The organism is Bacillus sp. WP8 (assembly GCF_000800825.1).
GTDB classification, from domain to species: domain Bacteria; phylum Bacillota; class Bacilli; order Bacillales; family Bacillaceae; genus Bacillus; species Bacillus safensis.
Genome location: NZ_CP010075.1, coordinates 2588785 through 2704127 on the forward strand (window position 1 = coordinate 2588785; position 115343 = coordinate 2704127).

116 protein-coding genes, 1 pseudogene, 1 riboswitch and 2 other annotated features (2 of these 120 only partly in view) are annotated in these 115343 nt (G+C 41.4%); of the genes and pseudogenes, 41 read left to right on the forward strand and 76 right to left on the reverse strand.

What is annotated here, in order from left to right; genetic code table 11:
* From QR42_RS12995 to sppA, 9 genes are all read right to left on the reverse strand, one after another.
* On the reverse strand, positions 1-107 hold the beginning of the coding sequence (locus QR42_RS12995) for an argininosuccinate synthase (protein WP_024424806.1). It extends 1105 nt beyond the left edge of the window; only the first 107 of its 1212 coding nucleotides appear in the window; its start codon is at positions 105-107; the stop codon falls past the left edge of the window.
* Positions 108-281: 174 nt separating this feature from the next.
* Positions 282-797 (reverse strand): MogA/MoaB family molybdenum cofactor biosynthesis protein, encoded by a 516-nt coding sequence (locus QR42_RS13000; RefSeq protein WP_039180591.1) that lies wholly within the window; start codon positions 795-797, stop codon positions 282-284.
* 103 nt (positions 798-900) lie between these two features.
* Positions 901-2085, reverse strand: coding sequence for an acetate kinase (locus QR42_RS13005; RefSeq protein ID WP_039180594.1), 1185 nt, complete (start codon positions 2083-2085; stop codon positions 901-903).
* Between the two features lie 229 nt (positions 2086-2314).
* Entirely contained in the window at positions 2315-3289 is a 975-nt protein-coding gene (locus QR42_RS13010) for a class I SAM-dependent methyltransferase (RefSeq protein ID WP_039180596.1), read from the reverse strand.
* 88 nt (positions 3290-3377) lie between these two features.
* Entirely contained in the window at positions 3378-3878 is a 501-nt protein-coding gene (gene tpx, locus QR42_RS13015; RefSeq protein WP_024424810.1) for a thiol peroxidase, read from the reverse strand.
* Between the two features lie 112 nt (positions 3879-3990).
* Positions 3991-4443: a GerW family sporulation protein gene (gene ytfJ, locus QR42_RS13020; protein WP_024424811.1), complete on the reverse strand. Its 453-nt coding sequence runs from the start codon at positions 4441-4443 to the stop codon at positions 3991-3993.
* Between the two features lie 14 nt (positions 4444-4457).
* Entirely contained in the window at positions 4458-5165 is a 708-nt protein-coding gene (locus tag QR42_RS13025) for a DUF2953 domain-containing protein (RefSeq protein WP_039180600.1), read from the reverse strand.
* Positions 5166-5264: 99 nt separating this feature from the next.
* A complete protein-coding gene (locus QR42_RS13030; RefSeq protein ID WP_039180602.1) occupies positions 5265-5789 on the reverse strand; it encodes an RDD family protein in 525 nt (174 codons plus the stop codon).
* Between the two features lie 14 nt (positions 5790-5803).
* Positions 5804-6805, reverse strand: a complete 1002-nt coding sequence (gene sppA, locus QR42_RS13035) for a signal peptide peptidase SppA (protein WP_024424813.1) — start codon at positions 6803-6805, stop codon at positions 5804-5806.
* 445 nt (positions 6806-7250) lie between these two features.
* Here sppA and QR42_RS13040 point away from each other — a divergent pair, with 445 nt between their 5' ends.
* The 10 genes from QR42_RS13040 (at position 7251) to QR42_RS13085 (ending at position 18420) form a co-directional block, all read left to right on the forward strand.
* Positions 7251-8054: an NAD kinase gene (locus QR42_RS13040; RefSeq protein ID WP_024424814.1), complete on the forward strand. Its 804-nt coding sequence runs from the start codon at positions 7251-7253 to the stop codon at positions 8052-8054.
* 117 nt (positions 8055-8171) lie between these two features.
* Entirely contained in the window at positions 8172-9614 is a 1443-nt protein-coding gene (locus tag QR42_RS13045; RefSeq protein WP_039180605.1) for a DEAD/DEAH box helicase, read from the forward strand.
* 189 nt (positions 9615-9803) lie between these two features.
* A complete protein-coding gene (locus QR42_RS13050; protein WP_039180608.1) occupies positions 9804-10859 on the forward strand; it encodes a Delta(5) desaturase DesA in 1056 nt (351 codons plus the stop codon).
* A 110-nt stretch (positions 10860-10969) separates the two neighbouring features.
* Positions 10970-12106 carry a sensor histidine kinase gene (locus tag QR42_RS13055; RefSeq protein ID WP_039183258.1) on the forward strand — a complete coding sequence of 379 codons (1137 nt, stop codon included), beginning with the start codon at positions 10970-10972 and terminating at the stop codon, positions 12104-12106.
* Positions 12103-12702, forward strand: coding sequence for a response regulator transcription factor (locus QR42_RS13060; protein WP_039180611.1), 600 nt, complete (start codon positions 12103-12105; stop codon positions 12700-12702). The genes QR42_RS13055 and QR42_RS13060 overlap by 4 nt, the downstream gene beginning before the upstream one ends.
* Before the next feature lie 200 nt (positions 12703-12902).
* A complete protein-coding gene (locus QR42_RS13065; RefSeq protein WP_039180614.1) occupies positions 12903-13823 on the forward strand; it encodes an iron-hydroxamate ABC transporter substrate-binding protein in 921 nt (306 codons plus the stop codon).
* Positions 13824-13932: 109 nt separating this feature from the next.
* Positions 13933-14622, forward strand: coding sequence for a response regulator transcription factor (locus QR42_RS13070; RefSeq protein WP_039180617.1), 690 nt, complete (start codon positions 13933-13935; stop codon positions 14620-14622).
* The gene (locus QR42_RS13075) at positions 14622-15626 is read left to right on the forward strand and encodes a sensor histidine kinase (protein ID WP_039180619.1); all 1005 of its coding nucleotides are present in this window, start codon (positions 14622-14624) and stop codon (positions 15624-15626) included. The genes QR42_RS13070 and QR42_RS13075 overlap by 1 nt, the downstream gene beginning before the upstream one ends.
* 105 nt (positions 15627-15731) lie before the next feature.
* Positions 15732-16493 carry an ABC transporter ATP-binding protein gene (locus QR42_RS13080; RefSeq protein WP_024426158.1) on the forward strand — a complete coding sequence of 254 codons (762 nt, stop codon included), beginning with the start codon at positions 15732-15734 and terminating at the stop codon, positions 16491-16493.
* Positions 16483-18420, forward strand: a complete 1938-nt coding sequence (locus tag QR42_RS13085; RefSeq protein WP_039180624.1) for an ABC transporter permease — start codon at positions 16483-16485, stop codon at positions 18418-18420. Before QR42_RS13080 ends, QR42_RS13085 begins: the two co-directional genes overlap by 11 nt.
* 38 nt (positions 18421-18458) lie before the next feature.
* Here QR42_RS13085 and QR42_RS13090 read toward each other — a convergent pair whose 3' ends face one another.
* Positions 18459-19811 (reverse strand): amidohydrolase family protein, encoded by a 1353-nt coding sequence (locus tag QR42_RS13090; protein ID WP_039180626.1) that lies wholly within the window; start codon positions 19809-19811, stop codon positions 18459-18461.
* Positions 19812-19915: 104 nt separating this feature from the next.
* Positions 19916-20503, reverse strand: a complete 588-nt coding sequence (locus QR42_RS13095) for an NAD(P)H-dependent oxidoreductase (protein WP_039180628.1) — start codon at positions 20501-20503, stop codon at positions 19916-19918.
* A gap of 116 nt (positions 20504-20619) precedes the next feature.
* On the opposite strand from QR42_RS13095, the gene QR42_RS13100 reads away from it, so the two are divergent.
* A complete protein-coding gene (locus QR42_RS13100) occupies positions 20620-21051 on the forward strand; it encodes a MarR family winged helix-turn-helix transcriptional regulator (RefSeq protein WP_039180631.1) in 432 nt (143 codons plus the stop codon).
* A 52-nt stretch (positions 21052-21103) separates the two neighbouring features.
* Here the strand turns inward: QR42_RS13100 and QR42_RS19480 are convergent, their stop codons facing one another.
* From QR42_RS19480 to QR42_RS13130, 7 genes are all read right to left on the reverse strand, one after another.
* Positions 21104-21280 carry a hypothetical protein gene (locus tag QR42_RS19480; protein ID WP_180272423.1) on the reverse strand — a complete coding sequence of 59 codons (177 nt, stop codon included), beginning with the start codon at positions 21278-21280 and terminating at the stop codon, positions 21104-21106.
* A 17-nt stretch (positions 21281-21297) separates the two neighbouring features.
* Complete coding sequence (locus QR42_RS13105) at positions 21298-22050, reverse strand: hypothetical protein (protein WP_039180634.1); 753 nt, start codon at positions 22048-22050, stop codon at positions 21298-21300.
* Positions 22051-22291: 241 nt separating this feature from the next.
* Entirely contained in the window at positions 22292-22906 is a 615-nt protein-coding gene (locus QR42_RS13110) for a LysE/ArgO family amino acid transporter (protein ID WP_039180635.1), read from the reverse strand.
* 132 nt (positions 22907-23038) lie between these two features.
* The gene (mbcS, locus tag QR42_RS13115; RefSeq protein WP_039180637.1) at positions 23039-24619 is read right to left on the reverse strand and encodes an acyl-CoA synthetase MbcS; all 1581 of its coding nucleotides are present in this window, start codon (positions 24617-24619) and stop codon (positions 23039-23041) included.
* A 226-nt stretch (positions 24620-24845) separates the two neighbouring features.
* Positions 24846-25058 carry an alpha/beta-type small acid-soluble spore protein gene (locus tag QR42_RS13120; protein ID WP_024424829.1) on the reverse strand — a complete coding sequence of 71 codons (213 nt, stop codon included), beginning with the start codon at positions 25056-25058 and terminating at the stop codon, positions 24846-24848.
* Positions 25059-25147: 89 nt separating this feature from the next.
* Complete coding sequence (gene thiI, locus QR42_RS13125; RefSeq protein WP_039180639.1) at positions 25148-26353, reverse strand: tRNA uracil 4-sulfurtransferase ThiI; 1206 nt, start codon at positions 26351-26353, stop codon at positions 25148-25150.
* A gap of 4 nt (positions 26354-26357) precedes the next feature.
* Positions 26358-27500 carry a cysteine desulfurase family protein gene (locus QR42_RS13130; RefSeq protein ID WP_039180642.1) on the reverse strand — a complete coding sequence of 381 codons (1143 nt, stop codon included), beginning with the start codon at positions 27498-27500 and terminating at the stop codon, positions 26358-26360.
* A gap of 186 nt (positions 27501-27686) precedes the next feature.
* Here QR42_RS13130 and brnQ (QR42_RS13135) point away from each other — a divergent pair, with 186 nt between their 5' ends.
* Positions 27687-29027, forward strand: coding sequence for a branched-chain amino acid transport system II carrier protein (brnQ, locus tag QR42_RS13135; RefSeq protein WP_039180644.1), 1341 nt, complete (start codon positions 27687-27689; stop codon positions 29025-29027).
* Positions 29028-29242: 215 nt separating this feature from the next.
* Complete coding sequence (gene brnQ, locus QR42_RS13140) at positions 29243-30586, forward strand: branched-chain amino acid transport system II carrier protein (protein WP_039180646.1); 1344 nt, start codon at positions 29243-29245, stop codon at positions 30584-30586.
* 41 nt (positions 30587-30627) lie between these two features.
* Here the strand turns inward: brnQ (QR42_RS13140) and ezrA are convergent, their stop codons facing one another.
* Positions 30628-32331 (reverse strand): septation ring formation regulator EzrA, encoded by a 1704-nt coding sequence (ezrA, locus tag QR42_RS13145; protein ID WP_039180648.1) that lies wholly within the window; start codon positions 32329-32331, stop codon positions 30628-30630.
* Between the two features lie 340 nt (positions 32332-32671).
* Between ezrA and hisJ the strand changes: the two genes are divergently transcribed.
* The gene (hisJ, locus tag QR42_RS13150) at positions 32672-33487 is read left to right on the forward strand and encodes a histidinol-phosphatase HisJ (protein ID WP_039180650.1); all 816 of its coding nucleotides are present in this window, start codon (positions 32672-32674) and stop codon (positions 33485-33487) included.
* On the opposite strand, the gene refZ is transcribed toward hisJ, so the two are convergent.
* Positions 33457-34122, reverse strand: coding sequence for a forespore capture DNA-binding protein RefZ (gene refZ, locus QR42_RS13155; RefSeq protein ID WP_039180652.1), 666 nt, complete (start codon positions 34120-34122; stop codon positions 33457-33459). The two genes, hisJ and refZ, sit on opposite strands and share 31 nt — an antisense overlap.
* A 126-nt stretch (positions 34123-34248) precedes the next feature.
* Here refZ and QR42_RS13160 point away from each other — a divergent pair, with 126 nt between their 5' ends.
* The 3 genes from QR42_RS13160 to QR42_RS13170 all read left to right on the forward strand — a co-directional run bounded on the left by QR42_RS13160 (position 34249) and on the right by QR42_RS13170 (position 36500).
* A complete protein-coding gene (locus QR42_RS13160) occupies positions 34249-34746 on the forward strand; it encodes a GAF domain-containing protein (RefSeq protein WP_025092283.1) in 498 nt (165 codons plus the stop codon).
* Positions 34747-35046: 300 nt separating this feature from the next.
* Positions 35047-35649 (forward strand): 30S ribosomal protein S4, encoded by a 603-nt coding sequence (gene rpsD / locus QR42_RS13165; protein WP_039180654.1) that lies wholly within the window; start codon positions 35047-35049, stop codon positions 35647-35649.
* 296 nt (positions 35650-35945) lie between these two features.
* On the forward strand, positions 35946-36500 hold the full coding sequence (locus tag QR42_RS13170; RefSeq protein ID WP_039180656.1) for a hypothetical protein: 555 nt from the start codon (positions 35946-35948) through the stop codon (positions 36498-36500).
* 44 nt (positions 36501-36544) lie between these two features.
* On the opposite strand, the gene QR42_RS13175 is transcribed toward QR42_RS13170, so the two are convergent.
* Positions 36545-37111 (reverse strand): cysteine hydrolase family protein, encoded by a 567-nt coding sequence (locus QR42_RS13175; protein WP_039180658.1) that lies wholly within the window; start codon positions 37109-37111, stop codon positions 36545-36547.
* Between the two features lie 209 nt (positions 37112-37320).
* Positions 37321-37899 (reverse strand): esterase/lipase family protein, encoded by a 579-nt coding sequence (locus QR42_RS13180; RefSeq protein ID WP_371412188.1) that lies wholly within the window; start codon positions 37897-37899, stop codon positions 37321-37323.
* Positions 37900-38169: 270 nt separating this feature from the next.
* Here QR42_RS13180 and QR42_RS13185 point away from each other — a divergent pair, with 270 nt between their 5' ends.
* Positions 38170-38526 (forward strand): antibiotic biosynthesis monooxygenase family protein, encoded by a 357-nt coding sequence (locus QR42_RS13185; protein WP_039180667.1) that lies wholly within the window; start codon positions 38170-38172, stop codon positions 38524-38526.
* Between the two features lie 82 nt (positions 38527-38608).
* On the opposite strand, the gene tyrS is transcribed toward QR42_RS13185, so the two are convergent.
* On the reverse strand, positions 38609-39877 hold the full coding sequence (tyrS, locus tag QR42_RS13190; protein WP_039180668.1) for a tyrosine--tRNA ligase: 1269 nt from the start codon (positions 39875-39877) through the stop codon (positions 38609-38611).
* Between the two features lie 53 nt (positions 39878-39930).
* Positions 39931-40162, reverse strand: a binding site (T-box leader).
* Positions 40163-40221: 59 nt separating this feature from the next.
* On the reverse strand, positions 40222-41946 hold the full coding sequence (acsA, locus tag QR42_RS13195; RefSeq protein WP_039180671.1) for an acetate--CoA ligase: 1725 nt from the start codon (positions 41944-41946) through the stop codon (positions 40222-40224).
* A 155-nt stretch (positions 41947-42101) separates the two neighbouring features.
* On the opposite strand from acsA, the gene QR42_RS13200 reads away from it, so the two are divergent.
* From QR42_RS13200 to QR42_RS13210, 3 genes are read left to right on the forward strand one after another with little or no spacing between them, the layout of a single operon-like run.
* Entirely contained in the window at positions 42102-42734 is a 633-nt protein-coding gene (locus QR42_RS13200) for a GNAT family N-acetyltransferase (RefSeq protein ID WP_039180674.1), read from the forward strand.
* A gap of 39 nt (positions 42735-42773) precedes the next feature.
* Positions 42774-43415 (forward strand): CBS and ACT domain-containing protein, encoded by a 642-nt coding sequence (locus tag QR42_RS13205; protein ID WP_039180676.1) that lies wholly within the window; start codon positions 42774-42776, stop codon positions 43413-43415.
* On the forward strand, positions 43412-44572 hold the full coding sequence (locus QR42_RS13210) for an acetoin utilization protein AcuC (RefSeq protein WP_039180680.1): 1161 nt from the start codon (positions 43412-43414) through the stop codon (positions 44570-44572). The genes QR42_RS13205 and QR42_RS13210 overlap by 4 nt, the downstream gene beginning before the upstream one ends.
* A gap of 44 nt (positions 44573-44616) precedes the next feature.
* Here QR42_RS13210 and ccpA read toward each other — a convergent pair whose 3' ends face one another.
* The 11 genes from ccpA to QR42_RS13265 form a co-directional block, all read right to left on the reverse strand.
* Positions 44617-45618, reverse strand: a complete 1002-nt coding sequence (gene ccpA, locus QR42_RS13215) for a catabolite control protein A (RefSeq protein ID WP_024424851.1) — start codon at positions 45616-45618, stop codon at positions 44617-44619.
* Between the two features lie 451 nt (positions 45619-46069).
* Positions 46070-47146, reverse strand: coding sequence for a bifunctional 3-deoxy-7-phosphoheptulonate synthase/chorismate mutase (locus QR42_RS13220; protein ID WP_034279528.1), 1077 nt, complete (start codon positions 47144-47146; stop codon positions 46070-46072).
* A gap of 222 nt (positions 47147-47368) precedes the next feature.
* On the reverse strand, positions 47369-47692 hold the full coding sequence (gene ytxJ / locus QR42_RS13225) for a bacillithiol system redox-active protein YtxJ (RefSeq protein WP_039180682.1): 324 nt from the start codon (positions 47690-47692) through the stop codon (positions 47369-47371).
* Between the two features lie 33 nt (positions 47693-47725).
* The gene (locus tag QR42_RS13230) at positions 47726-48196 is read right to left on the reverse strand and encodes a YtxH domain-containing protein (RefSeq protein WP_039180684.1); all 471 of its coding nucleotides are present in this window, start codon (positions 48194-48196) and stop codon (positions 47726-47728) included.
* A 26-nt stretch (positions 48197-48222) separates the two neighbouring features.
* Positions 48223-48642, reverse strand: a complete 420-nt coding sequence (locus tag QR42_RS13235) for a DUF948 domain-containing protein (RefSeq protein WP_039180688.1) — start codon at positions 48640-48642, stop codon at positions 48223-48225.
* Positions 48643-48864: 222 nt separating this feature from the next.
* Positions 48865-50163: a UDP-N-acetylmuramate--L-alanine ligase gene (gene murC / locus QR42_RS13240; protein ID WP_039180691.1), complete on the reverse strand. Its 1299-nt coding sequence runs from the start codon at positions 50161-50163 to the stop codon at positions 48865-48867.
* A gap of 303 nt (positions 50164-50466) precedes the next feature.
* Complete coding sequence (locus tag QR42_RS13245; RefSeq protein ID WP_084096426.1) at positions 50467-53202, reverse strand: DNA translocase FtsK; 2736 nt, start codon at positions 53200-53202, stop codon at positions 50467-50469.
* Between the two features lie 196 nt (positions 53203-53398).
* A complete protein-coding gene (ytpR, locus tag QR42_RS13250; protein WP_039180694.1) occupies positions 53399-54004 on the reverse strand; it encodes a YtpR family tRNA-binding protein in 606 nt (201 codons plus the stop codon).
* A 16-nt stretch (positions 54005-54020) separates the two neighbouring features.
* Positions 54021-54833 (reverse strand): DUF1444 domain-containing protein, encoded by an 813-nt coding sequence (locus QR42_RS13255; protein ID WP_084096428.1) that lies wholly within the window; start codon positions 54831-54833, stop codon positions 54021-54023.
* 20 nt (positions 54834-54853) lie between these two features.
* A complete protein-coding gene (locus QR42_RS13260) occupies positions 54854-55174 on the reverse strand; it encodes a thioredoxin family protein (protein WP_024424860.1) in 321 nt (106 codons plus the stop codon).
* On the reverse strand, positions 55161-56189 hold the full coding sequence (locus QR42_RS13265; protein ID WP_039180697.1) for a PTS sugar transporter subunit IIC: 1029 nt from the start codon (positions 56187-56189) through the stop codon (positions 55161-55163). The genes QR42_RS13260 and QR42_RS13265 overlap by 14 nt, the downstream gene beginning before the upstream one ends.
* A gap of 200 nt (positions 56190-56389) precedes the next feature.
* On the opposite strand from QR42_RS13265, the gene QR42_RS13270 reads away from it, so the two are divergent.
* Positions 56390-56836 carry a YtoQ family protein gene (locus tag QR42_RS13270; protein ID WP_024426182.1) on the forward strand — a complete coding sequence of 149 codons (447 nt, stop codon included), beginning with the start codon at positions 56390-56392 and terminating at the stop codon, positions 56834-56836.
* 249 nt (positions 56837-57085) lie between these two features.
* Here the strand turns inward: QR42_RS13270 and QR42_RS13275 are convergent, their stop codons facing one another.
* Positions 57086-58159: a M42 family metallopeptidase gene (locus QR42_RS13275; RefSeq protein ID WP_039180701.1), complete on the reverse strand. Its 1074-nt coding sequence runs from the start codon at positions 58157-58159 to the stop codon at positions 57086-57088.
* Positions 58160-58358: 199 nt separating this feature from the next.
* Here QR42_RS13275 and QR42_RS13280 point away from each other — a divergent pair, with 199 nt between their 5' ends.
* Positions 58359-58673, forward strand: a complete 315-nt coding sequence (locus QR42_RS13280) for a PepSY domain-containing protein (protein ID WP_003217759.1) — start codon at positions 58359-58361, stop codon at positions 58671-58673.
* 41 nt (positions 58674-58714) lie between these two features.
* On the opposite strand, the gene QR42_RS13285 is transcribed toward QR42_RS13280, so the two are convergent.
* The 3 genes from QR42_RS13285 to trmB all read right to left on the reverse strand — a co-directional run bounded on the left by QR42_RS13285 (position 58715) and on the right by trmB (position 62091).
* Positions 58715-60412: an NAD-dependent malic enzyme gene (locus QR42_RS13285; RefSeq protein ID WP_039180705.1), complete on the reverse strand. Its 1698-nt coding sequence runs from the start codon at positions 60410-60412 to the stop codon at positions 58715-58717.
* Positions 60413-60486: 74 nt separating this feature from the next.
* On the reverse strand, positions 60487-61335 hold the full coding sequence (locus tag QR42_RS13290; RefSeq protein WP_039180709.1) for a YtnP family quorum-quenching lactonase: 849 nt from the start codon (positions 61333-61335) through the stop codon (positions 60487-60489).
* 114 nt (positions 61336-61449) lie between these two features.
* Positions 61450-62091, reverse strand: a complete 642-nt coding sequence (gene trmB, locus QR42_RS13295; protein WP_039180713.1) for a tRNA (guanosine(46)-N7)-methyltransferase TrmB — start codon at positions 62089-62091, stop codon at positions 61450-61452.
* Between the two features lie 188 nt (positions 62092-62279).
* On the opposite strand from trmB, the gene QR42_RS13300 reads away from it, so the two are divergent.
* Complete coding sequence (locus QR42_RS13300; protein WP_025092409.1) at positions 62280-62555, forward strand: YtzH-like family protein; 276 nt, start codon at positions 62280-62282, stop codon at positions 62553-62555.
* On the opposite strand, the gene QR42_RS13305 is transcribed toward QR42_RS13300, so the two are convergent.
* The 4 genes from QR42_RS13305 to thpR all read right to left on the reverse strand — a co-directional run bounded on the left by QR42_RS13305 (position 62552) and on the right by thpR (position 66127).
* On the reverse strand, positions 62552-63352 hold the full coding sequence (locus QR42_RS13305; protein ID WP_039183266.1) for a phosphotransferase family protein: 801 nt from the start codon (positions 63350-63352) through the stop codon (positions 62552-62554). The two genes, QR42_RS13300 and QR42_RS13305, sit on opposite strands and share 4 nt — an antisense overlap.
* 284 nt (positions 63353-63636) lie before the next feature.
* Positions 63637-64566: a YegS/Rv2252/BmrU family lipid kinase gene (locus QR42_RS13315; RefSeq protein WP_039180720.1), complete on the reverse strand. Its 930-nt coding sequence runs from the start codon at positions 64564-64566 to the stop codon at positions 63637-63639.
* 48 nt (positions 64567-64614) lie between these two features.
* Entirely contained in the window at positions 64615-65550 is a 936-nt protein-coding gene (locus tag QR42_RS13320; RefSeq protein ID WP_039180723.1) for a hypothetical protein, read from the reverse strand.
* A 25-nt stretch (positions 65551-65575) separates the two neighbouring features.
* Positions 65576-66127, reverse strand: a complete 552-nt coding sequence (gene thpR / locus QR42_RS13325; RefSeq protein ID WP_039180726.1) for an RNA 2',3'-cyclic phosphodiesterase — start codon at positions 66125-66127, stop codon at positions 65576-65578.
* A 94-nt stretch (positions 66128-66221) separates the two neighbouring features.
* Here thpR and cysK point away from each other — a divergent pair, with 94 nt between their 5' ends.
* Positions 66222-67151 carry a cysteine synthase A gene (cysK, locus tag QR42_RS13330; RefSeq protein ID WP_039180729.1) on the forward strand — a complete coding sequence of 310 codons (930 nt, stop codon included), beginning with the start codon at positions 66222-66224 and terminating at the stop codon, positions 67149-67151.
* Positions 67152-67206: 55 nt separating this feature from the next.
* On the opposite strand, the gene QR42_RS13335 is transcribed toward cysK, so the two are convergent.
* Positions 67207-67824, reverse strand: a complete 618-nt coding sequence (locus QR42_RS13335; RefSeq protein ID WP_039180732.1) for a Type 1 glutamine amidotransferase-like domain-containing protein — start codon at positions 67822-67824, stop codon at positions 67207-67209.
* 29 nt (positions 67825-67853) lie between these two features.
* On the reverse strand, positions 67854-69254 hold the full coding sequence (pepV, locus tag QR42_RS13340; RefSeq protein ID WP_039180735.1) for a dipeptidase PepV: 1401 nt from the start codon (positions 69252-69254) through the stop codon (positions 67854-67856).
* A 95-nt stretch (positions 69255-69349) separates the two neighbouring features.
* Here pepV and QR42_RS13345 point away from each other — a divergent pair, with 95 nt between their 5' ends.
* Positions 69350-70648 carry an NCS2 family permease gene (locus QR42_RS13345; protein WP_039180738.1) on the forward strand — a complete coding sequence of 433 codons (1299 nt, stop codon included), beginning with the start codon at positions 69350-69352 and terminating at the stop codon, positions 70646-70648.
* Between the two features lie 373 nt (positions 70649-71021).
* Positions 71022-71243 carry a DeoR family transcriptional regulator gene (locus QR42_RS13350; RefSeq protein WP_008356419.1) on the forward strand — a complete coding sequence of 74 codons (222 nt, stop codon included), beginning with the start codon at positions 71022-71024 and terminating at the stop codon, positions 71241-71243.
* Positions 71244-71312: 69 nt separating this feature from the next.
* Here QR42_RS13350 and QR42_RS13355 read toward each other — a convergent pair whose 3' ends face one another.
* Both QR42_RS13355 and QR42_RS13360 read right to left on the reverse strand, forming a co-directional pair.
* Positions 71313-72029 carry a pseudouridine synthase gene (locus QR42_RS13355; RefSeq protein WP_039180741.1) on the reverse strand — a complete coding sequence of 239 codons (717 nt, stop codon included), beginning with the start codon at positions 72027-72029 and terminating at the stop codon, positions 71313-71315.
* A gap of 16 nt (positions 72030-72045) precedes the next feature.
* Entirely contained in the window at positions 72046-73668 is a 1623-nt protein-coding gene (locus QR42_RS13360) for a putative polysaccharide biosynthesis protein (protein WP_039180744.1), read from the reverse strand.
* A 175-nt stretch (positions 73669-73843) separates the two neighbouring features.
* On the opposite strand from QR42_RS13360, the gene QR42_RS13365 reads away from it, so the two are divergent.
* From QR42_RS13365 to QR42_RS13380, 4 genes are all read left to right on the forward strand, one after another.
* Complete coding sequence (locus QR42_RS13365; RefSeq protein ID WP_039180746.1) at positions 73844-75115, forward strand: BaiN/RdsA family NAD(P)/FAD-dependent oxidoreductase; 1272 nt, start codon at positions 73844-73846, stop codon at positions 75113-75115.
* On the forward strand, positions 75112-75309 hold the full coding sequence (locus tag QR42_RS13370; protein ID WP_024424878.1) for a hypothetical protein: 198 nt from the start codon (positions 75112-75114) through the stop codon (positions 75307-75309). The genes QR42_RS13365 and QR42_RS13370 overlap by 4 nt, the downstream gene beginning before the upstream one ends.
* Positions 75310-75449: 140 nt before the next feature.
* A complete protein-coding gene (gene opuD / locus QR42_RS13375) occupies positions 75450-76982 on the forward strand; it encodes a glycine betaine transporter OpuD (protein ID WP_039180749.1) in 1533 nt (510 codons plus the stop codon).
* A 130-nt stretch (positions 76983-77112) separates the two neighbouring features.
* Entirely contained in the window at positions 77113-77637 is a 525-nt protein-coding gene (locus QR42_RS13380; RefSeq protein ID WP_039180751.1) for a CbrC family protein, read from the forward strand.
* A gap of 45 nt (positions 77638-77682) precedes the next feature.
* On the opposite strand, the gene QR42_RS13385 is transcribed toward QR42_RS13380, so the two are convergent.
* The 7 genes from QR42_RS13385 to QR42_RS13415 all read right to left on the reverse strand — a co-directional run bounded on the left by QR42_RS13385 (position 77683) and on the right by QR42_RS13415 (position 82958).
* Positions 77683-77865 (reverse strand): sporulation protein Cse60, encoded by a 183-nt coding sequence (locus tag QR42_RS13385; RefSeq protein WP_024424881.1) that lies wholly within the window; start codon positions 77863-77865, stop codon positions 77683-77685.
* A gap of 100 nt (positions 77866-77965) precedes the next feature.
* A complete protein-coding gene (locus tag QR42_RS13390) occupies positions 77966-78277 on the reverse strand; it encodes a rhodanese-like domain-containing protein (RefSeq protein ID WP_039180754.1) in 312 nt (103 codons plus the stop codon).
* Positions 78278-78331: 54 nt separating this feature from the next.
* Positions 78332-79015, reverse strand: coding sequence for a YesL family protein (locus QR42_RS13395; protein WP_039180757.1), 684 nt, complete (start codon positions 79013-79015; stop codon positions 78332-78334).
* An 18-nt stretch (positions 79016-79033) separates the two neighbouring features.
* Positions 79034-80323: a Gfo/Idh/MocA family protein gene (locus QR42_RS13400; protein WP_039180762.1), complete on the reverse strand. Its 1290-nt coding sequence runs from the start codon at positions 80321-80323 to the stop codon at positions 79034-79036.
* 17 nt (positions 80324-80340) lie between these two features.
* Complete coding sequence (locus tag QR42_RS13405; protein ID WP_039180765.1) at positions 80341-80865, reverse strand: hypothetical protein; 525 nt, start codon at positions 80863-80865, stop codon at positions 80341-80343.
* Positions 80862-81974: a glycoside hydrolase family 88/105 protein gene (locus QR42_RS13410; RefSeq protein WP_039180768.1), complete on the reverse strand. Its 1113-nt coding sequence runs from the start codon at positions 81972-81974 to the stop codon at positions 80862-80864. The genes QR42_RS13405 and QR42_RS13410 overlap by 4 nt, the downstream gene beginning before the upstream one ends.
* Positions 81975-81992: 18 nt before the next feature.
* Positions 81993-82958, reverse strand: coding sequence for an ABC transporter permease (locus QR42_RS13415; RefSeq protein WP_039180771.1), 966 nt, complete (start codon positions 82956-82958; stop codon positions 81993-81995).
* Between the two features lie 231 nt (positions 82959-83189).
* Here QR42_RS13415 and QR42_RS13420 point away from each other — a divergent pair, with 231 nt between their 5' ends.
* Positions 83190-85490 (forward strand): helix-turn-helix domain-containing protein, encoded by a 2301-nt coding sequence (locus tag QR42_RS13420; protein WP_039180774.1) that lies wholly within the window; start codon positions 83190-83192, stop codon positions 85488-85490.
* Between the two features lie 38 nt (positions 85491-85528).
* Here QR42_RS13420 and QR42_RS13425 read toward each other — a convergent pair whose 3' ends face one another.
* Entirely contained in the window at positions 85529-85900 is a 372-nt protein-coding gene (locus tag QR42_RS13425; RefSeq protein WP_034322520.1) for a winged helix-turn-helix transcriptional regulator, read from the reverse strand.
* A 155-nt stretch (positions 85901-86055) separates the two neighbouring features.
* On the opposite strand from QR42_RS13425, the gene QR42_RS13430 reads away from it, so the two are divergent.
* Both QR42_RS13430 and QR42_RS13435 read left to right on the forward strand, forming a co-directional pair.
* Entirely contained in the window at positions 86056-87243 is a 1188-nt protein-coding gene (locus QR42_RS13430; RefSeq protein WP_039180778.1) for an MFS transporter, read from the forward strand.
* 10 nt (positions 87244-87253) lie between these two features.
* Complete coding sequence (locus QR42_RS13435) at positions 87254-88096, forward strand: aldo/keto reductase (RefSeq protein ID WP_180272432.1); 843 nt, start codon at positions 87254-87256, stop codon at positions 88094-88096.
* Positions 88097-88141: 45 nt separating this feature from the next.
* On the opposite strand, the gene QR42_RS13440 is transcribed toward QR42_RS13435, so the two are convergent.
* The 6 genes from QR42_RS13440 to QR42_RS13465 form a co-directional block, all read right to left on the reverse strand.
* Entirely contained in the window at positions 88142-89641 is a 1500-nt protein-coding gene (locus tag QR42_RS13440; RefSeq protein ID WP_039180784.1) for an extracellular solute-binding protein, read from the reverse strand.
* Positions 89642-89666: 25 nt separating this feature from the next.
* A complete protein-coding gene (locus tag QR42_RS13445) occupies positions 89667-90527 on the reverse strand; it encodes a carbohydrate ABC transporter permease (protein ID WP_144246083.1) in 861 nt (286 codons plus the stop codon).
* A 219-nt stretch (positions 90528-90746) separates the two neighbouring features.
* Entirely contained in the window at positions 90747-91499 is a 753-nt protein-coding gene (locus QR42_RS13450) for an NAD-dependent epimerase/dehydratase family protein (RefSeq protein ID WP_039180791.1), read from the reverse strand.
* Positions 91500-91546: 47 nt separating this feature from the next.
* Positions 91547-92449, reverse strand: coding sequence for a dienelactone hydrolase family protein (locus tag QR42_RS13455; protein ID WP_039180794.1), 903 nt, complete (start codon positions 92447-92449; stop codon positions 91547-91549).
* 130 nt (positions 92450-92579) lie between these two features.
* The gene (gene leuS / locus QR42_RS13460; protein WP_039180797.1) at positions 92580-94994 is read right to left on the reverse strand and encodes a leucine--tRNA ligase; all 2415 of its coding nucleotides are present in this window, start codon (positions 94992-94994) and stop codon (positions 92580-92582) included.
* 97 nt (positions 94995-95091) lie between these two features.
* Positions 95092-95313 (reverse strand) — a binding site (T-box leader).
* 103 nt (positions 95314-95416) lie between these two features.
* Positions 95417-95746, reverse strand: coding sequence for a DUF4257 domain-containing protein (locus QR42_RS13465; RefSeq protein ID WP_228280384.1), 330 nt, complete (start codon positions 95744-95746; stop codon positions 95417-95419).
* 422 nt (positions 95747-96168) lie between these two features.
* Between QR42_RS13465 and QR42_RS13470 the strand changes: the two genes are divergently transcribed.
* Positions 96169-96972, forward strand: coding sequence for a YtvA family blue-light photoreceptor (locus tag QR42_RS13470; protein WP_039180805.1), 804 nt, complete (start codon positions 96169-96171; stop codon positions 96970-96972).
* Positions 96973-97058: 86 nt separating this feature from the next.
* On the forward strand, positions 97059-97757 hold the full coding sequence (locus QR42_RS13475; RefSeq protein WP_039180808.1) for a sunset domain-containing protein: 699 nt from the start codon (positions 97059-97061) through the stop codon (positions 97755-97757).
* 65 nt (positions 97758-97822) lie between these two features.
* Here the strand turns inward: QR42_RS13475 and QR42_RS13480 are convergent, their stop codons facing one another.
* The 6 genes from QR42_RS13480 to QR42_RS13505 are packed head-to-tail and all read right to left on the reverse strand — an operon-like array spanning position 97823 to position 102283.
* Positions 97823-99133 (reverse strand): ABC transporter permease, encoded by a 1311-nt coding sequence (locus tag QR42_RS13480; protein ID WP_039180812.1) that lies wholly within the window; start codon positions 99131-99133, stop codon positions 97823-97825.
* Positions 99123-99821: an ABC transporter ATP-binding protein gene (locus tag QR42_RS13485; RefSeq protein WP_039180816.1), complete on the reverse strand. Its 699-nt coding sequence runs from the start codon at positions 99819-99821 to the stop codon at positions 99123-99125. Before QR42_RS13485 ends, QR42_RS13480 begins: the two co-directional genes overlap by 11 nt.
* A gap of 21 nt (positions 99822-99842) precedes the next feature.
* A complete protein-coding gene (locus QR42_RS13490; protein ID WP_039180819.1) occupies positions 99843-100829 on the reverse strand; it encodes an ABC-2 transporter permease in 987 nt (328 codons plus the stop codon).
* The gene (locus tag QR42_RS13495) at positions 100823-101701 is read right to left on the reverse strand and encodes an ATP-binding cassette domain-containing protein (protein WP_039180822.1); all 879 of its coding nucleotides are present in this window, start codon (positions 101699-101701) and stop codon (positions 100823-100825) included. The genes QR42_RS13490 and QR42_RS13495 overlap by 7 nt, the downstream gene beginning before the upstream one ends.
* On the reverse strand, positions 101694-102086 hold the full coding sequence (locus QR42_RS13500; protein WP_019743690.1) for a GntR family transcriptional regulator: 393 nt from the start codon (positions 102084-102086) through the stop codon (positions 101694-101696). Before QR42_RS13500 ends, QR42_RS13495 begins: the two co-directional genes overlap by 8 nt.
* Before the next feature lie 17 nt (positions 102087-102103).
* Complete coding sequence (locus QR42_RS13505; RefSeq protein WP_039180825.1) at positions 102104-102283, reverse strand: hypothetical protein; 180 nt, start codon at positions 102281-102283, stop codon at positions 102104-102106.
* A 193-nt stretch (positions 102284-102476) separates the two neighbouring features.
* Between QR42_RS13505 and QR42_RS19125 the strand changes: the two are divergent.
* Positions 102477-103343: pseudogene (locus QR42_RS19125) on the forward strand (IS1595 family transposase).
* Here QR42_RS19125 and QR42_RS13525 read toward each other — a convergent pair.
* Together QR42_RS13525 and QR42_RS13530 are read right to left on the reverse strand one after the other, a co-directional pair.
* On the reverse strand, positions 103340-103672 hold the full coding sequence (locus QR42_RS13525) for a hypothetical protein (protein ID WP_039183270.1): 333 nt from the start codon (positions 103670-103672) through the stop codon (positions 103340-103342). The pseudogene QR42_RS19125 and the gene QR42_RS13525 overlap by 4 nt on opposite strands.
* A gap of 152 nt (positions 103673-103824) precedes the next feature.
* On the reverse strand, positions 103825-104100 hold the full coding sequence (locus QR42_RS13530; RefSeq protein WP_039180834.1) for a YtzC family protein: 276 nt from the start codon (positions 104098-104100) through the stop codon (positions 103825-103827).
* 152 nt (positions 104101-104252) lie between these two features.
* Here QR42_RS13530 and QR42_RS13535 point away from each other — a divergent pair, with 152 nt between their 5' ends.
* On the forward strand, positions 104253-105218 hold the full coding sequence (locus QR42_RS13535; RefSeq protein ID WP_017358356.1) for a tRNA modification radical SAM protein MnmL/YtqA: 966 nt from the start codon (positions 104253-104255) through the stop codon (positions 105216-105218).
* A complete protein-coding gene (locus QR42_RS13540; RefSeq protein ID WP_039180837.1) occupies positions 105215-105781 on the forward strand; it encodes a tRNA 5-(aminomethyl)-2-thiouridylate-methyltransferase MnmM in 567 nt (188 codons plus the stop codon). Before QR42_RS13535 ends, QR42_RS13540 begins: the two co-directional genes overlap by 4 nt.
* 118 nt (positions 105782-105899) lie before the next feature.
* Here the strand turns inward: QR42_RS13540 and QR42_RS13545 are convergent, their stop codons facing one another.
* Complete coding sequence (locus QR42_RS13545; RefSeq protein WP_039180839.1) at positions 105900-106979, reverse strand: tetraprenyl-beta-curcumene synthase family protein; 1080 nt, start codon at positions 106977-106979, stop codon at positions 105900-105902.
* A gap of 30 nt (positions 106980-107009) precedes the next feature.
* Positions 107010-107789, reverse strand: coding sequence for an alpha/beta hydrolase (locus QR42_RS13550; RefSeq protein WP_024424906.1), 780 nt, complete (start codon positions 107787-107789; stop codon positions 107010-107012).
* A gap of 45 nt (positions 107790-107834) precedes the next feature.
* Between QR42_RS13550 and QR42_RS13555 the strand changes: the two genes are divergently transcribed.
* Complete coding sequence (locus QR42_RS13555) at positions 107835-108350, forward strand: gamma carbonic anhydrase (protein WP_039180843.1); 516 nt, start codon at positions 107835-107837, stop codon at positions 108348-108350.
* 142 nt (positions 108351-108492) lie between these two features.
* Here QR42_RS13555 and asnB read toward each other — a convergent pair whose 3' ends face one another.
* Both asnB and metK read right to left on the reverse strand, forming a co-directional pair.
* Positions 108493-110391, reverse strand: coding sequence for an asparagine synthase (glutamine-hydrolyzing) (gene asnB, locus QR42_RS13560; RefSeq protein WP_039180844.1), 1899 nt, complete (start codon positions 110389-110391; stop codon positions 108493-108495).
* A gap of 148 nt (positions 110392-110539) precedes the next feature.
* Positions 110540-111742, reverse strand: coding sequence for a methionine adenosyltransferase (metK, locus tag QR42_RS13565; protein WP_039180847.1), 1203 nt, complete (start codon positions 111740-111742; stop codon positions 110540-110542).
* Between the two features lie 195 nt (positions 111743-111937).
* A riboswitch (SAM riboswitch) is annotated at positions 111938-112072 on the reverse strand.
* A gap of 225 nt (positions 112073-112297) precedes the next feature.
* On the opposite strand from metK, the gene pckA reads away from it, so the two are divergent.
* Positions 112298-113884, forward strand: coding sequence for a phosphoenolpyruvate carboxykinase (ATP) (gene pckA, locus QR42_RS13570; RefSeq protein ID WP_039180849.1), 1587 nt, complete (start codon positions 112298-112300; stop codon positions 113882-113884).
* A gap of 41 nt (positions 113885-113925) precedes the next feature.
* Here pckA and QR42_RS13575 read toward each other — a convergent pair whose 3' ends face one another.
* The 3 genes in view from QR42_RS13575 to QR42_RS13585 are tightly spaced (at most 39 nt apart) and all read right to left on the reverse strand, a layout consistent with a single transcriptional unit that may run on beyond the window.
* Positions 113926-114168, reverse strand: coding sequence for a DUF2584 domain-containing protein (locus tag QR42_RS13575; protein WP_025092385.1), 243 nt, complete (start codon positions 114166-114168; stop codon positions 113926-113928).
* Between the two features lie 39 nt (positions 114169-114207).
* Positions 114208-115002, reverse strand: coding sequence for an alpha/beta hydrolase family protein (locus QR42_RS13580; protein ID WP_039180852.1), 795 nt, complete (start codon positions 115000-115002; stop codon positions 114208-114210).
* Between the two features lie 26 nt (positions 115003-115028).
* On the reverse strand, positions 115029-115343 hold the end of the coding sequence (locus tag QR42_RS13585; protein WP_039180854.1) for a phytoene desaturase family protein. 1167 nt of this gene lie beyond the right edge of the window; only the last 315 of its 1482 coding nucleotides appear in the window; its start codon lies beyond the right edge, outside the window; the stop codon is at positions 115029-115031.

Below are 115343 nucleotides of genomic sequence, written 5' to 3' on the forward strand. Positions count from 1 at the left end.
AGGCAGCAAGCAACAACTTCGTATCCTTGCTCTTGTAGCCATTTAACTGCAACAGAGGTATCAAGACCTCCGGAATATGCTAATACAACTTTTTTATTTTGTGACATGATTGAAAAGCTCCTCTCGCTTGTTTTGATTCTGTGAATGTTTTTTTGCATAAAAATAAGTTTTAATTTATAAACATGCATTTAGTATGTATACACTGTAACAAGGAAAAATTGTTTTTTCAACCCCTTTATGAAAAAAACTCTGCCAAATTTTCTTGGCAGAGTCATTTTGGGCTATTTTTGATCTTTTTCAAGCTCTCGTAAGACGTGAGGAAGCTCTGGAATCACGAGTTTTGTCATGGCTAAACGAACGGCTCCGGTAGATCCCGGCGTGGCAAAGACAGCCTTTTGATTGACGACCCCTGCCGCTGCCCGGGACAAGATAGCAGCTGAACCTATGTCTTCTGTATAGCTGAGCATGCGGAAGATTTCACCAAAGCCAGGCAGCTCCTTGGAAAAAAGAGGGGTAATCGCTTCAATGGTCACATCCCTTGCAGCAATTCCTGTTCCGCCATTTAACAAGACGGCATCTATTTTCGGTTCGCTTGTTCCTTCCAGCACAGCGTCTTGAATCGATCCAATATCATCTTTTACAATATCGTATGCAAGAACAAGATGTCCCTGTTCTTTGAGCAAATCAATCATCAGGCGCCCGCTTTTATCTGTTTCCTTCGTTCTTGTATCACTGACCGTAATGACCTTCACATAAAGCCTTTCTTTCGCCTCTCGTTTATGTTCTGTCACACTCATTTTCCGCAACGCTCCCTTTTGCTTCATATTGGACAACATTATAGCATGCTGCTTTTAACAGAAAAAAGCTCTTTTCCTTATTGGAAAAGAGCTTTTCAAACTTTTACGCTAAACGCATAACGTCTCTTGCAATCATTACTTCTTCGTTTGTTGGGATGACGATCACTTTTACAGGAGAGTGCGGGTAGCTGATGAATGCTTCTTCGCCTCTCATGTTGTTTAGGGAAGGATCCCAGTAAACGCCCATGAATTCTAGACCACGAAGTACACGTGCTCTTACTTCTGAACTGTTTTCACCGATTCCAGCTGTGAAGATGATCGCATCTACGCCATTCATTCTTGCTGCATAAGAACCGATGTATTTATGAATACGGCTCGCAAAAATATCAAGAGCAACTTCTGCACGGTCGTTTCCTTCTTCTGTTGCTTCTTCGATATCACGAAGGTCACTTGACAGACCAGACACACCTAAAAGACCACTCTTCTTATTCAAAGTAGAAAGCACTTCTTCAGCAGTATGTCCTGTTTTTTCCATAATGAATGGAATAAGAGCAGGGTCAATGTTACCTGAACGTGTACCCATTGCAACACCAGCAAGTGGTGTAAAGCCCATAGATGTATCGATTGATTTTCCACCTTCAACTGCTGCGATACTCGCACCATTTCCAAGGTGGCAAGAAATCAAACGAAGCTCTTCTAGTGGACGGCCTAATAGCTCTGCTGCACGCTCTGTAACGAACTTGTGGCTTGTCCCGTGGAATCCGTATTTACGAATACCAAAGTTTTTGTAGTAGTCGTACGGAAGGCTGTATAGGTAAGACTGCTCTGGCATAGTTTGGTGGAACGCTGTATCGAACACAGCAATCGCTGGTACGTCAGGCAGAATTTGTTTGAATGCTTTGATTCCTACAACGTTTGCAGGGTTGTGAAGTGGTGCAAGCTCTGAAAGCTGATCAATGTCGTTAATCACTTCATCAGTTAAAAGTACAGAATCGCTGAATTTCTCTCCGCCGTGAACAACACGGTGTCCTACGCCATCAATTTCATTAAAGTCTTTGATGATGTGAAATTCAGTTAGTTTTTCAAGCAGCATTTTGACCGCTACTGCGTGATCTGGAATATCTGTCACTTCTGTTTTCTTTTCTCCATCTACAGAAATCGTGAAGATACTGTTGTCCATTCCGATTCTTTCAACAAGACCTTTTGTTAAAACGGTTTCTTCTGGCATGTCGAACAATTGGAATTTAAGAGATGAGCTTCCTGCGTTGATTGCAATAATTTTGGACATTACTGTCGCTCCTTTTACTCAGTTGTTATATAAGGTTTCACGTTTTTTCCGGTGCTATATTCAACCTGTTTGACGGGTCTTTTATAGTTTAACGATAAGTCCGAAAAATATCTGACTTTTTCATTTAAACATTGAAAACTTTGCATTTCAAGTGCACCTTCAAACTGTTATCGCTTACATCAATAAGTCATTATTTTCTGAATAGTAAAATAGCCAGAAATATCTCTGGCTATTCTTTCGTTTCTTTTTCTTCTATAAACCACTGGTCTAATTTTCTCATCACACCGACCATTGCTTCCTTTTGTGAGAAAGATGGAAGATTGGCAAACAGCATTCGTTTTGGTGCTTCCAGCCCTTCTCTTTTCTTTTGCATCACAAATAAGCTTTTGGCGTGTTTCTTATCCTTAAACATGGACACTGGCAGCTGAATTAACGCATTCATATACGCATGATCTTTGATGAAATCCTTTAATTGTACGCTTTCTTTACCTTCAAACAAATCGTTTGGAATGATGAAGAATAAGAAGCCGCCTTCTTTTGTGTAGCGGAGGCTTTGTTCAATGAATAAATAATGGGCAAAGGCATGTCCTTCTTTTGCCTGCAATTCAAAGTCTGCTGCACGCTCATCATTTGGATAATAGCCGACTGGCAGGCTGCATACAGTGACATCTGCCGGTGAGATCAGAAGCGGTTCAAGACTGTCCTGGTGGAAAAGCTCGACTTCTTTCTCCTCTAAATTCGCCTGGGCCCAAGCAATTTTAATGAGCACATCATCAATTTCAGACGCAAAGCCGCGCTTTGTTTCTGCAGTGAGATTGTTTAAAACCGCAAGAAGTAAGTTTCCTGTTCCCGCTGCTGGATCAAAGACAACAAGTTCTTTTTGACCTTCTAAAAATTTATTCACCAAATAGCTGACAAACAGTCCAATCGTATCTGGCGTCATCTGGCGATTTGGATGAGAAATATCCTTTTGACCTTTCAATACGGCGAGCTGAAACGCTTTACGAATCTGCTCATGATCATAAGAAGCAAAATCTGCTTTCTCTATTAAATCCTTTAATAAACCGTTTCGATCATTTGCTTGGAAAAAGGCTTCTCCTGCTTCTGCCAATGCCTCAATATAGGAAATGCTCTGTTCCTTTTTCAATCGAATAGAAGCTGTATCGAGCAGTTCAAAAATAGTACTTACTTGATCTTTCTGCAATGCTTTTCTCTCCTCGCTTTGTTAAAAGCTATATGTTCTCATTGAAAAGAGCCCCAGGTTGAAGCCGGAGCTCTTGTCGATGCTGCTTTTATAACAGTGATTTTGCAGCTTCAATGGCTTTTTCATAATTTGGGTGATTCGTTGCTTCACTTACGTATTCAGTGTAAACCACTTTTCCGTTAGGGTCTAATACAAAGACTGCGCGCGCCAATAAACGCAATTCTTTCATATACACTCCGAATGCTTCACCAAATGACATATCTCTGTGATCAGATAATGTTTCGACATTTTCAATTCCGTTTGCTCCGCACCAGCGTGCTTGTGCAAATGGAAGGTCTGCACTAATCGTATAAATATTGACCGGACCTAAACCCGCTGCCTCTTCATTGAAACGTCTTGTTTGTGCGTCACACACACCTGTATCAATAGAAGGAATCACTGAGATGATCGTCACTTTTCCTGCTAAATCAGAAAGTGAAACTTCTCCAAGTGAGTTCGTTAAAACCGTAAAATCAGGAGCCTGCTCGCCTACTTTTACTTCATTTCCTACAAGCGTGACAGGACTTCCTTTAAATGTGATCGATGCCAAAACAATTCCTCCCTTTTCAAATGTATGGTTCTATCATAGTAGAGAAAGCAAAAAACTGCAAAGCCTAATCGTCCATTTTGAAAAAAAAGTTAACTGCAGCGCAGCTAACTTTTTAAAGGTCTATGTCATCTAGTTTTCGTTCTTTATGACGGTGCTCCCGCTCATCCTTCTTAAACATGTGCTGAAGACGTTCAATTGCTTGAGGAGCAGAATCCAATATTTTATCGAGCAGATGTGTGTGTTCATCCAAATGAAGCATTCGAACTCCGTTTGTTCCTACAATTAAGAAGGCAATTGGTGTAATTGATACCCCGCCGCCGCTTCCGCCGCCAAATGGGAGTCTCGGTTCTTTTCGTTCTTGATCATCAGAACGCTTTTCCTTCTTTTGGTTCCCGTTAAATTCACTGCCGCCGGCTGCAAATCCAAAACCAACCTTTGACACAGTGAGAATGACACTGCCGTCAGGGGTTTCGACTGGATCGCCGATGATTGTATTCACATCTATCATTTCTTTTAAGTTTTCCATCGCTGTCTTCATGAGACCTTGGATTGGATGATCTGCCATTTTCGGGTTCCTCCTTAAACAGATGATTCATTCTTCGTTGCTTGAAGAGAGGCACTTTTTCTCGCCTTTCTCCCTTTTAACCAATGGACAAGTAAACGAATGGCTGCAAGCATAGCATGTCCAATACGAAAATAAGCTATACATGTAAACTGAGTCTGCGATACGTTGTGCTGAAAGGCCGGAATGACTTCATATACTGGTTTATGCTTAAAGTTGAGATGCTCCTGCATAAAGGCAAGCAGCGCTCCTTTAACTGACCACACACCGCCAGCTGCTACACCTGTTAAAGCGGCGTCATGAAAGCCGATCCATGTCGACCAGTGAAATGAGACAACCCTTATGTGAATGAAGAACTTGCGCATGATCCGATTTAAATCGACAATCTCTTTTGTGATGCGCTCCATTTGATGAAGGATTTGCTTCATATCACGTTTTCCTACTTTTTTATGCATCGATTCTTTTTCGTGATCAGGGGTTTTGGCGCTTTCCATTTTCTTTTCACGAATATCAATCGTTTGGTCTTCTGGATTGACCCTCACCATCGGAATCTCTTTTTTGAGTCTGACCAATCCATATAAGGTGATGACCTTCAGTGCAATATGGTCATTGTCGTTTGTATGCGAATAGTCCAGCGAAATGGTTACTTTCATGAAAATCAACAAGATCACAAGAAACAACAACGCTGCGATCCAAACGTAAAGCACTGTGCTCACTTCCTCCATAACAAATGATGCTTCCCCTACGATTATGGCTCTCATTCTGGATTTTATACCCAATCAACAAAAAAAGAGTTTGACCGGTACGCGGCCAAACTCCTCTGATTATACGTTTGATTCTGTTTTTTCATATAAATGTTCATGGACGACCACCGTATCAGCAAAGTAATCATGAACCCCTTGCTTTTTCGGCGAGAACCCAACGACTGCATAGAGAACAAAGATCGTATTAATGTAACGTCCCACAATCTCTCTAAAGAAAATAACATCCCATGCCAGCTTCTTCTCAGGCTGAAGTGAGACCACTTTAATCCCAAACACCATCTTGCCGAGTGTTTGCTGAAAGATTTTCGTCATGATGGCGAAATAAAGGAGGAATACAATCGTCGTTGTGACGGAAAATGGAGAAAACCATCCCCCTCCTTTGGACCAACCAAACAGACTAAAGATTGGAGAAACCGTCAAATGGTTGACACCCCAGACGACGAGCCAATCAAGAATAAACGCCCAAAATCTAATCCAAAAACCTGCAAACGCCTGTGCTTCAATTGAAGCGCGCTTCACAAAGGCCGGCTTCGATTCTTCCTCTTGGCTGCGGCTTTCGCTTACTTCATCGAATGTAGAATCCATCTATGATCCCTCCTTTATTTTGAATAGAGATACATCGGTTTAGACCCATTTGAGCCAGCCAGTGTTTCTTTTAAATTCAGAAAATCAATTTCGCTTTTAAAGAGCTTGCTTGCACTCATGTTGAAGAGAGAGTTCCAGCCAAAGCTTTGAGAATAGCTGACCACTGTTGCTCCTTTTAAGCCTTTTTCATTTTTCTTCATCGCTTTTAATGCATCTTCATAATACCCAAGCTCATCGACTAATCCGTTCGATTTTGCCTGTGTCCCGTCATATACTCGGCCGTCAGCAATTTTCTTGACTTCCTGTTTTGACATGCCCCGTCCTTCAGAGATCACTTTGACAAATCCTTCGTAAGAGTTATCGACCATGCTTTGCATGATATTACGCTCATCTTTTGTCATATCACGGTTAGGAGACATGATGTCTTTGAACTTTCCGCTCTTAATCGTTTCATATTTAATGCCCAAATTATCTGCCAGCTTTGAATAATTCAAGCTTTGCATAATAACACCTAGTGATCCTGTTAATGTTTCAGGTGAAGCAAAGATTTTCTTCGCTGGAGTTGACACGTAGTAGCCGCCAGAAGCTGCCATTGAGCCCATAGATACGTAAATCGGCTTCTTCGCTTTTTTCACTTCTTCTAATTTTTTATGTATTTCAGCACTTTCATAGACACCGCCGCCAGGAGAGTTAACGCGCAGCAGTACGCCTTTTACCGAAGCATCCTCTTTCGCTTTATCTAGTTCCTTGAGGAATGCACGATGATCATACCCTTCTCCGCCTAGTAGGCTCGAGGCGCCGCCATTATCTTGAATGGTTCCATTAATCTCAAGAACAGCAATCTTGCCTGCACCGCTGCCATTCTCTAGTACCTTCTCTTCTATTTCATCCCCAAATTGATAGCTCATTTTATTGTCATTGAAGCTATCGAACAAGGCCATCGTGACACTAATCACAATTGAAAATCCGAAAACACCAAGTGCAATAATTAGCGCTACCCATCTTTTCGCATTCATCTTTTTCTCCTCCTTTTTGTCTCACTTCATTCATACGAATGCCCACATGAAATGTTTCACAGGAATTGTGGTTTTTTTACATTTCATGTAGGCATATGATAGCACCTCTCTTAAATAACGATCAACTTTACATCGTCTACGTAGACAAGCGCATGACGAAAAATTGGCTTTTTTATCCTCTCTCTGCACCTAATAGGCTAGATCTTCACCGCAACGAAACACCTAAACCATTCTTTCATGAGAAAACGGCTATTCAATTATGCTCAGGATTCAGCCATTTTGAATCACTCACATCGACTCATTTCTCATCATGCAAATCTGATCATTAGATGTTCTCTCTAATGTTTTTACTTTCATATGAAAAAAGTGTAAAATGTGAGCAAGGGTTTTCATGTAAGCCCTTTATCATTGGAAATTATTTTTGACAGCAAAGGGGAGAACGTCAATGACAGACAATCGACGCAATGTATTTTTCTTTTACAAAAAAGATCATGAATTGGATGGACACATTTCTTCTCTCGAGAAGCTCGCTACCGATCAAGGCTTTCACGTCGTCAAGCGTGCAGAGGATGCCCATATTATTGCTTCAATTGGTGGGGATGGCACATTTCTTCAAGCAGTCCGCAAAACGAACTTCCGGGATGACTGCTTGTATGTAGGGGTATCAAAATCAGAGAATACGCACCTATACTGTGATTTCTCGTTAGAGCATTTTGATAAAATGATTGATGCCATGAACACTGAACAGCTTGAAGTGAGAAAATATCCGATCATCGATGTAAGCGTTGACAGTACAAATCAGTTCCATTGCTTAAATGAACTGTCGATCCGCTCCAGCATTATTAAAACATTTGTGATCGATGTGTATATAGATGATTTCCACTTTGAAACTTTTAGAGGCGACGGCATGATTATTTCCACTCCGACTGGCTCAACGGCTTACAATAAATCCGTGAGCGGCGCAGTGGTTGATCCGATGCTTCCATGTATGCAAGTCACAGAGCTTGCATCGCTGAATAACAACTCGTACCGTACATTAGGTGCTCCTTTCATCTTAAGCAGTGACCGCAAGCTGACGCTGAAGGTGGTGCAGGATGGAAACGATCATCCAATTATCGGGCTTGATAACGAAGCGCTCGGCACAAAACACGTCAAACAAATTGACATTGGCCTTTCAGGAAAAGTGATTAAAACGGTGAAATTAAAAGACAACTCTTACTGGGAAAAAGTAAAACGCAGATTCCTTTAATCTTTCAGATTATTGAGGGTTTAAAGCTCCTTTATGGGGCTTTTTTTATGTCTTTTCATTCACGGTCATGGTTATGGTATGATGTCACAAGTATGAATGTACGAAAAGGAGAACACGATGACATTACAACATTTTGATCAATATCCATTAAGTGATGAATTGAAACAAGCGCTAGAAGCGCTTCACTTCCATACACCTACACCCGTTCAGCACGAGACATTATCTGTTGCTTTTTCAAAGCAGGATTTAATCGTCAAATCTCAGACTGGCAGCGGCAAGACTGCAGCATATGGTCTGCCGATTTGTGAAATGGTTGATTGGGCTGAAAATAAGCCTCAAGCCCTTATCCTCGTTCCGACACGAGAACTCGCCATGCAGGTCAAACAAGACCTCACAAGCCTTGGACGATTCAAACGAATCAAAGCCGCAGCCATTTTTGGAAAAGCCTCTTTTCAAGCGCAGAAAGTAGAGCTTTCACAGAAAAATCATATTGTGTGCGGGACACCAGGCCGCATTTTGGATCACCTTGAGAAAGGCACCCTTTCTTTAGAAAATCTCAAATTTTTCGTGTTAGATGAAGCGGATGAAATGCTGAACATGGGATTTATCGATCAGGTTTCTTCTATTATTCAGTATCTGCCGCCAAAGCGCATGTCGATGCTATTTTCAGCGACAATGTCTGAAGATATGAAGAAATTGAGCGAACAATTTTTACAATCACCGAAAATCATTGAGATCGCACGTGAAGAAACGTCTGTACAGCAAATCACCCATACCGTAATTGAAACAGAAGAGGAATCGAAATTCTCCCTTCTTCAGCGGACGATCGTCATTGAAAATCCAGATAGCTGCATTATTTTCTGTAATACACAGGACCGGGTGAATGAACTCACGATGAAGCTGGATGAATGGGATGTGCCCTGTGACAAAATTCACGGCGGCATGAGACAGGAAGACCGCTTTGATGTGATGGATGAATTTAAAAAAGGTGAATTCCGTTATCTGATCGCAACAGATATAGCAGCCCGGGGAATTGATGTTAGTGATATGACACATGTCATTCATTATGATCTTCCTTATGAAAAAGAGCGCTATATTCACCGAACTGGTAGAACAGGCAGAGCGGGAAAAAGCGGAAAAACGATTGCGTTTATGACAAAGAATGCTAAGCCGCTTATTGATGAATTAAAGCAGGATGCCGGCATAGATTTTCAAACTCAGCCTTATCCAACGAAGGAAGAAGCAGAGAAGCATGTAGAAAGCTTTGAAGAAAAGATTGAAACGCCTGTTCAAAAGGAAAATAAACAGGCAGGCGTTGAGAAGGATATTATGAAGCTTTATTTTAACGGCGGAAAGAAAAAGAAGCTGCGAGCTGTTGATTTCGTTGGGACCATTGCCAAATTAGATGGCGTTGCATTCGATGACATTGGGATTATTACGATTCAAGACACGAAAACATATGTAGATATTTTAAACGGCAAAGGTCCTCTTGTGCTGAATGCCATGCGCCACACAACCATTAAAGGCAAGCAGTTAAAAGTACATGAAGCACGTTCATAAAAAGTAAAGGCCCAGCGCCTTTACTTTTTTATTGATGATGTAATAAGCGCACAAACGTTGATCCCATCAGCCTTTTTGATGACAAACATGACAAATGTCATATTGAATACATGATGGGTGCTACTATGAGCATGACACCTTTCCTTCTATACTTTGAAGTAGAAAGAAACGGAAAGGACTTGAACGTTCATGACGACTTCAACAAACACACAGCAGCAAGCTACTTTAAGAAAACAAGTGGGTCAATTCTCTGGTGCTGATTCGAAAAAAAGTATCATTCAACTCTTTAATACATTCATTCCATTTTTAGGGCTTTGGTTTCTTGCCTATTATAGTCTGAATATCTCCTACCTTTTAACCCTCTTCTTTGCGGTTATTGCAGCTGGGTTTTTAGTACGTGTCTTTATTATTTTTCACGACTGCTGCCATCAATCCTTTTTTAAACAGAAGCCGCTAAATCACCTGTTCGGCTTTTTAACGGGTGTACTCACCCTTTTCCCTTATCTTCAATGGCAACGAGATCATTCAATTCACCATGCCACAAGCAGTAATTTAGACAAACGAGGTACTGGCGACATTTGGCTCCTAACAGTCAAAGAATATCAAGAAGCATCAGCATGGACGAAATTTCGCTACAGATTTTATCGTAACCCTTTTGTGATGTTTATTTTAGGACCGATCTTTGTCTTTCTCTTAAAAAACCGTTTCAACGTCAAAAATGCTCGTAAAAAAGAGCGTTGGAACACGTATTTCACAAACGTGAGCATCATTGCGTTAGCAGCCGTAACATGTCTTCTTTTTGGCTGGCAGGAATTCCTGCTTGTTCAAGGTCCGATCTTCCTAATCTCAGGATCTATCGGTGTATGGTTGTTTTATGTACAGCATACGTTTGAGGATTCTTACTTTGAAGCAGATGAACATTGGAACTATGTGCAGGCAGCTGTTGAAGGAAGCTCTTTTTACAAATTACCAAAGCTTCTTCAATGGTTAACAGGTAATATCGGTTACCATCATGTTCATCATTTAAGCCCAAGAGTACCGAATTATCATTTAGAGCATGCTCATGAGCAAAGTGAACCGTTGCAAAATGTCCCAACCATTACATTAAAAACAAGTATTGAATCCATGAAATTTAGATTGTGGGATGAAGAAACGAAAGCATTCGTTACCTTCAAAGAGGCAAGGCAATCTAAGAAGATGAACGTCCCTGTTATCAAAGGAGACATTCTGAAGAAAAATGCATAATTGGTTCAAGCTCTTTCTTACACTAGAAGGAGCTTGTTATCATTTACAGGATGCAGCCGCATGTTGAATTTGATAAAGTAAGGAAAAAGAATGAAAAAGGTGGCACACGGATGAAAAAACAGTTTAAAATTCAAAAATTGCATGGGATTTCCCCTTATATATGGGCCATTTTTTTCATCCTGCCCTTCTATTTTATCTTTAAGACACCTTCGACTTTAGGCATTGTGATCGGCATTATTTTGAACGTCGTCTTTTTCGCTGTGTATCGTTTTGCGTTTGTCGCAAAAGGCTGGTCTTTATATGTCTTCGGTCTTTTATTGATCGGTATTTCAACTGGTTATGTGATGCTCTACAGCTATATTTATTTCGCTTTTTGCATCGCCTATTTTAACGGACATATCAAACGAAAAGTCCCCTTTTATATCTTGTACTATATCCATCTGGCGAGCGCCGCCGTGGCAGTGAACTTTAGTTTGATCTTAAAAAAGGGCTGGTTCCTCACACAAATTCCTTTTGTCGTCATCACACTGATTAGTGCCATCCTTCTTCCTCTCAGCATTCGAAGCAGGAAGGAACGTGAACGGCTTGAGGAGAAATTAGAATATGCCAATGAACGGATTGCTGATCTTGTGAAACTTGAAGAAAGGCAGCGCATTGCACGCGACCTGCATGACACCCTTGGACAAAAGCTTTCTTTGATCGGTTTAAAAAGTGATCTTGCCCGTAAACTCGTGTATAAAGACCCTGAACAGGCTCGGGCCGAACTCAAAAGCGTCCAGCAGACTGCCAGAACGTCTCTCAATGAGGTGCGAAAGATTGTTTCCTCTATGAAAGGCATCCGAATTAAAGATGAAATGTCGAACATCGAGCAAATTCTCGAAGCAGCTGGAATTGAATTGGTCTATGATGAAAAGGAAGCACCGAAACATATCTCACTTCTGAACGAAAACATTGTGAGTATGTGCATCAAAGAGGCGGTGACGAATGTCGTCAAACATAGTGGCGCGACGGTTTGTAAAATCACCATTCACCAAAAATCAAAGGAAGCGATCATCACCGTTGAGGATGACGGAACATTTAAAGGCGACTATCCATCCTCTCAAACGAAAGGACACGGCCTTTTAGGAATAAGAGAAAGATTGGAATTTGCAAATGGCCGCCTGCGTATTGAGACAAAGGACGGGACAAAGCTCATTATGATCATTCCAAATGATTCAGCAGCAAAAGAAAAGGAGGGGATGAAATGATCAACATCTTTATCGCAGAAGATCAGCAAATGCTGCTTGGTGCACTCGGTTCACTTCTTGATTTAGAAGACGATATGACGGTTGTTGGAAAGGGTACTAATGGTCAAGATGCCATCGATTTTGCCAAAACACACGCTGTTGATATTTGCTTAATGGATATTGAAATGCCGGGGAAATCTGGACTTGATGCAGCGGAAGAGCTTAAAGGATCAGATGTGAAAATCATCATTTTGACGACCTTTGCCCGCTCTGGTTATTTCCAAAGAGCGTTAAAAGCTGGCGTCAGCGGCTATATGCTGAAAGACAGCCCCAGCGAGGAACTCGCAAGTGCGATTCGCAGTGTGATGAAAGGGAAAAAGGTGTATGCCCCTGAATTAATGGAAGACTTATATAGTGATGAAAATCCTTTAACGGAGCGAGAGAAATCGGTCCTTGAACTCGTCGCAGACGGTAAAAACACAAAAGAAATTGCAAAAGAACTCAGCATTAAAAGTGGCACTGTCCGGAACTACATTTCCATTATTTTAGATAAGTTAGAAGTGAAGAACCGCATCGAAGCCATTACCCGCTCAAAAGAAAAAGGCTGGTTTAAATAAGAAAAAAGATCAGGACACACGCTGCCTTGATCTTTTTTTTTGATAAAAAATCTCTTCTTTATTTTTTATCACCAGCTATCAAAATGTCATTGACAACAGCCCACAGTCCTATGATATGATATCCAAGTGATAATAATTATCATTATCACTAATTCAACCAAATATACGGCTATGTGCCGATTTCAAAGGAGTCTACATTCATGAAGAAAATATTGTTCCCTCTGATGCTCATCTTTGTACTTGCATTGAGCGCATGTGGCAATAGCAGCAGCTCTTCCTCAAATAAAGGAAATCAATCAACATCATCAGACAAAATTACATATCAATCTGAAAATGGCCCTGTGAAGCTGCCAGCGCATCCAAAACGTGTTGTTGTTCTAGGTTCTTACGCAGGTAGTGTCATGTCACTTGGTGTGAACATCGTTGGCGTTGACTCTTGGTCAAAAAAGAATCCGCGCTTCCAAAAAGAATTAAAAAATGTGGAAGAAGTATCGGATGCTAATGTAGAGAAAATTATGAAGCTAAAGCCTGATGTCATCATTGGCTTAAGCAATACTAAAAATGTAGAAAAACTCAAAAAAATCGCACCAACCGTTTTGTTTACGTATAACAAAGTCGATTACCTTCAGCAGCACATTGAAATTGGAAAAGTATTAAACAAAGAAAAAGAAGCCAAAGCTTGGGTAAAAGATTTCAAAAAACGTGCAGATGAAGCTGGAAAAGAAATCAAAGCAAAAATCGGTAAAGATGCAACAGTTTCTGTCTTTGAAAGTGGCACAAAAGAGCTCTACGTCTTTGGAGATGCATGGGGCCGCGGAACAGAAATCCTCTACCAGGAAATGAAACTGAAAATGCCTGAGAAAGTGAAAGAAAAAGCATTAAAAGCCGGCTACTATGCAGTTTCACAGGAGGTCATTCCTGAATTTGCTGGAGATTATATGATCATTAGTAAAAACAGCGAAATGGACAATTCCTATCAAAACAGTAAAATTTACAAGTCCATCCCAGCTGTCAAAAAACATCGTGTGTATGAGGCCAATGCAGAAGAATTCTATTTTAATGACCCGATCACACTTGAATACCAACTCTCATTCTTTAAAAAGCACTTTTTAGGTAAATAAGCTGAAGCAAGGGATCTCTTCCCTTGCTTTTTTCTTGTCTGCTTCTAGCGGCATGGTCCTTTTTCCGCTACAATGACAACAAGCGAATACAAAAAGTGTGGTGCTGATTTTGTTTAAGATTTTACTAATTGAAGATGATACAACCCTCTTCCAAGAAATCAAAGAACGTCTAGTCAACTGGTCCTATGATGTTTATGGGATTCAAGATTTTCATCAGGTGCTGCAGGAATTCACATCTGTCCAGCCTGATCTCGTCATTATTGATATACAGCTGCCAAAATACGATGGCTTTCACTGGTGCCGGATGATTCGGCATCATTCAAATGTTCCAATCATCTTCCTCTCCTCAAGAGACCACCCTGCTGATATGGTCATGTCGATGCAGCTCGGAGCCGATGATTTTGTGCAAAAGCCCTTCCACTTTGACGTGCTCATTGCCAAAATTAATGCTGTTCTTCGCCGCGTGCATGATTATAATGCAGAGCCGGCCAGCCTAAAGATGTGGTGCGGCGCTGCCATTGACCTAGAAAAAAACACCGTAACAAATAATCACGGTGAGGTTGAATTAACAAAAAATGAGTTATTTATTCTCAAGGAATTGATTCAGCATAAAAATCATATCGTCAGCCGGGAATCACTCATTCAAGCATTGTGGGAGGATGAACGGTTTGTCAGTGACAATACACTGACTGTAAACGTCAACCGGCTCAGAAAAAAACTAGACGAGATCTCCCTTGGCGCCTTCATTGAGACAAAAGTGGGTCAAGGCTATCTTGCAAAAGAAAAGGATGATCAATGATGCTGCAAGCATTTTTAAAAGAACGAAGAAGCTGGATTCTTTTCTTTCTTAGTTTGCAGCTCCTCATTCTATTTGTTGCTTATTTGGATACGACCATTCCCATCGCTTCTCTTTTCTATATTGTGCTATTGTCTACGTTTCTCATGATTGTATTTCTCTTTTTTCGATACCGAAAAGAAACGGCTTATTATGAGAGGTTGAAAGAATGGGATGATGACATTGAACATCAAATGCGGCTAACCCCCTCTTCCCCATTTGAGCAGCTCATACATGATGCGACGTCAGAGCAAATTGCACGCTACCGGCGAATGGCAGCAGAGCAGAAAATCGCTCTCGAAGAAGAAAAAGATGAATTGCTCTCTTGGATACATGAGGTCAAAACCCCCCTTACAGCGATGCGCTTAATGATTGACCGCTTAACAGATCAGCAGCTGAAATTCAATATGACATACGAGTGGCTCAGAATACATTTATTACTTGATGCCCAGCTGCACCAAAGCAGAGTACGTCATATCGAAAATGATTTATTCATTGAAAAGCTGGACCTGCAAAGCATCATCGCAAAGGAAATCAAAGCGCTCCAATCATGGTGCATGCAAAAAGGAATCGGCTTTGAGCTGGCGCTGGAGGAACGGACCGTATTAAGTGATATAAAATGGTTATCCTTTATGATCAGACAGGTACTCACAAATGCAGTCAAATACAGCCATTCATCTGATATTGTCATTGAAAGCAAGCAAATAAATGACCAAGTCATGCTGACGATCACAGATCAAGGCAGAGGAATTGATTCAAGAGACATCTCTCGTATTTTTGAAAAAGGCTTTACCTCGACAAGACATCACAATGACACCGCCTCAACAGGAATGGGGCTCTATTTAACGAAAAAAGGAGCAGACGCTCTTCATATCACAATCGAGGTCAACTCCACGATAGATCAAGGTACAACCTTCACCTTCACCTTTCCGAAAAAGAATGATTTTGTTCATATTGCGAGCATGTGACAACAATGTCACATGCTCGTCTGTTTTGTTCGCCAAATCGAAGGACGTCTGGCAGGCTTCTTTTTATACTAGAGTTATCAATTAAAAGAAAAAGGGGTTCAGCAAATGAACATTTTAGAAGCTCGCAAAATTTATAAAAGCTATGGAAATAAATTCAACAAACAAGAGGTGCTGAGTGGTATTGATTTAACCATTGAAGCCGGGGAATTTGTCAGTATCATGGGGCCATCAGGCTCGGGGAAAACAACCCTTCTGAACGTATTGTCGTCTATCGATCATGTGTCCAGCGGATCCATTCGTATTGCAGATGCTGAGATGACGCAAATGAAGGATCAGCAGCTTGCGGAATTTAGAAAAAAGCAGCTTGGCTTTGTTTTTCAAGATTATAATTTACTTGATACACTCACAGTCAAAGAAAACATCCTTTTGCCTTTATCCATCTCCAAAACGCCAAAAAAAGAAGCTTTTGAACGTTTTCAACAGCTTGCAGAAGACATGGGGATTTATGAACTAAGAGACAAATACCCGAACGAACTCTCTGGCGGACAAAAGCAGCGGACATCGGCGGTTCGTGCCTTCATTCATGAACCAAGTCTTATTTTCGCTGATGAACCTACAGGGGCACTTGATTCCAAATCGGCATCTGACCTGCTCAACAAACTGCAAGATTTCAATCGCAAACGAAAAGCGACCATTGTGATGGTGACACATGATCCTGTCGCAGCCAGCTATTCAAGCCGCGTCATTTTTATCAAGGATGGACAGATTTATACACAGTTGAATAAAGGCGCTTTAGAAAGAAAAATGTTTTTCGAGGATATTATGAAAACGCAAGGTGTCTTAGGCGGTGTGAAGCATGAACATTAATCAGCTCATCTTTCGTAACCTGAAGAAAAATTTGAAGAATTACTATTTATATGTGTTTGCTCTCGTGTTTAGTGTGGCGCTCTATTTTTCCTTTGTCACCTTGCAATACTCACCAGCACTTGATGATGTAAAAGGCTCCATTAAAGGCGGTGCTTCGATTAAAGCCGCTTCGGTTCTGCTTATAGCCATCGTCGGTATTTTCCTGCTATATGCGAATAGCATTTTTATTAAGCGCAGAGGAAAAGAAATAGGTCTCCTGCAGCTCATTGGTATGACGAAACAAAAAATTTCCAGACTGCTCAATGCAGAGAACTTTATTCTATACATGACAGCCATGACTATCGGCATCATTGCAGGCTTTATCGGTTCAAAGCTGATGCTGATGGTGTTATTTAAAGTGACTGGTGTTAATGCCATCGCCAATCTGCATTTTTCGGGCATGGCCCTTCTGCAAACACTCATTGTCTTTTTTATTATCTATGGATTGATTATGCTGAGAAATAGACGTTTTATTAATAAACAAACGATTTTATCTTTGTTTAGAACAACGTCTTCGACAGAACAGCGTGTGAAAAAGATCTCTGTGTTTGAAATCATCATTGGAGTGTTCGGTATTGTCTTGATCAGCTCAGGCTATTATATTTCTTCTAAGCTTTTTACCGGCTCATATACGTCCATGTTTGAGTTACTTTTAGCCATGATTTATATTCTAGCCTCTGTTATCATCGGTACCTTTCTTTTTTACAAAGGCTCTGTTTCTTTCATTGCCAATATTGTACGTAAAAGAAAAAATGGCTATCTCGCCATTCATGAAGTATTATCTCTGTCATCCATTATGTTCCGGCTAAAATCAAATGCACTGCTTTTAACGATTATTACAACCGTATCTGCACTTGCCATCGGTTTGCTGGCTCTTAGCTACATTTCCTATTACTCAGCAGAAAAAACCGCTGAGCAGATGATTCCAGCTCATTTCGCCATGGGCTCAGAAAAAGAAGCAGCAACCTTCACTCGTGCACTTTCTGACAAACATATTGCTTATGATCAAAAGCAGTTCAAAGTGATTCAAGCGAAATTTGATGCGAAAAAAATAGTGGATTCAGAGGTGAAAAATATGAAGAATGATCCAGGCGTATTGACACTGCCTGTGATCAGTGAGAAAAATGCACCAAATTTTCATGTGGAGAACAACGAAGTTATTTTAAGCGGCTACAGTGATCTATTAAAGAAAATCATGCCGATTCAAAGCTCAGGCGATGTGAAGCTTCTCATTAAGAAACCGCTTGATTTGAAAGTCATAGATATGAAGAAAGATTATCTCATTTCTTACAACTTCACTTTTGGCGGTCTACCTGTTGCCGTCGTGAGTCAAGATGTTTTTGAGCAGCTCGATCAACAAAAAGATCCAAAGCTACAGCTTGAAAATAGCCAATATATCTCAGTCAATATAAAAGATGATAAAAATCTTGAACAAGCAAATAGCGTGTTTACATCTTTAAAACTAAGTGACAACAGCATGTCTCAATTAGCTTCAGCTCAGCAGCAAAAACAAACAATAGGACTGATGATGTTTGTGGTCGGGTTTTTAGGCCTTAGCTTCCTTGTCACATCTGGCTGTATTTTATACTTTAAACAAATGAATGAAAGTGAAGAGGAACAAAGCTCCTATACGATCTTGCGTAAGCTTGGTTTTACTGAGAAGGACCTATTAAAAGGCATCCGGCTTAAACAGCTGTTTAACTTTGGGATTCCGCTCATCGTCGGATTGCTGCACAGCTACTTTGCTGTACAATCAGGCTGGTTTTTATTCGGCGGAGAATTGTGGACTCCAATGCTCATCGTTATGTCGATTTACACTGTCCTCTATTCTATCTTCGGATTCCTATCTGTCCAATATTATAAAAAGGTCATTAAGGATTCCTTGTAATCAATTCCCCATAGGCAACGCCTATGGGGTTATTTTAATTATGAAGGTGTTGATTCAAACTTGTGTGATAAAATATGGTCTCTTGCCGCATAAGCTTTTCGTTTGACCTCTTCTAGGTTCACACCGACTAGCTTTCCGTTTTGTTTCACTGCTTTTCCAGCCACATAAACAGAATCAACATTTGAAGGATGTGCCGTTTGGACAACTGCTCCAGCCGGATCTGTCATCGGAAGAAGATTCATGCTTGTCCGATCGATCAAAATAAAATCCGCTTCTTTCCCAGGTGTAAGCGACCCAATTTTATGATCAAGCTGTAATGCACGAGCGCCATTGATCGTCGCAGCCTCAAGCATTTGATGAGCAGACAGCCCAAGGTCAGGTCCCGGCATGATCCCATCCATCAACAACGATTGATTTTGGATCGCGCGCTCTGCCTGAAGCCCGAATTTCATTTGAGCAAACAAATCTCCTCCTGTCGCTGTCACTACGTCTACACCGAGCGTTGGAAGAACACCTTGTTCAATCGCAAGTCCTGTGACAGGATAACCGTGACCCATCATCATTTCAATTTCAGGGGTAATCGATATGGAGCTTCCGCTGTCTGCCAGCATCTTCATTTGATCCGCATCGATTGCGTTAATATGCACCATGTTCAAATCCGGTCCGAGCAATCCTGCTTTGTGAAGCCGCTCAATCGATCGATCCTCCGCTCCCCAATTTCCAAAGCCGATGTGCATACTACATAGAGCATCTAGAGACCGAGCTGTTTCAATTTCAAATACCGACGTCTCCCATGAAGAAAACTCTGGACCACGAATCGCAAGTCCCATTGTTAAAAGCTGATCTGATGATTGAAAATGCGCTTTTTTCACACGGGCTGCGTCCTCCATATTAGTGAGCGTACTCTCTCTATCCCAATATTCAGCATCTCCAGAGGAACCAAAAGCAAAAACAGCTCGTATGCCCGCATCTTTTAATCCTCCAATGAGCTCTTCTGTATGATCCAATGAATTGATCATCGTCCAATCTAAAAACGTGGTCACACCTGCATCTAAAGCCTCTAATGCCCCTAAATAATTGGCGATTCGATCGTCGGATGGGCGTCTCATTGCTCCATAGTTGCCATAATAGATTTTGCTTAAATATGTCTGCAAAGACCAATCTGTACCTATGCCCCGGATGACAGACTGCCACACATGCCGATGTGTATCTACAAGACCTGGCATGATGACCATATCAGATGCATCAACAATGTCAGCATCACTTACTTCAATTGAAGGTCCAACTTCTAAAATGTGTTTCCCTTCAATTAATAAATCTCCCTTTTCAAGAAAACCTAAAGATGGATCAAGTGTTAAGAGTGCTGCATCTTTAAACAATATTTTCTTCATCCATATCCCCCTTTTCAAATGACGAGGATTAAGTGACCCCGCCTCAATGTCATTTTAAAACAGAACAGGATCAAATTAGAAGAAAAGTGACTTATCCCAATATGTTAAGAGCTGATGTTTCTGAAATAGTTGTATGTGCGTTTTAATTTGATGTCATGCTTCCCTTTTGGACTTTCCATCATCCCAAACTCAAAGAACTTCACAGGTTTGATTCCGACATATTGTAAGAGAGCTCGTTTCATTAACATCTTGTGCGCATTTTGTAAAAAGAACAAAGGGTAGTTGGTTGGTCCTTGCATTGTCGTTACACAAACGGCACTTTTCCCTTTTAATAATCCTTCTGGCAGCAGACCGCCTGTTTGACGATAAGCGAAATTCGCAGCAAACAGGCGGTCAATAAAGCCAAGCAGCATAGCTGGCGGCCGCCCCCACCAAATGGGATAAACGAACACGATTTTATCCGCCCACATGATCTTATCCTGATACTCGCGAATGTCAGGATCTTTATGCATATCACGTCTCTTTTTCTCTTCATTAAAAACAAGTACAGGATCAAATTTTTCTTGATATAAATCGATGATTTTCACTTCTTGAACGATTGGATTTTCTTCGCTGCCTCTAACAATTTCTTTAAAAAAAGCACCATTTAAACTATTGTGATGAGGGTGAGTATAAATAATGAGTACATTCATCTTTTTCTCCTTTAGTTATCATTTGATAACAAAATGATACACCCCTCTCGATTAGTTGTCAAATGATAATTGTTTTTTGATAATAAATTTGATATGTTACGTAGGAGGTGATCATCATGCAACATCCACATTTCTTCAAGGAATTCGTCGCATTTGCTTCTACTTTTTCAGAGCTAAAACATGATCTGATGAGCAAAGTCAAACCACCAGAATTAACAGCCTTACAATATTTAATTTTAGAGCAGCTAGCGGTCAGCGAACCGCTTACCCCTAGTGAAATCGCAGACTGTCAGCATATGTCTCTTCCAAATGTCAGCAGAGAACTGAAAAAACTGCACGAAAAACAATTCATTGATAGAGAAGAAGACCGTGTTGACAAACGAAAGCATATCATTATGCTTTCTGACAAAGGCCGTACTTGTATGAACGAAGCCTTCCAGCATATCGAAAGAATGCTAATAGACAGCCTATCTCCCTCAGATATAGAACAAATGGATGATATCGTACAAGCTCTCCGTCTATTAAATCAAACGATTTTTAAAAAATGACCCAATGAAAAAAGCATGAGCGCTACGCTCATGCTAAGTATTTTGTATCTTATTAATGAAGGGATGCTAAAAGATACGTTATGAAACCAACAATCGGAATGATCGGGATCATTAATTTCAATGTTGTATTCGTATTCTTATATAAATTCCATAGCAATACTGGTATACCAAATGTTAACGTATCTAAAACAGCAAGAACTACTCCTTTACGCTGTTCTTTATGAGCCATTTTAAAAACCCCCCTATTCACCAAACTTTTTTCACACAATAACCGGCCAATCCCGCTGATATACCTCCATTAATCACTGCGCATGCAATACAGCTAGCAGGTCCAGTAAAACAAATATAATAACACGCTCCTAGAACCATTGAACGTAACGGAAGAGATTCATTAGGGCCGCTTTTCTTTTTTAAGCAGTCCCAAAACTTGTTCCAATTAAAACTCGTTTGAATTTCCGAATCATCTATTTGAACAATTTTTCTATTTAATTCCATCATATCTTGCTTTACACCATTTTCACCATAGGTAAAAGATCCTTTTAAAAACTCCCCTTTTTGGTTGATATGAAACTTATTTTTCAATTTTCCATTTTGAAAAAAATATGAGTGCAAATTCCCTTTCCCATCGTATTCTGCAAGTTGAATATAGTGAGCTTTTATTTGACTCAGTGAAACTGAAATGAAGGAAACATTGTTAAGCAGCTGATTATCTGACTTCTTCTTTTTCAGATAAAAATAAACAACATCTGTTTTAGCAGCGTGTATATGAACCGCCGCACTTTCTCCATTTAATAGATAACCTTTCTTTTGGGCTAATTCTTTTGCCTGTAAAAATTGAGAGCTTTTTTTTGCTTTTTTTATGAGTTTTTCTGCTGTTTTATCATTTTGTATCTTTTCAAAAGGCTCGTCCTCTTTTATGGTAACAGCGTTACCTACAGGATATTGTCCGAATAAAAGTGATATGAACAAAAACATACAAAACATTTTTCTTATCTTCATCATACAGACTCCTTTAGTAAAGTTAGTAAAAATCATAACCTTTTAAGGAAAAAATTTTACCAATAAAATCCACTAGTGATAATGTAGCATATAACCTATTCTTTATCATTTCCTCTAGGCAATTGAATCTGATCTTCCTCCCTGAATCATGATGACACTGGCTGAAAAGTCTTACCGATACACAAAAAAAGCGCTGGATCATTACGTCCAAACGCTTCTTTGTTTTATTCTCTATGTACCCTTATACAATCAATTGATATGCAATATATAACGCAACCAGCCAGATCATGACCGCGGAAGCTTTATTGATACGGTTCATCCATTTGCCGTTTGTATCTAACTTCCCTAACATCTTCCCTAAAAGGGCGAGACCAATAAACCATAACCAGGACACGATGATACAGGCAAGTGTGAATGCCAGCTTTTCTGCGCCGCTATATTGCAGCGAATTTGTCCCAATGACACCAATCGTATCGAGAATCGCGTGGGGATTTAAAAGAGAAACGGAACAAGCAAATACAATTTGTTTTCTAGCAGGCATTAATTTCTGCTTCTCTTGATCACCTGATGATGAGCTTGTGTTCCATACGGACCATCCCATATAAACTAAAAAACAAAAACCAATAATATAAAGACCAATTTGCAGCACTGGAATGGTAAACACCACAACAGAAACACCTATGACAGCTAAAGCAATTAAAAGTGTGTCACAAAGAGCAGCCGTGATGACGACAGGCATTGCTCGATATAATCGAGGCTGCAGCGCTCCTTGTTGAAATACAAATACATTTTGTGCGCCCAAAGGTAAAATGAGACCAAAGGCAAGTACAATTCCATGAATGATTGCAATGGACATCTACTAACATTCTCCTTTTTCAGAAATTCCTACATATTTTAACATAAAGCACCCTGCCTGCTTTCAACGAATTTCATTTTCCGTACAAAAAAAGCGCTGGATGCTTCCATCCAAACGCTTCTCATTTTTTCATTATTTACTTTTTCGTGCAAGCTCTCTTTCTCTCAGCTCTACACGGCGAATTTTCGCTGACGGTGTTTTTGGCAATTCGTCAATGAATTCGATTTCTCTTGGGTATTTGTACGGTGCTGTTGTGTTTTTCACATGTGTTTGCAGCTCTTTGATCAGTTCATCACTTTGCACAGTTCCATCACGAAGGACGACGTATGCTTTCACGATTGATCCTCTGATTTCATCTGGGCTCGCCACAACTGCACATTCCTTCACTGCTGGATGCTTGATCAGCGCATCTTCTACTTCAAACGGTCCGATCGTATAGCCTGAGCTGACAATGATATCATCTCTGCGGCTTTCAAACCAGAAGTACCCATCTTCGTCTTTTTTCGCGCGGTCACCCGTAATGAAGTAATTTCCTCGGCGCTGCGCCTTTGTACGCTCTTCATCTTTGTAATATTCCTTAAATAGAGCCGGTGTTTCGAGATGGACAGCAATGTCACCAATTTCTCCAGGTGCACAGACGTTTCCATCCTCATCAATGATATCTACTTCGTTTCCAGGGGTTGGTTTCCCCATACTGCCTGGCTTGATATCCATTCCTTTTAGCACCCCTACAAGCAGTGTGCTTTCAGTTTGGCCATAGCCGTCTCGTACTTCTATATCGAAATGCTTTTTGAATGTATCAATGACTTCACGGTTCAATGGCTCTCCCGCAGAAACAGCACTATGCAGCTTCGGCAGCGCGTACTGACTCAAATCATCTACTTTTGCCATAAAGCGATATTCTGTCGGTGTACAGCATAGGACATTGATTTCATTTTTTTGAAGCAGCTCTAAGTATGTATTTGGATTGAATTTCCCTCCATACACAAAGCCTTCTGCTCCACTTCCTAACACAGATAAGAGGGGACTCCACACCCATTTTTGCCAGCCTGGTCCTGCTGTCGCCCATACTTTATCTCCTTCATTAATGGAGAGCCATGCTTTGGCAGCTGTACGTAAATGTGCATACGCCCATCCGTGTGTATGAACAACCCCTTTTGGGTTCCCTGTTGTACCTGATGTATAGGATAAAAACGCCATGTCTGTGCGTTTTGTATCTGCCAATTCAAGTTCGTTTGATTGCTCTTCCTTTTGCGCTAGAATGTTTGTCCATCCATGATCGTTTTCACCGATTGAGAATGTTTTAAAATCGTTCGGCTGTTTGGTTCCGTCGAACGATTGAATGAATGAAGAATAAACGATCGCTCCCTTTGCTTCTGCGTGTTCAATTCGGTAATCTAAATCTTTCGCACGCAGCATTTCAGAACAAGGAATCACGACCATTCCTGTTTTTAAAATCGCTAAATAAATGCTGTATGCCTCGAGCATGCGCGGCACCATCACAATGATTTTATCGCCTTTTTTGAAGCCTGCATTTAATAAAACATGTCCAATTTTATTTGCCTCTTCCACTAATGCTGCATATGTTACATGCGCTTCGTGCCCATTGCCGTCCTGCCAGTGCAGGGCCATTTTCTCCTTGTCATGACTGAACGCTTCAATCTCACTGACTAAGTTATATTGTTCTGGTGCAATTAAGTCTTCTCTTTTCATGGTACAGCTCCTTTTAGCCTCTTTCTTATGAAACGAAACATGTTTCAATTTACCTATTCTAACACTCATAACTGAAAAATGCTTGAATTAGGACCTACTCCTAGTATTATGCCATAATTTTTTAAATCCGTCTCCTTTTTTAAAAATATTCTAACTATTTATATGTACAAAAAGAAAAGAGCGGGAATGATCCCGCTCATAAGCCATAGCTTTTAAATTGTGTGTCTTAGAAAGATCCGCCACCCATATGTTGTTGAGCGTAAGATACAAGACGCTTAGTGATTTCTCCACCAACTGATCCGTTAGCGCGAGATGTTGTTTCTGCACCAAGGTTTACACCAAATTCAGAAGCGATTTCGTACTTCATTTGGTCGATAGCTTGTGCAGCGCCTGGTACTAGTAATTGGTTAGAACTGCTTTGTCTGTTTTGTTGAGCCATGTGTTCTCACCTCCTTGTGAATATAGAATGTGTAGAAACACATGACTTCATGCGATTGATTTTATGGTAATTATTATGAAATTTTCGTTTTAGAATAAATCAGCGAATTCATCTGCCGTTTTCTTTTCATTTGTCACAATAATCGTTTCAATTTGCTCTACTGCCTCGTCCAGCATCGGCTCGAAATCAGCAAAGCTTTCGTAGCGTTCTACCTTCTCAAGCTTTGGTTTTGTTTTAGGGGACGGCGGCGTAAAGATCGTACAGCAATCCTCGAAAGGCTGAATGCTTGTATCGTATGTGCCAATTCTTCTTGCTTCATCAATAATGTCATTTTTATCGACAGCTATGAGCGGGCGGATGATTGGTGTATTAGTCACATGATTAATGGCATACATGCTTTCAAGTGTCTGACTTGCCACTTGCCCAAGGCTTTCACCAGTAATAATCGCAAGGGCATCACGCTTTTCTCTTATTTTGTCAGCTATTTTCAGCATCATTCTTCTTGTTGATGTCATCGTATAGTTTTCAGGTACTTGTTTGTGGATCAGCTCTTGAATTTTTGTAAAAGGTACGATATGAAGCTTCACTTCGCCTCCATATGCTGCTAGGCATTCTGCAAGATCAATCACCTTTTGTTTCGCACGTTCACTTGTATACGGAGGGCTAAAGAAATGCACAGCTTCAATTTGAATTCCGCGTTTCATTGCTTGATAGCCGGCAACTGGGCTGTCAAAGCCGCCTGAAAGCATGAGCATCGCTCTTCCGCTAGAACCAACCGGCAGGCCGCCTGCACCTTTGACATCTTTAAATGTAATGTACGTGGCTTGCTCTCTGATTTCGATGCGTAAATGCACATCTGGCTGTTTCACATTGACTGTTAAGTTTTCCGTATTTCTTAGAACATGTCCGCCAATTTCGCGATTCATTTCATTTGAATCAAGTTCAAATTGTTTATAAGAACGTTTCGTTGACACTTTAAATGTATTCCCTTGTTCATACACTTCCTGTACCGCTGTTAGTGCCGCATCTTTAATCGCATCTAGATTTGTCTCACATTTAACCGCAAGACTAAAGCTCTGAATGCCAAATACACTTTTGAGCTGTTCTGAAATCGGTTCAGGGTCTTCTCCGTTCAGCATAATCGTGATACGGTCTCTATCAGAAGCATACTTCAATGCTTCAAAATCCTTTAAGACGAACCGAATGTGCTGTCTTAGTTTTTCAATGAATTTCTTTCTATTCTTCCCTTTTGTTGAGATCTCACCAAAACGGACTAAAATATGATCATATTTCATGCTGTTATCTCATTCCTTTTAATTTTTTCACACTTTGTGTGATCGATGTGATGATTTGCGATGCAAGCTCTGGTCCTTGTCCATACGTCAAGCTGATTCTCATACTGCTTTTGGCCACTTCCTCTGATTTTCCCATCGCCAGCAGTACACGGCTTGGCTCTTTTTTCTTGGCTGAGCAGGCAGAGGTTGTAGAAACATATATGCCTTCTTTTTCAAGCATATGGAGGAGGACTTCAATTTGAATACCCGGCACTGAAAAATTCACAATGTGCGGCGCACTTTGCGCCCTCGGTGTGTTCATCACAATACCTTCTATGTCTCCAAGCTGTTTTTGCAGCTGCGTTTTTAAGTTCAGCATCTCATCGTGATGCTTGTCAAGCTGTTCATATGATTGTTTCATGGCTTTTGCCAAGCTGACAGCTCCAGCAGGGTTTTCAGTACCTGAACGAAGCCCTAATTCCTGCTCTCCGCCTGTAATGAAAGGGGCGAGAATGACATCTTTCTTTAAAAAGAGTGCGCCTGTGCCTTTTAAGCCATGAATTTTATGACCTGACATCGTCAAAAGATCTACATCCAGCTGTTTATTAAGTGCTACTTTGCACATTCCCTGCACCCCGTCGACATGAAAAAGCGCGTTTTCGGTATGCTCACGAATGATGCCAGCAGCTTCTTCAATCGGCTGGATGGCACCCGTTTCGTTATTGACGTGCATCATGCTGACAAGCACTGTATCAGGGCGAAGCACTTCTTTTAAATGCGTCATATCTGCATGGCCTTGCTCATTTACTTGAATATAGGAGATGTCAAAGCCAAATAACGCCTTTAGCTGTTCAAACGATTCAATGACAGAAGGATGCTCAATTGCTGTCGTCACAATGTGCTTGCCCCGATTCATTTTGGCAAGTGCTGCTCCTTTAATGGCAATGTTATTCGCTTCTGTAGCACCAGAAGTAAAAATAATCTCATATTGTTTTAAGCCCGTGTAGTGAAGCATTTGTTTTCTCGTTTCATTTAACAGCCGGCTTGCATCTATTCCGAGCTGATGAAGCGAAGATGGATTTCCAAAATAACGCTCACTCACTTGCTGATATACTTGTAAAACCTCAGGGTACGGTTTTGTGGTTGCACTATTATCAAGATACATCATTGCGAAACTCCTTATCCTCTTGCGTTTAACTAATATGATCTGAATTCCTTTTATTTCAATATAAAGCGGTATATTGACAACCTCATCAATTCACTATATCATGCATAGTGCCATTGTCATATTTTTTCCTAAATTAACAGAATATTTAAACATGGCGGAAAAATAAAATAATAGGGGGATAACCTTATGAAAAATAAGTTAAGTCAAACAGACACATTAGCCATCGGCTTAATGTTGTTTGCACTCTTTTTTGGCGCAGGCAATATGATATTCCCTCCTGTACTTGGACAGTACGCAGGTGAAAACGTATGGCTTGCGATCGGTGGATTTTTACTGACAGGCGTGGGACTTCCGCTGCTAGGCATCATTGCCGTTGCCTTGACAGGAACAGGTGCAAAAGGGCTTGCTGATAAAGCTCATCCTACATTCGGTACCATTTTCACCGTCATTTTATATTTATCCATTGGACCTTTCTTTGCAATCCCTCGTACTGGGACGGTTTCTTATGAGATTGGGCTGGCGCCGTTTCTGTCTGAAGCGCAGTCTGAATCATGGATTCCATTATTCTTGTTTTCAATTGCTTTTTTCGGCATTACCTATGCTCTTGCTTTAAATCCATCGAAGCTTGTTGACCGAATCGGTAAAATTTTAACACCAATTTTACTCGCTGTCATTGCTTTAATTGTGATCAAAGCAATCGCAACACCAATGGGTGGAATTGGCAGTCCACATCCAACCTATGAAGGAAGCCCGCTGTTTACCGGCTTTTTAGAAGGCTACAAAACGATGGATGCTCTTGCTTCAATCGTTTTCGGAATTGTCGTTGTCACGGCTGTGAAAGAGCGTGGTATTACAGAACGTAAATCGATTGCAGCAGCCTGTATTAAAGCGGGGCTTGTCGCAGCTGCTGGACTAGCTCTTGTGTACATATCACTCGCTTATGTCGGAGCATCAAGTCCTGAGGCTACAGGTATGGTCGGAGCAAATGATGGCGGAAAACTCCTTTCGCTTGCGGCAAACTTTTTATTTGGTTCTGCTGGAAATATTGTGTTAGGGGCTGCGATTTTATTTGCTTGTTTGACCACAAGTATTGGACTTGTTTCATCCTGCGGGGAATATTTTTCTACGCTATTTCCACGCTTTTCTTATCGTACAGTTGTTTTAGTTGTATCTTTATTCAGTACATTTGTAGCAAACCTGGGACTGGCACAAATTATTTCGCTCTCTGTTCCAGTGCTTGTTGCGATTTATCCGTTAGCCATCGTGATCATTCTCTTATCTTTTATTGATCGATGGATCAATGGAAGACGAATCATTTATATCGCTTCACTCCTTTTCACAGGTGTCTTTGCTGTGATTGATGGGCTCGTGGCAGCGAAAATCCCTCTTGGCGGATTACCTGAATTTTTAGAAGCTGTTGTTCCTTTATATAAACTTGGGATCGGCTGGGCAATCCCTGCCGTTCTTGGAGCTATTATTGGACTTCTTATTTCTTTATTCACGAGTCCACCTAAACAGCTTGCTTAATCAAGCATCAAAACAAAAAACATCCCTTTCCATAGGAGAAGGGGATGTTTTTTTATGTTCTTCATATACTAAAATAGAAAAATTCATGACTTTTGTATGAAAACACATGTTGACATCAGGCGTACATCCTTTATAATTAGTGAATGTTAATGAAGAACGGTTTTAACAACTAATTAACAGAATATTTCAACATAATATTGGAGGCTTTATATTCAATGAAGGCAACATTGTCGACGAAAGATACGGTTATTATAGGTTTTATGTTATTTGCTTTATTCTTCGGCGCCGGAAATATGATTTATCCACCAGAGCTTGGGCAATATGCTGGAACAAATGTATGGAGAGCAATGGGCGGATTTTTATTAACAGGTGTCGGTTTACCTCTACTAGGTATTATTGCGATCGCTTTAACAGGACGTGATGCAAAAGGACTTGCGGATAAGGCTCATCCAGTGTTTGGAACAGCATTCACCGTCATTTTATATTTATCCATTGGGCCGCTTTTCGCTATTCCGCGTACAGGAACAGTTTCGTATGAGATTGGCGCATTACCATTTTTATCAAGTGTACCAGCTTGGCTGTCCCTTCTTTTATTTACACTCGTCTTTTTCGGTATTACGTATTACCTTGCTTTAAATCCAACGAAAATCGTGGATCGTGTAGGGAAAATATTAACACCGATTAAATTTACGATCATTTTTATTATCATTGTCAAAGCCATTTTGACGCCAATGGGCGTGATTGGTACACCAGATGTATCTTATAGCAACGGATCGTTTTTCAAAGGATTTTTAGAGGGCTATAAAACGATGGATGCTCTTGCTTCTATTGTATTTGGAATTGTTGTCATCAACGCGATTAAAGGACGCGGTGTGACAAGTAAAAAGGCACTGGCTTCTGCTTGTATCAAAGCAGGTTTGATTGCAGCTGCTGGATTAACCTTCGTTTACCTGTCACTTGCGTATCTAGGTGCTTCTAGTACACATGCCATTGGATTCGTGGGAGATGGAAGCAAAATCTTAGCTCAGTCTTCTCAGTTCCTTTTCGGAAGTCTTGGAAATATTGTATTAGGTGCTGCCATTACAGTCGCTTGTTTAACAACAAGTATCGGTCTTGTCACATCATGCGGAGAGTATTTCTCAAAGTTACTTCCTAAACTTTCTTATAAAATGGTCGTGACACTTGTTACATTATTTAGTTTCATCATTTCTAACTTTGGACTTGCTCATATCGTTGCTTTCTCTGTTCCAGTCTTAACAGCGATTTATCCTCTGGCAATTGTGATCATCGTTCTATCACTTGCTGATAAATGGCTTGGACATAGAAGACCAGTATATGTCCTCTCGTTAATTTTAACAGGGTGCGTCAGCTTATTTGACGGATTAGCAGCAGCAAAGCTTCCAATCGGTCCAGTAAAAGACATCTTCCAAACAGTGTTGCCTTTTTATGACCTTGGCATTGGCTGGCTTGTCCCTGCGATACTTGGAGTCGCCATTGGATTCCTGATCTCACTTTTCACTTCTTCTGCTTCAGAAGAACGCCAAAAACAGGCGTCATAATACAAAAAAGCTGAAGTCCTATCAATGGACTTCAGCTTTTTTTATTGATGCTGATATTCTTTTTCCTGCTGAGCTAATAGCTTCTGAACGGCTCCAGGTGATGCTTTTTCAACAGCAGCTGCTGCTACATCAAATGAACCGTTATAATCGTATGCATAAAATCTTCGCTCTGCCTCTTTTAATTGTTCAGAAAGAATATGATTTTGGCTTCTAAAACGATTACCGTATTGAATGATTCGTTCAATTTGATCCACTTTAGTGAGCATTTCTTCCGTCTCATCCACAACATGTCTCACTGTGTCAGAGGCTTCTTTTAATTGCTCATTCACGGCTGGCATGTTGAGCGGCAGGTTCTCAAGCTGCTCGTGCACTTGCTGAATCATCTCCTGCGCTTTTTCAGCCTGCTCTTTCATGTCAGCAGGTACACCTGGAATATTGCTTTTTTGCAGCTGACGCACTGTATCTGTCAGCATCGTTTTGAGCTCAGCCAGTGTTTCTCTCGCTTGCAGCTCTTCTTTTCTTAATGATTGAAGGTGATCTTTAAACGTATCATGCAATGCTTTTGCATCATCGATAAAGGTTTCGAGCTGATTGATTTCATCCATTAATAATGAATATGCGACATGATCACGATCAAGCTTCTCTCGAATTTGTTTCATGAGCTTTTCAATTTCTTCTAAGCGTTTTTCGAACGCCTTCTGTTGATCAAGCTCTCCGGCTGTCAGTTTGTAGCTTTCTTTTACAAGAGCTGTTTCTGCCTTTGTTTGCGTGTGATCCTGCTCGAGTTTTTCAAATGCTTCCGTCAGCTCAGGCATTTTGCTTTTGATTTCCTGCCCTGCTTCTACTTCCGCTTCAAGCTGATCATACAGCGTCTGAATTGCATCATCAATCATTTGGAGAATGCTTGATGCTTCATCCAGATTGAGTTCATCAATCAGCAGTTTTTCCGCACGGTTCAGCTGTTTGTTTAAGTTCTCAAGCTCTTTAGTGATCTGGATGTGCTCGAGCTTGTAGCCTTTGTCTGTCATTTCTTTATATCCGTCTTTCAGCTTCGTCAGCTGGCCTGGTACGGTTTGTTTGCAGTCTGCAATGAGCTTCGGTACATCATTGATATACAGCTGAAGCTGATCGAGTCTGCGGTCTTGCTCAAGCAAAATCTTTCTTGCTTTCATATAGTTTCCGTTTTCTGTCTCTTCCTCGTACTGCTTGATCCCTTCCCAGGCCTCATCTAAGTCCTGCTCCATTTTGTCATAAAGGGTGCCGTATAAATGGCTGTACGCAAGCAGATTTTTTCGAACTGTTTGATATTGTTCTTTGACCTTTTCAATGTCCTTGCGATTTTGCTCCTCGCTTGTGACAAGGTCTGCAATCTCTTTTAAAATGTCTTCAATGTTCGAATCAGCAGCACTCAGCAAGTCCTCAATGTGCGTAAGAACCTGCTTGGCTTTGGAGAATCGATATTTATCAGAATACTCTTCTGCATCATATAATAGCTCCTCAACCTTTGGAAGATGGGCTGTGACGATATCGTCCCACTCTGCACGCCATCTTTCAAAAAATTGCTCTGTTTCTCCGGTCATTTTTAAATGTTTGATTTTTGAAATTTCTTCTACAATTGATCTGTTTAAAATTTCAATTTTCCATGCTTCCAATCGGTCAATCTCTTTATATATATTTTTTCGCAGGAAATAACCGACTGAAAACAAAGCAAGCAAAATGACAATTAAACCGATGATAAACTCCATAATGAGCCCCCTTGTTGTGATCTAAGTGATGTCAGGGTAAAAGTGTCCCGAGTAGACCTGAGAACCCTTTCGTGTCCGCTTTGCATTTGTTTTTTATAAGCAGGATCGTATGTTTTCCAATACCATCCATTCACGGTTTTATGTATGTTTTTTCAAGAAAGTATTTGTGCGCTTTCTATCATTTGATCACACGTATCAATGTGACCTGCTTTTATGTATGCGGAAGCTGTCGTTTTCATTGTTATTATGATACCATGTAACCAGCATTTTTGGTCATGATTTTTCATTATTTTCGCTGATAAACATCACGTTTTTCAAAATATCGACAAGAGGTGACGACATGCTGAAACAAGATGCACATCTACATACACCGTTTTGCCCGCACGGTTCGCTTGATTCTTTTCATTCTTATATTGAAAAAGCCATCAAAAAGGGATTTGATTCCATAACCTTTACCGAGCATGCCCCGCTGCCTCCATCGTTTCAAGATCCAACACCTGAGCAGGATAGTGCCATGAAGCTCCAAGACCTTGAAGCATATATCACGAAACTGGCTCAGCTGAAACAAGAATACAAAGGACAATTAATAGTAAAAACTGGGCTTGAGGTTGACTTTATCAAAGAGTATGAAGAGGAAACTAGAACCTTTTTAGACTGCTACGGTCCAGAGCTAGACGACGCCATTTTATCTGTTCACTTTCTTCCTGCTGGCGATGATTATATTTGCCTTGATTTTGACGAGCATGCCTTCCAGCAGCTAATAAGCTTCTATGGCAGCATCGAACAGGTCTACCAAAGCTACTATGACCAAATTCATTCTTCTATTCTATCATCTTTAGGCCAATATAAGCCAAAGAGAATCGGTCATATCACCCTTGTCCAGAAATTCAAACAGCTTTTTCCATATGAAATGTCACCTGAACTTTGTCAAAAGGTCACCCTTTGCCTTGAAGAAACGGCAAAAAAAGGCATGTCCTTAGATTTTAATACATCAGGTCTTCGTAAAACATATGCCAGAAGTATCTATTTAGATCCATGGATGATTGACCTTGCCAAAAAGAAAAAAATTCCGCTCATATTCGGCTCTGATGCCCATCAAGCGGAAGATCTCGGATATGCGTATGATCAATTCGAGGACATCATGAGGTTCAGCTGAGAATCTAATGCCGGCTCTTTAGGTTCTAACAGATGATGAAGCGAGCGGCTCAGCTCCTTAAAGTACATTTGATAGAAATACGGCTCACTTGGGTTCAAATAAAGCACCTCTGTTAAATATTGCGGCTGTAAATATGGCATCATGAGAAGTGATTTCAGCTGAATCATAAAGGATGCGAGTGACAGCTGCTCACAAATAACATGGGTGCTTTTTCCTTTTTCAATGATGAGCTGAAACAAATACTTTTCTTTTGTTAAATATGTCGACATGATTTCTCTGATGAGTGTCGAATCAATCGTCACCTCCCGATAAACGAAACGGGTTAATTGACGGTGCTTGTGCTGATAAGATAAAATATCAAAAACCACATGTAGTAAGCATTCTTTTGCGTGACGGGTTTCCATGTGATGAAGATGTGATTCAATCATGTGAATGTAACCTTCATAAAAATCGGATACGAGCTGCTCAAGCAGCCCTCCTTTTCCTTGAAAGTAATAAGAAATGTGGGCAACGTTGACATTCGCTTCCTTCGCAATCTCACGGACAGAGGTTCCAGAAAATCCTTTTTGGTTAAAAAGTCTGATGGCAGCATCCATAATACGGTCTTTTGTTTGCACGGTTGTTGATGTTTTCATCCGCTCACCCCTCTTCATGTGTACATACTTCAAGATGAAGGCGGAAGTTCCTTTTACAATTGCTCGACAAATCCCACATGCGAAACGCAAGTTATGTATTTTTAAGATAGAAAGTAGGAGATTTTCATGTTTCATGTCGAAAAACAGTCTGGCGATCCTTCAAAAGACTATCAATTGCTTGTCAAACAGGTAGAAGCCATTACAGATGGTGAACCTGATCTGATTGCCAACTTGGCAAATGCAGCTGCGCTACTCTATCACTCACTTCCTGAAGTTAATTGGGCAGGGTTTTATTTAGCAAAGGACGGCGAGCTTGTGCTTGGTCCATTTAACGGACTGCCTGCATGTGTGCGCATCCCTTCTGGAAAAGGCGTTTGCGGTACAGCGTTTGCGACAGGTGAAGTGCAGCGTATCGCTGATGTCCATGCTTTCCCTGGACATATTGCGTGTGATGCCGCATCGCAATCTGAAATAGTCATTCCGCTCAAGGTCAATGGACAGATCATTGGGGTACTCGACATTGACAGTCCTGTGAAAGACCGCTTCAGTGAAGTAGATGAGACCTACCTTATTCAATTTACAGAGATTCTTCAACAGGCGTTATCCGTCTCTACGGATGCGTAATCATGCAGAAAAAGCAGGCACATTGTCTGCTTTTTTATGTTTCTTTATATAATGGGGAACGTCACCTTTGCCTCTAAATAGGTTGACTTCTCCTATCCAGCGTCATATAATAGAGTTTGTGTGAAATATGGCAGCCTTTTTGTTCGGCTTTTTTGTATCATTTTGTTCCTTCTATATGAAGGTGCATCTTGTAACTCCCTGCTGCTGGAGCGAGGATGCATGAAAACATAATGACGAAGAAGAGGAAGAACAGACGGTTTTTATTTTTCACAAATAAAAACAATAAGGAGGAGTCACATTATGGCTCGCTATACAGGTCCAAGTTGGAAGATTTCCCGCCGTTTAGGCATTTCATTAAGCGGAACAGGTAAGGAACTTGAAAAACGCCCTTACGCTCCAGGCCCACATGGTCCAGGACAACGCAAAAAACTATCTGAATACGGTTTACAATTACAAGAGAAGCAAAAGCTTCGTCACATGTACGGTGTCAACGAACGTCAATTCCGTACACTATATGACAGAGCTGCTAAACTTCCTGGTAAACAAGGTGAAAACTTCATGATCCTTCTTGAAACTCGCCTTGACAACCTAGTATACCGTCTTGGCCTTGCTCGTACTCGCCGCCAAGCTCGTCAGCTAGTAAACCATGGTCACATCCTTGTTGATGGAAGCCGTGTAGACATCCCATCTTTCTCTGTGAAACCAGGTCAAACGATTGCTCTTCGTGAGAAATCTCAAAACCTTGCAGTAGTGAAAGAATCAGTTGAAGTAAACAACTTCGTTCCTGAATACCTTTCTTTCGATGCTGAAAAGCTTGAAGGAACTTTCACTCGTCTTCCAGAGCGTTCTGAATTAGCGCCTGAAATCAGCGAACAACTTATCGTTGAGTTCTACTCTCGTTAATTTCATTACTTCTCTAAGAGAGAGCAAACAAACCCTAGATCCCTTGATTGTTCAAGGTTTTCTAGGGTTTTTTGTATGTTCTCAATTATACATGAAATCATTTGAAGTCATCTTCCATTTTCAACACTTATTTTCCCCGGTTGCCTGCTCCATTCTTACTTCAATCAAACCTGTCTCTATTTTTATATACAAATATAGGAAATATCTCATTGAAATGCCTTTTTTCTATTGGTACAATAATGATAGATGACGTATCAGTCGTATGGTCTTCTATAGTACTTAGATGGAGGAGTTCCATGTTTAGTATCACAATCATTCTATTCTTACTTTTAATCTTATCAGTGATCGCCTATTCTCTTTTAAGAAAAAAACAAATCATAGATGAACCGCCCAATAGATTTGCTGCAAGTCTGTTTATCTTCCTGCTCTTTTTTTCTATCTGCTTTGTGATCGCGATTCCTAGTGTATTGCTATACATCACCGTTTTAGGCGTGAATTTTCTTTTTGGAGAAACCATCACGTATGATTCATTTTTTTCTTTAATCTCTTTCTCTTTGTTCGTGAGTGTTATCGTCGTTTTTTGGTCACCTGTCCTTCTATTCATAGGAAAAGGACTGGCTTATCTCCTTAAACTTCCTGTATGGCTCACTTATACTTTGGAATGGGTGAGTTCTTGGATCGTTTTACATCTCTCTATCAAGTATGTCCTTTACTTAAATTTAATGAATGTATCGATAGGGGATTCCGGCGTATTAATTTTATCATTCTTTGTCAGTTTTTTATTTATTGAGATTGATCTCTTTTACTCACGTAAGAAACAACGAAAACAATCGCTGGACACATATCATTAGCATGAAAAAAGCTCCTAGATTTCTTTCTAGGAGCTTCCAATCGTTCATTCTTGACTTGTCCATTTTGCGATGAGCTGCTCTGTTGTCATGACAGTCGCAAATTCATCATGCAAGGTTGCAAGTGAGAGCCGGTGGATCGTTTCTGGGTCAAAATATGTACCATTTTGATCTGTTAATCCAAAGGCAGCTGTTGCATCTGAGATCAGGTACGTATCAAAACCAAGATTTCCGCTCATTCTTGTCGTTGTTGATACGCAATGAGGAGTTGTTAATCCTGCGATGACGACCGTGTCAATCTGGTTTGATCTTAGATGTTCCTCTAAGTTAGTACCAATAAAGCTGCTGTTGACTTTCTTTTGTATCACCGTTTCTTCCTCTAGCGGTTTAGCAATATCTTTAAAAAGGTGCCCTTCATTTGCTGGATGAAAGACAGATTCCGGATTGTCGGATGTATGCTGAATATGAATCACTTTCCAGCCTTTCTCTCGCCAAAACGTCAATAGCCTGCTGATATTTCCCTCTGCCTCTAGGTTATTGCGTTCTCCCCATTTTTCATGCTCAAACGCTTTTTGTACATCTACAATGACGAAAGCCTTTTGATTCGTTTTCACAAACGCCCACCTCCGAAGATTCTTATTCACTACATGTAGTGTACGGAATGGCGAACGTTTTGTACATGTTTTTATTCGGTTATATACGATGCTTTATCTGTTTTGTGTCATCGTTATACTTCCCTTTTCAAGATCTCTTTCATCTAACAGCTGCCATATGCCAATTGACATTAAAAAAGACAGCATATACCGCTGTCTTTTTTCGTTTTTTAATTCGTATTCTGTCCTCCGCCGTTCAGTCCTTCTTTAATATAGCCTTTGACTTGGCTTGAGGTTAATAGACCGATATGTCCAACGCCGTGAATCAGGACGTTTTTTGCGCCAATTAAACGAGAGAGGCTGTTGACGACGATGAGATCGGCTGAACTATAGACAGATGTGTAAAGAATTTTTTGATTTGGATCTGTGCCAGGTAATGCTCTGTTTGAAACGAGTCCATTTGCTCCACCAATCGTGACAACGTTTTCAATTTTATCTCCGCCATCAAGATTCTTAATATAGTATAATGTGTTCGCCCCGCCCATACTATGAGCCACAATATCTACTTTTTTGGCACCCGTTTTGTCTAACACATCTTGGACGAATCTGGATAGACGCGGACCATTGTTGCGGTTATTTCCTGTTTTGTCTATGAAATCGATAGCATATAATTGATTTCGATCCCAGCCTTGTCCAACCAAGTAACTTTTAATAGAATAAAAGTTATAAGAGGCACCACCAATACCATGTACCATCACAACCGGATTATGCTCAGCCGCCTTCACCTCTTTCGGCTGGATAAAAGCCATTGAACCAATCACCAATGCAAGTGCAACGAGAATTTGCAAACTCCTTTTCTTAACAAAAATCACTTTCATTCCCCCTTATTCATCTTATACGACTCTATTTTATAAAAGAAAAATATGTCAGAAAAGTGAACAAGGTAATGTTTATGAGATGATTTTACAGAAATATAAATAATCAAAAAGCACCTTGGACTTTTTTAAATTCAAACAAAAAGACTACGAGACCTTCTTTCTTTCATATATAATATCAATAGAAAAAGGAGGTTCTACTAGATGCTATTTACGCAAACCCCTGCTCCACCCTACTATGCCGTGATTTTCACATCAAAACGAACAAAAGTTGAGCAGAAAGAATACGCTGCGGCTGCTCAAAGAATGGAAGAATTAGCGAAAGATCTAGATGGGTTTCTTGGAATTGAAAGTGTACGAGATGAACATGGTGTTGGGATCACTGTCTCTTACTGGGATTCATTAGCAGCCATCAAAGATTGGAAAGCACATACAGCACATCAGCGTGTTCAAAAAAAGGGGAAAGCAGATTGGTATGAATCCTATACTACCCGAATTTGTAAGGTAGAACATGCTTATACAAACAAAGATTCACTCCTTGAACAAGAAGCAGACCAATGAGCTACTTCTACATAAAAAAAGCACCTCAATGTACACGAACATTTGAGGTGCTTTTCTATGATGTTTACTGTTTCATAAAGATTTATTTATACGTCACAAGGAAGTATTTCTTTTTCCCTCTTCTTAAAACGGTAAATTGGTTTTCAATTCGGTCGTCAGCTGAGAGTACATAGTCTTTATCTGTTTGTCTCTCTCCGTTGATGGAGACAGCACCATTTGTGATATCTTCACGTGCTTGACGCTTTGATGGAGACAGCTTTGATTCCACAAGAATATCAACTAGTGTTAATTCTTCTGTGCTGCTTTTCTCCATTGATGGCACATCCTTAAAGCCTACTTTCACTTCTTCAGCTGTAAGAGATTTGATCTCGCCTTTAAATAGTGCATTTGAGATGTTGACTGCCTGTTCTAGTGACTCACGGCCATGTACAAGTGTTGTCACTTCCTCTGCTAGACGGCGCTGCGCTTCACGCTTTTCAGGTGCTGTTTGCACTTTTTCTTCATACGATGCGATCTCTTCTTTTGATAAGAACGTAAAGTATTTTAAGTATTTCACAACATCACGGTCATCTGTGTTAATCCAGAATTGGTAGAACTCATATGGAGACGTTTTTTCTTTATCTAACCAGATAGCGCCGCCTTCTGTTTTACCAAACTTTGTGCCGTCTGCTTTTGTGACAAGCGGCATCGTCAGACCGAATGCTTTTGCCCCTTCTGCTTCAGACTTACGGATCAACTCAAGTCCAGATGTGATATTTCCCCACTGGTCACTTCCGCCGATTTGCAGCTTACAATTTTCATTTCTGTAAAGGTTTAAGAAGTCTAAAGACTGCAGGATGACGTAGCTGAATTCTGTGTAAGAAATCCCTGTTTCGATACGTGAGCTCACGATATCTTTTGCCAGCATAAAGTTTACACCGAAATTCTTTCCAATATCACGAAGGAACGTGATGACATTCATCTGGCTGATCCAGTCGTAGTTATTCACGATGACGGCTGGGTTCTCGCCTGCTTCAAAATCAAGAAATTGAGACAGCTGTCCTTTGATTTTATCTGACCACTGTTCGACGATTTCTGCTGGGTTGAGTGAACGTTCTGCTTTTTTGAAACTAGGATCGCCAATGAGTCCAGTCGCACCGCCAACAAGAGCAATCGGGTGATGACCTGCTTCTTGGAATCTGCGTAATGTTAAAATTGGCAATAGATGACCAATGTGTAAGCTGTCAGCTGTCGGATCAAAGCCGGAGTATAGCTTGATTTTCTCTTCTGCTAATAATTTTGTTAAACCTTCTTCATCTGTTTGCTGCTGAATTAATCCTCTAAACGATAGCTCTTCCATCAATTGACTCATATCCAAATCTCCTTTGTTTAAAATGAAACATAAAAAACGCCCCTTCGAATGAACGAAGGGACGATATATATCGCGGTACCACCCTGCTTAAAAGACAAAAAATCTCGTCTTTTCACTTACACTGATAACGGACAGATCCGTTCTTTCACTAATCAGGGCATGCTCCTTTTCGTAAAAGCGGTTCGTGAGGGTAATTCGAATATCTCTTTGTACTGACTCGCACCAGCCGTCAGCTCTCTTCAACAGGGAAAGATCATTCTACTGAATCTCAGTCAAAACCTTTTCATATTCAACTAATGTCATTTTTAACACACTTTTGATATCAAGTCAACTGATGAAAAAATTTAATCTTCCATTGTCGAAAGGTCGCCAGCAGGTAAATTCAGCTCCCACGCCTTTAGCACACGTCTCATAATTTTTCCGCTTCTCGTTTTCGGCAGTTTGTCTTTGAACTCAATTTCTCGCGGTGCCGCATGTGCTGCGAGTCCTTTTTTCACAAATGTACGAATCTCTTCTTTCAGCTCATCTGTCGGCTCATATCCGCTTCTAAGCGCTATAAATGCTTTAATAATTTCACCGCGGACCGGATCTGGCTTTCCAATGACACCAGCCTCCGCAATAGCTGGATGTTCGACCAGTTTACTTTCCACCTCAAATGGACCGACCCGCTCTCCTGACGTCATGATGACATCATCGACACGTCCCTGGAACCAAAAGTATCCGTCTTCGTCCATATAAGCTGAATCTCCTGAAACATACCAATCTCCCGGCATAAAGTAAGATTCATATTTTTCAGGATTGTTCCAGATCGTATGCATCATAGAAGGCCAGCCTTTTTTAATCGCAAGGTTGCCCATCCGGTATGGCGGAAGTTCATTTCCTGCATTATCGACAATTGCCGCTTCTACGCCTGGAATCGGTTTTCCCATCGAGCCTGGCTTGATGTCCATGCATGGATAATTACAAATCAGCTGTGCACCCGTTTCTGTCATCCACCAAGTGTCGTGAATTCTCTTGCCAAAAACAGCATCTCCCCAGCGGATGACTTCTGGATTAAGCGGCTCTCCCACACTTAAGACATGGCGGAGCGAGCTGAGGTCATATTTTTGAATGAGATCATCCCCTGCCCCCATGAGCATTCTAAAGGCGGTCGGGGCACTGTACCAAACGGTTACACCGAGTGATTCAATGGTTTCATACCACGTATCAGGATTAAACCGGCCGCCTAAAATCACATTCGTCGCCCCATTTAACCACGGTGAAAAAATACCGTACACTGTGCCTGTAACCCAGCCTGGATCAGCTGTACACCAGTAAACGTCATCCTCTTTCAAGTCAAGCACCCATTTACCAGTCTGGCCTTGCTGGACCATTGCACCATGGACATGAAGCACACCTTTTGGCGTACCAGTAGATCCTGATGTGTAATGAAGCAGGAAGCCGTCTTTTTCATCCATCCATTCAATCTCAAGCTCCTTTGCTGACTCCTCAAACGCCTTTTCATAGTGAATTGTCCGCACACCATCGACGTCTTCGTTTTCACCGCCGACAATGATGACAGATTCAAGCTTCGGAAGCTCTGCAAATGGAATTCGCTCAAGCAGATCAGGTGTTGTCACGATCACCTTTGCCTCGCTATTCTCTAAACGGTCTTTGACAGCACCTTCCATAAATGCCTCAAATAACGGGCCAACGATTGCTCCAATTTTAACCGCACCAAGCAGAAGAAAATAGAGCTCAGGTGATCTTGGCATAAAGATAAACACGCGATCCCCTTTTTCTACATGTGCCTTTTCTCTGAATAGATTTCCCGCTTTATTTGTGTTGATTTTCATATCCCTGAACGTATACTTTTCATCCCGCTGTGAATCTTTGTAGTGAAGCGCCACCTTGTTCTGACGAAACGAGTCCGCATGTCTGTCAATCGCTTCATAGGCTGCATTTATTTTTCCTGTTTCATACCAGGAGAAGTTTTTTCTAGCTTCCTCCCATGAAAAATCTTTGTATGCCTGCTCATAATCATTTAAATGATAATCCCCTTTTACTGATGGTAGCGTTTCCAATTTCATCAAACAGTCCCCCTTTGCATACGTTTACAATGACCATTATAGTATAGATGACTTTTTTTCTCAATTTTTAAAAAACTTCTGATGAAACCGTTTTAATTCTTACAAGATTTAAGATAGAATAGAGACGACTCACTAGAATTAGGGGCGGTGGATACGTGGAGCATCCTAAAACTTATTATTCAAAAACCATTGAGCGAGAAACAGGTTCCATCCTGATTGAAGGACCGGTACCTGCATCAGCGCTTGCGAACTATACGTTTCATGAAGGACTAACGGCATTTCGCACGCCTGAGGAACAGAAACAAGCACTTGTTGAAATAGCAGATCTTCCAGAAGGACGTATTATCATTGCAAGAGTGAATGAGCTTGTCGTAGGCTATGTCACGTATTTGTATCCTGATCCACTTGAGCGCTGGTCAGAGGGCAAAATGGACAATTTAATTGAGCTTGGCGCAATTGAGGTCGCTCCTCCATTTAGAGGATGCTCACTTGGCAAGCATTTGCTTGATGTGAGCATGATGGATGAGCAAATGGAGAATTACATCATCATTACAACTGAATATTACTGGCATTGGGATTTAAAGGGGACAAAGAAAAACGTTTGGGAGTACCGCAAAATGATGGAGAAAATGATGAACGCAGGCGGTCTTGTCTGGTTTGCAACAGACGAGCCAGAGATTAGCTCACATCCAGCCAATTGTTTAATGGCCAGAATTGGGAAACATGTGAGTCCTGATTCGATCGAGCGTTTCGATCGTCTTCGCTTCCATCAGCGCTTTATGTATTAACGTTCAATTCGTTTTTTTGGCAAAGGGGATTGGTAAACAATGATGATTGAACAAATTATGGAGCGTGATGTGATCACGCTGCGAAAAACCGATACGATTGAAGAAGCCATTCAAAAAATGAGTGCACACCACATCCGGCATATTCCGATCGTATCTGATCAAGGATCTGTCATTGGGATGGTGACAGATCGGGATATTAAAAATGCCAGTCCAAGTATTTTTGAGACAGAGAAAAGAAAGCTCTTTATTCAGCGGCCAGTCGAAGAGATCATGGTATTAGAGACGATCACTGCTCACCCGCTTGATTTCGTTGAGGAGATATCAAGTGTCTTTTTTGAGCACGGAATTGGCTGTCTTCCGGTGGTGAGACGTGGCAAACTTGTAGGCATTATCACAAAAACAGATCTGCTTCGTACGTTTGTAAGACTGACAGGTGCAGATCAGCCTGGATCGCACTTAGAGGTTGAAGTGGAGCAGATGACTGAAGGCCTCGCAGACATTACAGCCATTTTAAAGGAGCAGCATATTCAATTGCTGAGTGTGCTTGTGTATCCTCATGCCAATGAGGCTTCTAAAGTGCTCGTATTCCGCCTTCAAACCATTCATGCAGATCATGTGATGAAGCTGATTCGCGCAAAAGGCTATAAGGTGCTCTGGCCTATGGAGCAGACGATCAAATGAAGGAAGCGACCTTTGTTTTTTCACCATCTTTTCAAACGTACCAATTTAACCAAGATCATCCCTTCAATCAGCTTCGTGTCTACTTAACTTATGATCTTCTTCAAAAAATGAAGGCGTTAACAGAGGATGAAATTGTCGCACCGCGTATGGCTACTCTGGAGGAATTAAAGCTCGTCCATACAGCAGATTATATCCAGGCCGTGCAGCGGGCAAGTGAAGGAAAGCTGTCTACAGCAGAGGGGGAACGCTACGGTCTTGGCACAGAGGATACACCGATGTTCGCAGGCATGCATGAGGCGGCATCTCTCCTTGTTGGCGGAACGTTAACAGCAGTTGATCAAGTGATGCTCGGTCATTCCCAGCATGCACTCAATCTTGGCGGCGGGCTTCACCACGGGTTCAAAGGGCGTGCATCTGGCTTTTGTATTTATAATGACAGCTCTGTGGCGATTCAATATATTCAAAAGACATATGGCGCTAGAATTTTATATATTGATACGGATGCTCATCACGGCGATGGTGTCCAGTTCAGCTTCTATGACGACCCAGAGGTATGTACAGTCTCCATTCATGAAACAGGACGCTACTTGTTCCCTGGAACGGGACAAGTACAGGAAAGAGGCCACGATAAAGGCTATGGCTACGCCTATAATATTCCGCTAGATGCATTTACGGAAGATGAATCGTTCCTCGAAGCATACCGAACAGCAGTGACTGAGATTGCTGCTTTTTTTAAACCAGATGTGATTTTGACGCAAAACGGAGCTGATGCACACTACTATGATCCGTTAACTCATTTATCTGCCACTATGAAAATATATGAGGAAATTCCTAGACTTGCCCATGAACTTGCGCATCAATATTGTGACGGCAAATGGATCGCTGTTGGCGGAGGGGGATATGATATTTGGCGCGTCGTTCCAAGAGCGTGGAGCCGTATTTGGCTTGAGATGAAAGGCATTACACCGCCAGATGAACTCCCTCGGGATTGGATTCAAGCCTGGAATAAGCAATCGCCTGTTACCCTTCCACCTACGTGGAGAGACCCTGACGATTTATATCCACCGATCCCAAGAAAAGCAGAAATCACAGAAAAGAATGCTCAAACAGTAGAAAAAGCACTCATGCCTGTTAGAAGAGAAAAGAAAAAGGCATAAGAAAAGCAGGCTTTCCGTCATAAGGTAAGCCTGCTTTTTTTGTTTTATTTTGTTGATTGTCTTTCTTCAATTCTGTGCGGAAGCTCAACAATTTGATCGTCCACTTGTTCTTTGTTCATCAGCTTTGTGAGCAGTCTCATGGCAACAGCACCAATATCATATGTCGGCTGAACAACTGTTGTCAGCTGAGGACGCACCATGAGAGAAAGTCTTGTGTTATCGAAGCCAATCACTTCTAAATCTTCAGGAATGGATACCCCTCTGTCTTGTGCTCCATGAATGACACCTAGCGCCATTTCATCTGTAGCTGCGATAACAGCTGTCGGCTTGTCAGACTGCTCAAGCAGATGAGCAAGTGCTTCAATTCCAGAATCATAAGAGTAATCGCCTTCAGCGACGAGTGCATCGTCAAACGCGATGCCCGCTTCTTCAAGCGCACGCTTATAACCTGCAAGTTTTCTCACGGAATTAATTGGTTCTGACATTGGACCAGAAACAAACGCAATTCGTTTATGTCCTTTTTCAACTAACAGCTGAACTGAATCATAAATGGCCTGCTCATAATTGATGTTGACAGATGGTGTTTGAGCTTGCTCTTCCACAGATGCTGCAAGCACAATCGGAACAGGAGAGCGCTTAAATTCTTCCACATGCACGTCTGTGATGTTTCCGCCCATAAAGACAATTCCGTCTACTTGTTTACCGAGCATCGTATTTAACAAATGAAGCTCTTTATCAGTATTTTGATCTGAGTTGCTCAAAATGATGTTGTATTTATACATCGTGGCGATATCTTCAATACCGCGTGCTAATTCCGAATAGAAGATACTAGAAATATCAGGGATGATGACCCCAACTGTCGTTGTTTTTTTACTTGCTAGGCCTCGTGCCACTGCATTCGGACGATAGCCAAGGCGATCAATCGCTTCAAGCACCTTTTTTCTTGTTGTTGGTTTTACGTTTGGATTACCATTTACTACGCGTGATACCGTTGCCATACTTACATTTGCTTCTCTTGCTACATCATATATTGTAACATTATTCACATAAATCACTCCTTCAAATACACTTCATATCTATAGCATTCACCAATTGGATAGAGACATGTCAGATACGAGGAAAATAATATCCTATTTGTCATTAAAACGATGAAAAGAGACACATAATTTTTCAATCTACATCAAAATGACATTCTTTTATGAAATTATACACGTTTTTTTGTCATATGAAAACGTTCCCTTTCTTTTTATAACTAAATTAAACAAACTTTAAACAGCTTGTTACCTGTAATTTGAATCATATTTCATAAAAAACCATCGAGAACGCCAGCTATGACAATGATCTTAACAGATTCTATCGATTTTTAAAAATGAAAACATTGTGAACAGGCTCTTTTTGAACTTGCAATGTGCTTTCTTCCTTTCATTCCCAAACTTCATCGTATTTATTCCATAAAAAAACCGCCGGGCAGTTTCCGGCGGCTATTTCTATCTATGATTATGCGTGAATGTTGACAAGTGGTCTTAACGCATCTAACCATTTTTCGAATTGTGGAATGTCCATTTGCTGCGCTGAATCAGATAGAGCAACAGATGGATCTGGATGTACTTCTGCCATAACACCGTCTGCTCCAATCGCAAGAGCTGCTTTTGCTGTTGGAAGGAGAAGATCTCTACGTCCAGTTGAATGCGTCACATCAACGAAGACTGGTAAATGTGTCTCTTGTTTCAAGATTGGCACTGCTGAGATATCTAGCGTATTTCTTGTTGCTGTTTCGTATGTGCGGATACCGCGCTCGCAAAGGATGATTTGATCATTTCCTTGGGCGATGATGTATTCAGCTGCATTGATGAATTCTGAAATAGTCGCTGCAAGACCGCGTTTTAAAAGAACTGGTTTCTTCACGGAACCGGCTTCTTTTAACAGTTCGAAGTTTTGCATGTTACGTGCCCCAATTTGGATGACATCAATATGCTCAATCGCTTCTTCAATATGAGCAGGATTAACAATTTCACTAATGACAGCAAGACCGTATTCATCCGCTACACGCTTTAGAATCTTAAGACCATCTACACCAAGTCCTTGGAAATCGTATGGACTTGTACGAGGTTTAAATGCGCCTCCGCGTAGTAGTTTTAACCCTTGTTGTTTCGCTGCTGCAGCTACTTCTGCAACTTGCTCGTAGCTTTCAACAGCACATGGTCCAACGATGAAGCGCTGCTTTCCATCACCGATCGCTTCCCCATTGATGTTCACGATTGTGTTTTCTGGTTTTTTCTTACGAGAAACAAGAAGTGCTTTGCTATGGTCATCTTCTTGAAGCTCTAGACCTGCTTTGAAAATCTCTTTGAAAATATGCTGAATGGTTGAGTTTTCAAATGGTCCATCATTTTCTTCAAGAATTTGGTTCAGCATTGTGCGCTCTCTGACAGGATCATAACGGTTGACACCTTGCGCTTCTTTCGCTTTTCCAATTTCTTTTACAATGTTTCCTCTTTCATTGATCAGTTTTAAGATTTGAAGATTTAGTTCATCTGCTTGCTGCCTCAATTTTTCTAGTTCATTGTTGCTCATTTTTGTCATCCTTTCCTCTGCCTGTTCTCGCTTTTTATTTTTTCATTCTTGCATGATAGGGTTTATTATAAACAAAGATTTCGGAATTGTCACGAAAATTTTCTTTATTACCCAAACGCTTTTAAGCGGTAAAGTATTGTATGTAAGATTATAGCATACTTTTCGTTCAAGTAAACCTTTTTTTATAAAAAAAACGTCAGCCGCTGCTGACGTTTCTTTCTTTTACAGATTATGTTCAAGCGCTTCTTTTGTAATGCTTGAGTGGGATGCATGCCACTTCACTTTTCCACCACTAAAGACGAGTGCTTGAGGACTTTCGTGCTTTACACCCGATTTTTCAGCCACGTAGGATGAAAGCTCTCTCGTATTTTGAATTTGCAAGAAATACGTTGGCACGTCTTCGTGTGCAGACGCAAATGCTTCAAACTCATGAAAAGCCGCTTGGCTGATCGGACATGTCAAACTGTGTTTAAAAAAGACAAACGTCCCATCTTGATTCGTTAGTTGATCAAACTGTTCTTCTGTTTCAATGAGTTGTTTTGACATGATGTTCTCCTTCTTCACTTCGAGCTGTGAGGGTTAGCCTTTAGTAGATTGTTCTACTTTTTCTTTGATATCTTTGATGCCGTCTTCAATTTCTGATTTTGCTTCTTGTGCTCGTACTTTTGCTTCATCAGCTACATCTGATGCTTCGCTTGCTAAATCAGCTGCCGCATCTTCTGCTTCACTTTTCACATGATTAGCTTTACCAGCTGCACGGTCTTTTATGTCTTTCACTTTGTCTAAAATCTGATTTGACTGCTCTGCTACAAGCTGAGACAATTCAGACGTTTTATCTTTCGCAATCGTCACATATTCAGTGCCTCTTTCTTTTGCATCTGTTGCGAGTCGATCTGTTTTTTCTTTTAAAACATTCGCTTGGGTGTTCAAATCATCGCGAAGCTCTTTCCCTGACTTCGGTGCTAAAAATAATGCTGTTGTTGCACCAACAATTCCACCAATAAGTGTTCCGATCAAAAAGTCTTTGCTATTGATTCCGTCTTTGCTCATGATTATTCCTCCTATGCGAATATGGTTTATTTTTGGTGTTTACGCTGTTTCCATTTTTTATAAATTTCAAGTGCTGCGTTACTCCAGCTAACCACATCCGTCACTTTTTCTTGATTTCTTTCAACGGATGAAGAAACCGCACCAGCTGCCTGCTTTATGCTTGTATTAAATTGGTTGATCGAGCCACCAATTCCCTGCACCGCATCCACAACTGTGTTAAGTTTTGCCGATTTGTCTTGAATATCTTCAGCAAGCTTGTTTGTCTTATGTAGCAACTGTGCTGTCTCTGTGGTGATACCTTGCATCTGACCTTCAAGACCTTCTAAAGTTGATGCAACATTCTTTAATGTCAGCTGTAAGGATTTTAATGTTTTGGACAAATAGATGACAAGAATGAGGAAAGCAATTGCGATCAGTGCAACGCTTAGATATAGAATAATAATCATCTGATACCTCCTTTGCTGCGGGCATATTCAATTCATTACCCTCTCGTTGTATCATTCAAACATCGCCTAGAATGACCGATTGAATAATAATTCTACACTTATTCGCTAATTCCTGTCCACAGCGAACGAAAAAAAGCGGCACATGTTGACACATTTAGCTCTTTTGTCACATTTTATTCAAAATAAAAAAAGTGCCGCGTGAAACGGCACTTTTTTAAGCATTTATACAGCGACTTTTTCATAAGCGCGCAAATATTTTTGAATGTCTCCTGCTCCCATAAAGATCAGAATCGCATCTTCGTGCGCTTTCAGCACAGATGTATCTTCTTCCTCAATCAATTGGGCCTGCGGGATTTTTTCTCTTAAATCTTCAATGCTCAGCTTCCCAATGTTTTCGCGGGCTGAACCGAAAATATCACAAAGGTAGACATAGTCGGCTTTCTTTAGACTATCAGCAAATTCACTTAAGAATTGCTGTGTACGTGTGAAGGTATGCGGCTGAAAGACAGCCACAATATCACGGTCCGGATATTTTTGGCGAGCTGCTTCAATTGTGACTTCAATTTCAGTTGGATGATGTGCATAATCATCAATTAAGACCTGCTCACCGACCACTTTTTCATTAAAGCGTCGTTTCACACCGCCAAATGTCTTTAATGCGCCTTTGATAAGCTCTACATCAATGGACTCATAGTGACATAATGCGATAACAGCTAACGAGTTGAGGACATTATGATTTCCGTAGGCAGGAATGTAGAAGGTATCATAAAACGTATTGCGTACAAATACATCAAATGTAGTGCCTTCCGTATTTTTCACAACATTACGAGCTTGGAAATCATTTTCTTCGTTGAAACCGTAATACACAACGGGTACCTTCGCTTGAATCTTTGGCAAGTGCTCATCATCACCGCAAGCAATAATCGCTTTTTTCACTTGAAGCGCCATGTTTTGAAACGCGTCAAACACGTCATCAATATCTGAGAAATAATCAGGGTGATCAAAATCAATATTGGTCATGATCGCATAATCTGGATGATAGCTGAGGAAGTGTCTGCGGTATTCGCATGCTTCAAAGACAAAATACTCGCTGTTTTCTTTCCCCATTCCAGATCCATCACCGATTAAGTACGAAGTAGGTTTTGCTGCCTGCATGACGTGAGCAAGCAGTCCTGTTGTCGATGTTTTGCCATGAGCACCAGTAATCGCAACGTTTGTGAATGAATCCATGTATTCTCCAAGAAATTTATGGTAACGAATGACAGGAATCCCTTCAGAAAGGGCACGTTCAATCTCAGGGTGTGTATCGGGGAATGCATTTCCTGCGATGACCGTCATCCCTGGCTGAATATTATCTGGGTCAAATGGTAGAATTTTAATATTTCGTTCTTCTAATGCTTTTTGTGTAAAGATATGTTTTTCGATATCCGATCCTTGGACAGTATACCCAGTATCATGAAGAATTTGGGCCAGTGGACTCATACCTGTCCCTTTTATTCCAACAAAATGATAAACAGTCATAATTGTACCTCCAACAAACGTCTATCTGACTTACAGTATATGACGCTCATTTCAATTTGCAACTTGTGATTTTTGCCTCTAGCTGATCACAGATCGCAGCTCCAAATAAAGATTTTTTTCCGATCTTCCTATTCTAATCAATATTAACTATGATTAGTATCCGACAACTTTCCCATTTCTAACACCTGTTTCCGCTTATTTTACATAAAAAAGCGTTTTGGCAGACATGCGAAAAGCGTCCAATTTCAAAATTGCACCTATGTGCTATCATACCATGTTTATAAAAAAAATGAAGTGGTTTGTTTAGGTCAACTGTTCTAAGTCACTCAGCGTCATGAGTACTTCTCTTGGCTTACTGCCTTTCGCACCAGAAATCATGCCCTCGCGCTCCATCATGTCAATCAGTCTAGCTGCACGATTGTAGCCAATTCTAAATCTTCGCTGCAAACTTGATGTACTAGCGCTATTCTGCTCGATGGCAAAACGGCAGGCATCCATAAACAATTCATCTTCGTCTGTAATCGCAGAGCCTTGAAGCATTAGTTCCTCCTGTTCAAAAAGGAACACTGGCTTGCGCTGCTTTCTCACATGTGCCACCACTTGATCAATCTCACGGTCTGATACAAAGTTCCCTTGCAGCCTTGTCGGCTTGCCGGAGCCATTTTCTAAGAAGAGCATGTCTCCTTTTCCAAGAAGCTTTTCAGCACCGGCCATGTCAATGATCGTTCTTGAATCAACCTGACTTGAAACAGAAAACGCAATTCTTGTTGGGATATTGGCTTTAATGAGACCTGTGATGACATCAACAGAAGGTCTTTGTGTCGCAATCAATAAGTGAATGCCGCATGCTCTTGCTTTTTGAGCAATTCGGCAGATGCTTTCTTCGACTTCATTTGGTGCGACCATCATTAAATCAGCCAGCTCATCGATCACCACGACGAGATAAGGTAGTTTTTCACCCATTTGTTTTTCTTTTACAAGCTCATTGAATCGTTTAATTTCTCTCACGCCAGAGTGTGCAAATAGTTCATAGCGTCTTTCCATTTCATCCACTACCCATTTCAGAGCAGCTGTTGCTGTCTTGGCATCGGTAATGACAGGACTCACAAGATGCGGAATGTGATTATACGGCGCTAATTCAACCATTTTAGGGTCAATTAAGAGCATTTTCACTTCATCTGGTGATGCTTTAAACATTAAGCTCACTAAAATCGTATTGATGCAGACACTTTTTCCTGAACCAGTTGCTCCAGCAATTAAGCCGTGCGGCATTTTTTGCAGATCAACCACGACAGGCTGGCCTGAGATATCTAATCCAAGTGCTGCTGTTAAAGGAGATGGATTGTCCCTAAATGCACTGCTTCTGATCATTTCTCTTAAGAACACCATTTTACTGTGCAGGTTTGGCACTTCGATCCCGATCGTGTTCTTTCCTGGAATCGGTGCTTCAATTCGAATATCCTTTGCGGACAAACTAAGTTTAATATCATCTGACAGGTTCGTAATTTTGTTCACTTTGACACCTGGTTCTGGATGTACTTCAAACCTTGTCACAGAAGGGCCCTGTGTGACATGGACAACACTTGCTCTTACATTGAAATTTTTAAGCGTCGCATTAAGCAGCTCTGCCCGCTCTTTCACCCATGTCCCGTCCTCTTCTTTTTGAGCTGGCGGTACATCTAATAGGGCGAGACTTGGAAAAACATACCCTTGTGTGTCGGCTGCTTTCTTTTGCCCTTGCACGCGCTGATCGCTTTTTAACATCATGACATTAAACGGAACCGTAGAGGTTTGACCGCTTGCGCGCGGTGGCTGTGGAGATGTCTGTTTTGGTTCTTCTTTCTTGACTTCGTGCGTTTGTTCTTGCTGCTCTGTCTGTTCTATGACCGTTTCTGCCGGTTCAGATGCAGTTTGTTCCTCTGTTACTTGTTCTACTACTGGCATCAAGTTTTCTTCTTCAATTTCAGCTTCTTGAACCAGCTGATCTTCCTGCAGGTCATGTTTGACTGGCTCAGCTTCTTCAAATGCTGCCGCGGACGCTTCTTTTTGTTTGTCTTCTATTGGATCAGCTTCTACTTCTTCCACTGGTTCTACTGACATATTTTCTGTTAACGCCGCTGCTTCTTCTGCTAGAATGTCTGCTTCCATTTCAATCGCTGGCTGCGAAGGTTCCGGTGTTTCGAAGGTCAACATGTCTATTTCCTCAGTATGATCTTCAAACTGATGGACAGGCTCGTCTTTTATTTCTTCTTCATCGCTGGTGGCAGCCTGTTCCGGCTCGGACTGTACCGCCTGCTCCTGATAGACTTCGGCTTGCTGCTTATGTAAATCAGCTTCATGATGATCTTCTGGCTCGTTTTCTTCTAGCTGGAAAGGCTCGTCTGTTAAACGTTCCATCGTCGATTGAACATGATCTTGATAAGCGAGTTCCTCTTGCAATGTATGCGGGATTACTTCTGGCTCCTTATCCGCTCTCTCTTTTGCTGATGCTGAAACCATTTCCTCGATACGTTTTTCTTTCTGAATAGATGGGATGTTCATTTGCTGCCTGACATTCCGTTCACGCTCTGCCTCTTCTGATAACAGTGTGACACGCTGCGCCGTTTCTTCTGCTGCTTTCCTTTGAACTGATCCTGCTTCTTCTTTTGCTTCTGCCTTTTTTGGACGCATATCCTGATGGTAGCCATAAATCGGTGATGGAATTTGCTCTGGCTTGAATGGCTTTTTATTCATATCAGGCTGAAGCGTTTGTTTAGGCTGATAGGTTGTCTGTCTGGTCTTTGACTGTCTTGGTTTGGCGTGTTTTCTCTCCGGCTTCACTCCGTCACGCAGAGGTTCATCTGGAACGAGCGGAAACCGAAAGTTGCCTTTTGGATATTCATAATACACTTTCGTATCTTCGATTTTTTTATATTCTTTATGCTGTTCAAAAGCTGGCTGCTTTGGTGCAGCTAGATCTTCTTCAGGTCTTACAGCTTTTTCTTCTTTCTTTTCTTCTCCTAAAAATACACTAAAAAATTTATCTAACCAACTCATCATTTATCACTCACTTTAACTCCCCTTACGTTTTCTTGGGCGAATTTTAGTATACCATTGCTTTTTCATGCAGAAAAGCGAGAAAAGTGCCGGTTTATGCTGTTCATGCTGTCTGTAGATGAAAAAAAGTCACTAAGTACGTACTTAGTGACTTTTGGTATAACACATTCTTCGCTCCTATGTGCCCGTTTATGGGAGGTTATGCTTTAAAGGGTTCGCCAGCTTGATGGCTATCATCTAAAACAAGTATCCCTTTTTCAGCAGGTGCGTCTGGAAGATCTAACTCTTTTGCTGAACAAATCATGCCGCTTGATGGAACCCCTCTTAGCTCAGCATCTTTGATGACCATACCGCTTGGCATCACTGCGCCGACTTTTGCCACCACGACATATTGGCCTTGGTCAACGTTTGGTGCACCGCACACGATTTGTAAGGTTTCATCGCCCACATCAACTTGGCAAATGTTTAATTTATCTGCATTCGGATGCTTTTCTTTTTCCTTTACATAGCCGACAACAAATTTTGGTGATAGATCCACAGTCAACGTTTCACTGACACCGTTGCGGTTTAAAATTTCATTGATATCTTGAACAATGGTTTCAGAAAGCGGGACAGATCCGTTTTCTTCAATTTTCATGTAAGTAGATGCATTGAAGATATTAAAGCCTGTTGTTTCTTTTGTTTCTTGATTGAAGATTCGTACAACATCTCCAAACGTCTCATGTCCTACTTCTTCTCTCGTCACATCTTTCAATGAAATAAGGAGTGTGTCGCCTACACCTTCTGCATTATAAAAAACATTCATTCTTCAAAATTCCCTTCTACTGCTGTTTTGGTCTGCTTTTTGCAAGTATAAAGATCGGTTCAAGCTTACCCTCATCATACAAAAATGACAATGCGGTAATCGGAACCGTACCGCTGGCGAAGAAGCTCATCGACATCTGTCCTAAAATATCATAGCCTGAATCATTGCGAACATCTGCAATGATGAATACATCTTGATGAGGAACAGAAATCGCCATTTGTCCTTCTATTTTTTGCGCGTATTCTTGTAATAACGACTCATTTAAAAGTCTGCTGGCGTCATACCCGTCATTTGCGCGGAAGAAATAAAACTGGTTGCCTGCCACTTCATCCATTTTCACTACAGTTTCTAGTGAACGGACGTTGAAGCTTGCAGTTTCTCTGATTCGTTCTTTTGTCCAGTTTTCCTTTTGAAGCATCTTTTCATCAATTAATCGGTAGCTGCTTCCAAGGTCAAGTGCATAGTAGATTCTCGTTTCAGCTGTATGCTCATCAAATACGAGCGGAATTCCATCACTTGATGCCTCAGGAAAGGAAGTGGAACGAATGACCGGATAGATCTGCTTTTCTTTTCCTGAAATGTGCTGCGCTTCGCCTTTCATCGCACTCAGCGCTTCTTTCACATAATAAACAATCTCATCAATTGTTTCATCAGGCTTTACTTCCCACTTTGCAATAATTGGCGGGAGCTCTAGTGTGATGCCTTTGCCTGTTTGTTTATCTTCAATACGAAGCGTATCTTTTTCCCGATCAAACTGGTGTGACCAGCTGTCGTTCGTCAGACGGCTTTTGAGTTCATTCGCAAGCTGTCTTGATGTCATTTTTGCCATCGTTTTAGACTCTCCTTTCGTTATTTAGAAAGAGAATCTGTTAAAAATGCTTCTATCTCTTCCTTTGTCTTACGATCTTTGCTGACAAAGCGGTTAATCTCTTGTCCGTTTTTAAAGACTAAAAAGCTTGGAATGCCGTAAATTTCCCACTCTGCACAAGTGTCAATGAACTTGTCTCTATCGACATAGAAGTACTCAAATTCTGGGTAGTTTGCTTCAAGCTCTGGCAAGAATGGCTCAATAAATGTGCAGTCCGGGCACCAGTCAGCTGAAAATAGCAATACCGTTAAGTCTTCTTGAATCACTTTTTGTAATTCTTCGTTAGATTCAATTTTTTTCATGTTTCATTCCTCCAGTTTGTATGGTTAAATCTCCGAATTGTATATAGCCTTTCTTTCTCATCCATTCTGATACTACCAAACTAATCACTGCCGGGCCAACGATATGCAAGAGAGCTATCGCCAGAAATACAGATGGATGAAACCCCATGACAGTGAGGGTCATGAGTTGTCCAACAAGCCCGCTCGTTCCCATTCCCGCTCCTGCCGCATTATTGACCATCCCAAAGCCAATAATACCAATTGGCGCGAGAATCAGACCAGCAATCGTCGGCGGAATCAGGATGAGGGGGTTTTTCACAATGTTCGAAAGCTGCAACTTTGACGTCCCAATGCCGACAGCCGCAAGCCCGCCAAAGCGATTTTCTCTAAAACCTGCAGCAGCAAAGCCAACCATCTGAGCACAGCAGCCAATCGTTGCAGCACCAGCAGCTGTTCCGCTTAAGTCAAGCATGAGCGCAAGTGCAGCACTTGAAATCGGAGAACTGAGAGCAAGTCCAACAATGGTCGCTACTAGCATGCCCATGATCAGCGGGCTTTGGTCTGTCCCCCACATGATAAGTCTGCCAAGCCCTGTCATCATCGCCTGAATGCCAGGACCGATGAAAGCAGCAGTGAAAAAGCCAGTGATAATGGTGACAAGCGGCGTTAAGATAATATCAATTCTTGTCTCACCACTAACCAGTTTGCCTATTTCCACCCCAATTAGAGCAGCCACGAAGCTTCCGGCTGGTCCCCCAAGCTCTGCTCCAGCGGCACCTGAGACAACACTTGCAAAAATGATTAATGGAGAAGCATTTAAGCGATAAGCAACTGCTACGCCAATTGCCGGCCCCATCAGACCCATAGCAAGCGTACCCATTTTCACAATGAGAGAAAGTGATAACAGACCACCTGCTGTTTTTAAAATCAGACCTACCACTAATGTAGCAAATAGACCTAAAGCCATATAAGAAAGTGCATCAATGAAATACACCTTTGGCGAAAGGGAGATCCCCTTTCTTTTCAAATAAGTCATCAACGTCGTCTTCCTGCTTTCTCATAGGAAAGACGAAGAGGCCTGTCCTTCCCATTATATGTAGTATTCTTACGATGAAAAATAGTCTCTACCATGAATATCATAATCATATTTTTTTTGCTTTATCAAGCACTTCTTGTGTAACATGAAAAGAAACAGGACAAACCTTTACTAAGTTTGTACAAAAGGAGGAGTTCGTTATGCAATTAACTGTTTATTTAGCTGGAGAAATTCATAGCCAGTGGCGCGATGAAATCAAGGAAAAAAGCCAATCTTTGAAACTTCCGGTGACATTTGTCGGTCCAATGGAAAATCATGACCGCTCAGATAACATCGGTGAGGATATTTTAGGTGAGCAGCCGAATGCCATTTTCAAAGATGATGCAGCTTCTGATTTGAACAATTTTCGTACTGAAATTTTATTAAACAAAGCAGATGTCGTCATTGCGCGCTTTGGTGAGAAATATAAACAGTGGAACACAGCTATGGATGCATCTGCTGCGATTGCAAAAGGGAAACCTCTTATTTTAATCCGTCCAAAAGAGCTGCACCATCCGTTAAAAGAACTCTCAAACAAAGCAAATATCACTGTGGAAACTGTAAACCAAGCGATCAAGGCGCTATCTTACGTGTTTGAACAGCAATAAGAAAAAAGGCTGCTCTTATTGAAGAAGCAGCCTCAGATTGTTGACAAAGGGCTAAAATGATCTTTATTTTAGCCCTTTGTCTTCTTTTCAGCGTGTTAGAAAACCTTTGCAGCCCTAGGAAGGACGAGTACCGGAGCGGAGCGAATTGTACATTCGTGAGCACCGGCACGCAGGACTGACAAAGAATGCGAGGGTTTGTCTACACGCTGAAGCTGCTCTCATTGAAGAAGCAGCCTTTTTCTATTCTATTTATACTTGTTGATAAATAGAATCCACTGTACTTTGATCACAATTTTTCACTAGGCGGACAATTAACTCTTTTGCCGCTGCGTAATCGTCCACATGTAACACAGAATGACTTGTATGAATGTAGCGTGCGCAAACCCCAATGACAGCAGAAGGCACACCTTGGTTTGAAATATGAACACGTCCAGCGTCCGTACCACCCGGTGATACGAAATATTGATATGGAATGTTGTTTGTCTCAGCAGTATCGAGTACAAAGTCTCTCATTCCGCGGTGCGTAATCATTGTGCGGTCAAAAATACGCAGAAGTGTACCTTTTCCAAGCTGGCCAAACTGTGTTTTGTCACCTGTCACATCGTTTGCAGGACTTGCATCTAAAGCGAAGAAAAGATCCGGCTGAATCATATTTGCAGCTACCTCAGCTCCTCTAAGCCCTACTTCCTCTTGAACAGTTGCTCCTGAATACAGCTGGCATGAAAGTGATTCATCTTTTAATTCTTTTAATAATTCAATTGCAAGGCCGCAGCCATAACGGTTATCCCAAGCCTTTGCCAAAATCTTTTTTGGATTCGCCATTGGGGTAAATACCGTTGCAGGAACGATTTGCTGTCCTGGGCGAACGCCAAGCTCTTTTGCCTCTTCTTCACTGTCTGCACCAATATCAATAAGCATATCTGACGGTTTCACAGGTTTGCTTTTTTGTTCTGGTGTGAGAAGGTGAGGAGGTGTACTCGAGACGACACCAGGAATTGGACCCTGATCGGTATGAACGTCCACACGCTGCGCCAGCATGACTTGACTCCACCAGCCGCCAAGTGTTTGAAAACGAATCATTCCGTTTTTCGTAATCGATGAGACCATGAATCCGACTTCATCCATATGACCTGCTACCATAATTTTCGGTGCGTTTTCCGGCCCTTTACGTACGCCAAACACTCCGCCAAGACGGTCTTGAATGAGTTCATCAGAATATTTCTCAAGTTCCTTTTTCATAAAAGCACGCACATGGTGCTCATTTCCTGGAGTTCCCTGTAATTCTGTTAAATTTCGGAAAAGTGACAATGTTTCTTCGTTCATTCTACAGTTTACCTCGTTTCTATGTAATGACCATATATATTCCTATAAAAATAACACTCACTTTATACTATAAGAATTCTTTCGGTTTTCCAAGTATCTCTCTAGAAATTTTGAATATGCTTTCAATTATTCGGATTCCTTAACATCAATGGACAAGTTTTGTATAATGGAAAAAACAGCAATACGGAGGTGCAGCACGTTGAAGTTAAAACATGTTTTGATTGGTGCGAGTATTGGAGTAGCCGCTGCAATTGTTGCAAAGAAAGTATTTTTCCCTACGTATATCTCGTCTGAAAAAGCATTAAAAATTGTGAAATCTGCTTTTAAACAGCGCGGCCCGATTGATGGCTCTTGGATTTATACTGTACCAGAACCGTATACCGTAAATGGTGAAACGATTGATGTGTACAAATCTGGCATTACCCGCTCTGCCTTTGGCGAGCTTGAACAGTATGAAGTGATGATTGATGCCAAAACAGGCATGATCGTTGATGTAATTGATTCTGTTGCTTGATCAAGAAAGCTTCGCAAAGACATGTCCTTGCGAAGCTTTTTTTATATGGCTTTGATTTTTTTGTACACAGGATGCCACATCGCGTCCTGCACAGCCTGAAGGAGGTCATCAGGCGTTTCTTCTGCTATTCCTTCATCAATTGCTGCCTGCGCTACACGGACGGCCACTGTTGCTGAAACGGTTCGAAGCTGATCGACACTTGGCAGCATCGCTGCACCCGGCTTCCCCACATTGACCATGCTTGCAATGGCTTCAGCACTCGCAACAAACATACTGTCTGTCATCAACCTGGCTTTTGACACAATCGTGCCTAGACCAAGACCTGGGAAGACAAGGGCATTATTCGCTTGTCCAATTTCATATGTGACGCCTCCATATTCAACAGGATCAAATGGGCTTCCCGTTGTCACAAGTGCGCGTCCTTCAGTCCATTCAATCAGATCTTGCGGCTTTGCTTCTGAAAGAGGTGTCGGATTCGACATCGGTAAAATCGCAGGGCGCTCCACGTGTGACGCCATTTCTTTTACAATTTCCTCTGTAAATGCTCCTCCGACCGTCGAGGTGCCAATTAAGATTGTAGGTTTCGCCTGTTTGACGACCTCTAATAGATCAATCGAATGCTTTGGACCATTACGGGCATAATCCTTTACTTCGTCAGAACGTCTTGCATACGGCTTTTGAAATGGCTGAATGTCAGGTGAATCATCTGTGAGCAGCCCCGTTTTATCAATACACCAGAAATGATCATAGGACTCCTCTTCTTTGACTCCGTCTCTGACGATCGCATCACGGATTTGCTCGGCTATGCCAATACCTGCCGTACCCGCTCCAAAAATGACGATACGGTGATCTTTCAGCGGGACCTTCGAAGCTTTTGCACATGCCATAACTGCAGCAAGTGAAACGGCGCCAGTTCCTTGAATGTCATCGTTAAATGTACAAATGCGGTCCTTATATTTTTCCAATATCGCACGGGCATTCTTTGTACCAAAATCTTCCCAGTGAAGAAGTGCATTTGGGAAAGTAGCACGGGCAAGCTCGACATATTGATCAATGAACTGATCATAGCGCTCTCCTCGAACGCGGGAGTGCTGATTTCCAACATAAAGCGGATCATTTAAGAGACTTTCCTGGTTCGTCCCGGCATCAAGCACTACCGCCAGCACGCGGCTAGGATCAATGCCTGCTGCAGCTGTATAAACAGCAAGTTTCCCGACTGAAATGGCAATCCCGCCAACGCCCCAGTCTCCGATGCCTAAAATGCCTTCTGCATCAGTTGCAACGATTAAATCAATTGATTCATCAACACCATAAGAAGCAAAAATTTCTTCCATGCCTTCTAGATCATCAATCGATAAATAAAGCCCTCTCGGCTTTCGATACTCATGGCTATAACGCTGAATAGCCGTTCCTACAGTCGGCGTGTAGACAATCGGAAGCATTTCCGCCAAGTGCTCATTAAGTAATTTGTAAAAAAGCACTTCGTTTCTATCATGAAGTGATGTTAAATACACATTTTTCCCTAGCTCATCCGGCTGTGCCTTGAACTGCTCATATGCACGCTTTGCTTGATCCTCTAAAGTTAAAACCTTAGGCGGAAGAAATCCCTTTAACCCGAGCTCCTTCCGCTCTTCCTTTGTAAATGCAACCCCTTTGTTTAAATAAGGGACTGACATGACTTCCATCCCTCTTAATGGTGTTTCGATCACATCACCATGTACACGATAAAATTGGTTCACCTGCACTCTTCCTTTCACAAGTTCATTTTGTCGTTATTTTGTGTGAAAGGCGAAAAAAACATACAGATGATCTTTTATCTTCCTGTTTCTCTTTTGATTTCTTGTGTGATCTGCCCATCTTCGTCCCATTTTACAGCACGATAAATGGCATCATGATAAAACAAGTACCACGCATTTTTTTCTTCTGCAAATGCCTGCCACTTTTGCTTGGCTGGAATCGACGTCATTGGGTAATCATCATATGCCAAAACCCAAAGTGGATTTTTATGAGCGTGTGTTGGCATGATATCAGCTAAATGAATCGCTGTTTCGCCCTCACTTGTGAGCGTTAAAATGCTATGACCATTGCTATGGCCGCCTGTATGGTGCAGCTCGATGCCTTCTATCACTTCAATACTTTCTTCAAATGTGACCACTTGATCTGCCACAGGCTCCCAGTTTTCTTTCCAATATGTATTTCTTGAGCGAATGTTCGGCGCTCTCATTTCATCCCATTCGATTTTCGATGTGATGATTTTTGCCTGCTGAAAAACAGACACGAGCTTATCGCCTTCACGTTTTGTTAATCCGCTGGCATGATCAAAGTGCAGGTGTGTCATTAATACGTAATCTATATCTGATGGGCGCAGACCAAGGGCCGCTAGAGATTCTTCCAATTTGGTTTCCTCTGTCACGCCGTAATTGCGTTTTTGTTTATCTGTCAGCTTCCCTGATCCGATGCCCGAATCCACTAACAGATGCAGTCCCTTCCACCGAATGAGAATTGGATCACATCGTAATTCAATTTGATTGCGTTCATTAACCGGGTATTTTTTTGACCATAAAGGCTTTGGCACGACACCGAACATCGCACCGCCGTCCATGTGCGTATCTCCCCCGTTTAACCAAAACAGTTCCATTTCACCTAGTTTCATTGTCTCCATTGCTGTCATCCCTCCTTTTTCTATCGTAGCAAATACAGCCAAAAATCGCATGCACCAATCTTTTCATAAAAAAAGCTGACTGCAATTTTTTTGCAGCCAGCTTGATGTCACTTGTTATTCTGGGAATTTGACTTCTGATCGATAGATGGGTTGTCCCATAGATGAGAATTTCTCTTCATATTCAGTCATCACGTTTCCTTCTAAGCCGTCCTCATGTAAATCTAGGCTGACATACGTTAAAAGAAGGCCATAGGCAGAAAAACTTTTTAAGGAATATTCAAATAACCCGCGGTTATCTGTTTTGAAATGTAATTCACCGCCTGGACGAAGAATATGTTCATATCGCTCTAAAAAGGTTTTAAACGTCAATCTGCGCTTTTCGTGTCTTGCTTTTGGCCACGGATCAGAGAAATTCAAATACACCCGGTCAATCTCATTTTCCGCAAACACATCTGTCAGCGTCTCAGCATTGATGTTCAAAAGCTTTACATTTTCAACATCTGTCTCTTTGATTTTATCTACTGCCGTCACAATGACACTTTTAAATAATTCAATGCCAATATAGTTGATATCAGGATGAAGCTTGCCCATTCCAGCAATAAAGCTCCCTTTTCCTGTCCCAACTTCGATATGGATTGGATGATCATTTCCAAACAGCTCATGCCATTTCCCTTTATATTGCTCGGGATTTGCTAAAGCAATATGAGCATTCTCAGCTAAGTAATCATCAGCCCATGGTTTATGTCGCATTCTCAATTTGATACACCTCTATTTTCTTTACATTTTATCAAGATACCATGAAACATAAAGACCCGCAAGACAGCATCTTCTATGTCCATATAAAAAGACCAGCCCTTCGCTTGAGCTGGTCTGCCGCATGTATAAATTGGGCGCTGATTGCACAGTTTAACCTCATAAATGACACGCAGGAAAGGAGCATTTATATGGGTTTAAACCGTCAACATCAGCTTCAATTAATCAAAGATATTTTAACCGATCACCAGCTGGATTGCTGCGGGACTGTTGCAGAATATGAACAGGTGGGACGCGTAATTCAATTAATGCTGGCAAAAGAAGATCTGGATCCCGACATCCGTCAGCTGTTAACAGATATTTATGATTACAGCCAAAAGGGCACCTCTGTCAGTTCAATTGATGCACATATCGAGGAGCATCAATCACATCTGTCTGAGTGGGTCGAAAACATTCCACTGTCTTAATGGATGTTTAACCTTTTTAAAAGTGCATTTAACTCCGCTTGCACTTCTTTTTGCGCCTTTTCATTCCCTTTTCGTTTATGCCAAACGACAAACGATACGGTTTCAGCGAGCACGTACCACGCCATGCGCTTTCGCAAATTGTCCGTCAGCGGGGCGCCGTACATAGAGAGCCAGCTTTCCCAGTTCTCTTCCTCAACATAATGGTATAAAAGCGGTCCAAGATCAATCGCTGGGTCTGCAATCATCGCCCCATCCCAATCGATCAAATAGAGCTGGTTTTCATCTGTCAGCAGCCAATTATTATGATTGAGATCACAATGACAGACGACCTTGTCCTCAAAATGGACAGCCTCCACATGCTTCTCTAAATACTGGATGGCAAGCGTGATGTCTTGTGAAACAATTTGCTCGTTTAAAATGGACTGTTTTAGATGCATCAGAATGGATTCTGGATCTAGAGAGTGCTTCTCTAATCGTTTCAGCATATCGAGCAATTCTTTTGATGTATGAATTTTTCTTAGCTGCTCTGCTACAGGACGATCATTCATGTCCTTCGGCTTCAGCTCTCTACCGCTCAGCCAGTGCTGTGCAGTAATTACATCTCCATTTTCCATGCGTTTTGTCCAGACAAGCTTCGGCACAATGCCTTCAGCTGACAAAACCGCAAGAAACGGTGACGTATTGCGTTTTAAAAATAGCTTTTGGTCATTGTGTGTTGCGAAGTACGCATCTCCCGTAGCGCCTCCAGCCGGAGAGATGTGCCATTCGCTACCTAATATTTGTCCCAACCAGTTCATATCAATTTTCAACCCATCATTTCTTAAAATATTTTAAATCTTGCTTTTTTAGTCGACAAAATTCAGCCGATTGAGGATCAATTGGCTGTTTCTTTTTTTATTTATATGATCATAAAAACAAAAAGGACAGCTATTGAGAATGAGATGCTAAACAATAGCCGTCCTATAGATTTTATCGTTACCTTCTTATACTCGTCAAGCAAAACTAAAAAATCAGGACAAGAACCTTACGAAAAAGAAGCCTTTTTTCATGGTTCTTTGACTGCGGACATACCGCAAGTTATTTAAGCACGTAATTTTAAGGATCGTTCACTTGCCTTCACAAAGACAGGCGTTGCACCGATCACTTCTCCATCTGCGTGAAATAAGATTTTTTCATCTGCTTCTAAGTACGCTTCCTCATGCTGAAACAGGGTAACCCCCTTCATCCCAAGGTGCTTTCGAAACACCATTGCACTTAGAAACAAGAGGACTTTGAATGGATTCAAATCTGTGACAACCATCGTTTGAAAGCCTGGCTGCCTTGCACTCACTTCCGGTGCTGCTTCCAGCCCTCCCCCGTAATACGGGTGATTGCATACGATCACAAACCACACTTGTCGAAAGACTTTCTTCTCATTTTCAATAAATAACGCAAGATCAAATGGCTTAAACGACCATAGAGAATGGAGAAATGACAGCGGGTAGATGATAAAGCCAAGCCCCAGCCGTTTCAGCCACTTTTTTCCTCTAAAATGCACCGTTTTCCTCAGCACATGTGCATCAAACCCCACACCGATATGATTGAGAAAAAGAACAGATTGCGGACTTTCGGCATGATCTTGAAAGGAGCCGAGAGAAAATGTTTTGGTGAGCATTCTTTTTTGCTTTCTCACTTCTTTTAGGACATCATGACGATGGATACCGAGACCCTTCGCAGCATCATTCCAATGACCAGCAGGGACAAAACTAAGCTGCACATGATCGATTTCCTTTAAGCCATTCAGCACTTCATGAATCGTTCCGTCACCGCCAATAACAATCAATCGCTTCAGCCTGTCATCCTGCATGGCACTGATTTGTCTTGCCAAAACTTCGGCATGGCCTTCATGCTGGGTGAGGAACGATCGATAAGAGACCTCCACCTTTTGTAATTCTTTCTCTATGCTCCTCCATGTGCGGAGTCCTTTTCCATGTCCTGCTTCTGGATTAACGATAAAGTACCATTCATTCATATATTAGCTCCACTCGGGTCTCATTTTTCGTGACCTTCCATCATGCCTTTAATCGAGCCATTCCTGCCTTCTTTTGCTGTCTGTTTCACCATAAGCAAGCAACGCCTTTGTCGCCTTAAATTGCTGATGCTTTGTCGGCGCCGTATTTTTCCGCTGCTTTTCAAACCACTCTTCTGCCTTCTTCTTATCGATAACCTCCATCCCATATGGAACTTCAGGTAAATCAATATAAGAGGTTCGGCTGATGAGAATTTTTTTCACAGGAAGGTCTACACCACTTTGCTGTAAGATCTTTGACACAACGGTGCCAGAACGCAGAAGGCTTGCACAAGGATTTAAGACAGACTGAACAGCTTTCCCAGTCGCCCGTTTTTCCCAAAAACGTTCCTTCGTTCCGATATAGACGCTGTCTGGCTCGGCCTCTAAGAAGGATAAACAGATCACTTCGAGCGGCGTTATGAGTATTGGACATAATTCCATCTCAGCTTTTTGAATGAGCAGCACCGGCTTGTACATCACAAAATAAGAATCTGGAAGCTGCCTCGCCAGCATTCGCAGCTTTTCATCATATCGAATATGATGGGAGACGGTTGAAATATGTGAAATCGTTGAGCTCGCCCATTTTAATTGCACTTCAAAGAGATGATCCTTAAAAAAGTGAATCAGCTTCGTTTCATCGGTAGGGACGTTTCTGAAAACCCCTTGCTCTATATCTGTCGGCTCGTTAAAAAGACTTAGGTCCCGTTCCTTTTTCATATCGGCTTCTTTTTGCTTTCTCTTTAAGGAGAATTTCTTTCTCTTTTCTTCCTCCTGTTCAGGCGCTTGTTGAGGAATTTGGTCAAATGGTTGCTGCGCCTCCTCTTTTGAAGCCTTTTTCAACTCGTCCCATCTTTGTTTTTTCAACCGATTGAATTGATTGATGTAGTGATGCGGGTCTTGTTCATATCGTGATATATAATCTTGAATTTTGATAATTTGCGCCATCTGCTGCTCACTCCAACTTCTAGAATCATTTATGTAATGTAAATTGTTTGATTGCGTGATAACGAGGGGTTTCCTTCGGACGTATTTCAAATAAAGTGATACGCGAAACCTCCATCACATATGGCTCTTTGCGTAAAGGCGCTTGTTCTTCATAAAGGTCATCCGCATTCCATTTGCGTGCAATCGTCATATGCGGATGAAACGGTCTCTTTTCAACAGGGTGTCCTGCTGACAAGACAGCCTCCTTTACCTTTTCTCTTAAATGCATGAGCAGCTCACTTTCATGAGGCTTTGCAAAAAAGACTCTCGGGCGTTCCTTCGCACCAAACTGCCCTACCTCATTCAGCTCTAGTGGAAATGCAGATGCTTCATTTGAAAGGAGGTCAAGCAGCTGGATGATCTTTTTTAAACGCTCTTCTGGAATGGCGCCTAAAAAGACAAGGGTTACATGATAATCATGTGGTGCTGTCCATTTTTGATAGAACAGTCCGCTCCTTTGATCAATGTCTTGTTTGATTTGATGCGCAAGTTGTTCAGGGATGTGAATCCCTATAAAATAATGACGGTTTTCTGACACAATATCACCTGTCCTTTTTTAACAAACTTTACGAATCCCCATTGATGATAGTATAACTAAAGAAATGCGGAATGAGAAGAAAGGGTGTCATCTGATGAAAGTTGCACAAAATATAGCTGAGCTGATTGGCGATACACCGCTTGTCAAATTACAGCGGCTCCAGCCAGAAAATGCGGCGGCTGTTTACTTAAAGCTGGAATCATTTAATCCTAGCGGAAGTGTCAAAGACCGCGCGGCTTACAATATGATCGTTGAGGCAGAAAAACAAGGGAAACTCACAAAAGGAGCAACCATTATTGAACCTACGAGCGGGAATACAGGGATTGGTTTAGCCATGAATGCTGCCGCAAGAGGCTACAAAGCTATCCTTGTCATGCCTGATACGATGACAAAGGAAAGAATCAATATTTTGAAGGCATACGGGGCGCAGGTCGTCTTAACCCCAGGAGAAGAAAAAATGCCAGGCTGCATCCGCAAGGCGGAAGAACTGGCTGCTCAAATTCCTCACAGCTTTATTCCGATGCAATTTGACAATAGAGCAAACCCAGATGCACATAGAGGAACAACAGCGGTCGAAATCATGGAAGCTGTGAAACAACTTGGACAGCCCCTTGGCGCCTTTGTCGCAACAGCTGGAACTGGCGGTACTATTACAGGAACTGGAGAGGAATTAAAAAAGGCATTCCCTCATTTAACCATCCGTGTAGCAGAACCTAAGGGATCTCCAGTCTTATCTGGCGGGGAACCTGGCAAACATAAGCTCGTTGGCACAAGCCCAGGATTTATCCCCCACATCTTAAACGAGGATGTCTATGATGAGATCGTGCAAGTAAGCGACGAAGATGCGTACCACATCACACGGGAGCTCGCTATGCTTGAAGGCATTTTAGTAGGCCCATCCTCTGGGGCGGCTTGCTATGCAGCCATTGAAACAGCGAAGCAATTGCCGGCAAATCAAATCGTGATCTGTATGACAGCAGATACGGGTGAACGATACTTATCAAGTGATGTTTTTCAAGATTAAAAAAGGAACAGGGCGATGAATCCCTGTTCCTTTTTCTCTTTCACGGTTAAGATGCTTAGACAGATTTCACCTCAGCCTGCTCCCCTGTGACGAGTAAAGCCTGTTCATCAGTAAGCGGACATAAATCAAGTGTCTGCTGATGCTTCTCCATGATTAGCTGTGCAGCCTCGCCTAAATAGGCATTGTGCATATGCGGTACTGGATAGCGGCTTATTTCATTGAAACCTTGAAATGATGAAAGCTCCGGCGCCTTCTCCTGCTCATCCATCATGGAGATATATTCAATGCTCGGCGCCATAATGATACTCCCCGCAGACTCTCCGATGTACAGCTTGCCTTTGTTGATTTCTTCTTTCAACACGTCATCGAGACGCTGCTTTCTTAACTCCTGCAATAAATAAAAAGTGTTGCCTCCTGAAACATAGATCACATCATTTTGTTTGATCATCTGTGTGATCTCTTCTACGGATTGTTCATCTACCTGCACAGTCTCAAGCTGCATGCCTAATTTCTGAAAGGCTTCCTTCGCTGCCTCCACATAGTGCGTGACTTCTTCTACAGCACTTGCCGTTGGAAAGAAAGTCACACGCTTACCTTTTAATGATTCACCTGCAAAGTCAGACAAGAGAGAATAACTGTCTTTGAATGAAGAGCATAAGAACATTTTTTTCACTATGAATCCCCTCTTCTCTTTTCCAATTTCTATTTTGCTAATTCATACATAGCTTGTGCATAAAGAGCTGCTGCTCTCAGTAAGTCATCAATTTCAATATATTCATCCTTTTGATGGGCGCAGTCTGGTCTTCCAGGAAATAGAGGTCCGAAGGCAACGCCAGCTTCTAAAGATCTCGCATACGTTCCTCCCCCAATGGCAATAAGGGTTGCAGGATCTCCCGTTTGCTCCTCATATACCCGCTGCAAGGTTTTCACAAGCGGATGATCTTTTGAGACGTGATGCGGAGGGCTGTCTTCGAATTTTAGAAGGGACGCCCCTTTGATGCTTTCAATTCCTTTTTTGACGTCCTTGCCGTCTGCAGTTACTGGATAGCGGACATTTAACCCTAGCTTTGCTTCCTCATTCTGTTTATAGCGGATTGTCCCAACGTTCAATGTCAAATCTCCACTAATATCATCTTTGCAAGCAATTCCAAGCTTTTTCCCTCTTGTATCCTGATCAAATAAAGCGTTGATTTGGGAAGTAAAGGCAAGTCCCTGCTCATCTAATTCATGTCCGCATAAGAAATTCGCCATATGAATGCCCGCATTTGTCCCATGCGCCGGCTCCATAGCATGAACGGATACCCCTTTTAATGTAAAATGCAGTCCATCCGCTGTGCTTTTTACCTCACCAGATAATTGATGATCAGCAAGATAGGCTTCGAAGGCCGTTTTTAATGATTCAGCATCGTGTTCCTGTGCAGCAGTCACAGCAGCAGCTGCCTCATCTGGCACCATATTAAGCCTCATACCCGATGTAAATTGCTTAAGCGTATAGCGCTGATGATTCGCTGTTTTTTGATATGTAAATGACAGGGTGGCATCAATAATTCCTTTTTCCGCATGAATAATCGGAAAATCGGCGTCTGGTGCAAATCCAATTTGCGGCATCGCCTCATGCTTGAAATAATGGTCCACACAACGCCAATCGCTTTCTTCATCTGTTCCAATAATCATTCTGATTTTTTTCGACAGCTGCAGACCAGAATCTTTTAAGATCTTCAGCGCATAGAACGCTGCCATGGTTGGGCCTTTGTCATCAATAGCCCCGCGTGCAAAGATTTTATTTTCTCTGATGTCCGCTGAAAATGGCGGGGTTGTCCAGCCGTCGCCAGCAGGCACCACGTCCACATGGCACAGCACACCTACGATGTCTTCGCCTTCCCCGTATTCAATATGACCTGCATAGCCATCGACATTCTTGACTGTGAAGCCTTCGTCTTCCCCTTTTTTCAGCATATATTTGAGGGCATCATCGACTTTTTCACCAAATGGCTTTCCTTCTTTGCCGCCTTCTTCATCAAGGACACTTTCAATTTGTAAGAAAGATTGTGTGTCCTTGATCAAGTCATCTTTTTTTCGTATTACTTCAGCTTCCCAATTCATTTTTTCCATTCCTCCTTGAAAAAAGGTTGCAATCCACCCTTAAAACGAATATTATATAAATTGTTTTGTAATAATGTTCGTAAATGGAGGATTTTATGTTTCAGTTAAAAGAAAATCAAACCAACATAAAGAAAGAAATCATCGCTGGTATGACGACATTCTTTACCATGGTCTATATTGTTGCCGTCAACCCAGGAATTCTTTCAAAAGCAGGTATTCCTTTTGACCAAGTCTTTACTGCAACAATCATCGCTGCTGTCGTCGGTACGCTCTGGATGGCACTATTTGCAAATTATCCGATTGCCATTGCACCAGGCATGGGGCTGAATGTCTATTTCACCTTTACCGTTGTCGGCGGTGGCGGCATCAGCTATCAAACAGCGTTTAGTGCGGTATTTGTTGCTGGTATACTCTTTATTATTTTATCGTTAACATCCCTTAGAAAACAACTCATTCAAGCCATTCCAGATAATTTAAAGTACGGCATTACAGCAGGAATCGGGCTTTTCATTGCGTTCATCGGCCTCCGTCAGTCTGGAATCATTGCTGCTGATCCAGAAAACCTTGTGAAGCTTGGCAATTTAAGCTCGCCTGTTGTCGTTTTAACGCTTGTCGGCTTAATGATTTCGGTTATTTTAATGGTTCTGCAAATAAATGGTGCACTGTTTATCGGCATGTTAGCGACTACATTGATTGCGCTCGCAACAGGCCAGCTTCATTTCCCTAAAATGCTGATGGACGTCCCTGCACTGCCTGAAGGCATGCTGATTACCAATCCAATCGCTGCCTTTGGTGATGTGTTCTCTCATCATTTATATGCTGTCGTCTTCTCCTTCTTACTGGTGACGATTTTTGATACAACAGGCACTATGATCGGCGTTGCCGAACAAGCCGGATTAATGAAAAACGGCCAGCTGCCAAAAGTGCGCAGAGCCCTGCTCGCTGACTCTGCTGCAACGACGGTTGGTTCTATGTTTGGTACAAGCCCAACCACTGCTTATATTGAGTCATCATCAGGCGTTGCTGCTGGCGGAAGAACTGGGCTGACTTCTTTAACGGTCGCTGCACTGTTTATTGTGGCATTATTTTTTGGCCCGCTCGTTCAAGCGATTTCGTCTTTACCATCCATCACATCACCTGTTTTAATCATTGTTGGCTGCTTGATGATGAACTCGGTGTCACGCATTCGCTGGAACGAACTAGACGAGGCATTCCCTGCTTTTCTTGTCATTCTTTCGATGCCGCTGACTTCTAGTATCTCTACAGGAATTTCACTTGGATTTATTTCATATCCGCTTGTGAAATTGGCGAAAGGGAAATGGAGAGAAGTACATGTGCTTGTTCTCATCTTTGCGGTGTTATTTTTCATTCAGCTCTTTTTCTTAGAAGGATAACAGAAACAGAAAAGGCACATCCTTACATGGAATGTGCCTTTTTTGGCCTTCACTGAATTTTTTATTTTGTAAATTTTCTGAGTTTATTTTTCGAACGTTTGAACGTGGCAGCTTCTATCGTATCCCTTATCATTATTGGGTTGTAACCGGATTCAAATCATGATATATACCATATTTCATTTCATGAAGACAAGTTTAAAAACACGTAAAGTTGACTTTTTGGTGGAACTAGATGCATAATAACGTGTATAATAGAATAAAACATTAAGAAACACGAACATTTACCATTGTTGCATGTCCTTATTTCGCAGTTTTAGTGTAGTAAGTTGTGGTTAGTCAAGTCCATCCGATCTTATTGATAGGGAGTGGTTTTTTGAAACCTTCAACAAACCGTATGATGACTCGAATTAAATCAGTTTATATGTTCATTCAAGAGAAAGGTCTTGTGACGACACAAGAGCTGGTTGATGAATTCGGGATCACACCTAGAACCATTCAAAGAGACTTAAACGTGCTTGCCTATAACGATCTTGTTCATAGTCCAAGCAGAGGCAAATGGGAAACAACGAGAAAAAAAGTAAAAATATCATCTTAAGCGTATAATGAATTGTCCATATAACAAAAAGAACCGGCGATATGCCGGTTCTTTTCTTTTATTCTTACGTTATTCACGATTCATTAATCTGTCTAATTCTTCATCCGTCAATTCACGGTACTCTCCAGGTGCTAGATCTTCATCTAATGAGACAGCCCCCATTGTGAGCCTTTTTAAAAAGATCACTTCATTTCCCACCGCTTGGGCCATCAGCTTCACTTGATGGTACTTCCCTTCAGTAATCGTCAATCGGATGCGTGTATCTTCCTCTTCATTCGCATCTACTTCGACCTTCGCCGGCTTCGTGTGATAATCATCTAAGATAACAACACCCTCTTCAAGACGTTTAATGTCTTGATCACCTAAAGGATATTTCAAATGAACTTCATACGTTTTTGGCACATGCTTTTTTGGAGAAAGTAATTGATGAGCAAGCTGTCCATCATTTGTGAGGAGAAGGAGACCGACCGTATCCTTATCCAGTCTCCCCACAGGAAATGGCTCCCTTGCGATATCCTCCGGCTCGAGTAAATCCACAACCGTTTCATCCCGCAGATCTTCAGTTGCTGAAATCACCCCGTCCGGTTTGTTCATCATTAAGTAAATGAATTCTTTATATTCTACACGCTCTCCGTGTACGAGCACTTCATCATTTGATGGATCAACATGATCTTTCACCTGCTTCGCCACTTCCCCATTCACTGTGACCGCCCGGGCCTTGACAAGCTTTTTCACATCTTTTCTTGAACCAAAGCCGCTGTTAGCAAGTAATTTATCAAGCCTCATGAATATCTACCTCTTCTTAACTCTTTTTTCTTAAAAATTTCGGCATACGGCTGCCAAGTACACGCTCTAGTAATCCCACCTTATAAGATAAGAACATATACACACCGCCGCCAGTGATCATGGAAATCAAAATGACGATACCCGCTTGTACAATTCCGCCTTCATAAGAAATCACTTGGTTCACAAGCTGACTTGTCATAAATGCCACCACACCCATGATCGCTGTTAAAATGCCAATCAGAATAAAACGTTTGAAAATTCTGCGGAACGAATAGCCGGCATGTCGTTTAATCATGATAAACATATACAAGATAGACGCACTGTAGCCTAATGCTGTTGCCAGTACAGAACCATTTCCTTGCAGCCAGCTGATCAGCGGGATGTTTAGAACCGTTTTAATAATGATCCCTAACAAAAGACTAACGATGGCAAATTTTTGTTTGTTAATCCCTTGCAGAATCGCTGCATTAATGGTGAATAAAGAAAACAATAATGCAACAGGTGCATACCAGAACAAAATGGAGATCCCAATCTCAGGGTGAACCGATGGATAGAAGAACCAATAAACCGGTCCAGCCAATGCCGAGATACCAAATGATGCAGGCAGCACGAAAAATAGAACGCCTTGCATCGTTTGGTCAATTTGTCGGTTTAATAATTTATAATTTCGTGATGTAAAAGATTCTGTGATAGTTGGAATTAATGTTAAACCAAATGCCGTCGCTAATGATACTGGAATCATTACAAGCTTAGGTAAATATAAAGTAACTATAGAAAGTACTGCAGTACTTATATCTTTAAAACCAGCATTAATCATTGCTTTATTAATAGTATTAGTATCAATGTAAGAATATAGAGGAATAGCTAATCCAACAAAAACATATGGAGCAGCATAACTAAATAGCTCAATAAATATTTTTTTATATCCAAGGCCTAAATTTGGCCCAGAATTAGGCTGCATCGCAAGTAATTTATCTTTCCGCTTGATCCAATATACATATAACGTGAATAAACCTCCAAAAGAACCAATCAGAGCAGCAAAAGTAGCATATCCTACTGCGATGACAAGCCCCCCGTTAAGCACCTTTAAAATGACATAAGTTGCCGTCAACAAGAAGATAATTCGGACTATCTGTTCAACAACTTGTGAAACTGCTGTTGGACCCATCATTTGATGCCCTTGGAAAAACCCACGTATAAGACCCATAATCGGGACAACTAAGAGAGCCAAACTCACCATTCTAATTACATATGTCACTTGGTCAACCGTTAGTCCACCAGTTTCGGTTGATCCACCGAGCTGTATCTCAGCAAAAATTGGGGCTGATAAATATAAAATACTAAAAGCAATGATACCTGAAACAAGCATGACAGACATGCCGGCTCTAAACATTTTTCGTGTTGTCTCAAAGTCACCAATCGCATTATATTTTGAAACAAATTTAGACACTGCTGCTGGAAAACCCAGAGTAGCAATGCTAATGAAAATCGTAAACTGATTGTATCCATATTGAAATAGCGCACCACCAGTAGCTCCAACCATTGCGCTAAATGGAATTAAATAAATCATACCAAGAATACGAGAGAGATACGTCCCTATCGTTAAAACCAACGTACCACGAAGCAGTTTATTAGACATGCGCTTAACCACCATTTTTCTAATGAATATTCAACTTAACTATTTTACCACATCAATTCAACACACAGGTAACAAATCCAATACTGAAGTCACAAAACCAATCAATTCATATTTCAGCCTTCCCTAATCTTCGTTATAATAGAAAAATGACTGAAAGTAGAAAGAGGAATGTAACATGAAACATTATGATGTCATTGTCATTGGCGGCGGACCTTCTGGACTGATGGCCGCGATTGCATCAGCAGAGCATGGCGCTACTGTTCTGTTAATTGACAAAGGAAACAAACTTGGCAGAAAGCTGGCCATTTCTGGCGGCGGACGGTGTAACGTCACCAATCGCCTTCCAGTAGAAGAAATCATCAAGCATATTCCCGGAAACGGCCGTTTTCTATATAGTGCATTTTCTGAGTTCAACAACGAGGATATTATTTCATTTTTTGAAAACCTTGGCATTGAACTAAAAGAAGAAGACCATGGACGTATGTTCCCTGTATCAAACAAAGCACAATCTGTTGTGGATGCCCTTCTAGACAGGCTCCGCGCCCTCAATGTCACCATTCGAACGAACGAAAAGATTAAAACGGTTCTGTATCAAGACGGACAAGCAGCTGGAATTGTTACAAATAATGATGAAAAAATTTCAAGTAAGGCTGTCGTCATTGCTGTCGGCGGAAAAAGTGTGCCGCATACCGGCTCTACTGGTGACGGCTATGCATGGGCAGAAGCAGCCGGTCATACCATTACAGAGCTTTTCCCAACAGAGGTACCGGTCACATCAGATGAACGATTTATTAAAGAAAAAGTGCTTCAAGGTCTTTCTTTAAGAAGTGTGGCTGTCAGTGTTTTAAATAAAAAAGGGAAACCCGTCGTCACACATGTCATGGATATGATCTTTACTCACTTTGGTTTATCGGGTCCAGCTGTTCTTAGATGCAGCGGATTTGTTGTGAAAGAATTGAAAAAGCAGCCGGCAGTCCGCCTGCAAATTGACTTATATCCGAAGCTGAATGACGAGGAGCTGTTCCAAAAGCTTCATCGTGACCTAAAAGATGAACCGAAGAAAGCCATTAAAAATGTCCTCAAGTCTTGGATGCAAGAACGCTATTTATTGTTTTTATTAGAACGGAACGGTATTGATCCACAAGACACATTCTCTGGTCTAGCCAAGGATAAACTGCGTGCATTTGCCCATGATTGCAAACATTTTATTGTGCATGCAAATGGTACCCTATCCTTGGACAAAGCGTTTGTGACAGGAGGCGGCGTTTCTGTGAAGGAAATTGAACCGAAGAAAATGGCGTCTAAAAAAATGCCCTGTCTTTATTTCTGCGGAGAAATTCTAGACATCCATGGCTATACAGGCGGCTACAATATCACGTCAGCACTTGTGACAGGCAGGCTTGCCGGCATGAATGCTGCACTAGAAGCAAAGGAGAGAGTTCAATGATCAGACGTGCACTACCGATTGTTCTTGCGGTCGTTATTAGTTTGACAGCCGCTGTTTTCTTGAAGCTGTCGATTACCCCGTTAAAAGTCGCCATTGTTTTGGCGTTTACCATTTTCGCTGTATGTTTAAAAGAATATGTCTACCGTCTTCGCAAACGAATTGAGGAAAAATCGTCTTCCCATATCGATAGTTGATAAATGGAAGCAAAACATGTTACGGTAAAGTAGAGGTCGAGTGAGAAGCTCGCCTCTTTTTGTTTGAAATAAGTTGAGTTAGGGGATATTAAGCTAAGTCCTCTGCTTAAACGTGTAGAACAACAGGAGAGTGAGATGGTGTGAAAAACGTATCAAGTGTATTTTGGATTGTGATTGCGATCACATTTGTTGCCGTGATGTGGGGAGCGTTTTCTCCAGACACATTGCAAAATGTCACAGATCAAATTCAAACATACATTACAAATGACTTTGGCTGGTATTACTTGTTAGTGGTATCACTGCTTGTCGGCTTTTGTCTATTCTTTATCTTTAGCCCAATCGGTAAGATTACGCTAGGAAAACCGGGGGAAGAGCCTGAATTCGGTCTATTTTCTTGGTTTGCTATGCTATTTAGTGCCGGTATGGGAATTGGTCTTGTTTTTTACGGAGCAGCTGAACCGATCAGCCACTATGCTATTCAGTCACCAACAGGGGAGACTGAAACTGCACAGGCCTTCCGCGATTCCCTTCGCTATACATTTTTCCACTGGGGGCTTCATGCATGGGCGATTTATGCCATTGTTGCACTTTGCATTGCTTACTTTAAATTTAGAAAAGATGCACCTGGCTTAATCAGTGCAACGCTTCAGCCTGTTTTAGGAAATAAAACGAATGGATGGATCGGAAAAACCATCGATTGTATTGCGGTATTTGCAACTGTGGTTGGTGTTGCGACAAGCCTAGGATTAGGTGCAGCACAAATAAACGGTGGGTTGAATTATCTTTTTCATATTCCAATTGCCTTTAGCACACAATTGATCATTATTATCATTGTGACGGTGCTTTTCCTTGCATCTGCTTTGAGCGGAATTGGAAAAGGCATTAAATACTTAAGTAATATCAACATGGTATTAGCAGCTGTTCTGATGTTTTTCTTACTTTTGGTAGGTCCAACTGTTTTTATCTTAAATTCATTTACTGACTCGATTGGACAATACTTATCCAATATCGTTCAAATGAGCTTCCGTCTATCTCCTAATGATCCTGAAAAGAGAGAATGGATTAATGGATGGACGATCTTTTATTGGGCATGGTGGATTTCTTGGGCACCATTTGTCGGGATCTTTATCGCTAGAGTGTCACGCGGGCGAACGATTCGCGAATTTTTAGTGGGTGTCTTAGTCGCTCCTTCTATCCTAGTATTCCTATGGTTCTCGATTTTCGGTGTATCTGCAATGGACTTACAGCAAAAGAATATTGTAGATGTAGCAGGTCTATCAACTGAAACGATGCTCTTCGGTGTGCTTAATGAATATCCGCTGGCGATGATTACATCGATACTAGCACTCATATTAATCGCCGTATTCTTTATTACATCGGCTGATTCAGCTACATTTGTGCTTGGAATGCAGACAACCTACGGGTCATTGAATCCTTCTGGCAGTGTCAAAGTCAGCTGGGGCATTATCCAATCTGCTGTTGCTGCTGTGCTTTTATTTTCAGGGGGACTTGAAGCCTTGCAAAATACAGCCAAGCTCGCAGCCTTGCCGTTCTCCGTTGTCATCATATTGATGATTGTCTCGCTGTATAAATCACTAAATGATGAACGAAGAATCATCAAACAAGCCAATCAAGTCAATAAACCAAGAAGTCCAAGAGTAAAAAAAGCATAATCGCAAGCGAGAAAAAGCCGTTCCTTATCCGAACGGCTTTTTTCTATATAAACAATTTAAGATTGTCTCGAGCTTGAGGATTCCTTTAAAATAGTGTTGAATCATCACTTTCTACATAATGGAGGTTTATATGACGTTACCTACGTTCAAGTACAACCCAGATCCAGTTTTGTTAAACGTGATTAAAAAAGAGCATACGACATGTCCTGTTTGTGAGAAAGAAAGAGATTATGTGTACCATGGCCCTTTTTATGCTGTTGAAGATGTGGAGGGAATTTGTCCTTGGTGCATTAAAGATGGATCAGCGGCTAAAAAATACAATGGAACCTTTCAAGACGATGCGAGCTGTGATGACGTCGATCAAGAGGAATATATCGATGAGCTGATCTTCAGAACGCCAGGCTATCGCGGATGGCAGCAGGAATATTGGTTAAGTCATTGCGGAGATTTTTGCGCAATCGTCCAGTATGTCGGCTGGAAAGAGATTGAACATCTAGAGGAAGAACTCGCCGAGGATATCGAAGACATTTGCAGCGGCGAAGGATTAACGAAAGAGAACCTAAAGCAATGGCTCGTCAACGGAGGAGACTTACAGGGCTACCTCTTCCAATGTGTTCACTGCAACAAGCACCGTTTATATATTGACGCCAGCTAACCAAAGAAAAAGGACCCTTCAAGCAGGTCCTTTTTTTGAAACCGTCTATTTTTTATATAAAATGAGTGCAGAAAAACAGTAGAGCTGTTCCCCTCCCTGCTCACAGATCACCGCTACATTGTACTTGATGTCAATGATTTGGTCGTCATCCATTCCTTTTAAAAAATGATTGATTTCACTCTGCAAATCTTTCTCATGCTCTTCATCAAATACAGCTACCTTTAGCACCTATGCCACTCTCCCTTCTCTCGCTACTCTATCTTTATGCACATAGAGAGAGGCATATGAACAAAAAAACCTTTCATCCTATCGATGAAAGGCCTTCTGTTTACAGCTTCGGTTTTGTTTCTCCTGTCCAAGCAAGCATCCCACCAACAACATTGGTCGCTTGGTAGCCTTGATCTTCTAGGTAATAGCAGACATTTTCACTACGTTTACCAGAGCGGCAAATAATATAATATTCCTGCGTTTGATCGAATGCATCCAGCTTCTCAGGGATATCTCCCATTCGAATGTGGATCGCTTCCGGGATCATCCCTTCTGCTACCTCTTCATCCTCACGTACATCGACAAGCTGAATGGCGTCATCCTGCTCAAGCTTTTGTTTTAATTCTTCTATTGAAATTTCTTTCACTGACACGAGTCTCATCTCTCCTTTTCATCACGGTGACACCATTATAGCAGATGGTTCACTTCACTGCGTATTCACCCGCTTCGATTGAAGGAAAGAAGGCAGCAGCTTCTTCACTTCGGCTGTCTCGTGCTCACTTTCAAACTCTACCTTTTTAAAGACTTGATAGGCCAGCCACATATGACCGTAGGCAAGTATGCTCACACTAAAAAATGGCACGATTCCCGGTAAATAAGCAAACAGAACAAACAGCACAGCCGAGAAAACAAGCATAGAGAGTGTATATTGCAAATATGACACACCCAGCAGAAGAGAGAATTTCAGATAGAGACGTTTTTTCCAATCATAATGAGCAAGCAGCGGAAAAATATAAAATAAGCTCACAATAAACAGAAAACCAAAAATATATATAGCAAAGCGAAGCACATGTAGGGACCAGCTCGTCGGATAAATATAAGCAAGGTCGACATAAATAATCGTTCCAATGATGAACAGCACCACTCCAATCATGTTAGAGCGGACAAACTCCTCCCGGTATACCTTCCAAAAAGTGCGGAATACATTGACCTGCTCATGCCCTTGAATCCACTTTCTCATCACGGAAAATAACGCAGTGGTCGCAGGCATCAAGCCAAAGATCCCAAGCCCTAGGATAGTGAACAAAAGCCATAACAAATTCGTATAGGCGAGTCTCATCACCCACTCACACATCCTCAGCATTCTGCTCATTGAACCATCATGATCCATCTCTTTCCCCTCCTCTCTTTACACCTTCTCTTTATGAAACAATTCATCAATTTCAATTGGGCGTTTTTCTGCGGCAGATCGCCACATGCCTTCCCCAAGAGCAATCGAATAAGCACCAGCCTCTGCACCTGCTAAAATGTCATAGTGAATCAAGGGATCTTTTCCTATAAATAAATCAGCCAAAAGCAGAGGATCTCCTCCTCCATGTCCACCTGGTTGCTTGACGACTTCAATTGTCTCCTTTGATCCAAACATCGGGTAATAAGAAATTGTTTGTTCTGGGAATTGAAAAGGAATTCTTGATGGCACATGAAACTCATTCGTTTCAATACGTCCCTTCGTCCCATTAATAGCCAGACGATAGCCTTCATATGGGGCGGAGAATTGAATTGAATAGCTGAGCAGAGCCCCTTGATCATAAGCGACTGACGCCACATATGTATCCTCAATATCAATTTCCTGATCAAAAATACACGCATCTGGGCGATAATTTGAGTACTGCTGCGTTTGCTCCTGACCGGATTCAATATGGTCGTCCTCCACCTTCGAGCGCTCAACCCGCGGATTCCACCTTGCTTCATAATGACAAATATCCTTCACATGACATGTTCCGCAAAATCTATTTTCCTCCCCGTGCAAGGGATTCCAAGGGCTTTCGCTGCCGTAATAGTTCAGCGCCCCGTAGGCAAATACTTGCTTCGGCTTTTGATCAATCCACCAGTTGACCAGATCAAAATGATGCGTCGACTTATGAATAGACAGTCCGCCAGAGAATTGACGTGTACGGTTCCACCTTTTGAAATAACTAGCACCATGATACGTATCAATCAGCCAGCTCAGTTCAACGGATGTGACCCTTCCAATTTTCCCGTCTAGAATCAGTTCTTTTATCTTTCGATGGAAGGGATTGTAGCGATAATTAAAGGTGACCGTGACCTTTCCTTTACTTTCCGCCTCTTTTTCCATCACTTTTTTGGCGTCTTTTGCTGTTGTCACCATCGGCTTTTCGGTGATGACATCTAGATCATGGTCAAGTGCCTGCATGATATACGTGACATGTGTATCATCCCTGCCTGCCACAATGACGATATCTGGTTTTGCTTTCTTGACCATCTGATCAAATGCATCTTCATGAAAAAACGAAACGCCCCGGAGTGATGGAAAACGCTCCTGACAAAGTGTATACCGCTGATGATCTATATCTAGGAGCCCTGTAATCTTATACTGCTCATTGAAATCCTCTGTAAGCGGTCGAATAAACATATTGAACGCACGATGACTCAGCCCGCAAATCACGACCCGTTTCACATTCCTCACCCCATTTTCTATTGGTTTTCACGAAGCTGTTTCATGAGAGACAGCGCCTCTTTCGTCTTGTCAGCATACACGGGAATAAAAGCGACCATATCTCGATGTAATTGAAAGGTATAACCGTTGAGTTTTTTCTTTCCTTTATTGATTTGTACCGCATAATCGACCGTTTTCCCTGTCTTTTTGTCCTCGACCGTATATGGTCCTTCTGCTTGATCGCCTATTTCCATCTCTTCCAGCAGCTGAAAGCTTTCAGGATCATCATACGTTCTAAACATTTCTTCTGGGACAAGCATCACGTCCCCCTCTTTTGAGGTAATTTCAACAAGAAGCTTTTCAGGAACCGCCGGAAAGATGTGGACGCTATAAGTCTCTTGTTCCGGCTGAAAAGCCTTCTCCACTAATTGATCCTTCATTCCCTTTGACATATCAGAAAAAATCAGGACATTGATACCGTTTGTTTTCCCCTGACAGGCAGATAAACAAAAGGCAGCGATGAAACTGATGAGCCATACGGCGGCTCTTTTTTGCCTTCTCATGCCTTTTGAAAAACAGACAGCTTTTCTAGCTCAGTTAACGCCATAATAAAAGCGCCTGCCCCGTGCAAGTCATTTGTGCTCCGCTCTCTTCCAACGTAATAATCATAAAATCCCGCAGATGTTCCAATACAGATATCGTTGATAGTAAAATCACCATTTTCTTTCTCAGCCGTCTTATGCTGAATCAAGCCTTGATATGCTTTGACCACATGATCAACATAACGGAGACCTACATACCCTTCATTCATGGCCTTTGCCATGGCGTACATGAATAAACACGATCCCGAGCTTTCAAGCCAATTGTCACTGTGATTTCCTTTATCAATGATTTGATGCCAGAGACCTGTCGTTTGATCCTGGTACTTTGCCACACTTTCCAGCATGTCTGTCAGTGTTTCCTTCCACACTTTCCGCATTTCATGCTGCTCGGGCAGGTCCTCGATCATATCCGCTAATGCAAGGACATACCAGCCAAACGATCTCGCCCAAAACTCTGGGGAACAGCCGGTCTTTTGATCAGCCCATGGCATCGTTTTTCGTTCATCCCACGCGTGATAATATAGACCTGTTTGTTCATCTTTCGTATGCTTTCTCATGAGATGCTCTTGATGGATGACCATATCCGCAAGTGACTCTTCACCTTTAAGCTGAGCATACTTTAAGGCAAAAGGACCGCCCATGTAGAGACCATCGAGCCACATTTGATAAGCATAATTATCTTTATGCCAAAATCCGCCCTCAGACGTGCGGTTTAGCGTACGATAAAGTCCGCGCAGCTTCTCCGCTGCGAGCACATACCGCTTTTCTCTCGTTCGTTCGTAAAGAGGGAATAAAATGAGCCCTGCTTGTATGGCATCAAGCTCATCCCTGCGAAATAATAGATTTCCGTACTCATCAATAAGTGAGTCCGCATAGTTTTTCACATAATCGAAATAAGCCTCGTTCCCTGTTGCCTCATATAGCTTCATAACGCCGCAAAGGAAAACCCCTTGATGATAATGCCACCTTCCAGCTGGCGGCAGCTCAATCGGTGTATACGCTTTCATAATGGTTTGTGCTAATTTCTCTGCATGCTCAAGCGGTGATCCCTTTTCAATCGATAATGTCATTCTTCCTCATCTCCCTTTTTAATAAATACCTTCTTCCCCGAATTTCTTCGCTAAACGGTTTGCCAGCATGACCAAAATAAGTCCAACGGCTGCTTTAAATAAACCAACAGCGGTACTATAGCTGAATTGTCCTTGCTTAAGACCTGCTGTATAAACGTACGTATCAAAAATCTCCGCTACTTCCCGGTTCGTTGCGTTCAGTAATAGATAGACATGCTCAAAGCCAAGCTCAAGCGTATCACCAATTTTCAAAATAAGCAGAACGACAATGACACTTTTGATGGCAGGAAGTGTGATGTGCCACATTTGTCTCAATCTCCCCGCACCATCCATTTTTGCTGCTTCATATAGCTGCGGATCTACCGCTGTAATCGCCGCAAGGTAAATGATCGTCGACCAGCCTGCTTCCCGCCAAATCACCTGTAAAATGTACATTGGTCTAAACCATTCCTGACTAAGAAGGAAGTTAATCTTTTCCCCTCCAAAGAAAGCAATCAATTCATTAATTAACCCGCCATCTACTGTTAACAAAACAAAAGATAAGGACACAACAATGACCCATGACATGAAGTGAGGGATATAAATCATCGTCTGTACAAACTTCTTAAACAATGCCAATCTCACTTCGTTTAAAAGAAGAGCTAATAAGATCGGAATTGGAAAGAAAATCACAACATTCATGGCAAATAAAATCAGCGTATTTTTTAATAAGATGAAAAATGTTGGTTCTGTAAACAAGCGAATAAAGTGTTTGAAGCCTACCCACTCACTGCCAAGAATACCGAGAAACGGCTGGTAATCTTGAAAGGCAATGATGAGCCCCCACATGGGCACATATTTAAAAACAAGAAAATAAATGAGCCCCGGCAAAATCATTAAATACAAAAACTTTTGACTAAGCAGTTGATTAAGTAAGCGCTTTCTTTTTTCAATTTTCAAAGCTGCCGCAGGCACACCCTTGGCAGTGACATCCTCTGTTTTCATTGATAAAGCCTCCCCTCATGCTGATGCATGTGTTAACTGTATCTTAAGGATGAAAAATCCGTCTACAATCATATCAACAGATCATATTTTCATAGGTGATGCTACTCAAAACGTTACATAAAACATAAGAAAATGATCCTAATCTCAGAAAATGATTATTGACAAACCTACCAGATTTTTGGATTAATAAATTAAGGGGAAAAGATTGTTTCGTTTGAAATGGGGGGTTTTATGAAAAGAAGGCAGTATAAATTTTATTACAAGCTTGTGACGTTTTTTTTCATACTTAGTACGATTCCTGTTATCATTGTCGGTATTTTTTCTTATCAGCATTCGCAAAAAACAGCACTTGAAAATATCTCAAATGAAAAGCTCGACAGCGTCAAACAAACGCAATCCAATATTGAGCATATTTTAAAAACGGTTGATCATTCTCTCACTCACTATGTCAGTTCGCCACCTCTCCTTCAAACACTGGCAGAATCTTTAAATCCAGACCAATTCCAGCTTTATAATCAAGTACAGCAGGAACTGAACTACCTGCAAACCTTTGACACCGACCTTTCCAATATTACACTCGTCAGTAAAATGGAAGACTGGTACATGAACAATTCGGGGCTTTATCATGTCACAAGCGAAGACCAAGAAAAAGCGCTGACCTCTTACCTCAATATACCAAGTCACTCCAGCTGGGCACTTGAAGAGAATAATCCACTTGTTGCGACTAAAGAAGGTAAAGCATCCTTTTGCAAGTACAATGTGAATTTAATCAAACAACTGCCTATGAACAGCGTTCAAAAAAAGGGAATCGCTGTCGCCAGCATTCCAAGCTGCGTGATTGCTGATAACATGCCTGACTTCTCTCAATCAGATAGCATGTTTGTCATCGACACAAACGGAAAAGTGCTGCTACATAATCGCAAAGAACAAATTGGTGAATCGCTGAAACATCAAGATTTCGTCAAGCATGTGCTCTCACTTGAAAAACGATCAGGACAATTTGATATGAAGATCGACGAACTCAACTATCAAATCACATTTCAAAAATCAGATTATAATGAATGGACGTACCTATCCTTTGTTTCTATTCCAGAACTTAAGCAGCAAACGAAATCAATCGGGTGGATTACCTTTATTATCTGCACTATTTTGTTAGCGCTTTCATTATTATTTTCATGGTTTGGTTCCAGACACTTTTATAAACCCATCCGCTTATTATACGAGTCATTTGCACGCAATGAATCATTTTTGCAAAAACAGCCTTTTCAAAATGAATTTGAGTTAATTGAATCGAGTATTAAACAAATGAAAGATCAAAACAATGATTTAGAGGAACGGATTGAGCAGCAAGTGACACACTTACAGCAATATTTTATGGTACGGCTGCTGCTTGGAAAGCTGACAGATGAAGAAGTAAACAACCGGTTCCAAAGCTTAGGCTTTCCTCAGGGCTGGTCTCAATTGTCCATGCTCGTGACCCAAATCGATACGTTAAAAGGAACTCCTTATGAAAAAAAAGATGCTGATTTGCTTTTATTTGCGATCAATGGACTGATCGAGCAGATTATTCCGCAAGAGGAGCACCTTCAGCCAACCGTTGTCAATGAACATCAAACAACGATTATCCTTAACCACTCAAAGTCAGACGAAGAGTTTACTGAATATTTAAACCAATTAGCAGAAACCATTCAGCAGCGTATCGAAGAAGAGCTTGGTTTATCGATCAGCATTGGGATCAGCCGCCAGTTTAAGGAGCTTACGATGGCAAAACACGCTTACATTGAAGGAAAAGAAGCCTTAAAATACAGACTCAAAGCAGAGAAAAAATCCATTATCTTATATGAGCATATCCAGCAAGGAAAGGCGTTCAAAACCCATTTTCCAAAACAGCTGCAGCATGATTTATTTGATGCGGTGAAAGCTGGCGATCAAGGCAAGGCGGATCACTATTTACATGTGCTCTTGCAATCCATTTTCTCTAAAAATGCAGGACCGCACGAATACCAGATCGCCCTCGCTCGTTTTTTAAACAATTTAATTGAGCTGATGCATTTGCTAGGTATTGAATTATTTGAGATCGAAGACAACAAAATGCTCTATGATACGATTTTTGAATTTAAAACCTTTGAAGATACAGAAGCATGGCTGAAACATGAGATCATCCGGCCAATTATTGACCAGCTTGCTGCACGTGAAGACTCACAATACAAAAACATCTCAGAAAAAATCATTCATATTATTCATCAAGAATTCGACTCAGATCTCACCTTGGATGAAATCGCCACACGCCTGCATTACAATCCTAATTATTTAAGCAGTATTTTCAGAAAGGAAATGGATATCTCCTTTAGTGAATATCTCTCTTCCTACAGACACCATGTCGCTAAAAACTGGCTTGTAGAAACCGATATGTCCGTCAAAGAAATTTCGGAAAAACTGAAATATAAAAACCCGCAAAATTTCATCCGATCCTTTAAAAAGCTGGAAGGCACAACTCCTGGTAAATACCGCGACCAGAAAAAAGGCACGTAACACAAAGAGTCCCGCTCTCACACGAAAGCGGGGCTCTTTTATTTAAACTGTTCATTTAAGATGCTGTCTTCCAGCACTGAAAGCGGCTCTCCATACACACGTTCAATATGAGCTGCTCCCCAATCGCATAGCGCATTGAGAATTCTTTCGAGTGACTGTCCGTATTCACTTAATTCATATTCCACTTTAGGCGGTACCTGTTCATAGACAATCCGGTTAATGACGCCATCACTTTCAAGCTCTCTCAGCTGCTGCGTCAGCATTTTTTGTGTGATGTTTGGCATGAGCCGCTTCAATTCGCTTGTACGTTTTTTCCCGTGTGTCAAATGACATAAAATCACACACTTCCACTTCCCGCCTATGACATCAAGCGTTGCTTCCACAGAGATATTATATTTTTTCTTTTCCATCGAATATTCACTCCTCTTTGTACGAATAGGCACTTTTTAGTACCTATATTACAAAAAAGTACGTACTTTTTTTTTCGTCATCTATGTTAGATAATAACTCTTGCCGATCGGCTTCGTCTATCAAAATGTCATCACAGAAGGATGTGAACTTACTGATGAAGAACAAGCAAAACCATTTTGCTCTGCTCGCACTAGCGATTAGTGCTTTTGCTATAGGAACAACTGAGTTCATTAGTGTCGGTCTTTTGCCAATGATCTCAGAGGACTTTGGAGTGAGCGTCAGTCAGGCGGGCTGGACTGTCTCTTTATATGCACTTGGTGTGACATTTGGAGCGCCTATATTGACTTCCCTTACTTCCACGATGAAAAGAAAGACATTGCTTTTGCTCATTATGCTCGTCTTTTTGATTGGTAATACACTTGCCACCATTGCCCCGACCTTTTCAGTGCTGTTAATCGGCCGGGTGATTTCAGCCTTGTCCCATGGAATCTTCATGTCCATTGGCTCTACGATTGCTGCAAGCCTTGTCGTGAAAGAAAAACGGGCAAGCGCCATTGCCTTTATGTTCACTGGTTTAACAGTAGCGACTGTGACAGGTGTGCCATTCGGGACATTTCTTGGTCACGAGTTCGGCTGGCGGACATCATTTGGTGTAATTGTGATCATTGGTCTGATCGCACTGATATCCAACTATTTTCTTGTTCCGTCTCAACTAAAGCAGGGTGTGAAAACATCCTTTAAAGATCAAGCTGTCCTATTAAAAACAAAAAGAATCTTACTTTTATTTGTCATTACAGCCACAGGGTATGGAGGAACCTTTGTCGTCTTCACATATTTATCTCCTCTCTTGCAGCATGTCACAGGTCTTGCGCCTGGGGCTGTGGCGTTGATCCTGCTTTTATACGGAATCACGATCGCAGCCGGAAATGTCATTGGCGGAAAAGCTGCTAATGCACAGCCAATGAAAGCACTGATCTATATGTTTATTATCCAAAGCATCATCTTGTTTATCCTTAGCTTCACTGCAGGATTCACAGTGTTAGGCATTGGAACCGTCATGCTGATGGGTCTGTTTGCTTTCATGAATGTACCTGGACTGCAAGTAGCCGTCGTTGATTTTGCCGAAAGATACACCCCTGGAGCAGTCGACGTCGCATCTGCTATGAATATCGCTGCCTTTAATGCCGGTATTGCCATTGGCTCATTTTTAGGCGGCATCGTGACAGATTCACTTGGTCTTGTGCATACAGGCTGGGTCGGCGGCATCATGGTCCTCATCGCAGCCATTCTTACGATGATCAGTTATCAAATGGAACAAAAAGAACAAATACAAACCAACTAAAGGAGTTTTTATTATGGAACATTTACAAAGTACAAAAACATTAAACAATGGAGTCCGCATGCCAGGCTTTGGCCTTGGTGTATTCAAGGTGGAAGATGGAGCAGAATTAGTTGATGCTGTCAAAACAGCCATTCAATTAGGCTATCGCAGTATTGATACAGCAGCTATTTATGGAAATGAAGAAGGTGTTGGACGAGGCATACAGCTTGGTTTAGCAGAAACAGGACTGCGCCGCGAGGACATTTTTGTCACATCAAAAGTGTGGAATGCCGATTTAGGATATGAATCTACCCTTCATGCATACGAAGAAAGCTTGAAAAAACTTCAGCTTGACTACCTTGATCTGTATTTAATCCATTGGCCAGTTGAAGGAAAATACAAAGAAGCTTGGCGTGCACTGGAAACCTTGTATCGTGAAGGAAAGGTCAGAGCCATCGGAGTGAGCAACTTCCAGCCGCATCACTTAGACGAGCTATTAAAAGATGCAGAGATCAAACCAGCTATCAATCAAGTAGAATTTCATCCAAAGCTAACGCAGGAAACACTCTATACGTATTTGAACTCTCATGGCATTCAAATGGAAGCTTGGTCACCGCTGATGCAGGGTGAACTGCTGCATCACCCGCTGATCACAGAGCTGGCAGACACGTACAGTAAAACACCTGCTCAAATTATTTTGCGCTGGGATGTACAAAAAGGTGTCATCACCATCCCAAAATCAACGAAAGCACATCGTTTAAAAGAAAACGCTGATATATTTGATTTTGTCTTAACTGATGAGGATATGAAACGTCTTTCTGACTTAAATGAAAACAAACGTATCGGTCCAGATCCAGACAACTTCGACTTTTAATCAAAACACCCCCGCTTTTTTGCTTTGCGGGGGTGTTCCTATTGATCATTTTGATTTTTTAAAGGAAGCCTCATATTCTTCTATGATTTTATTCCCACCATTTGATTTCCATTTCTCTACATCTTTCTGAAATTGATCTTCACTGATGTCTCCAAGAATGAACTTATACGTCGCATCATCGATGATTTTCTTCAATTCGTTTCCACGCTCTGATGCTGTTTCTGAATACAGGCTTTCAGCAGGATTGGCAACGATGATGTTTTTATTGTCTTCTTCTAGCTCTTCATATTTAGAACGAACTGCATCCCCTTTATTTTTCAAGTAACGTTTATCAATTCCTACAAGACTGACAAGTGGCTGGACATCTGTCTGCCAGCCTTTCACTTGGCTTTCTTCCCTGACAAATGTATTTCCTTCTTCTTTCTTATAATGCTGGCCATCGATACCGTACGTCATGAGACCATACACATCTTCTTCAGCAATGCGGTCAAAGAAGGCCAAAATCCGCTTTAATTCTGCCTCTGATTTCACGCTTGTTTTAGGGAATGCGAAGATGCCATTATGACCACCTGATGCCCACACACGTTCTTTGCCATCTGGGCCTTTGATTCGGTTGATAATATCTACTTTCATGTTTTTATCTGTCGCATCATCTCGCAGGTTCACGGCATCTACCATATTTCCAACATAGATGCCTGCTTTTCCTTGTGAGAATAATTCCTGCTGCTGTGTTTTGCTTGTCACTGGGAAGTCTTTGTTGATATAGCCATTATCACGCAGCTTTTTCATGTATTTCATTGTATTCATATATTCATCTGTCATAAAGTCTGGCGTGAATTTCCCGTTTTCTTCTTTCCAGTCTGTAGGCATACCTTCATATGAACCAAGTGTTTTAAATGCTCCATAAATTAAATCGTTCCGATCCGTAAAGCCAATTGTATCCGCTTTTCCGTTTTGATTCGGGTCTTTTTCAGTAAAGGCTTTGGCTACTTCATATAGATCATCCAATGTTTTTGGTGTATCCAAATTTAAATTTTCAAGCCAATCCTTTCGAATGACAATCCCTTGTCTTGAAAGTGGTCTTTCTCTATAGATGCCATAAAGCTTGCCGTCTATAGAGGCGTTTTTATTAATCAGTTCGTTCATCTTACTTAAATTTGGATAATCCTTTAAATACGGACCGACTTCCCAGAACATGCCTGATCTGAACGCATTAATCGCAGACGAATTTTTAATGTCTTGAATCGTCACAATTTGCGGCAAATTCCCTGCTGCAAGTGCGGAATTTAACCGATCTTCCTTCACAGCATCAGGCACCCATGTAATATCAAGCTCTGTATTTGTGAGCTTCTCAATCTCTTTTAAAACGGAATCCTTCGGCGGCTGCTGATGATATAAAATTGCCATCCATGTCAGCTTTACCTTTTTGTCTAAATCAACCTTCTCATCTGATGAGTTTGCCCCTTTACTTGAACATGCTGACAAAATACCACTTGCTGCAAATAACAGGACAAACGCAATCAGCCATAATTTCTTTCTCCCCATAAGATCCCTCCGTTGTTCCATCATTTTAACCCTTTACAGAACCTAGTAATGCCCCTTTGTTGAAATGCTTTTGAATAAATGGATAGACAAGCAGAACCGGAATGGTCGCCACAACAATGACAGCCATTTTAATCGTTTGGTCTGGCGGTGGTGTGGATGAGCCCATATCCGACATATCTCCCTGCATTCCGCTTGAGACAATGACAATCTGTCTCAGCAGCACCTGAATCGGCCATTTCACTGAATCATTTAAATACAGAATGGCGGTCATATACGTATTCCAATACGTCACGGCATAAAAAAGTGAAATGGTTGCAATGGCTGGCAAAGAAAGTGGCAGCACAATTTTAAAGAAAATCCCTAAATCGTTACAGCCGTCCATCTTCGCTGATTCCTCAAGACTTGCCGGTATGTTTTGAAAAAAGTTTTTCAAAATGATTAAATTGAACGCATTGATTGCAACCGGTAGAATAAGTGACCAATACGTATCAAGCAGACCAAGTGTTTTCACCACAATAAACGTCGGAATCATACCTCCGCTAAACAGCATCGTGAAGACAACGAGAAACATCAGTGTTCTCCGGCCTTTTAGCTCCTGGCGAGACAGCCCGTATGCCATAAGCGAGGACAAAAACATGCTGACAGCTGTTCCAACAAGCGTTACAAGAATGGACAGAATGAGGCTGCGATACACAATATCTGTAGAAAAAATGTATCGATATGCCTCTAAAGAAAACGTCGTTGGGAACAGGATAAACTTCTTCGTGATGACCTCTTCTACTGTTGCAAAAGAGGCGGCAATGACATGAATGAACGGAAGCACACATATTAATGCGAACATGAGTAGAAAAGAGTAATTAAATAAATTGAACAATCGGCCTTTAATAGAACGATCTATGTTCATCACGCCCTTTCTTTGAAAGCGTTATCATTTCAACTGAAAGTAAGCTGCAGCCTGTGACGATATCGTGATTAAAATGTAACAAACGGGGGAAGAAAGCGTCTATAATCATCTTGACAGTCCAACTGGAAAGATCATGTCAGCCGTGCTTTTATGCTCATGAAACAAAAGAATAAGATCATTAGCTCATGACATGATTATGCCCTATGCCTGATCATTTTCTTCGAGTATTTCCGTCGTATTGACATCTGGTTTGTAGCCTAACTCCTGCTTCGTTTTCTCAGTAGACCATGGCTTTCCTTCATTCTCTGATACAGCATAATAGGTCCCAAAGGGAATATCCGATTCAATCGCTGCCTTTGTCATACCTGCAAGATCCTCATGTGACAGCAGTGTTCTTTTTGTTCTTTGCTTTTTGTATAATGCCTTCATCTCATCTGTCACAACTGTTCCAATCCGTAAGTTGATGACAGACATTCCCGTTTGATCGTGGAACAAACGCCCCAACTGTTCGGAAGCAAATTTTAAAATGCCATAGACATTTTTAGTCGCAGGCACATCGTCAGTTGTAATCTGCCGTCCAAGTAAGGAGCGTCCATCCTCTTCATAACGATCAGTCACATGGTTGCTGCTTGCAAAAATGACTTTTTGTATGCCAAGCTGCGCGGCTGACCGAAACATATAATAGGTACTCCTCCAAAAAATATCAGTCATTTTTGCAAATTCTTCATGATCCATCACATCATGCGTCATGTCAATGTTTAGAAGATGCAAGATGACATCTGTATCCCGCGGAATTGCCTCATATACATTCTGTTCATTCGCTGCATCGGCTAAAATGACTCCTTCTACACAGCTCGTCAGATCAATAATCGTGACACTGTACTCAGTAGAGAGCGCTTTTGTTAAAAGGCGTCCAATTACACCGCATCCGCCAATGATGGTGATTTTTTTCATCTGTCTCCTCCTTTCTTTTGACGTAGTATGTCCAAGCGTTTTCTTGATTACAGCCACTTTTTCAAAAATCGTGTCGCCTCGTGACGCATAGCGGCTGTTTCAAAATGACCTGCATGAAGATGGGCAAGCTGATATCGTTCTTTCAATGAAGCAGCTTGATAGGTTTGACTCAATACCTTTTGAATCCTTCCAACGCCTTCAGCAGGCGTGAGCTGATCAAGTTTTCCAACTAAGCTTAAATGCGGTCTTGGAAAAATCATTTCTTGAATGTCCGCTGCTGTAAAATACTTTGCTAATCTCGGTACATAGTAATAAAAGCCATGCCTATCCAAATTGTTCGTTTCAATTAATGTATGATGATCCACCTGTGCGCAAAGATCGATACACACACTGACCCTCTCATCAAGTGCAGCCGTCCACCAGGAAAGGAGACCGCCCATTGACATCCCAAAGACAGCTAACCGGTCCGCCAGTACATCAGATCGAGACATCAAATAATCAATCGCACACATGCTTTCATAGAGCATCATGCCCCACATCACTTTTCCTGTTAAAAGCATTTCCTTAAAAATTTCACTTTCTGTTCTTCCCCTTCTCTCACCAAACCCTGCATGATCAATGGCCAGTACACTATATCCTTTTGACGTAAACTCTTTTGCATATGAAGGCGCTTGCAAATAATGAGCACCCTCTAACAGCTCTTCCTTCCCGTTGACATAATTACCGCCATGAGAGTGCTGAAACAGTACTACGGGTCTTTTTTTCACCGTATCCTTCGGTTTCACGAAATAAGCAGGGACTTCCTCTACACCATTCATGGAGAGAATGAGTGTTTCCACTACATAAGATTCACGTTCCTCCATTTTTAACGTATAAGCCTCCACGCGATGACGCTCTGGCATTTCTCCTAACAGACTGAGCAGTTGTTCACGTTTGCTTTCCTTTTCCATTGACGTCACTCCTCATTTTCTTGATCACCTGTTAAAATACGAGACCGATGCAGGAATCACCTTGTTTTCGACAAAATTATGTCCCGGGAAATAAAGAACACCCACCGGTTCATACCGATGGGTGTCATCATTAGTTCGCAACAATATTGACAAGCTTCCCAGGAACCGCAATCACTTTGCGAATGGTTTTCCCTTCAAGCTGTTCTTTTACGCGTGCATCATTTTTCGCAAGCTCTTCTAACTGCTCCCTTGTTGCATCAGCAGGAACGGTTAATTTTGCTTTCACTTTACCGTTAAGCTGTACGACAATTTCTACTTCATCGTCGACAAGCTTTGACTCATCATATTGAGGCCATGCTTCATAAGAAATAGACCCTTCATGACCAAGTTTATTCCAAAGCTCTTCTGCAAGATGCGGTGCAATTGGAGAAAGAAGCTTTACAAAGCCTTCTGCATATTCTTTCGGCAGTGTATCAGCCTTATAGGCATCGTTGATAAACACCATTAATTGTGAAATGCCTGTATTGAAACGCAAGCCTTCATAATGATCAGTTACCTTCATGACGGTTTCATGATAGCTGCGTTCTAATGCGCCGCCAGATTGCTCTGTCACTTTATCACTGAGTGAGCCATCTTCATTTGTAAATAGACGCCATACACGATCAAGGAAACGACGAGCACCATCAAGTCCTGTTTCAGACCAAGCAATTGACGCATCTAAAGGTCCCATGAACATTTCATAAAGTCGTAATGTATCTGCACCATGAGATTCTACGATATCATCCGGGTTGACCACATTTCCTTTTGATTTACTCATTTTTTCATTGTTTTCCCCAAGAATCATGCCTTGGTTGAACAATTTCATGAAAGGTTCTTTTGTTGGAACAACACCGATATCATACAAGAATTTATGCCAGAAGCGTGCATATAGAAGATGCAGTACAGCGTGTTCTGCTCCGCCGATATACACATCAACTGGAAGCCATTTCTTCAGCTTCTCAGGAGATGCAAGCTCTTCTGAGTTATGAGGATCAATATAACGTAAGAAATACCAGCAGCTTCCTGCCCATTGCGGCATTGTATTCGTTTCACGGCGGCCTTTCTTACCTGTTACAGGATCTACAACCTCAACCCAGTCTTTAATATTGGCTAATGGTGATTCACCTGTACCACTTGGCTTAATCTCAGTCGTCTTAGGCAAGATCAGTGGAAGCTCTTCCTCTGAAACAGCTGAAGATGTTCCGTCCTCCCAATGAATGATTGGAATCGGTTCACCCCAGTAGCGCTGGCGGCTAAATAGCCAGTCTCTTAAACGATATGTGACTTTCTTTTCACCCTTTTGATGTTCTTCAAGCCATGCAATCGCTTTTTCAATCGCCTCTTCTTTTCCTAAGCCATTTAGGAAATCAGAGTTAATGTGCTTTCCATCACCTGTGTAGGCTTCTTTTTCGATGTCTCCGCCTTCTACAACTTCTTTGATTGGAAGATCAAAGGTTTTGGCGAATTCATAATCACGTTCATCATGAGCAGGTACGGCCATAATCGCCCCTGTTCCATAAGTGGCTAACACGTAATCTGCAATCCAGATCGGCATTTTTTCACCATTTAAGGGATTGATGGCATATGCCCCTGTGAAAATACCCGTTTTCGTTTTGGCAAGATCTGTCCGCTCTAAATCACTCTTCGATTGAATTTCTTTGATATATGCTTCGACTGCTTCTTTTTGAGTAGCTGATGTAATTTTTTCAACTAGTGCATGTTCTGGAGCAAGCACCGCATAAGTTGCACCAAATAGTGTATCAGGACGCGTTGTAAAAACCGTAAACTGTTCGTTATGCCCTTCTACTTCAAAATGAACGTGCGCACCTTCAGAGCGTCCGATCCAGTTACGCTGCATATCTTTGATGCTTTCAGGCCAATCAATGTCCTCTAAATCTTCTAACAGCCTGTCCGCATATGCTGTAATCTTTAGCATCCACTGCTTCATAGGACGTCTTTCAACAGGATGGCCTCCGCGTTCACTTTTTCCATCAATGACTTCTTCGTTTGCAAGCACTGTGCCAAGCGCTGGGCACCAGTTCACTGGTACTTCATCGATATAGGCCAATCCTTTTTCGTACAATTTTAAGAAAATCCATTGTGTCCATTTGTAGTAATTCGGATCTGTCGTGTTGATTTCTCGATCCCAATCATACGAGAACCCTAGTGATTGAATTTGGCGGCGGAAGTTATTGATGTTCTCTTCTGTAAAGGCCGCCGGGTCATTCCCTGTATCAAGTGCATACTGTTCTGCCGGGAGACCAAATGCGTCCCATCCCATTGGATGAAGAACATCATATCCCTGCATACGTTTCATGCGTGATAAAATATCCGTTGCTGTATAGCCCTCAGGGTGCCCGACATGAAGCCCTGCTCCTGATGGATATGGAAACATATCAAGCGCATAAAACTTCGGTTTATCTTCCGAGTCAGATGTGGCGAATGTTTTATGTGTCAGCCAATAATCCTGCCACTTCTTTTCAATTTCCCGATGCTGAAAACTCAATGTGAAAACCTCCTTTAATATGTACGGCTTTATCTGCTTAGATGACCACTGCAAGAATTCAGATTTTTCTAAAATCAACAAAAAACCCTCATCCCTGGAAAGGGACGAGAGATTTTTTGGTTCCCGCGGTACCACCCTTGTTAGCGTAACATGCTGTTCGTACGCTCACTTAATATCTTTAACGCAGACATGCGACAGAAGCTTTAACGCAACTGCAACTCTGAGGCGAGTTCAGAAGCAGATTTGATTGACTTTCACCAGCCGTCAATTCTCTAAAGACAAATACTGCTTTCCTACTACTCCTCTTCACTGTTCTTATCGTAACCGTCATCTAAGTAGTATTTTATAGAATTATGATCATAAGTGCAAGCAGGTTTGTATACAATGGGAATGTACCCTAGACTAGGGTAAAGTAGAGGATATTATTCGTGTGGAGATCGGTTATGACGGCTGGAGTCTGCATCCTGTGAACGCTGATCTCTTACAAAATCAAAGCTTCGCAGAACTGCTTCTCCTCCGTAACCTGAAATAATTGATAAGATGATCAAGTGCAGACTAGATTCGGGATTTGAGGATAAGACAAGCAGTGTAGCGGCAATCATCCCAACGAGCCAATCTTCAATAAACCCTAAGTAAATAAACTTTTTTGTCATTCTGGGCTTCTCTAGCCTGCCTTTTTTCTTTACGTGACCGAGAATGCCCATGACCCCTCCAATGGCGCAAGCAATAATGACTTGTTGCAGCATTTTCATCACCTTCCTAAAGCCCTTAGAATAGTAAAGCGACTTCAGGCTGTCCAGCCCCCTGTAATGCCATTCTGCTGTTCCGTCATAATCCATGTAAAAGGTCTATTCTCTCTAACGAAGAAAAAAAGCTTGTTTCTTCCATTATATGTGAATGACCTAAAAACAATCTTGATGCATTGGAATCATTTTTACCTAATCCATATTAACTATTTTTGTCATTTTATGAATGTTGAGTAATTGATTCCTTCTTTTTCTAATGAAAAGTCTCCTTACTTACTCTATTCTAATGGAGGACAAACTATGATGACAAATTTAACAAAGCGTTTGCAATCGTTGAAACAGAACATATGTTATGTTACGTTTATAAGGATTCATTTGGTTGAAAAGACAACCATTTGATATGTCTTATAGCAGCAAAGGAGGGTAATATGGTCAGCTCGAACATTTTCGGCTTGCAAAAACAGCTTGAACTCATCAAAAAAGCGCTGGATCATGCGCGCATCGGTGTTGTCATTACAGACCCTTCCTTAGAGGATAACCCTATCGTTTATGTGAATCATGGCTTTACACAAATGACTGGATACAAACCAGATGAGATTCTTGGGCGTAATTGTCGATTCCTTCAAGGAAAAGACACGGATCAAAAGCAGCTTGCTTTAATTCGTCATGGAATTCAAAACAAAACACCTATTACCACACAGCTAAAAAATTATAAAAAAGACGGCACTTTTTTTTGGAATGAACTCAATATAGATCCTCTATACATTGAACAAGATGACAAAACATTTTTCATTGGTTTTCAAAAGGATATTACGAAACAGAAAGAATATGAACAGCTCCTAGAAGATTCCTTACAGGAAGTCACCTCTCTTTCGACGCCAATCGTCCCAATCAAAAATGGTGTATCTGCCCTTCCGCTTATCGGGAAATTATCTGAAGAGCGCTTTGATGCCATTGTCGCTAAGTTAACCTGTATATTAGATGATTCAAAGGATGATTATTTAATTGTCGACCTTTCTGGTTTAATCGAAGTCGATGATTCCGTCGCAGCACGCATTTTCAAACTGCATCATCTTCTCAATCTAACGGGAACCGAACTAATCATCACTGGAATCAAACCGCAGCTTGCGATGAAAATGAAAGACCTCGATACAGATTTCCAGAATACGATCACTTATTTGACAGTAAAAGAAGCCATAAAAGGATTACCATTAGCTGAAAACCCTGTGTAAACAGGGTTTTTTTAGTTGAACCGCTTCCCAAAATGGAAAAATGAGGTATGATAGGTGTAAATAGCAATTTAGGGGGGCTGTTAGATATGTTGTTACTCATCATAGGTCTTTTATGTGTCTGTTTTGCCATCGGATATGCCGTCAATTTCTTCTTACTCAAACGCAAGAACGAGCTGATTTTTTCAAAGAAACTATTCTATCCTTTTTTGATCATTGGTCTCTTCTTTTCCATTATGTCATTACCGCTTGCTGCTGCAAATTCACCAAAAGCACAAGCCGATCCATCTTCCGAACAGCTTTTAAAGGATCAAAAGGAGCTCTCAGCTGACATTTCGAGCTTAAAAGCTGATAAAGAGTCGCTTACCTCCTCTTTAGAAGACGCGGAGAAGGAAAAAGAAAAGCTGGAAAAAAAGCTAGAAACGATCACCTCAGAAAAAGAAACGGTCAAACAGCAAGAAAAGACCATTCAATCGCTTGAAGAGAAAATAGACAAGCTTACCTCCAGCAATGAAACACTTAAACAAGAAAACAAGAATAGTAGCAGCGATACGAAATCTTCCACCGTCCAGCGATCTGCTCCTAAAGATGAAGGAAAAAGCACAGGCGGTCATGAATCACAAAAGGAAACAAAAAAAGAATCAGCTGCCTGTAACATTAAAGGGAGTGTCAACGGTATTTATCACACACCAAGCAGCAGATACTACTCTAGAACAAAGAATGTAACCAAAATGTTCTGCTCCGTAGAAGAGGCTGAGCGTGCCGGATACAGGGCACCTAAGCAATAGCGATGTTTAATTAAGATTAAAAAGAACCTCCTGAGCGCCCAATCGGGTTTTCAGGAGGTTCTTTTTTAAATTTCTCTTCTTAAAGCTGATAATACATTCGTTTTTGTTGCCTTACGTGCCGGGTTCAGCCCTGAGATGATCGCTACCCCTGCGCTGATCACTGTTGCTGTAATCACAAGGCTAAGCGGAATATAGGAAAAAGTAATCGAGAATTGATCGCTTGATCCTCCCTCAGACATGGACGACAAAATGGCTGGGATGATTAAATTAACGGCGAAACTAATCAAATATGAGATGATAATACCGATGATTGATCCGATGACTCCAATATAAGCACTTTCCATTAAGAACATTCGCTTGATAATGGATGGATTCGCGCCAATGGCTTTCATAATCCCAATCTCTTGTGTTCGCTCTGTTACCGCCATGGTCATCGTATTGAAAATACCGATGGCAGAAATAATGACTGCAATACATCCGACAAAAATAAGTCCAATTTTGAAGACTGTAAAGAACATAGCCATTCCTTCTAGCTGATTCGTCACAGAGATGACTTGGTAGCCTTCATCTGTTAGTTTATCCGTGAGTGCACCGACATTGTCGAATTTATCTGCATAAACAGAGGTCATTTTCTCGACATTTCCTGCTTCAGGAGACAGGTCGAGTATTTGGCCAAATTCTTTTTCATAAGCATTCGGAATCAGAATTTTATGATCCTCCTGCCACTCCAAATTCGGCTTTTTCAAAACACCTACTACACGGAAATCAAATGTTTTTTCTTTGACGACTTCATTTTCTTCATTTAGTTTTGGCACTTTGATTTGAATCACTTTATTTAAAATATCCTTCGTGTAGCCTTTAGGCTCCTTCGGTGTTTCTTCACCATTTGACGTCTGATTTAATTCTTTTTCATAGGCTTCGCGTTCTTTTTTTGTCCACAGTTGCTGCGCCATATGATACCCAACCACAATTTCGTTCGCTGACGTTGGGACTTTTCCTCGGTCTAGTTCAAGCCCTGCTTCTTTTTCTTCTTTCATATCGGTCAAAGCAGCCTGCGTTTCACTTGAACGGTTATCGAGCTCGACGTTAACCGATGGAATGATCGATGTTCTTGAGACAACAGATTTTACATGATCATATTTCTTTAAATCATCAATCTTGACGTCTCCTTTTTCTTTTCCTAACACTTTAATTTCTGTGATGATTTGCTGCTTCATGATTTCATCTTGAGCTGATTTTTGCAAACCAAAACCGACAGACGCTAAAACGATTAAGAAAGAGCATGCCATTGTCGTCGCAAGAATGGTCATAAACACACGCAATCTATTTTTCTTCATGTTTCTTCTTATGAATTTGACCTGATCTCTAAATTTCAATGGATTGTTCCCCTTTCTTTAATACACCATCGTGAAGCTGGAACGTTGTGTCTGCGATTGAAGCGACTTCATCGTCATGTGTAATGATGACAAATGTAATTCCTTTTTCACGATTGAGCTGCTGGATAAAGGCTAGAATTTCTCCTTCAGTTTCTGAATCGAGACTCCCTGTTGGTTCATCCGCTAAAATAATAGATGGATTTAAAATCAAGGCTCTTGCAATACTCACACGCTGCTGCTGTCCGCCTGACAGCTCATTTGGGTAATGTCCTGCGTGATGTTCAAGACCTACTCGTTTCAGCATTTCTTTTACTTTCTCTTTTCGTTCAGACGGCTTCACACCTTTTAAAGTGAGCGGAAGTTCAACGTTCTCATACGTTGTTAAGCTCCCGATCAACTGAAAGCTTTGAAAGATAAAGCCAAAGTGATCTAAGCGAAAGTCTGCCCATTCTTTTTCATTAAAGCCAGTCACATTAGTGCCATCAATGGTAATTTGTCCACTCGTTGGCGTAATATAACCTGATATTAAGTTCAACAAAGTTGATTTTCCTGAACCACTTCGTCCAACAATACAAGCAATATCGCCTCTTTTAATGGACAGGTCAATCCCTTTTAGTACAGGAATTTCATTTTCCCTGCCTTTTTTACCAATTTTAAATACATGATCTAATGCTTGAATCTGAATCATCTCTACTCCCCTGCTCTCTGTTTATCTTTTTCGATAGATTAAGAAATAACTCGTTAGTGCGCCCACAGCTCCACCGATGAGCATGCCAGCAATATAACCAAATATGGAATTATCTGATGCAAATCCAAACCACCCAAACCCTAGAACACCGAAGACAATGACCATAATCTGAATCGGTCTATCCATATTTGAGTAAAGGAAGAAGCGGCCATTTCTTTCAATTGGATGTTTTATAAAGCTAATTAAGCCAATTAGATAGAACAGAACCATCATGACAATAGGTATAATGAATTCTTCACCCGTGAACCAATAAGGATAATCGGGTTGGAAAGGGTGCGTTGTAATATAAGTAATTGGAGACATAGGCACTAATAAATACGTGAAGCTCTTATCTACCCAACTACCACTTGTCTTGATGATAATATCTAAATGAAGAAGCGGTAATCCGATCACTAAAAAGGGTAAAGTAGCTGTGCTGAACCCAACAATTGCTTGTGAAATGGAACTTCCAGTTAAAGTACCCGCTGCAAAAAATAAACTATAAAACATCAAGGAGGTTACAAGCGAAAGGACATAACCGTTATGAAAACCAGATGTTTCCAACGGATTAAGTCCTAAAATAAGTAAATAGGTAAGAATAAAAGAAACAGCATGAACGACTGCAATGATTCCAGCACCTAAGAAAAACTTTGTGTGATAAATTGCACTTCTGCTAAACGGTAAAGATAAGGTAAAGTCCATATGCCCTTTATTTCTCTCAAATCCCAGCTGAATGACAGCAAAGAAGAGCCCCATTAACCAAGAAAGGGAGAGGAAAGCATCTGTATTAAAGAAATATGAAAAACGCGGTGAATCGACAATACACTCTGTATCGTTTAGACACGTTTGAAAAGAAGAATATTCCATTAAGAATGCGAAGGGTGTCGCAAGCGTAGCAACGAGCATCACTAAAATGAATGTCAGCTCAGACTGCTTCCACTCCTTATATAATAATTGCCGCTTTACCATCTGCGTTTCCCTCCAAACTTTGCAATGAATACTTCTTCTAAATTCACAGGCAGTTCATGCCATACTTTTGGCTTTAGTGACTTCAAGTACTCTTTAGCCTCCACGTCGGTTTTAAGAACAAGCGCTGTATAAAAAACGCCCGCTTGATCCAAAATCGCAACGCCATTTTTACGAATACTTAAGTTCATATCTTCTTCAAAGGCCATTTGGATTTTGACATAGTCATCCTTTAATTCATCTAAATCCATGACACTTGTGAGTTCATTTCCTTCTAAAAATCCGATTCGATTACACATACGCTCAATGTCTTCTAAACGGTGAGATGTAATGAGAATCGATGTTTCACGTTCTGCCACTTCGTCGATCATGAGCTGAAGCACATCATTTCTTGTAACAGCGTCGATTCCATCAGTCGGCTCATCCAATAAAATGACCGCTGGTTTGATCGCAAAGCTTAAAATGAGCGACAGCTGTTTCTTTAATCCTGTCGACAATTCACGATATTTCACTTTTTCCGGGATCTCATACCGGTTCACAAGCTCATTGGCATATGTCACGTCAAACTTTGGATACAGTTGTTTTAAAAGCTTTACAAGCTGTCCATAATTGTACCTGTCAAAGTAAGGATTTACGACCGGCATATATACAATATTTTGCTTGACTAGCGGGTGGTCTTTCACCAGCACGTCTTTGAAATAAATCTCTCCTTCATCCGGAAGAAGAATTTGCTGTATCAATCGGAGAAGCGTTGTTTTTCCAGAGCCATTCCGCCCTAACAGACCGAAGATCTCACCTTTTCCTATTTTGAAGGAAACGTCACTGAGGACTTGGCGTCCATTTAAAGTTTTTGATACATTTCTGACCTCAATCAACTTGTTTTCCTCCTTTAAGACTTGAGCCGATCTCTTCTAGCCATTCCTTCAGTTGATGAATATCAATACCGGCATAATGAGCTTCTATGATGAGTTGTCTTAACTGTTCTTTCATCTCGAGCACCTTCCCTTCATTCAGCTTTAACTGAGCACCTTCTGTTACATACGTACCACGGCCTCTTAGCGTTTCAATAATCCCTTCCCGTTCAAGTTCTTTATACGCTTTGCTGACGGTGTTTGGGTTGGCAATAATAATGGTGGCGAGCTCTCTGACAGAGGGCAGTTTGTCACCTGGTTTCATCACGCCTTTTAAACATAAAATTTTGAGCTGCTCAATGATTTGTTCATATATTGGTGCAGCGCTTCTTGGATCTATTTGGATCATGATGGCTCCCTCTTTCCTCATTCATGCTTTTGCAGTCCTATCGCTTGTTCATGTCCTTGCATTAAAGGGACCGAATTGGGTATCAAATCTTTTTGAACTTCAAAACCAATGAAAACGAGAACGAAAAAAAATGTACATGCTAACGCAACAGCCAGCACCATCCACTTCAAATTGATTGGCTTTTTTTCTTTTTTCATGGTTGAACACCTTTCTTCACTTTTTAAGTGTCTGTAGTGTATTAGTTGATGTAGTACACTTAATACAATATAGACACTTAATTGAAAAGTCAAGAGACTCTAGAAAAAAATAGGCTGTTTTCGTAAAGATTGTTGCTTTCTTGATTATACTGTTAAAAGGTTGTTACAGTGGGCATTCGGGAGGCGTTTAAGTATGTGGGAAAATGTTTATGAAGAGTTCAGCAATTTAACCAAATCAGAGCAATTAGCCTTGTTTAACGTAATGAAACAAGACTTGTTTCCAGACGAACCAGATAAAATGACGAAACTATTTAAAAGCATTCGTGAAGCCAGATTTGCTTCTGGTTTATGGTTGAGGGTTATACTCTACCCAAAATTGCTGAACGCCTTAAAATACAAATTTCCACCGCATTTTATTGGAGACATAAAATCTTGAACGCATCAGGCAGTTTCGGATTTAATCAACTATAAGGTATCGTTGAAAGTGATGAAACTTTCTTTCGTGAGTCTATGAAGGGGCGAGAAATCACCCATAGAAAAGCCAAAAAGCGTGGAGAAAATGACGAAAAGAGAGGTAATTCTAACCTTAAAATTGCTGTTGTCGTAGCACAAGACCGTAATGGAAGTGTAATTGCTCGTAAGGCAGGAACAGGTCGTGTTAAATCAGAAGGGTGAGTATATTCACCCTTCTGCTTTGCTATGCACTGAAACAGCAACAAATTATAAAAAGTTCGCAAAGATAACAGGATTACAACATGAACAGTCAATGAGCGTCAAAAACAGCGTGTAAAGAAGTGGATTTACCACATTTAACACGTTAATAATTTTTCATAATCGCCTGTAAAAGTGGATGGAGCGTTCTCAAGGAGTTGCAACAAAATATTTGGACAACTACCTCTACTGGTTCCGATGGCTTGATAAGGAAAAGAATTTAGCATTTGAAAAACGAGTAGAGCAAAGGCTTGTTTTAGCGTGTCAAAAATCTAATTATAGTACAGTTGAGATGTTGAGAAGTGCAATAATAAAAGACCCCAATATTAAGGTCTCTACAAGGTTTTAATTAGATACTATTACTTGGTTTTTGGACTTGCTTTTGAACAGGATTAGCACCCACCATACTAATAAAAATATATAGCCTATAACTGTATAGATAGACCAAACTGCCCCCTGTTGCAATTGACTAAATAAGTGTTCAAATTCATTCATTCCTTCTACTCTACCAATGCTATTTATCAGGCTAATAATCGGAATTGTAACAGTAAATACAATGGTTAGAATGGACAATCCCCTATGTTTATTTTTCACAACACTGAATATTGCAGTTCCAAATGTTGCTAAGAAAAACAAGTAATATAATGCCCAAAACCAATTAGGAAGGGTCTCCAACATTTTTTCTACCCCCTTGATTAAAGATATTTGCAATTTCTTTATATAACATATTTTAACAGAATAAAAACCAATTACAAATATATATCCAAAAACAACAATCTTTGCGAAAACATCCAAAAAATAAAACAGACCCTTTAAGAAGGATCTGTTCATCAAACATTATCGTAAGAAATTCCTAATATCATTTGGTTTTGCAAGCTCTGAATTTGAACACGCGCCCTGTCTAACCGTTCTCTTTGCTGGTCATTGGCGACATCTTTTAATTTTTCTAATTCGTTGACCGTATTCTCAAGCATGAGCTGTGCTTTAGAAAATTCTTCCTCATTATAATGTTCCTGTCGTGAGCTCAAATCAAATTGCTCACTTGCAAACTCAAGGGTTTCAGTACTTTTTTGGATAAATTCATCGATCGACTGCCTTGTTGCCATCTTACATTCCCTCCATTTCATCATCGCTCCCGCCTATTTTGCCCATGTAAAGCTTTTTCACTAAAGAAAATGTTGGACAGATTCAATTGTCCTCCTTCGTGATTTTTGTTAAACTTTAAGGATGCCTATTATTACGCAAGGAGGTTACTGACTTGGATCAGCATAACCCTTTTTTATATTCAAACAGCGAAAAACGTTATCACACATGGAACTACCATTTGCGTGAACATTTTGGTCATAAAGTATTTAAAGTAGCCTTAGACGGCGGCTTTGACTGCCCAAACCGTGATGGTACCGTAGCCCACGGCGGCTGTACATTTTGCAGTGCCGCTGGTTCTGGTGATTTTGCAGGAAACCGGGCTGATGATCTCATCACTCAATTTAATGAGATCAAAGACCGGATGCATACAAAATGGAAAGACGGAAAATACATGGCGTATTTTCAGGCGTATACAAACACACACGCGCCGCTTCCTGTCCTAAAAGAAAAATATGAAACCGTCATGAACCTGGATGGTGTCGTAGGTCTATCCATTGCAACAAGACCTGACTGTCTGCCGGATGACGTAGTGGAGTATTTAGCCGAATTAAACGAACGCACTTACCTATGGGTAGAGCTCGGTCTTCAAACGGTACACGAACGGACAGCGATGCTCATTAACCGTGCTCATGATTATGAATGCTACGTTGAAGGTGTAGAAAAGCTGAGAAAACACGGAATTCGTGTCTGCTCGCATATTATCAACGGATTGCCTCTTGAAAACCGGGACATGATGATGGAAACAGCAAAAGCTGTTGCGGATTTAGATGTGCAAGGAATTAAAATTCATTTGCTTCACCTTTTAAAAGGGACCCCAATGGTCAAGCAATATGAAAAAGGAAAGCTTGAGTTTTTAAGCCAGGAGGAATATGTTCAGCTTGTTTGTGATCAGCTGGAGATTCTTCCGCCAGAAATGATTATTCATCGTATTACAGGAGACGGCCCAATTGAATTAATGGTTGGTCCAATGTGGAGTGTAAATAAGTGGGAAGTACTAAATGCCATTAATGCTGAGCTTGAAAGACGTAACAGCTACCAAGGGAAACGTTTCGTCAGATTGGAAGAAGCAGCAAAATGATTTTGAAACGCATGCTTCCTTTTAGTAAAGAGCTGTTAGAACGCGCGTGTCAAAAAGGCGACATCGTCATAGATGCAACAATGGGAAACGGCCACGATACACTCTATTTAGCTGACCTTGTAGGAACTGATGGTCAAGTGTTTGCATTCGACGTGCAAGAGGAAGCCTTGCAGCAGACAAGCAAAAGGCTTGGCGATCAATATCCTTACGTTCACCTGATCCATGATGGACATGAAAAACTGGCGGATCATCTGCCGAAGGATGTTTATGGACATATATCTGGTGCAGTGTTTAACCTTGGGTATCTGCCCGGAGGCGATAAAGCCGTTACCACTCAGGCGCATACAACCATTGAAGCGATTAAACAACTCCTCGAATGGCTCAAACCCGGAGGACTGATCGTCCTTGTGATCTACCATGGACATCCCGAAGGTAAAAGAGAAAAAGAAGTGCTTCTCGACTATTGCAGATCACTGTCTCATGAAGAAGTACAAGTTTTATCATATCAATACATGAATATTCAAAACGACCCGCCTTTTGTGGTCGCCATTGAAAAAAGCTAAAATGATGTGCATTTTAGCTTTTTTCTTTTCAACATGATAGAAAACCTTTGCAGACCTGACACCGAACGCGATGGTTTGTCTACACGCTGAAGCTCAAATCTAATGGATTTGAGCTTTTTTATGATGATTTCATCCAAGGCATTTTCTGATAGGTCCGATAGGCTCTTCCGTTAATATAGAAAAAGAACGATGTTTTCCCGCTTGATTTGATCAGCCTTTTTGCCAGCTTGTTCATCTCTTTTTGGGCTGTCACTTTTTCATCGGACAAATAGACCGCCAGTAATCCTCTGTTAATCAATTTGTGAAAGTTCTCATGCGGAATGCCTTTCAGCTGCTCATCCGCTTTTTCGATAAAATGCTGTAGTCTATCCATCATCTCATGATGAGAATCGTAGTATGAGCAAAAGTTCAGATCTCCCCCAAGCCGGTCCTCTTCTTGATCAATTAAATAATCGAGTAATATGTGCAGACCTTGAATATAAGGGAAATAGCTTTCGTAAATTTGCTTCGCCTGCTTTTCTGTAAAATCAGGCTGCAGCGCATACGCCACAAGACAGAATATCCCTAACGTCGATCCCGCACAAGCTGAAAACTCATACCATTCCATCTTCGGCAAATCCTTTTCATATTGGCGGAACCACGACTCTAGCCTTGGCACTCGCTCATGAGGAACAACGTGCTTATGTACTTGCAGATCACTATAGTAATCACACAGCGTATGTAAATATGGCTGAATGATTGGATAATGCTCAACGCGCGTAAGCACGTCTTGACATGTGCGGACAAGCGCATGTAAGTATCCATGATCCTCTTGATCCTCACGGAATTGATAATATGGCTTGAGCTCAGCATGAATATCAAGCGCATCTCTCATCGCTTGATGCAGCATATGAAAATCCTTTGGATCAAGCGACGTGCTGCGGTCACATAGGTTATCTAAGTAATCACTGATGGTTTGATATGCCACGATGAATTCAATACACGTTTCTTTCTCTTCACCTGCTAGAAGTGATAAAATACCTCCGCCTTCACAGTGAAACGTTTTACTAGATATGCTCGCTAGTGCCTGCGTTCTCAGTTCTTCATTTTCAATCATTTCTGCATGAGCCCGCCACTTTTTCAGCTCCTGATGAACAAGCGGAAAAATATCTTTATACACCTTTGTCATCAGTGCAAAAGGACGCTCTGGTACTGACAAATCACTCCACCCCCAACTTAAAGCTCGCAATCAAATATATTGATCGGTAAAGGCTCTTGCCGCCTTAAATACATCTTCTCTTTCCGGTTCATTAAAAATTTCGTGATACAGCTCTTCCCATTCACGGTATGATTTATTGGTTGATTCTATGCCATTGAACCATTTGATCACCCTTGTTTTATCGACGATCTTATCATCGCCAGCCTGCATTAAAAGGAGCGGGATCGATTTAAAGACATTCGTCGGCTGCATCGCCGCATCGATATTTTTGATCAGCTCTCGATACCAGCGAACCGACACCTTTGTCACGTAAAGAGAATCATTTGAGTCTGCCTCAATGACCGCCTGATTTCGTGTCGCTAGTTCAATCGACAGCCCTGACTCCACTTTAAAAGACGGTGCCAGCACATTTAGACCTTTTGACGCAAAATCCATCAGCTTCTTCGGTTTAAATTGCAGACCTAAACAAGGTGATGATAAAATAAGGCCATTCAACTTCGTATGGGTATACTGCTTCATCCACTCAATTGAAATGAGTCCACCCATACTGTGTCCAAGTAAAAATGTAGGAAGCCTGAATGATTTCGCATGTTCGATCCATTCATCGACTGTATCAATGTATTCTTGAAACGAACGAATGTGGCCTCGCGCACGTGTCGATGTGCCTTGCCCAGGCAAGTCACCCATGACGACGTGATATCCTGCATTCCGCCACATTTCAATTAACCATTTATATCGGCCGTGATATTCACTCGCACCATGTACTATCACAATTGTACCAACTGGTCTTTCAGCATGCCAAGTCCACAAAGTAAACACCTCACAAATGTTGTATTAAGAAAGGAAGTCGAAAAAGTGATTTATCCATATCATCAGTTTACACCTGAGATTCATGAATCGGTCTTTGTCGCAGATAACGCCACCATTACCGGTGATGTCTCAATTGGAGAATATTCGAGCGTGTGGTTCCAAACTGTCATCAGAGGCGATGTCGCACCTGTGAGAATTGGAAAGAACGTCAACATTCAAGATTTATCGTGCCTGCATCAAAGTCCTGGAAAAACACTTCTTATTGAAGATGGTGCTACCATTGGACACCAAGTCACATTACATAGCTCAATCATTCGAAAAAATGCCCTCATTGGCATGGGGTCCATCATTCTCGATGGTGCGGAGATCGGCGAAGGCGCCTTTATCGGTGCAGGAAGTCTTGTCCCTCAAGGAAAGGTCATCCCAAAAGGATCACTCGCTTTTGGCCGTCCAGCCAAAGTCGTTCGGCTCTTAACAGATGAAGATATTCAAGACATGGACCGAATCCGCAGAGAATATGTAGAAAAAGGACAATACTATCGTTCCCTTTTATCTCGTTAACATCATACGTGTATCTTCACTTTATCATGTTTTTTTCAGGATATTAAGCAATAACTATGAACCGCTTGTTATTTTACCCTTTTCCACCGCTTTCTATCATGACAAAAAAGGTTTTCAGCAAAAAGCTGAAAACCTTTTTTCATTAACTGAAGATGACTTCTTTTGGTTGATGATTCAATTGCTCTGGATCAATACTGCGCTCCACATAAATGCTGTGCCAAATCATAAAGATCAGAACGGTCCAAATCTTACGGCTATGATCTGCCTTACCAGCACAATGTTCATTTAATAAATCAAGCACATATGCTTTGTTAATATATTCGTCCGTTTGACTGTTTTTAATGATGTCTTTCGCCCAAGCGTTCATCTCATTTTTCAGCCAATGACGAATTGGAACAGGGAAGCCCAGCTTCTTGCGGTTTAACACATGGTCAGGCACAATGCCTTCTGCTGCTTTACGCAATAAATATTTCGTTGTGCCATCTTTTGTTTTCAGCTCTTCTGGAATTTTAGAAGCCGCTTCAAAAACGACCTTATCAAGGAATGGAACACGAAGCTCAAGGGAATTCGCCATTGTCATCTTATCTGCTTTCAATAAGATGTCACCGCGCATCCACGTATGAATATCAACATATTGCATTTTGTTAATATCACTGTAGCCTGCACTTTCCTCGAAGTATGTCTTCGTCACATCACGATATGTAATGTTCGGATCATACTGCTTTAAGAGATTTTTCTTTACTGGCTCTTCAAAGATTTTCGCATTACCGATATAACGCTCCTCTAATGGTGTACAGCCGCGGACGATAAAGCTTTTTCCTTTCATTCCTTCTGGCATTAAGCGCGCCAGACGAAGAAGAAGCTTTTTCAGCATAGATGGAACAGATTCAAATGGTTTAAGAGAAAGCGGCTCACGGTAAATATTATAACCACCGAACAGCTCGTCTGCTCCCTCACCAGAAAGAACAACCGTCACTTGTTTCTTGGCTTCCTTTGCCACGAAGTACAATGGAATCGCCGCCGGATCAGCTAAAGGATCATCTAAATGCCAAACAATTTTCGGAAGCTCATTCATATATTCCTCAGGAGAAATCACAGCGCTGAAGTTTTGTAAGCCCAGCTTATCAGCCGTTTCCTTCGCCACATCAACTTCACTAAAGCCATCCTGCTGGAAACCAACAGAAAACGTCTTCAACTCAGGATGAAATTCCTTTGCGACAGATACGATGAAAGAAGAATCGATACCACCTGATAGGAATGAACCAACAGGAACATCACTTCTCATGTGAATTTTCACAGAATCATAGATTGCATCGCGGACTTCTTCAATCAGCTTTTGTTCTTGTGTTTGTTCAGGCTTGAATTGAACTTTCCAGTAAGTCTTAAATTCAATCTCCTGTCCTGGGCGTAAAGTAAACTGATGACCAGGCTCTACTTTGTGCACCTTTTGATCAAGTGTATTTGGCTCAGGTACGAACTGGAATGACATGTATTGCTGTAAGGATGTCTCATCAAATAAAATGTTCTCGTTCACTGCCATCAAGCTTTTGCGTTCAGAGGCAAAGTACACTTGCTCATCCATTTGTGTAAAATAAAGCGGTTTGATGCCAAAAGGATCTCTTGCGCCATATAATAATTGCGCTTCTTTATCCCAAATTAAAAATGCAAACATGCCGCGAAGCTTTGAAGCCGCTTCTTCTTTATAATGACGGTATGTGGCAAGAAGTACTTCCGTATCTGAATCTGTGCTGAATGAATAGCCTTTTTTCACAAGCTCTTCCTTCAGCTCCACATAGTTATAAATTTCTCCGTTGAAAATAATCCAGTACTTTTCATCTTCATAAGAAAGCGGCTGCTTTCCGTGCTCAACATCTATAATACTTAAACGTCTAAATCCAAATCCTACATGCTCATCATGAAAGTAACCCTCATCATCCGGACCGCGATGAACGATGAGACGATTCATTTGTTTAATTAGCTCTTCCTGTTCAGTAGTTTCGGACAATGGACGGTGATTAAATACACCAACAAACCCACACATATTATTGCCTCCACGTTATGTTATTTCTTAAAAGTAGACCTATAATTAGACAGTATTTTGTCCGATTTTGTTTCACATTTTTTCGCTTTTTACAGATTTTTTTTTAATCAAAAGGAAAACCGCTTAAAATAAGCGGTTTTCTATGTTGTTATTGTCCCAATGCTTCTTTACGAAGTGTTTCGGCTTTATCCGTTTTTTCCCACGGAAGATCTAAGTCGTGACGGCCGAAATGTCCGTATGCAGCTGTTTGTTTGTAGATCGGACGGCGCAGGTCAAGCATTTTAATAATGCCAGCTGGACGAAGATCAAAGTTTGCACGAACTACTTCAATTAATTTTTCTTCAGAAGCTTTTCCTGTTCCGAATGTATCAATTGAAATCGATACAGGCTGTGCAACACCAATTGCATAAGCAAGCTGTACTTCACAAGAATCTGCAAGACCGGCAGCTACGATGTTTTTCGCTACGTAACGAGCAGCATATGCCGCAGAACGGTCAACCTTCGTTGCATCCTTACCTGAGAAAGCACCGCCGCCATGACGAGCATATCCGCCATACGTATCAACGATGATTTTACGTCCAGTTAAACCAGCATCCCCTTGAGGTCCACCGATCACGAAACGGCCAGTTGGGTTAATAAAGTATTTTGTCTGTTCATCAATCAGTTCACTTGGAACGACAGGGCTGATGACATGCTCTTTTAAGTCACTTTGAATTTGTTCAAGCGTCACTTCTGGTGCATGCTGCGTAGAAATAACCACTGTGTCAATACGAACTGGTTTGTTTTGCTCATCATATTCAACTGTGACTTGTGTTTTTCCGTCTGGACGAAGGTATGCAAGTGTCTCATTCTTGCGTACTTCTGTTAAACGGCGAGATAATTTATGCGCTAGTGAAATCGGCAGCGGCATGAGCTCTTCGGTTTCGTTGTTGGCAAAACCAAACATCAATCCTTGGTCACCTGCACCAATCGCATCAATTTCTTCTTCAGTCATTGTTCCTTCACGTGCTTCAAGCGCTTTGTCTACACCTTGCGCAATATCAGCAGACTGTTCATCAATTGATGTAAGGACCGCACATGTTTCCGCATCAAAACCATATTTCGCACGTGTGTAGCCAATTTCCTTAATTGTGTCACGCACCGTCTTTGGAATATCGACATAAGTAGACGTTGTAATTTCACCGCTTACTAATACGAGACCGGTTGTAACAGAAGTTTCACAGGCAACACGTGCATTTGGATCTTTCTTTAAAATTTCATCCAAAATGCTGTCTGAAATTTGATCACAGATTTTATCCGGATGTCCTTCTGTCACTGATTCTGAAGTAAATAAACGACGATTTTGACTCATAATGGCTATTTCCTCCTGTACAAGACCACATCATCCCAAGATGAGGCCTCCAATATGATACGGAACTCGTTCCCTCTTATATTTAAAAACGTTTATATTAGAGATGTTATTGGCAATTTGTTCATATGATATCCCAAAAATAAAAAAACCATTTCCTTCATTGCGAGGAAAGGGTCTGAGATCGCATGCCTTTCACTCTTATCGCTCAAGGTGTTCTTGTACCTTGCATCAGGTTAGCACCTTGGTTTCTCAGCATGTTCATGCCTTTTTCATAAGAAACCGGTTGCTGGGCTTCATCGGGCCTGTCCCTCCACCAACTCGGGATAAGAGTATCCGTTCAATAAGATATCTTATCTTAAACCCTTGCGTCATGTCAATGCTTCATAAGAATTATCTCCCTCTTTTTTCTCCTCACCATTAGCATCACCAAAAAGCATATTTTCATAGCAGAAATGAAAAAACACACACAAAAATGTTTAAATAGTATAGACTATTATTATTAATGTGTTATACTAATCGAAACAAACAAATTCAACGGTAAAGGAAGGGTTTTTTATGAACTCAGTGGATTTAAAAGAAGATTTGCAGTCATTGCTCTCATTAGAAAATACGCACCAAAATTTATCTGTTCCGAAACTTGTTGAAAAGATTTTGGCACGTAATGAAGGCGTTTTAACATCAACAGGAGCTGTCCGCGCAACAACTGGAGCCTACACAGGACGTTCGCCTAAAGATAAATTTATCGTCAAAGAAGAAAGCTCTGAACATAAAATCGATTGGGGTCAAGTCAACCAGCCGATCTCAAAAGAAGCATTTGACCGTTTATATACAAAGGTTGTGTCATACTTAAAAGAACGTGATGAACTATTCGTCTTTGAAGGGTTTGCAGGCGCTGATGAAAGATATCGTATGCCGATTACAGTTGTAAACGAATTCGCATGGCACAATCTTTTTGCCAAGCAGCTATTTATCAGACCTGACGGGTCAACACCTTCTTCAAACGAAAAACCTTTCACCATCTTATCTGCACCGCACTTCAAAGCAGATCCTGCAACAGATGGCACAAACTCTGAAACGTTTATCATCGTTTCTTTTGAAAAACGCACGATTCTTATCGGTGGAACAGAATATGCAGGGGAAATGAAAAAGTCCATTTTCTCTGTGATGAACTACCTGCTTCCTGAGCAAGATATTTTATCTATGCACTGCTCAGCAAACGTAGGTCAAGAAGGCGATGTAGCCTTATTCTTTGGGCTTTCAGGTACTGGGAAAACGACGCTTTCTGCAAGCGCAAGCCGCAAGCTGATCGGAGACGATGAACACGGCTGGTCTGGCACAGGGGTCTTCAATATCGAGGGCGGATGCTATGCGAAATGTGTGAACTTAAGTGAAGAAAAAGAACCACAGATCTACAAAGCGATCAGCTTCGGATCAGTTCTTGAGAACGTTGTGCTTGATGAAGAAACACGTGAAGCGGATTATGATGATACATTCTTTACTGAAAATACACGCGCTGCTTACCCAATCGAAATGATTGATAACATCGTGAAACCAAGTATCGCAGGACATCCATCTGCCATTGTCTTCTTAACAGCTGATGCGTTTGGCGTATTACCTCCAATCAGCCGTTTAACAAAAGAACAAGCAATGTACCATTTCTTGAGCGGGTACACAAGTAAATTAGCGGGAACTGAGCGCGGTGTCACATCACCAGAAACGACATTCTCTACTTGCTTCGGTTCACCATTCCTCCCGCTTCCAGCTCACGTCTATGCTGAAATGCTTGGCAAAAAGATCGATGAGCACGGTGCTAAAGTATTCCTTGTGAATACAGGCTGGACTGGCGGAGGCTATGGCACAGGCAAACGAATGAATCTCGCTCATACAAGAGCAATGGTTCAGGCAGCAATCGAAGGTGACCTTGACAATGCTGAAATGATTACTGATGACATCTTCGGATTACACATCCCGCTTCATATTCCTGGTGTACCAGATGAAGTGCTTCAACCTGCTAAAACATGGGATGACCAAAAGGCTTATCAAGAAAAAGCACACTTCCTTGCCAATGAATTTAAAAAGAACTTCCAAAAATTCAGTCACGCGGCAAGTGACATTGAAGCCAAAGGCGGACCACTCGTATAACCAAATGAAAAAAGCTGAGGAGATTCAATCCCTCAGCTTTTTTAGTTTGTTGAATGCAATGACACAAGACGGTACGTCACCTTCGTGACATTGTCTGTCAGCTCCAGCTTTTCAACATGTGCTGTCCCAGTTTTTTCTCCGTCTTTCGTTTTGCGCACCTCAAGTGGAATATTTAACGGATAAATGCGGTATCCATCCTTCATGAGTTCAAATACATTTTCTTCAATTCTTGTCTCTTTTCCCTTTGTGACAATCATTGTATTAAATTCAACAGGCATTCCCATAATGAAAATCCCCCTACTTTCTATATTTCGTTATAATGCTTATTTTAACACATTTCCGCTTTTTCGGCTGTGCATCCATGTGGTCAGCCTTCTCACAATTTCTCGATTATGCTGCGGCGGGAAATAGTGATTGTATCCATGGAAATACCACGTCTCCACAGACTTCCCGTGCTGGCGCAGTGCATCTTCTAACAAATATGCATGCCCAATCGATACATTTTGGTCCTCTTCTCCGTGGATAATCAGGACAGGTGCTTCAATTTTATCCACATCATTTAAAGGGGTTCTGTTTTCATATGCCTCTGGCACCTTATGCGGCGGACCGCCAATCACACGTTTCATCATCCGTCTCATATCCACACGCTCTTCATAAGTAAGTTTCATGTCACTGACGCCTCCCCATGTGACAAAGGAAGCCGCCTCCTGTTTCATTTCTACAGCGGTCCAGATGCCCATAATACCGCCTCGCGAAAAACCAAAGATATGAATGCGATCCTTCTTCACTTTTTTGTGCTGCTTTAACAGCTGAAAGGCAGCAAAAGCATCTTTTCGATCTTCTCCGGCAAAATCTTCGTTCCCTTCGCCTCCTTGGTTTCCCCGGTAAAAGGGAGCAAAGACGACAAAACCCTGCGCGGCAAATTGCACAATCCGGCCAGGTCTGACCATCCCCACATTTTTAATGCCGCCTCGTAAGTACAAAAAGCCGTCGTAGAGACCTTCTCCGGCCGGCTCAGCGAGCAGCCCTTTCATCCGAAGTCCATCTGCCTCATAGGTCACTGTATATAAGTGAATATGCGGATGGGGCGACGGAAACCTTCTTTTTTCCACAATCACTCGATTTCTCTCCTTTTCATCTCTGTTTACGTCCATTGCTTCAGCATCGCTTCTGCGACAAGCTGGCCTGATTTTGTCACCATTGGCGTGCCGCCGCCTGGATGACTTGTTCCTCCAACAAACCAAAGTCCTTCAATGTCCTTTGACTGATTATTGATGCGAAAGAACGCCTGTTTGAACGAGTTTGAAGACATGCCATAAATGGCCCCACGATATGCCCCCGTTTTCTGCTGCAGATCGAGCGGAGTTTGAACCCCTTCATATTCGATCAGCTCATCCAAATCAAAAAGGCCTTTTTCCATTAATTTGTTTTTTACATGCTGACGATATGTCTCCTTTAG

What these genes read in the sequence shown, in the direction of transcription:
- QR42_RS13000 (WP_039180591.1), bottom strand. Translation starts at nt 797, where the DNA reads ATGAGTGTGACAGAACATAAACGAGAGGCGAAAGAAAGGCTTTATGTG.
- QR42_RS13005 (WP_039180594.1), bottom strand. Translation starts at nt 2,085, where the DNA reads ATGTCCAAAATTATTGCAATCAACGCAGGAAGCTCATCTCTTAAATTC.
- ytfJ (WP_024424811.1), bottom strand. Translation starts at nt 4,443, where the DNA reads ATGGCAGATCATCCAATCCAAGGTCTCATGAAGACAGCGATGGAAAAC.
- QR42_RS13025 (WP_039180600.1), bottom strand. Translation starts at nt 5,165, where the DNA reads ATGGAGGAAGTGAGCACAGTGCTTTACGTTTGGATCGCAGCGTTGTTG.
- QR42_RS13030 (WP_039180602.1), bottom strand. Translation starts at nt 5,789, where the DNA reads ATGGATTCTACATTCGATGAAGTAAGCGAAAGCCGCAGCCAAGAGGAA.
- sppA (WP_024424813.1), bottom strand. Translation starts at nt 6,805, where the DNA reads ATGAATGCGAAAAGATGGGTAGCGCTAATTATTGCACTTGGTGTTTTC.
- QR42_RS13040 (WP_024424814.1), top strand. Translation starts at nt 7,251, where the DNA reads ATGACAGACAATCGACGCAATGTATTTTTCTTTTACAAAAAAGATCAT.
- QR42_RS13045 (WP_039180605.1), top strand. Translation starts at nt 8,172, where the DNA reads ATGACATTACAACATTTTGATCAATATCCATTAAGTGATGAATTGAAA.
- QR42_RS13050 (WP_039180608.1), top strand. Translation starts at nt 9,804, where the DNA reads ATGACGACTTCAACAAACACACAGCAGCAAGCTACTTTAAGAAAACAA.
- QR42_RS13055 (WP_039183258.1), top strand. Translation starts at nt 10,970, where the DNA reads ATGAAAAAACAGTTTAAAATTCAAAAATTGCATGGGATTTCCCCTTAT.
- QR42_RS13060 (WP_039180611.1), top strand. Translation starts at nt 12,103, where the DNA reads ATGATCAACATCTTTATCGCAGAAGATCAGCAAATGCTGCTTGGTGCA.
- QR42_RS13065 (WP_039180614.1), top strand. Translation starts at nt 12,903, where the DNA reads ATGAAGAAAATATTGTTCCCTCTGATGCTCATCTTTGTACTTGCATTG.
- QR42_RS13075 (WP_039180619.1), top strand. Translation starts at nt 14,622, where the DNA reads ATGCTGCAAGCATTTTTAAAAGAACGAAGAAGCTGGATTCTTTTCTTT.
- QR42_RS13080 (WP_024426158.1), top strand. Translation starts at nt 15,732, where the DNA reads ATGAACATTTTAGAAGCTCGCAAAATTTATAAAAGCTATGGAAATAAA.
- QR42_RS13085 (WP_039180624.1), top strand. Translation starts at nt 16,483, where the DNA reads ATGAACATTAATCAGCTCATCTTTCGTAACCTGAAGAAAAATTTGAAG.
- QR42_RS13090 (WP_039180626.1), bottom strand. Translation starts at nt 19,811, where the DNA reads ATGAAGAAAATATTGTTTAAAGATGCAGCACTCTTAACACTTGATCCA.
- QR42_RS13095 (WP_039180628.1), bottom strand. Translation starts at nt 20,503, where the DNA reads ATGAATGTACTCATTATTTATACTCACCCTCATCACAATAGTTTAAAT.
- QR42_RS13100 (WP_039180631.1), top strand. Translation starts at nt 20,620, where the DNA reads ATGCAACATCCACATTTCTTCAAGGAATTCGTCGCATTTGCTTCTACT.
- QR42_RS19480 (WP_180272423.1), bottom strand. Translation starts at nt 21,280, where the DNA reads ATGGCTCATAAAGAACAGCGTAAAGGAGTAGTTCTTGCTGTTTTAGAT.
- QR42_RS13105 (WP_039180634.1), bottom strand. Translation starts at nt 22,050, where the DNA reads ATGAAGATAAGAAAAATGTTTTGTATGTTTTTGTTCATATCACTTTTA.
- QR42_RS13110 (WP_039180635.1), bottom strand. Translation starts at nt 22,906, where the DNA reads ATGTCCATTGCAATCATTCATGGAATTGTACTTGCCTTTGGTCTCATT.
- mbcS (WP_039180637.1), bottom strand. Translation starts at nt 24,619, where the DNA reads ATGAAAAGAGAAGACTTAATTGCACCAGAACAATATAACTTAGTCAGT.
- QR42_RS13120 (WP_024424829.1), bottom strand. Translation starts at nt 25,058, where the DNA reads ATGGCTCAACAAAACAGACAAAGCAGTTCTAACCAATTACTAGTACCA.
- thiI (WP_039180639.1), bottom strand. Translation starts at nt 26,353, where the DNA reads ATGAAATATGATCATATTTTAGTCCGTTTTGGTGAGATCTCAACAAAA.
- QR42_RS13130 (WP_039180642.1), bottom strand. Translation starts at nt 27,500, where the DNA reads ATGATGTATCTTGATAATAGTGCAACCACAAAACCGTACCCTGAGGTT.
- brnQ (WP_039180644.1), top strand. Translation starts at nt 27,687, where the DNA reads ATGAAAAATAAGTTAAGTCAAACAGACACATTAGCCATCGGCTTAATG.
- brnQ (WP_039180646.1), top strand. Translation starts at nt 29,243, where the DNA reads ATGAAGGCAACATTGTCGACGAAAGATACGGTTATTATAGGTTTTATG.
- ezrA (WP_039180648.1), bottom strand. Translation starts at nt 32,331, where the DNA reads ATGGAGTTTATCATCGGTTTAATTGTCATTTTGCTTGCTTTGTTTTCA.
- hisJ (WP_039180650.1), top strand. Translation starts at nt 32,672, where the DNA reads ATGCTGAAACAAGATGCACATCTACATACACCGTTTTGCCCGCACGGT.
- refZ (WP_039180652.1), bottom strand. Translation starts at nt 34,122, where the DNA reads ATGAAAACATCAACAACCGTGCAAACAAAAGACCGTATTATGGATGCT.
- QR42_RS13160 (WP_025092283.1), top strand. Translation starts at nt 34,249, where the DNA reads ATGTTTCATGTCGAAAAACAGTCTGGCGATCCTTCAAAAGACTATCAA.
- rpsD (WP_039180654.1), top strand. Translation starts at nt 35,047, where the DNA reads ATGGCTCGCTATACAGGTCCAAGTTGGAAGATTTCCCGCCGTTTAGGC.
- QR42_RS13170 (WP_039180656.1), top strand. Translation starts at nt 35,946, where the DNA reads ATGTTTAGTATCACAATCATTCTATTCTTACTTTTAATCTTATCAGTG.
- QR42_RS13180 (WP_371412188.1), bottom strand. Translation starts at nt 37,899, where the DNA reads ATGGCTTTTATCCAGCCGAAAGAGGTGAAGGCGGCTGAGCATAATCCG.
- QR42_RS13185 (WP_039180667.1), top strand. Translation starts at nt 38,170, where the DNA reads ATGCTATTTACGCAAACCCCTGCTCCACCCTACTATGCCGTGATTTTC.
- tyrS (WP_039180668.1), bottom strand. Translation starts at nt 39,877, where the DNA reads ATGAGTCAATTGATGGAAGAGCTATCGTTTAGAGGATTAATTCAGCAG.
- acsA (WP_039180671.1), bottom strand. Translation starts at nt 41,946, where the DNA reads ATGAAATTGGAAACGCTACCATCAGTAAAAGGGGATTATCATTTAAAT.
- QR42_RS13205 (WP_039180676.1), top strand. Translation starts at nt 42,774, where the DNA reads ATGATGATTGAACAAATTATGGAGCGTGATGTGATCACGCTGCGAAAA.
- QR42_RS13210 (WP_039180680.1), top strand. Translation starts at nt 43,412, where the DNA reads ATGAAGGAAGCGACCTTTGTTTTTTCACCATCTTTTCAAACGTACCAA.
- QR42_RS13220 (WP_034279528.1), bottom strand. Translation starts at nt 47,146, where the DNA reads ATGAGCAACAATGAACTAGAAAAATTGAGGCAGCAAGCAGATGAACTA.
- ytxJ (WP_039180682.1), bottom strand. Translation starts at nt 47,692, where the DNA reads ATGTCAAAACAACTCATTGAAACAGAAGAACAGTTTGATCAACTAACG.
- QR42_RS13230 (WP_039180684.1), bottom strand. Translation starts at nt 48,196, where the DNA reads ATGAGCAAAGACGGAATCAATAGCAAAGACTTTTTGATCGGAACACTT.
- QR42_RS13235 (WP_039180688.1), bottom strand. Translation starts at nt 48,642, where the DNA reads ATGATTATTATTCTATATCTAAGCGTTGCACTGATCGCAATTGCTTTC.
- murC (WP_039180691.1), bottom strand. Translation starts at nt 50,163, where the DNA reads ATGACTGTTTATCATTTTGTTGGAATAAAAGGGACAGGTATGAGTCCA.
- QR42_RS13245 (WP_084096426.1), bottom strand. Translation starts at nt 53,202, where the DNA reads ATGATGAGTTGGTTAGATAAATTTTTTAGTGTATTTTTAGGAGAAGAA.
- ytpR (WP_039180694.1), bottom strand. Translation starts at nt 54,004, where the DNA reads ATGAATGTTTTTTATAATGCAGAAGGTGTAGGCGACACACTCCTTATT.
- QR42_RS13255 (WP_084096428.1), bottom strand. Translation starts at nt 54,833, where the DNA reads ATGGCAAAAATGACATCAAGACAGCTTGCGAATGAACTCAAAAGCCGT.
- QR42_RS13260 (WP_024424860.1), bottom strand. Translation starts at nt 55,174, where the DNA reads ATGAAAAAAATTGAATCTAACGAAGAATTACAAAAAGTGATTCAAGAA.
- QR42_RS13265 (WP_039180697.1), bottom strand. Translation starts at nt 56,189, where the DNA reads ATGACTTATTTGAAAAGAAAGGGGATCTCCCTTTCGCCAAAGGTGTAT.
- QR42_RS13270 (WP_024426182.1), top strand. Translation starts at nt 56,390, where the DNA reads ATGCAATTAACTGTTTATTTAGCTGGAGAAATTCATAGCCAGTGGCGC.
- QR42_RS13275 (WP_039180701.1), bottom strand. Translation starts at nt 58,159, where the DNA reads ATGAACGAAGAAACATTGTCACTTTTCCGAAATTTAACAGAATTACAG.
- QR42_RS13290 (WP_039180709.1), bottom strand. Translation starts at nt 61,335, where the DNA reads ATGGAGACAATGAAACTAGGTGAAATGGAACTGTTTTGGTTAAACGGG.
- QR42_RS13300 (WP_025092409.1), top strand. Translation starts at nt 62,280, where the DNA reads ATGGGTTTAAACCGTCAACATCAGCTTCAATTAATCAAAGATATTTTA.
- QR42_RS13305 (WP_039183266.1), bottom strand. Translation starts at nt 63,352, where the DNA reads ATGAACTGGTTGGGACAAATATTAGGTAGCGAATGGCACATCTCTCCG.
- QR42_RS13315 (WP_039180720.1), bottom strand. Translation starts at nt 64,566, where the DNA reads ATGAATGAATGGTACTTTATCGTTAATCCAGAAGCAGGACATGGAAAA.
- QR42_RS13320 (WP_039180723.1), bottom strand. Translation starts at nt 65,550, where the DNA reads ATGGCGCAAATTATCAAAATTCAAGATTATATATCACGATATGAACAA.
- cysK (WP_039180729.1), top strand. Translation starts at nt 66,222, where the DNA reads ATGAAAGTTGCACAAAATATAGCTGAGCTGATTGGCGATACACCGCTT.
- pepV (WP_039180735.1), bottom strand. Translation starts at nt 69,254, where the DNA reads ATGAATTGGGAAGCTGAAGTAATACGAAAAAAAGATGACTTGATCAAG.
- QR42_RS13345 (WP_039180738.1), top strand. Translation starts at nt 69,350, where the DNA reads ATGTTTCAGTTAAAAGAAAATCAAACCAACATAAAGAAAGAAATCATC.
- QR42_RS13355 (WP_039180741.1), bottom strand. Translation starts at nt 72,029, where the DNA reads ATGAGGCTTGATAAATTACTTGCTAACAGCGGCTTTGGTTCAAGAAAA.
- QR42_RS13360 (WP_039180744.1), bottom strand. Translation starts at nt 73,668, where the DNA reads ATGTCTAATAAACTGCTTCGTGGTACGTTGGTTTTAACGATAGGGACG.
- QR42_RS13365 (WP_039180746.1), top strand. Translation starts at nt 73,844, where the DNA reads ATGAAACATTATGATGTCATTGTCATTGGCGGCGGACCTTCTGGACTG.
- QR42_RS13370 (WP_024424878.1), top strand. Translation starts at nt 75,112, where the DNA reads ATGATCAGACGTGCACTACCGATTGTTCTTGCGGTCGTTATTAGTTTG.
- QR42_RS13380 (WP_039180751.1), top strand. Translation starts at nt 77,113, where the DNA reads ATGACGTTACCTACGTTCAAGTACAACCCAGATCCAGTTTTGTTAAAC.
- QR42_RS13395 (WP_039180757.1), bottom strand. Translation starts at nt 79,015, where the DNA reads ATGGATCATGATGGTTCAATGAGCAGAATGCTGAGGATGTGTGAGTGG.
- QR42_RS13405 (WP_039180765.1), bottom strand. Translation starts at nt 80,865, where the DNA reads ATGAGAAGGCAAAAAAGAGCCGCCGTATGGCTCATCAGTTTCATCGCT.
- QR42_RS13410 (WP_039180768.1), bottom strand. Translation starts at nt 81,974, where the DNA reads ATGACATTATCGATTGAAAAGGGATCACCGCTTGAGCATGCAGAGAAA.
- QR42_RS13415 (WP_039180771.1), bottom strand. Translation starts at nt 82,958, where the DNA reads ATGAAAACAGAGGATGTCACTGCCAAGGGTGTGCCTGCGGCAGCTTTG.
- QR42_RS13420 (WP_039180774.1), top strand. Translation starts at nt 83,190, where the DNA reads ATGAAAAGAAGGCAGTATAAATTTTATTACAAGCTTGTGACGTTTTTT.
- QR42_RS13425 (WP_034322520.1), bottom strand. Translation starts at nt 85,900, where the DNA reads ATGGAAAAGAAAAAATATAATATCTCTGTGGAAGCAACGCTTGATGTC.
- QR42_RS13430 (WP_039180778.1), top strand. Translation starts at nt 86,056, where the DNA reads ATGAAGAACAAGCAAAACCATTTTGCTCTGCTCGCACTAGCGATTAGT.
- QR42_RS13440 (WP_039180784.1), bottom strand. Translation starts at nt 89,641, where the DNA reads ATGGGGAGAAAGAAATTATGGCTGATTGCGTTTGTCCTGTTATTTGCA.
- QR42_RS13450 (WP_039180791.1), bottom strand. Translation starts at nt 91,499, where the DNA reads ATGAAAAAAATCACCATCATTGGCGGATGCGGTGTAATTGGACGCCTT.
- QR42_RS13455 (WP_039180794.1), bottom strand. Translation starts at nt 92,449, where the DNA reads ATGGAAAAGGAAAGCAAACGTGAACAACTGCTCAGTCTGTTAGGAGAA.
- QR42_RS13465 (WP_228280384.1), bottom strand. Translation starts at nt 95,746, where the DNA reads ATGAAAATGCTGCAACAAGTCATTATTGCTTGCGCCATTGGAGGGGTC.
- QR42_RS13470 (WP_039180805.1), top strand. Translation starts at nt 96,169, where the DNA reads ATGGTCAGCTCGAACATTTTCGGCTTGCAAAAACAGCTTGAACTCATC.
- QR42_RS13475 (WP_039180808.1), top strand. Translation starts at nt 97,059, where the DNA reads ATGTTGTTACTCATCATAGGTCTTTTATGTGTCTGTTTTGCCATCGGA.
- QR42_RS13485 (WP_039180816.1), bottom strand. Translation starts at nt 99,821, where the DNA reads ATGATTCAGATTCAAGCATTAGATCATGTATTTAAAATTGGTAAAAAA.
- QR42_RS13490 (WP_039180819.1), bottom strand. Translation starts at nt 100,829, where the DNA reads ATGGTAAAGCGGCAATTATTATATAAGGAGTGGAAGCAGTCTGAGCTG.
- QR42_RS13500 (WP_019743690.1), bottom strand. Translation starts at nt 102,086, where the DNA reads ATGATCCAAATAGATCCAAGAAGCGCTGCACCAATATATGAACAAATC.
- QR42_RS13505 (WP_039180825.1), bottom strand. Translation starts at nt 102,283, where the DNA reads ATGAAAAAAGAAAAAAAGCCAATCAATTTGAAGTGGATGGTGCTGGCT.
- QR42_RS13525 (WP_039183270.1), bottom strand. Translation starts at nt 103,672, where the DNA reads ATGTTGGAGACCCTTCCTAATTGGTTTTGGGCATTATATTACTTGTTT.
- QR42_RS13530 (WP_039180834.1), bottom strand. Translation starts at nt 104,100, where the DNA reads ATGGCAACAAGGCAGTCGATCGATGAATTTATCCAAAAAAGTACTGAA.
- QR42_RS13540 (WP_039180837.1), top strand. Translation starts at nt 105,215, where the DNA reads ATGATTTTGAAACGCATGCTTCCTTTTAGTAAAGAGCTGTTAGAACGC.
- asnB (WP_039180844.1), bottom strand. Translation starts at nt 110,391, where the DNA reads ATGTGTGGGTTTGTTGGTGTATTTAATCACCGTCCATTGTCCGAAACT.
- metK (WP_039180847.1), bottom strand. Translation starts at nt 111,742, where the DNA reads ATGAGTCAAAATCGTCGTTTATTTACTTCAGAATCAGTGACAGAAGGA.
- pckA (WP_039180849.1), top strand. Translation starts at nt 112,298, where the DNA reads ATGAACTCAGTGGATTTAAAAGAAGATTTGCAGTCATTGCTCTCATTA.
- QR42_RS13575 (WP_025092385.1), bottom strand. Translation starts at nt 114,168, where the DNA reads ATGGGAATGCCTGTTGAATTTAATACAATGATTGTCACAAAGGGAAAA.